Source organism: Rhodococcus sp. NPDC003382, from assembly GCF_053589135.1.
In genome coordinates this window covers 1-113,072 of sequence record NZ_JBSFRH010000005.1, presented here as the reverse complement: position 1 = coordinate 113,072, position 113,072 = coordinate 1, and the positions used below count along the sequence as shown (strand labels likewise).

115 protein-coding genes and 2 pseudogenes (1 of these 117 running past the window's edge) are annotated in these 113,072 nt (G+C 69.4%); 74 read left to right on the top strand and 43 right to left on the bottom strand.

Features of this window, described 5'->3' with window-relative positions; all coding sequences use genetic code 11:
• Positions 1–218, top strand: partial view of an SGNH/GDSL hydrolase family protein gene (locus ACWDUD_RS05800; protein ID WP_450108644.1) — the end only. It extends 490 nt beyond the left edge of the window; 218 of the gene's 708 nt are visible here — the last part of the coding sequence; its start codon lies off the left edge, out of view; it ends in the stop codon at positions 216–218.
• On the opposite strand, the gene ACWDUD_RS05795 is transcribed toward ACWDUD_RS05800, so the two are convergent.
• The 4 genes from ACWDUD_RS05795 to ACWDUD_RS05780 form a co-directional block, all read right to left on the bottom strand.
• Positions 202–867 carry a hypothetical protein gene (locus ACWDUD_RS05795; protein WP_197253822.1) on the bottom strand — a complete coding sequence of 222 codons (666 nt, stop codon included), beginning with the start codon at positions 865–867 and terminating at the stop codon, positions 202–204. The genes ACWDUD_RS05800 and ACWDUD_RS05795 overlap by 17 nt on opposite strands.
• Before the next feature lie 100 nt (positions 868–967).
• Positions 968–1,573, bottom strand: a complete 606-nt coding sequence (locus ACWDUD_RS05790) for a hypothetical protein (RefSeq protein ID WP_450108643.1) — start codon at positions 1,571–1,573, stop codon at positions 968–970.
• A gap of 44 nt (positions 1,574–1,617) precedes the next feature.
• On the bottom strand, positions 1,618–3,003 hold the full coding sequence (locus tag ACWDUD_RS05785) for an FAD-binding oxidoreductase (protein ID WP_450108642.1): 1,386 nt from the start codon (positions 3,001–3,003) through the stop codon (positions 1,618–1,620).
• The gene (locus ACWDUD_RS05780) at positions 3,000–4,544 is read right to left on the bottom strand and encodes an AMP-binding protein (protein ID WP_450108641.1); all 1,545 of its coding nucleotides are present in this window, start codon (positions 4,542–4,544) and stop codon (positions 3,000–3,002) included. The genes ACWDUD_RS05785 and ACWDUD_RS05780 overlap by 4 nt, the downstream gene beginning before the upstream one ends.
• Before the next feature lie 136 nt (positions 4,545–4,680).
• On the opposite strand from ACWDUD_RS05780, the gene ACWDUD_RS05775 reads away from it, so the two are divergent.
• From ACWDUD_RS05775 to ACWDUD_RS05735, 9 genes are all read left to right on the top strand, one after another.
• On the top strand, positions 4,681–5,619 hold the full coding sequence (locus ACWDUD_RS05775; protein ID WP_450108640.1) for a hypothetical protein: 939 nt from the start codon (positions 4,681–4,683) through the stop codon (positions 5,617–5,619).
• 20 nt (positions 5,620–5,639) lie between these two features.
• A complete protein-coding gene (locus ACWDUD_RS05770) occupies positions 5,640–6,002 on the top strand; it encodes a hypothetical protein (protein ID WP_450108639.1) in 363 nt (120 codons plus the stop codon).
• Positions 5,999–6,442, top strand: a complete 444-nt coding sequence (locus ACWDUD_RS05765) for a pyridoxamine 5'-phosphate oxidase family protein (protein WP_450108638.1) — start codon at positions 5,999–6,001, stop codon at positions 6,440–6,442. The genes ACWDUD_RS05770 and ACWDUD_RS05765 overlap by 4 nt, the downstream gene beginning before the upstream one ends.
• Positions 6,443–6,521: 79 nt before the next feature.
• On the top strand, positions 6,522–7,037 hold the full coding sequence (locus tag ACWDUD_RS05760) for a DUF1360 domain-containing protein (protein WP_450108637.1): 516 nt from the start codon (positions 6,522–6,524) through the stop codon (positions 7,035–7,037).
• Between the two features lie 7 nt (positions 7,038–7,044).
• The gene (locus ACWDUD_RS05755) at positions 7,045–7,788 is read left to right on the top strand and encodes an MBL fold metallo-hydrolase (protein ID WP_450108636.1); all 744 of its coding nucleotides are present in this window, start codon (positions 7,045–7,047) and stop codon (positions 7,786–7,788) included.
• Positions 7,789–7,845: 57 nt separating this feature from the next.
• The gene (locus ACWDUD_RS05750; RefSeq protein ID WP_450108635.1) at positions 7,846–7,995 is read left to right on the top strand and encodes a hypothetical protein; all 150 of its coding nucleotides are present in this window, start codon (positions 7,846–7,848) and stop codon (positions 7,993–7,995) included.
• A gap of 50 nt (positions 7,996–8,045) precedes the next feature.
• On the top strand, positions 8,046–9,194 hold the full coding sequence (locus tag ACWDUD_RS05745; protein ID WP_450108634.1) for a zinc-dependent alcohol dehydrogenase: 1,149 nt from the start codon (positions 8,046–8,048) through the stop codon (positions 9,192–9,194).
• A 12-nt stretch (positions 9,195–9,206) separates the two neighbouring features.
• Positions 9,207–9,815, top strand: coding sequence for a hypothetical protein (locus ACWDUD_RS05740; protein ID WP_450108633.1), 609 nt, complete (start codon positions 9,207–9,209; stop codon positions 9,813–9,815).
• Positions 9,812–10,198 (top strand): hypothetical protein, encoded by a 387-nt coding sequence (locus ACWDUD_RS05735; protein ID WP_450108632.1) that lies wholly within the window; start codon positions 9,812–9,814, stop codon positions 10,196–10,198. Before ACWDUD_RS05740 ends, ACWDUD_RS05735 begins: the two co-directional genes overlap by 4 nt.
• 3 nt (positions 10,199–10,201) lie before the next feature.
• Here ACWDUD_RS05735 and amaB read toward each other — a convergent pair whose 3' ends face one another.
• Positions 10,202–11,737 (bottom strand): L-piperidine-6-carboxylate dehydrogenase, encoded by a 1,536-nt coding sequence (amaB, locus tag ACWDUD_RS05730; RefSeq protein WP_450108631.1) that lies wholly within the window; start codon positions 11,735–11,737, stop codon positions 10,202–10,204.
• Positions 11,738–11,773: 36 nt separating this feature from the next.
• On the opposite strand from amaB, the gene ACWDUD_RS05725 reads away from it, so the two are divergent.
• Entirely contained in the window at positions 11,774–12,223 is a 450-nt protein-coding gene (locus tag ACWDUD_RS05725; RefSeq protein WP_197253800.1) for an Lrp/AsnC family transcriptional regulator, read from the top strand.
• A 69-nt stretch (positions 12,224–12,292) separates the two neighbouring features.
• A complete protein-coding gene (lat, locus tag ACWDUD_RS05720) occupies positions 12,293–13,627 on the top strand; it encodes an L-lysine 6-transaminase (protein ID WP_450108630.1) in 1,335 nt (444 codons plus the stop codon).
• A 15-nt stretch (positions 13,628–13,642) separates the two neighbouring features.
• Here lat and ACWDUD_RS05715 read toward each other — a convergent pair whose 3' ends face one another.
• Positions 13,643–15,247, bottom strand: a complete 1,605-nt coding sequence (locus tag ACWDUD_RS05715) for a protein kinase domain-containing protein (protein ID WP_450108629.1) — start codon at positions 15,245–15,247, stop codon at positions 13,643–13,645.
• A 101-nt stretch (positions 15,248–15,348) separates the two neighbouring features.
• A complete protein-coding gene (locus ACWDUD_RS05710; RefSeq protein ID WP_450108628.1) occupies positions 15,349–17,181 on the bottom strand; it encodes an ATP-binding protein in 1,833 nt (610 codons plus the stop codon).
• A 503-nt stretch (positions 17,182–17,684) separates the two neighbouring features.
• Between ACWDUD_RS05710 and ACWDUD_RS05705 the strand changes: the two genes are divergently transcribed.
• The 3 genes from ACWDUD_RS05705 to ACWDUD_RS05695 all read left to right on the top strand — a co-directional run bounded on the left by ACWDUD_RS05705 (position 17,685) and on the right by ACWDUD_RS05695 (position 19,411).
• Positions 17,685–17,996, top strand: a complete 312-nt coding sequence (locus tag ACWDUD_RS05705) for a tail fiber domain-containing protein (protein ID WP_450108627.1) — start codon at positions 17,685–17,687, stop codon at positions 17,994–17,996.
• Positions 17,997–18,135: 139 nt separating this feature from the next.
• The gene (locus ACWDUD_RS05700; protein ID WP_420750741.1) at positions 18,136–18,510 is read left to right on the top strand and encodes a pyridoxamine 5'-phosphate oxidase family protein; all 375 of its coding nucleotides are present in this window, start codon (positions 18,136–18,138) and stop codon (positions 18,508–18,510) included.
• 55 nt (positions 18,511–18,565) lie between these two features.
• The gene (locus ACWDUD_RS05695; protein ID WP_450108626.1) at positions 18,566–19,411 is read left to right on the top strand and encodes a tyrosine-protein phosphatase; all 846 of its coding nucleotides are present in this window, start codon (positions 18,566–18,568) and stop codon (positions 19,409–19,411) included.
• A gap of 50 nt (positions 19,412–19,461) precedes the next feature.
• On the opposite strand, the gene ACWDUD_RS05690 is transcribed toward ACWDUD_RS05695, so the two are convergent.
• The 8 genes from ACWDUD_RS05690 to ACWDUD_RS05655 all read right to left on the bottom strand — a co-directional run bounded on the left by ACWDUD_RS05690 (position 19,462) and on the right by ACWDUD_RS05655 (position 26,117).
• A complete protein-coding gene (locus tag ACWDUD_RS05690; RefSeq protein ID WP_450108692.1) occupies positions 19,462–19,752 on the bottom strand; it encodes a VanZ family protein in 291 nt (96 codons plus the stop codon).
• Between the two features lie 66 nt (positions 19,753–19,818).
• The gene (locus tag ACWDUD_RS05685; RefSeq protein WP_197253794.1) at positions 19,819–20,076 is read right to left on the bottom strand and encodes a hypothetical protein; all 258 of its coding nucleotides are present in this window, start codon (positions 20,074–20,076) and stop codon (positions 19,819–19,821) included.
• Positions 20,076–20,510: a DUF1707 SHOCT-like domain-containing protein gene (locus ACWDUD_RS05680; RefSeq protein ID WP_450108625.1), complete on the bottom strand. Its 435-nt coding sequence runs from the start codon at positions 20,508–20,510 to the stop codon at positions 20,076–20,078. Before ACWDUD_RS05680 ends, ACWDUD_RS05685 begins: the two co-directional genes overlap by 1 nt.
• 43 nt (positions 20,511–20,553) lie before the next feature.
• A complete protein-coding gene (locus tag ACWDUD_RS05675) occupies positions 20,554–21,186 on the bottom strand; it encodes a DUF1707 SHOCT-like domain-containing protein (RefSeq protein WP_450108624.1) in 633 nt (210 codons plus the stop codon).
• Between the two features lie 46 nt (positions 21,187–21,232).
• On the bottom strand, positions 21,233–22,723 hold the full coding sequence (locus tag ACWDUD_RS05670) for a DUF222 domain-containing protein (protein WP_450108623.1): 1,491 nt from the start codon (positions 22,721–22,723) through the stop codon (positions 21,233–21,235).
• Between the two features lie 113 nt (positions 22,724–22,836).
• The gene (locus ACWDUD_RS05665) at positions 22,837–24,627 is read right to left on the bottom strand and encodes an acetyl/propionyl/methylcrotonyl-CoA carboxylase subunit alpha (RefSeq protein ID WP_450108622.1); all 1,791 of its coding nucleotides are present in this window, start codon (positions 24,625–24,627) and stop codon (positions 22,837–22,839) included.
• Positions 24,628–24,813: 186 nt separating this feature from the next.
• Complete coding sequence (locus ACWDUD_RS05660) at positions 24,814–25,227, bottom strand: SufE family protein (protein ID WP_248673249.1); 414 nt, start codon at positions 25,225–25,227, stop codon at positions 24,814–24,816.
• Positions 25,224–26,117: a sulfurtransferase gene (locus ACWDUD_RS05655; RefSeq protein ID WP_450108621.1), complete on the bottom strand. Its 894-nt coding sequence runs from the start codon at positions 26,115–26,117 to the stop codon at positions 25,224–25,226. Before ACWDUD_RS05655 ends, ACWDUD_RS05660 begins: the two co-directional genes overlap by 4 nt.
• A gap of 63 nt (positions 26,118–26,180) precedes the next feature.
• On the opposite strand from ACWDUD_RS05655, the gene ACWDUD_RS05650 reads away from it, so the two are divergent.
• On the top strand, positions 26,181–26,585 hold the full coding sequence (locus tag ACWDUD_RS05650; RefSeq protein WP_450108620.1) for a group III truncated hemoglobin: 405 nt from the start codon (positions 26,181–26,183) through the stop codon (positions 26,583–26,585).
• Here ACWDUD_RS05650 and ACWDUD_RS05645 read toward each other — a convergent pair.
• Genes ACWDUD_RS05645 through ACWDUD_RS05635 form a run of 3 tightly spaced genes read right to left on the bottom strand, consistent with a single transcriptional unit; the run spans position 26,575 to position 29,211 of the window.
• On the bottom strand, positions 26,575–27,234 hold the full coding sequence (locus ACWDUD_RS05645; RefSeq protein ID WP_450108619.1) for a Maf family protein: 660 nt from the start codon (positions 27,232–27,234) through the stop codon (positions 26,575–26,577). The genes ACWDUD_RS05650 and ACWDUD_RS05645 overlap by 11 nt on opposite strands.
• A gap of 1 nt (position 27,235) precedes the next feature.
• Complete coding sequence (locus ACWDUD_RS05640; RefSeq protein ID WP_197253066.1) at positions 27,236–27,574, bottom strand: acyl-CoA carboxylase subunit epsilon; 339 nt, start codon at positions 27,572–27,574, stop codon at positions 27,236–27,238.
• A complete protein-coding gene (locus ACWDUD_RS05635) occupies positions 27,571–29,211 on the bottom strand; it encodes an acyl-CoA carboxylase subunit beta (RefSeq protein ID WP_197253067.1) in 1,641 nt (546 codons plus the stop codon). The genes ACWDUD_RS05640 and ACWDUD_RS05635 overlap by 4 nt, the downstream gene beginning before the upstream one ends.
• Positions 29,212–29,345: 134 nt before the next feature.
• On the opposite strand from ACWDUD_RS05635, the gene ACWDUD_RS05630 reads away from it, so the two are divergent.
• From ACWDUD_RS05630 to ACWDUD_RS05615, 4 genes are read left to right on the top strand one after another with little or no spacing between them, the layout of a single operon-like run.
• Entirely contained in the window at positions 29,346–30,212 is an 867-nt protein-coding gene (locus ACWDUD_RS05630) for a biotin--[acetyl-CoA-carboxylase] ligase (protein WP_450108618.1), read from the top strand.
• Positions 30,213–30,245: 33 nt separating this feature from the next.
• The gene (locus tag ACWDUD_RS05625) at positions 30,246–30,842 is read left to right on the top strand and encodes a PH domain-containing protein (protein ID WP_197253069.1); all 597 of its coding nucleotides are present in this window, start codon (positions 30,246–30,248) and stop codon (positions 30,840–30,842) included.
• Between the two features lie 38 nt (positions 30,843–30,880).
• Entirely contained in the window at positions 30,881–31,564 is a 684-nt protein-coding gene (locus tag ACWDUD_RS05620) for a response regulator transcription factor (RefSeq protein ID WP_197253070.1), read from the top strand.
• A 12-nt stretch (positions 31,565–31,576) separates the two neighbouring features.
• Positions 31,577–32,875, top strand: coding sequence for a sensor histidine kinase (locus ACWDUD_RS05615; protein WP_248673252.1), 1,299 nt, complete (start codon positions 31,577–31,579; stop codon positions 32,873–32,875).
• A 60-nt stretch (positions 32,876–32,935) separates the two neighbouring features.
• Here ACWDUD_RS05615 and ACWDUD_RS05610 read toward each other — a convergent pair.
• Positions 32,936–33,415: pseudogene (locus ACWDUD_RS05610) on the bottom strand (GtrA family protein); the annotation flags it as partial.
• A 176-nt stretch (positions 33,416–33,591) separates the two neighbouring features.
• Between ACWDUD_RS05610 and ACWDUD_RS05605 the strand changes: the two are divergent.
• From ACWDUD_RS05605 to ACWDUD_RS05565, 9 genes are all read left to right on the top strand, one after another.
• Positions 33,592–34,866 carry a 5-(carboxyamino)imidazole ribonucleotide synthase gene (locus tag ACWDUD_RS05605; RefSeq protein ID WP_307846320.1) on the top strand — a complete coding sequence of 425 codons (1,275 nt, stop codon included), beginning with the start codon at positions 33,592–33,594 and terminating at the stop codon, positions 34,864–34,866.
• Complete coding sequence (purE, locus tag ACWDUD_RS05600) at positions 34,859–35,371, top strand: 5-(carboxyamino)imidazole ribonucleotide mutase (RefSeq protein ID WP_197253073.1); 513 nt, start codon at positions 34,859–34,861, stop codon at positions 35,369–35,371. Before ACWDUD_RS05605 ends, purE begins: the two co-directional genes overlap by 8 nt.
• Positions 35,372–35,384: 13 nt before the next feature.
• On the top strand, positions 35,385–36,563 hold the full coding sequence (locus tag ACWDUD_RS05595) for a sensor histidine kinase (protein ID WP_197253074.1): 1,179 nt from the start codon (positions 35,385–35,387) through the stop codon (positions 36,561–36,563).
• Between the two features lie 10 nt (positions 36,564–36,573).
• Positions 36,574–37,296, top strand: coding sequence for a response regulator transcription factor (locus ACWDUD_RS05590; RefSeq protein WP_197253075.1), 723 nt, complete (start codon positions 36,574–36,576; stop codon positions 37,294–37,296).
• 114 nt (positions 37,297–37,410) lie between these two features.
• The gene (locus tag ACWDUD_RS05585; protein ID WP_248673256.1) at positions 37,411–38,211 is read left to right on the top strand and encodes an ABC transporter ATP-binding protein; all 801 of its coding nucleotides are present in this window, start codon (positions 37,411–37,413) and stop codon (positions 38,209–38,211) included.
• Complete coding sequence (locus tag ACWDUD_RS05580; protein WP_450108617.1) at positions 38,208–40,676, top strand: FtsX-like permease family protein; 2,469 nt, start codon at positions 38,208–38,210, stop codon at positions 40,674–40,676. The genes ACWDUD_RS05585 and ACWDUD_RS05580 overlap by 4 nt, the downstream gene beginning before the upstream one ends.
• Before the next feature lie 57 nt (positions 40,677–40,733).
• Positions 40,734–41,507 carry a HEAT repeat domain-containing protein gene (locus ACWDUD_RS05575; protein ID WP_450108691.1) on the top strand — a complete coding sequence of 258 codons (774 nt, stop codon included), beginning with the start codon at positions 40,734–40,736 and terminating at the stop codon, positions 41,505–41,507.
• A 31-nt stretch (positions 41,508–41,538) separates the two neighbouring features.
• Positions 41,539–42,543, top strand: a complete 1,005-nt coding sequence (locus tag ACWDUD_RS05570) for a HEAT repeat domain-containing protein (RefSeq protein WP_450108616.1) — start codon at positions 41,539–41,541, stop codon at positions 42,541–42,543.
• A gap of 35 nt (positions 42,544–42,578) precedes the next feature.
• Positions 42,579–42,932 carry a hypothetical protein gene (locus ACWDUD_RS05565; RefSeq protein WP_450108690.1) on the top strand — a complete coding sequence of 118 codons (354 nt, stop codon included), beginning with the start codon at positions 42,579–42,581 and terminating at the stop codon, positions 42,930–42,932.
• 118 nt (positions 42,933–43,050) lie between these two features.
• Here the strand turns inward: ACWDUD_RS05565 and ACWDUD_RS05560 are convergent, their stop codons facing one another.
• Both ACWDUD_RS05560 and ACWDUD_RS05555 read right to left on the bottom strand, forming a co-directional pair.
• On the bottom strand, positions 43,051–43,758 hold the full coding sequence (locus ACWDUD_RS05560; protein ID WP_450108615.1) for a TIGR03089 family protein: 708 nt from the start codon (positions 43,756–43,758) through the stop codon (positions 43,051–43,053).
• Positions 43,759–43,780: 22 nt separating this feature from the next.
• The gene (locus ACWDUD_RS05555) at positions 43,781–45,241 is read right to left on the bottom strand and encodes an LCP family protein (RefSeq protein WP_450108689.1); all 1,461 of its coding nucleotides are present in this window, start codon (positions 45,239–45,241) and stop codon (positions 43,781–43,783) included.
• A 257-nt stretch (positions 45,242–45,498) separates the two neighbouring features.
• Here ACWDUD_RS05555 and rfbD point away from each other — a divergent pair, with 257 nt between their 5' ends.
• The 5 genes from rfbD (at position 45,499) to ACWDUD_RS05530 (ending at position 50,095) form a co-directional block, all read left to right on the top strand.
• Positions 45,499–46,368, top strand: coding sequence for a dTDP-4-dehydrorhamnose reductase (gene rfbD, locus ACWDUD_RS05550; protein ID WP_450108614.1), 870 nt, complete (start codon positions 45,499–45,501; stop codon positions 46,366–46,368).
• A 107-nt stretch (positions 46,369–46,475) separates the two neighbouring features.
• On the top strand, positions 46,476–47,396 hold the full coding sequence (locus ACWDUD_RS05545; protein ID WP_450108613.1) for a glycosyltransferase family 2 protein: 921 nt from the start codon (positions 46,476–46,478) through the stop codon (positions 47,394–47,396).
• On the top strand, positions 47,393–48,478 hold the full coding sequence (locus ACWDUD_RS05540; RefSeq protein ID WP_450108612.1) for a sugar phosphate nucleotidyltransferase: 1,086 nt from the start codon (positions 47,393–47,395) through the stop codon (positions 48,476–48,478). The genes ACWDUD_RS05545 and ACWDUD_RS05540 overlap by 4 nt, the downstream gene beginning before the upstream one ends.
• Before the next feature lie 41 nt (positions 48,479–48,519).
• On the top strand, positions 48,520–49,311 hold the full coding sequence (locus ACWDUD_RS05535) for an SGNH/GDSL hydrolase family protein (protein ID WP_450108611.1): 792 nt from the start codon (positions 48,520–48,522) through the stop codon (positions 49,309–49,311).
• A gap of 13 nt (positions 49,312–49,324) precedes the next feature.
• A complete protein-coding gene (locus tag ACWDUD_RS05530; protein ID WP_450108610.1) occupies positions 49,325–50,095 on the top strand; it encodes a crotonase/enoyl-CoA hydratase family protein in 771 nt (256 codons plus the stop codon).
• Here the strand turns inward: ACWDUD_RS05530 and ACWDUD_RS05525 are convergent.
• From ACWDUD_RS05525 to cofD, 3 genes are read right to left on the bottom strand one after another with little or no spacing between them, the layout of a single operon-like run.
• Positions 50,021–50,641, bottom strand: a complete 621-nt coding sequence (locus ACWDUD_RS05525) for an NUDIX hydrolase (RefSeq protein WP_450108609.1) — start codon at positions 50,639–50,641, stop codon at positions 50,021–50,023. The two genes, ACWDUD_RS05530 and ACWDUD_RS05525, sit on opposite strands and share 75 nt — an antisense overlap.
• A 2-nt stretch (positions 50,642–50,643) precedes the next feature.
• On the bottom strand, positions 50,644–52,014 hold the full coding sequence (locus ACWDUD_RS05520; protein WP_197253095.1) for a coenzyme F420-0:L-glutamate ligase: 1,371 nt from the start codon (positions 52,012–52,014) through the stop codon (positions 50,644–50,646).
• On the bottom strand, positions 52,014–53,003 hold the full coding sequence (gene cofD, locus ACWDUD_RS05515) for a 2-phospho-L-lactate transferase (protein WP_197253087.1): 990 nt from the start codon (positions 53,001–53,003) through the stop codon (positions 52,014–52,016). The genes ACWDUD_RS05520 and cofD overlap by 1 nt, the downstream gene beginning before the upstream one ends.
• A gap of 430 nt (positions 53,004–53,433) precedes the next feature.
• Between cofD and ACWDUD_RS05510 the strand changes: the two genes are divergently transcribed.
• Entirely contained in the window at positions 53,434–53,694 is a 261-nt protein-coding gene (locus tag ACWDUD_RS05510) for a WhiB family transcriptional regulator (RefSeq protein ID WP_169917902.1), read from the top strand.
• A 156-nt stretch (positions 53,695–53,850) separates the two neighbouring features.
• Here ACWDUD_RS05510 and ACWDUD_RS05505 read toward each other — a convergent pair whose 3' ends face one another.
• The gene (locus tag ACWDUD_RS05505) at positions 53,851–54,345 is read right to left on the bottom strand and encodes a metallopeptidase family protein (protein ID WP_197253088.1); all 495 of its coding nucleotides are present in this window, start codon (positions 54,343–54,345) and stop codon (positions 53,851–53,853) included.
• A gap of 89 nt (positions 54,346–54,434) precedes the next feature.
• Between ACWDUD_RS05505 and ACWDUD_RS05500 the strand changes: the two genes are divergently transcribed.
• The 13 genes and pseudogenes from ACWDUD_RS05500 (at position 54,435) to secA (ending at position 70,446) form a co-directional block, all read left to right on the top strand.
• Complete coding sequence (locus ACWDUD_RS05500) at positions 54,435–54,830, top strand: DUF3499 domain-containing protein (protein WP_420752934.1); 396 nt, start codon at positions 54,435–54,437, stop codon at positions 54,828–54,830.
• A 94-nt stretch (positions 54,831–54,924) separates the two neighbouring features.
• Positions 54,925–56,298 carry a phosphomannomutase/phosphoglucomutase gene (locus tag ACWDUD_RS05495; RefSeq protein WP_197253090.1) on the top strand — a complete coding sequence of 458 codons (1,374 nt, stop codon included), beginning with the start codon at positions 54,925–54,927 and terminating at the stop codon, positions 56,296–56,298.
• A gap of 103 nt (positions 56,299–56,401) precedes the next feature.
• Complete coding sequence (locus tag ACWDUD_RS05490; RefSeq protein WP_450108608.1) at positions 56,402–57,487, top strand: tobH protein; 1,086 nt, start codon at positions 56,402–56,404, stop codon at positions 57,485–57,487.
• Complete coding sequence (gene manA, locus ACWDUD_RS05485; RefSeq protein WP_197252750.1) at positions 57,487–58,722, top strand: mannose-6-phosphate isomerase, class I; 1,236 nt, start codon at positions 57,487–57,489, stop codon at positions 58,720–58,722. The genes ACWDUD_RS05490 and manA overlap by 1 nt, the downstream gene beginning before the upstream one ends.
• Positions 58,723–58,815: 93 nt before the next feature.
• Positions 58,816–59,475 (top strand): TetR family transcriptional regulator, encoded by a 660-nt coding sequence (locus tag ACWDUD_RS05480; RefSeq protein WP_450108607.1) that lies wholly within the window; start codon positions 58,816–58,818, stop codon positions 59,473–59,475.
• A gap of 101 nt (positions 59,476–59,576) precedes the next feature.
• Complete coding sequence (gene ahcY, locus ACWDUD_RS05475) at positions 59,577–61,046, top strand: adenosylhomocysteinase (protein ID WP_248673264.1); 1,470 nt, start codon at positions 59,577–59,579, stop codon at positions 61,044–61,046.
• A 23-nt stretch (positions 61,047–61,069) separates the two neighbouring features.
• Positions 61,070–61,735 (top strand): dTMP kinase, encoded by a 666-nt coding sequence (locus tag ACWDUD_RS05470; protein WP_197252753.1) that lies wholly within the window; start codon positions 61,070–61,072, stop codon positions 61,733–61,735.
• Positions 61,732–62,419 (top strand): annotated as a pseudogene (gene mtrA, locus ACWDUD_RS05465) (MtrAB system response regulator MtrA). Before ACWDUD_RS05470 ends, mtrA begins: the two are co-directional and overlap by 4 nt.
• Positions 62,416–64,116, top strand: coding sequence for an MtrAB system histidine kinase MtrB (mtrB, locus tag ACWDUD_RS05460; protein WP_450108606.1), 1,701 nt, complete (start codon positions 62,416–62,418; stop codon positions 64,114–64,116). Before mtrA ends, mtrB begins: the two are co-directional and overlap by 4 nt.
• An 8-nt stretch (positions 64,117–64,124) precedes the next feature.
• Positions 64,125–65,894: an MtrAB system accessory lipoprotein LpqB gene (gene lpqB, locus ACWDUD_RS05455; protein ID WP_450108688.1), complete on the top strand. Its 1,770-nt coding sequence runs from the start codon at positions 64,125–64,127 to the stop codon at positions 65,892–65,894.
• 109 nt (positions 65,895–66,003) lie between these two features.
• Positions 66,004–66,651 carry a ComF family protein gene (locus ACWDUD_RS05450; protein ID WP_450108605.1) on the top strand — a complete coding sequence of 216 codons (648 nt, stop codon included), beginning with the start codon at positions 66,004–66,006 and terminating at the stop codon, positions 66,649–66,651.
• 187 nt (positions 66,652–66,838) lie between these two features.
• Entirely contained in the window at positions 66,839–67,504 is a 666-nt protein-coding gene (gene hpf, locus ACWDUD_RS05445) for a ribosome hibernation-promoting factor, HPF/YfiA family (protein WP_197252756.1), read from the top strand.
• A gap of 176 nt (positions 67,505–67,680) precedes the next feature.
• Complete coding sequence (gene secA / locus ACWDUD_RS05440; protein ID WP_450108687.1) at positions 67,681–70,446, top strand: preprotein translocase subunit SecA; 2,766 nt, start codon at positions 67,681–67,683, stop codon at positions 70,444–70,446.
• Positions 70,447–70,480: 34 nt separating this feature from the next.
• On the opposite strand, the gene ACWDUD_RS05435 is transcribed toward secA, so the two are convergent.
• Positions 70,481–70,984 carry an Rv3235 family protein gene (locus ACWDUD_RS05435; protein WP_450108604.1) on the bottom strand — a complete coding sequence of 168 codons (504 nt, stop codon included), beginning with the start codon at positions 70,982–70,984 and terminating at the stop codon, positions 70,481–70,483.
• A gap of 180 nt (positions 70,985–71,164) precedes the next feature.
• Between ACWDUD_RS05435 and ACWDUD_RS05430 the strand changes: the two genes are divergently transcribed.
• The 6 genes from ACWDUD_RS05430 (at position 71,165) to ACWDUD_RS05405 (ending at position 77,433) form a co-directional block, all read left to right on the top strand.
• Entirely contained in the window at positions 71,165–71,653 is a 489-nt protein-coding gene (locus ACWDUD_RS05430) for an HAD-IA family hydrolase (RefSeq protein WP_197252759.1), read from the top strand.
• Positions 71,650–73,068: a WS/DGAT/MGAT family O-acyltransferase gene (locus ACWDUD_RS05425; RefSeq protein WP_248673266.1), complete on the top strand. Its 1,419-nt coding sequence runs from the start codon at positions 71,650–71,652 to the stop codon at positions 73,066–73,068. Before ACWDUD_RS05430 ends, ACWDUD_RS05425 begins: the two co-directional genes overlap by 4 nt.
• Entirely contained in the window at positions 73,055–73,600 is a 546-nt protein-coding gene (locus ACWDUD_RS05420; RefSeq protein ID WP_450108603.1) for a DUF6912 family protein, read from the top strand. Before ACWDUD_RS05425 ends, ACWDUD_RS05420 begins: the two co-directional genes overlap by 14 nt.
• A gap of 109 nt (positions 73,601–73,709) precedes the next feature.
• Positions 73,710–74,840 (top strand): ferredoxin reductase, encoded by a 1,131-nt coding sequence (locus tag ACWDUD_RS05415; protein WP_248673267.1) that lies wholly within the window; start codon positions 73,710–73,712, stop codon positions 74,838–74,840.
• Positions 74,841–74,873: 33 nt separating this feature from the next.
• Positions 74,874–76,130: a fatty acid desaturase gene (locus tag ACWDUD_RS05410; protein WP_248673268.1), complete on the top strand. Its 1,257-nt coding sequence runs from the start codon at positions 74,874–74,876 to the stop codon at positions 76,128–76,130.
• A gap of 67 nt (positions 76,131–76,197) precedes the next feature.
• On the top strand, positions 76,198–77,433 hold the full coding sequence (locus ACWDUD_RS05405) for a fatty acid desaturase family protein (RefSeq protein ID WP_450108602.1): 1,236 nt from the start codon (positions 76,198–76,200) through the stop codon (positions 77,431–77,433).
• Between the two features lie 60 nt (positions 77,434–77,493).
• Here ACWDUD_RS05405 and rsgA read toward each other — a convergent pair whose 3' ends face one another.
• Positions 77,494–78,519, bottom strand: coding sequence for a ribosome small subunit-dependent GTPase A (rsgA, locus tag ACWDUD_RS05400; protein WP_450108601.1), 1,026 nt, complete (start codon positions 78,517–78,519; stop codon positions 77,494–77,496).
• Complete coding sequence (gene aroA / locus ACWDUD_RS05395) at positions 78,486–79,772, bottom strand: 3-phosphoshikimate 1-carboxyvinyltransferase (protein WP_450108600.1); 1,287 nt, start codon at positions 79,770–79,772, stop codon at positions 78,486–78,488. The genes rsgA and aroA overlap by 34 nt, the downstream gene beginning before the upstream one ends.
• Positions 79,773–79,847: 75 nt before the next feature.
• Between aroA and ACWDUD_RS05390 the strand changes: the two genes are divergently transcribed.
• Positions 79,848–80,624: an SOS response-associated peptidase gene (locus tag ACWDUD_RS05390; RefSeq protein ID WP_450108599.1), complete on the top strand. Its 777-nt coding sequence runs from the start codon at positions 79,848–79,850 to the stop codon at positions 80,622–80,624.
• Positions 80,625–80,627: 3 nt separating this feature from the next.
• On the opposite strand, the gene ACWDUD_RS05385 is transcribed toward ACWDUD_RS05390, so the two are convergent.
• From ACWDUD_RS05385 to ybaK, 7 genes are all read right to left on the bottom strand, one after another.
• The gene (locus ACWDUD_RS05385) at positions 80,628–81,296 is read right to left on the bottom strand and encodes a TetR/AcrR family transcriptional regulator (protein ID WP_450108598.1); all 669 of its coding nucleotides are present in this window, start codon (positions 81,294–81,296) and stop codon (positions 80,628–80,630) included.
• Positions 81,297–81,357: 61 nt separating this feature from the next.
• On the bottom strand, positions 81,358–82,110 hold the full coding sequence (locus tag ACWDUD_RS05380) for an enoyl-CoA hydratase/isomerase family protein (RefSeq protein ID WP_450108597.1): 753 nt from the start codon (positions 82,108–82,110) through the stop codon (positions 81,358–81,360).
• A 76-nt stretch (positions 82,111–82,186) separates the two neighbouring features.
• Positions 82,187–83,335, bottom strand: a complete 1,149-nt coding sequence (locus ACWDUD_RS05375; protein WP_450108596.1) for an acyl-CoA dehydrogenase family protein — start codon at positions 83,333–83,335, stop codon at positions 82,187–82,189.
• A 32-nt stretch (positions 83,336–83,367) separates the two neighbouring features.
• The gene (locus ACWDUD_RS05370) at positions 83,368–85,038 is read right to left on the bottom strand and encodes a class I adenylate-forming enzyme family protein (RefSeq protein WP_450108595.1); all 1,671 of its coding nucleotides are present in this window, start codon (positions 85,036–85,038) and stop codon (positions 83,368–83,370) included.
• A gap of 26 nt (positions 85,039–85,064) precedes the next feature.
• Complete coding sequence (locus ACWDUD_RS05365) at positions 85,065–85,796, bottom strand: SDR family NAD(P)-dependent oxidoreductase (RefSeq protein WP_197252772.1); 732 nt, start codon at positions 85,794–85,796, stop codon at positions 85,065–85,067.
• Between the two features lie 35 nt (positions 85,797–85,831).
• On the bottom strand, positions 85,832–86,626 hold the full coding sequence (locus ACWDUD_RS05360; protein WP_197252773.1) for an enoyl-CoA hydratase-related protein: 795 nt from the start codon (positions 86,624–86,626) through the stop codon (positions 85,832–85,834).
• A gap of 155 nt (positions 86,627–86,781) precedes the next feature.
• Positions 86,782–87,279 carry a Cys-tRNA(Pro) deacylase gene (ybaK, locus tag ACWDUD_RS05355; protein ID WP_197252774.1) on the bottom strand — a complete coding sequence of 166 codons (498 nt, stop codon included), beginning with the start codon at positions 87,277–87,279 and terminating at the stop codon, positions 86,782–86,784.
• Positions 87,280–87,490: 211 nt separating this feature from the next.
• On the opposite strand from ybaK, the gene ACWDUD_RS05350 reads away from it, so the two are divergent.
• Together ACWDUD_RS05350 and rsrA are read left to right on the top strand one after the other, a co-directional pair.
• A complete protein-coding gene (locus tag ACWDUD_RS05350) occupies positions 87,491–88,135 on the top strand; it encodes a sigma-70 family RNA polymerase sigma factor (RefSeq protein ID WP_450108594.1) in 645 nt (214 codons plus the stop codon).
• A complete protein-coding gene (rsrA, locus tag ACWDUD_RS05345) occupies positions 88,132–88,413 on the top strand; it encodes a mycothiol system anti-sigma-R factor (RefSeq protein WP_197252776.1) in 282 nt (93 codons plus the stop codon). The genes ACWDUD_RS05350 and rsrA overlap by 4 nt, the downstream gene beginning before the upstream one ends.
• Before the next feature lie 89 nt (positions 88,414–88,502).
• Here rsrA and ACWDUD_RS05340 read toward each other — a convergent pair whose 3' ends face one another.
• Positions 88,503–88,577 (bottom strand): 50S ribosomal protein bL37, encoded by a 75-nt coding sequence (locus tag ACWDUD_RS05340; protein WP_022597109.1) that lies wholly within the window; start codon positions 88,575–88,577, stop codon positions 88,503–88,505.
• A 95-nt stretch (positions 88,578–88,672) separates the two neighbouring features.
• Here ACWDUD_RS05340 and ACWDUD_RS05335 point away from each other — a divergent pair, with 95 nt between their 5' ends.
• Positions 88,673–88,888, top strand: coding sequence for a biotin/lipoyl-binding carrier protein (locus tag ACWDUD_RS05335; RefSeq protein ID WP_450108593.1), 216 nt, complete (start codon positions 88,673–88,675; stop codon positions 88,886–88,888).
• A gap of 14 nt (positions 88,889–88,902) precedes the next feature.
• Positions 88,903–90,381, top strand: coding sequence for a sensor histidine kinase (locus tag ACWDUD_RS05330; RefSeq protein ID WP_450108592.1), 1,479 nt, complete (start codon positions 88,903–88,905; stop codon positions 90,379–90,381).
• 141 nt (positions 90,382–90,522) lie between these two features.
• Here ACWDUD_RS05330 and ACWDUD_RS05325 read toward each other — a convergent pair whose 3' ends face one another.
• The gene (locus tag ACWDUD_RS05325; protein WP_068157905.1) at positions 90,523–90,777 is read right to left on the bottom strand and encodes a WhiB family transcriptional regulator; all 255 of its coding nucleotides are present in this window, start codon (positions 90,775–90,777) and stop codon (positions 90,523–90,525) included.
• Between the two features lie 247 nt (positions 90,778–91,024).
• Entirely contained in the window at positions 91,025–91,963 is a 939-nt protein-coding gene (locus ACWDUD_RS05320) for a diacylglycerol/lipid kinase family protein (RefSeq protein WP_450108591.1), read from the bottom strand.
• A 47-nt stretch (positions 91,964–92,010) separates the two neighbouring features.
• Here ACWDUD_RS05320 and ACWDUD_RS05315 point away from each other — a divergent pair, with 47 nt between their 5' ends.
• Complete coding sequence (locus ACWDUD_RS05315; protein ID WP_450108590.1) at positions 92,011–92,454, top strand: hypothetical protein; 444 nt, start codon at positions 92,011–92,013, stop codon at positions 92,452–92,454.
• 3 nt (positions 92,455–92,457) lie between these two features.
• On the opposite strand, the gene ACWDUD_RS05310 is transcribed toward ACWDUD_RS05315, so the two are convergent.
• A complete protein-coding gene (locus ACWDUD_RS05310; protein WP_450108589.1) occupies positions 92,458–92,940 on the bottom strand; it encodes an N-acetyltransferase family protein in 483 nt (160 codons plus the stop codon).
• A 100-nt stretch (positions 92,941–93,040) separates the two neighbouring features.
• Here ACWDUD_RS05310 and ACWDUD_RS05305 point away from each other — a divergent pair, with 100 nt between their 5' ends.
• A complete protein-coding gene (locus tag ACWDUD_RS05305; protein ID WP_450108588.1) occupies positions 93,041–93,829 on the top strand; it encodes a ParA family protein in 789 nt (262 codons plus the stop codon).
• 37 nt (positions 93,830–93,866) lie between these two features.
• Here the strand turns inward: ACWDUD_RS05305 and ACWDUD_RS05300 are convergent, their stop codons facing one another.
• A complete protein-coding gene (locus tag ACWDUD_RS05300) occupies positions 93,867–95,099 on the bottom strand; it encodes an Rv3212 family protein (protein WP_450108587.1) in 1,233 nt (410 codons plus the stop codon).
• 10 nt (positions 95,100–95,109) lie between these two features.
• On the bottom strand, positions 95,110–96,744 hold the full coding sequence (locus ACWDUD_RS05295; RefSeq protein ID WP_450108586.1) for a DEAD/DEAH box helicase: 1,635 nt from the start codon (positions 96,742–96,744) through the stop codon (positions 95,110–95,112).
• A gap of 204 nt (positions 96,745–96,948) precedes the next feature.
• On the opposite strand from ACWDUD_RS05295, the gene ACWDUD_RS05290 reads away from it, so the two are divergent.
• Both ACWDUD_RS05290 and ACWDUD_RS05285 read left to right on the top strand, forming a co-directional pair.
• Positions 96,949–97,653, top strand: a complete 705-nt coding sequence (locus ACWDUD_RS05290; RefSeq protein ID WP_450108585.1) for a ferritin-like fold-containing protein — start codon at positions 96,949–96,951, stop codon at positions 97,651–97,653.
• Positions 97,654–97,698: 45 nt separating this feature from the next.
• Positions 97,699–97,929 carry a DUF3107 domain-containing protein gene (locus ACWDUD_RS05285; RefSeq protein ID WP_197252786.1) on the top strand — a complete coding sequence of 77 codons (231 nt, stop codon included), beginning with the start codon at positions 97,699–97,701 and terminating at the stop codon, positions 97,927–97,929.
• 84 nt (positions 97,930–98,013) lie between these two features.
• Here the strand turns inward: ACWDUD_RS05285 and ACWDUD_RS05280 are convergent, their stop codons facing one another.
• Positions 98,014–98,682, bottom strand: a complete 669-nt coding sequence (locus ACWDUD_RS05280; RefSeq protein WP_197252787.1) for a TetR/AcrR family transcriptional regulator — start codon at positions 98,680–98,682, stop codon at positions 98,014–98,016.
• Between the two features lie 208 nt (positions 98,683–98,890).
• Here ACWDUD_RS05280 and ACWDUD_RS05275 point away from each other — a divergent pair, with 208 nt between their 5' ends.
• The 10 genes from ACWDUD_RS05275 to ACWDUD_RS05230 all read left to right on the top strand — a co-directional run bounded on the left by ACWDUD_RS05275 (position 98,891) and on the right by ACWDUD_RS05230 (position 110,288).
• On the top strand, positions 98,891–99,907 hold the full coding sequence (locus tag ACWDUD_RS05275) for a DUF3152 domain-containing protein (protein WP_450108584.1): 1,017 nt from the start codon (positions 98,891–98,893) through the stop codon (positions 99,905–99,907).
• Positions 99,908–99,982: 75 nt separating this feature from the next.
• Positions 99,983–101,158, top strand: coding sequence for an adenylyltransferase/sulfurtransferase MoeZ (moeZ, locus tag ACWDUD_RS05270; RefSeq protein ID WP_450108583.1), 1,176 nt, complete (start codon positions 99,983–99,985; stop codon positions 101,156–101,158).
• A gap of 111 nt (positions 101,159–101,269) precedes the next feature.
• Positions 101,270–102,124: a TIGR02569 family protein gene (locus tag ACWDUD_RS05265; RefSeq protein WP_248673274.1), complete on the top strand. Its 855-nt coding sequence runs from the start codon at positions 101,270–101,272 to the stop codon at positions 102,122–102,124.
• Between the two features lie 127 nt (positions 102,125–102,251).
• Complete coding sequence (locus ACWDUD_RS05260; protein WP_248673275.1) at positions 102,252–103,703, top strand: MFS transporter; 1,452 nt, start codon at positions 102,252–102,254, stop codon at positions 103,701–103,703.
• A 49-nt stretch (positions 103,704–103,752) separates the two neighbouring features.
• Complete coding sequence (nirB, locus tag ACWDUD_RS05255) at positions 103,753–106,266, top strand: nitrite reductase large subunit NirB (RefSeq protein WP_450108582.1); 2,514 nt, start codon at positions 103,753–103,755, stop codon at positions 106,264–106,266.
• Positions 106,267–106,322: 56 nt separating this feature from the next.
• Positions 106,323–106,748 (top strand): nitrite reductase small subunit NirD, encoded by a 426-nt coding sequence (nirD, locus tag ACWDUD_RS05250; protein WP_450108581.1) that lies wholly within the window; start codon positions 106,323–106,325, stop codon positions 106,746–106,748.
• Positions 106,745–107,881, top strand: a complete 1,137-nt coding sequence (locus ACWDUD_RS05245; RefSeq protein ID WP_197252794.1) for a uroporphyrinogen-III synthase — start codon at positions 106,745–106,747, stop codon at positions 107,879–107,881. Before nirD ends, ACWDUD_RS05245 begins: the two co-directional genes overlap by 4 nt.
• Positions 107,881–108,570 (top strand): sirohydrochlorin chelatase, encoded by a 690-nt coding sequence (locus tag ACWDUD_RS05240; protein ID WP_450108580.1) that lies wholly within the window; start codon positions 107,881–107,883, stop codon positions 108,568–108,570. Before ACWDUD_RS05245 ends, ACWDUD_RS05240 begins: the two co-directional genes overlap by 1 nt.
• Positions 108,571–108,690: 120 nt before the next feature.
• On the top strand, positions 108,691–109,845 hold the full coding sequence (locus ACWDUD_RS05235; protein ID WP_450108579.1) for a C39 family peptidase: 1,155 nt from the start codon (positions 108,691–108,693) through the stop codon (positions 109,843–109,845).
• 296 nt (positions 109,846–110,141) lie between these two features.
• A complete protein-coding gene (locus ACWDUD_RS05230) occupies positions 110,142–110,288 on the top strand; it encodes a hypothetical protein (RefSeq protein ID WP_450108578.1) in 147 nt (48 codons plus the stop codon).
• Here the strand turns inward: ACWDUD_RS05230 and ACWDUD_RS05225 are convergent, their stop codons facing one another.
• On the bottom strand, positions 110,289–112,034 hold the full coding sequence (locus ACWDUD_RS05225) for an NTP transferase domain-containing protein (RefSeq protein WP_450108577.1): 1,746 nt from the start codon (positions 112,032–112,034) through the stop codon (positions 110,289–110,291). It abuts the gene before it with no gap.
• Between the two features lie 137 nt (positions 112,035–112,171).
• Between ACWDUD_RS05225 and ACWDUD_RS05220 the strand changes: the two genes are divergently transcribed.
• A complete protein-coding gene (locus tag ACWDUD_RS05220; protein ID WP_450108576.1) occupies positions 112,172–112,966 on the top strand; it encodes a TIGR03564 family F420-dependent LLM class oxidoreductase in 795 nt (264 codons plus the stop codon).
• Positions 112,967–113,072: the final 106 nt, after the last annotated feature.

Genomic DNA, 113,072 nt, shown 5'->3' with positions numbered 1-113,072 from the left:
GCGACGGTGTCATGGCGGTGAACGACCTGGTCCGCACGCTCGCCGCCCAGTACGACGCGGTGCTGCTGGATCTGTGGCAGCACCCGCTGCGACTGCGGCCGGAACTGCTCAGCGCCGACCGGATCCACTTCACGATGACCGGGCACGCGGTGCTGGCCACCGAAATGGTCCGGGCGCTGCACGCGAGGATGTCGCGGTCCGTCAACCCGCTTCGGTAGCGGACCGATCGCGGCGGGGCAGCGAGAGCAGCGCGGAGACCAGGAAGCACAGGGCACCGACGAATGTCCCTGCGTTGGCCCAGAAGTCGCTGGCCTCGGCGCCGCTGGAGGTGATGAACGCACCGGCCGCGGAGATCCCGAATGCGATGCATCCGACCAGATTCACCCACACGGCCCATCCGTCGCGACCGCGCGGTACCCACGTCCGCGCACCTTCCTGGTACACGCGGAGCGCGAGTGCCCCGCTGATCAGGAACGCCACCGACCCCGCCGCGTCGGGCCGCCACACGAGGTGCCGCTCCTCGGTGACGTCGTAGGCCTGCAGGGCGGCAGCGGTACTGACGTTGAACAGCACCGTCCCCACGCTCTGCACGGCGGACGACAGCCATTCCGCCCGGAGCAGGGACTCCCCGCCGGTCTCCGTGGTCATGGGTCCGCTGCGCAGAAGCTGGATCAACCCCGCGGCGGTGAAGAACCACGCTCCGACGAAGAAGAACCCGTTGGCGCGCGAGGTGCCGAGGAGACCGGCGAGCACGGGCGCGGATCCGATTGCGAAACAGGCCGATCCGATGACGAAGCCCCAGCACTGCTTCCGCAGCGTCGGCCGCACGTGGATTCCGGAATGCGCAGCAGGCGGAACGTTGTCCATGGCAACCTCCGGTCGGATGGAGACGACCCATCGAGTATCGCCGGTGCGGTCGTCCCTCGGCCTCGTCTCGGCGAGACCGGTCCGGGTGCCTCCCGCCGAATCAGCTTTCCGCCGTGCGTGATTGCAGGGGATCCGCGGGAAGTCGGTCCGCCTGCGCGAACCGGGCGAGCTGCGCGCTGTGATTGGACGCTTCGAGGCACTTGCCCTGACGCATCAACTCGGTGACCAGGTGCCGGGCGGCGGGCCGCCACGGCAGAGCGTCGAACTGCTCCCTGCTGCCCCCCGTGTCCGTCCACCAGATGGTTGTCGTCGTCGGCTGCGTCCGGAACCGCAACTCGGGGTTGGCGGCTTCGAGACCACCGACATCGGTGCCGGCGTCACCTTCGAACACGGCGGTGTCGACGGTGACGAACCCACCGAGCCGGCGCTGTCCGTCGGGCATCGTCTCGACGTACAGGCACGCGGTCTCGTACGCGCCCGCGTGCACGCTGCACAGCCGTTGTGCGGTGTCCGCCTCGGAGGTGAAGGGCAGGCACACCACCGCCCAGTACTCGCGTTCACCCATCTTCGGGTTGGGCACCGACGACTGCACGTAATCGTGCAACCACTCGGTGACCGTCCCGAACTCCGGGTACGTCTCCAGTTCCCGATACCGGGTGTCGCGCAGCGGAAGGGCGGCTGCGTCGTATCGCGTCTGTCCGGTCACTCGTCGGGCTCCTCTTGCACGACGACACGGTACTCGATCACAGGTCAGAACAGAACGCCCGGATTCAGGATCGCGTTCGGGTCCAACGCTTCCTTGACCCGCCGCGTCAGATCCATGACGTCCGGGCCGACCTGGTCGGGCAGCCACGCCTTCTTCAACCGGCCGACCCCGTGTTCGCCGGTGATGGTCCCGCCGAGGCCGATCGCCAGATCCATGATCTGGCCGAACGCGGCGTGCGCCCGCGCCGTCATGTCCTCGTCGGCAGGGTCGAAGACGATGAGCGGGTGGGTGTTCCCGTCCCCGGCATGGGCGATCACCGCGACCGTCACCGCATTCCGCTCGGCGATCTCCGCGATACCCCCGACCAGCGCGGGAAGCGTCGGCAACGGAACCCCGACATCCTCGAGCAGAAGACTGCCGGTGCGCTCGACAGCGGGGATGGCCATCCGCCGCGCCGCCGCGAACGCTTCACCCTCCTCCGGATCGTCGGTGTCGAACACCTCGTCCGCGCCGGCGTCGCGGCACGCCTGCACCATCAGCGCGATCTCCTGCGCGGCAGCGGCACCCGGCGCATCGGACCGCGCGATGAGCATGGCCTCGGTCGCGCGATCGAGGCCCATGTGCAGGGCGTCCTCGACCGCATTGATGGATGCGCGGTCCATGAACTCCAGCATCGCCGGGCGCAGTTTCCCGGTGATCGCCAGCACCGCGTCCGCGGCGGCCTGTACCGACGAGAACGTCGCGACCATCGTCGACGCGGGTGGCTGCGGCGGCAGCAACCGCAAGGTCACCTCGGTGATGATCCCGAGCGTGCCCTCGCTCCCGACGAACAGTTTCGTCAGGGAAAGTCCCGCGACGTCCTTCAGGCGCGGGCCGCCGAGCCGCACGACGGTGCCGTCGGCGAGCACGACCTCGAGGCCGAGCACGTAGTCGGTGGTGACTCCGTACTTCACACAACACAATCCGCCCGCATTGGTGGCGGCGTTGCCACCGATCGTGCAGATCTCGAACGACGACGGGTCCGGTGGGTACCACAAACCGTGCTCCGCGGCGGCTCGCTTGACCTCCGCGTTGAGCAGTCCCGGCTGGACGACCGCGGTGCGGGTCACCGGGTCGACGGTGATCTCACGCATCTTCTCGGTGCTCAGCACGATCCCGGCGGCGAGGCCGCCGGCGCCGCCGGACAGGCTCGTGCCTGCCCCGCGCGGCACCACCGGAACCCGATGGGTGTTCGCCCATTTCAGGGTCGCCGACACGTCCGCGGTCGAACGCGCCCGAACCACCGCGAGCGGCACGGACGCGTCCGGATCCATCGCCCGGTCCTGCCGGTAGCCGGCGAGGATGTCGGGGTCGGTGACCACTGCGCCTTCGGGCAGCAGCCGGGCCAGCGCGTCCAGGTCGGCTGTGTGCTGGGTGCCGCCTGCGCTCATGGTGTGGCGGTCAGGTAGCGGGCCCGCAGCTTGTGCTTGACGAGTTTGCCGGTGGGGGTACGCGGCAGGTCGTCGGAGAAGTCGATGCTGCGCGGCGCCTTGAACCGGGACACCCGTTCCCGCACGTAGTCGAGCAGTTCCTGCTCGACCTCGGGGCTCGGCTCGACACCGTCGACGAGCTGGACGACCGCCTTGACCTCCTCACCCATCTCCTCGTTCGGCACACCGATCACCGCGACGTCGAACACCTTCGGATGCAGGGTGAGCACGTTCTCCGATTCCTGCGGGTAGATGTTGACGCCGCCGGAGATGATCGTGAACGCGGCACGGTCGGTCAGGTACAGGAACCGCTCCTCGTCGAGATAGCCGATGTCGCCGCTCGTCGTCCATGTCGGATGCGCGGGGTGCGTTGCCTCCTCGGTCTTCCGAGGATCGTTGTGGTACTCGAACGGGCGCTCGTCGCGCTCCCACCACACGGTGCCGATCGAGCCGGTCGGCAGTTCCTCGCCCTCGTCGTCGCAGATGTGGACGATTCCCATGACCCCGTCGCGACCCACCGAACCGGGGTGCGCGAGAGCCTGAGCGGAGTCGATGAACGTGGCGCCGGAACCCTCCGTGGACGCGTAGTACTCGTTGACGACCGGGCCCCACCACTCGATCATCGCGCGCTTGATCTCCGGCGGGCACGGGGCCGCAGCGTGGATCGCGACCTTCATGCTGGACACGTCGTACTTCGCGCGAACCTCCTCCGGGAGTTTCAGCATGCGCACGAACATGGTCGGCACCCATTGGCTCGCGGTCACCCGGTACCGGTCGATCAGGGCGAGTGCCTCCTCCGCGTCGAACCGGTCCATGAGGATGACGGTGCCGCCGACCGACTGGATGGTCCCGCAGAAACGCAGCGGCGCAGCGTGATACAGCGGCGCCGGGCACAGGTAGACCGTCTCGGCGTCGAATCCGTACATCGGCGCGAACACGGCCGTGTAGGGATCGGGGATGTCCTGCACCTGCCCGTCGGGCAGCTTCGGCTTGATGCCCTTGGGGCGGCCGGTCGTACCGGACGAGTACAGCATGTCCTGGCCGCGGGGCTGATCGGCGAGGGGAGTGGTGTCGAACCGGGCGACGGCCTGCGCGTAGTCGTCGAAACCGGGAAGGTCGCCGCCGAACACGACGCGATGGGTCACGGCCGGGTACGCGTCCGGTGCGAGGTCGACGGCCTCGACCGCGTCCGCGGACACGACGAGTACCTTCGCGCCGCAGTCGTTCACCACGTAGGCGGCTTCGGCGGCGGTCAGATGCCAGTTCACGACGGTGATGTAGAGACCGGACCGCAGGGCCGCCCAGTAGACCTCCATCACGCGCAGGTCGTTGTTCGAGATCAGCGCCATGTGGTCGCCCGGTCGGAGACCGAGGTCGCGGAGGTACTTCGCGAATCGCAGCGAATTCTCGTCGAGTTGCCGGTAGGTCAGCGACTCTCCGGTCGCGGGCCGGATGATGGCCGGCTTGTCAGGGGTGACGGACACGAAATTCCCGGGGTACATGCCCACGGTCTTACCACACCGTGTGGCGTACGCCACACAGAAGTGGGATCGCGTGGTGCGGCCCGGGAGCCCACCCGACGGGGCCGTCCGGGCGTAGGCTCGCCGACACACGGCGGGCCGGAGCGGGAGGAACGAGATGGCGCTCAGTGTCGATCAGGACAGGCTGTACTTCGAATTCCCCGAGGTCCACGCCGATGCCGAACTCTCCGTCTCCTTCCATCGCACGGTGCGTGTCCCGGACGACGGCACCACCTATCCGCTGCCGCCGAGCCTGGGCCGATTCCCGCTGCGTATCGTCGACGACGTGCTCGTGCTGCCGATGTGGCAGTCGGAGGCGTGCTGGATCAAGTTCGACGGCCGCTACCCCTTCCTCGTCAAGGTCGGCGTCGGTGATGTCGACGCGGTGACCGGTGGAAAGTGGTCCGAGGAACCGGATTTCGAGCGGGAGGACTACTTCGAGGTGCCGGAACAACCGTGGCTCGACGGCTTCCAGGTGGCCGCGGGCAAGGTCCGGCAGTTCGTGGCAGCACCGCTCGGAGCCGGATACACGGTCGAGGAACAGCTCGCCGCCGGGGTTGCGATCGGGGGAGTGCGGATCGTCGCGTACCCGATCCGAGGACCGATCTGGGAGGAGCGCAAGAAGTTCGACGCGCAGCGGCCGATGCGGGCGTTCGCGGCGCCCGAGCCGTCGTCGTCGATGGGATTCGGGGCCGGAGGGGCGATCGAGCAGGGTGTCGCGACGCCCGTCGAGGAACACGACGCGTGGGATCTCGACCACCACTCGGCGGTCCGGATCGAGCTGGTCAACAGCGACCGCTGGGAAGCGCTCACCGGCGAGCAGCCGCCGACCGAACCCGTGACCGCAGAGGAGTACACGAAGCGCGGATACCCGTGGTTCTCGCTCTACGAGGAAACCCCGGCCCGTCAGGGCTCCGAGGAGTTCGCCGGGGTCGAAACCGTGTCCGAGGTGCGCGCCCGGCGCGGCGAATCCCCGCTTCCCGGCAACGAGCACGTCGAGGCGCCCGAGCCGATCCGGATCCGGCGTGAGCGCCGAACCCGCGACCGCCGCGGATAGACCCGTTACCCTCGTACAACATGGGCGTCACCCAGAGAGTCGACCCCGAACCGCTCGTCGCGGAGTTGCTTGCCCGCGGTCGCGCGGCCGTAGCGTTCGACCACGACGAGCGCGTCGACGCGCTGCCCGCACGCGTCGTTTCCGAAGGCGAGAAGCTCCGGATCGGACTCCACCCGGAATCCCTCCCGGCGGATGCCGCGTTCGATCGGGTCACGCTGATCCTCGACGACGGATCGTTCTGGTTCGAGCTGCGCGCGGTGAACCTGCGCGGCCGGATGGTGCGGGCCACCGATGTCACGACCGACGGCCTCGCCTGGTTCGATTTCGAGCAGCGCCGCGCCACCGGATGGGACTACGCCAAGCTGCACGAGGAGCCGTCGTGACCCCGGACGATCCGATCGCCGCCACGTTCTTCGAGCATTCGCTCGTCGCGCGGGTCGCGACCCGGTCGCCGAAGGGGCGTCCGGCCATGACACCGCTGTGGTTCCTGTACGACCGAGGCCGGCTGTTCCTGGCCACCGGCCGGGACACCGTCGCGGCCCGCAACGCCACGGCGAACCCCGAGGTCGTCGTGCTGCTCGACGCGGAGGGGAAGGGCCGCTCGGACCACGTCCTCCGGGTCCGCGGACGCGCGAAGGTGCATCCCGGGGCCCCGTCACTGCGCGCGCTGGCGTTGCTCGGCCGGAAGTACTACCTCGGCGGCTGGCGTTCGGAGCTCGGGCACATCCGCCTGTGGCGGATGCGGACGCGCTACTACGGTCAGGCGGAGGGCGCGGTGATCGAGATCGAACCGCTGAGCGCGGAGTTGTTGCCCCGGCCCTGACGCGAACGCGTGGGCGCCGGATGATTGATTTCGGCGGGGGCGGGTACCTCGATGCGACCGACTTGTGAAGGAAGCATCGATGACTCTCACTACCGAACCCGAATGGAAGCTCGACAGCCGCGGCGACGAACCGGAGGATGAGCGGAATCTCGGCGGGCACCTGGTGGTCCTGGTTCTGTACGGCGTTCTCGTTGGAGGCATCGCTGCATTGTCGGTGGTGACCGGCAGGCAGCTGCCGCGGCGAATGAGCCCCCGCGATCTGCTTCTCGCCGCGGTTGCGGTCCACAAACTGTCGCGCACGATCACCAAGGACGAGGTGACCAACCCGCTTCGCGCACCGTTCACCGAGTACGACGGCGACGGCGGACCTGCGGAGGTGATGGAGTCACCGAAGTACCGGAACGGAGCCCGGCGCAGCCTGGGTGAACTGCTGACCTGCCCGTTCTGCTTCGACGTCTGGGCGGTTGCCGTTCTCACCGTGGGGCGGGTGTTCGCGCCGCGCCCGACCGCACTCTGCGTGGACGCTCTCGCGGTCCTGACAGGAGCGGACTTTCTTCATCTCGCGTACGCGAAGGCCCAGCAGGTCGCGGGGTGAAGCGGACATGATCACTCTCGGCGTCGCCGACGGCGTCCATCTGATCGGCCACGCACACGTCAACTGCTACGTCGTCGAGGACGACGACGGGGTGACCCTGCTGGACGCGGGCCTGCCGAGCATGTGGCAGATGGTGGAGGAGGTGCTCGCGCGTTGCCGGCGCGATCCCGCCGATATCCGCGCTCTGATCCTGACCCACGCCCACTTCGACCACGTCGGGTTCGCTGCCCGGGCGCGCCGGGAGTGGAATGTGCCGATCCTCGTCCATCCCGGCGACGAACGTCTGGCCGCACACCCCTACCGCTACACACCCCAACGCAACCGGTTCCTCTACGCGCTGACCCACCCCCGGTCCCTTCCGATCCTCGCTCGCATGGCGGCCGCCGGCGCGCTCACGGTGAAGGGCGTTCGGGACGTCGAAAAGCTGTCCACCGGAACCGTATTGGATGTACCGGGGCGACCGGTGGCCGCGCATACACCCGGGCACACCGACGGTCACTGCGTCCTGCACCTGGCTGATCGCGGTGTGGTGTTCAGCGGTGACGCGCTCGTCACGCTCGATCCCTACACCGGGGGTGAGGGACCCCAGATCGTCGCCTCGGCGGCCACCAAGGACACCCGCCGCGCGATCGAATCGCTGACCGCCATTGCCGCCACCGGTGCCGGCACGGTCCTGCCCGGCCATGGAGCACCGTGGACGGACGGGGCCGAGGAGGCGGTGCGTCGAGCGGTCGAACGCGGGGAACACTGACCATCCGCAGGCTGCGGGTAGGCGTTCACGACAGAGGCGAAAGGAGTTCCGGGACAGATGACTACGACCGATGTGCAAGACCTCGGCCCGGCCGAGGCGGAGGGACCGGAGCCGGTACGGCCGCGGACGACGGGAGCAGGCTTCAGCACGGCCGAGATCAAGGCCCGCATCGAAGCCATGTTCGCCGACCACCCCGAGGTTCCCTAGGAGGATTCCGGCGCAGAGCCGGGATCGAGAATCCAGAGCCGGGAGGCGAATTGAAAGCGATGGTGTACCGCGGACCGTACAAGGTCCGGGTGGAGGAAAAAGATGTTCCGCGCATCGAGCACCCGAACGACGCGATCGTGCGGGTCGTGCGCGCGGCGATCTGCGGATCGGACCTGCATCTCTATCACGGCATGATGCCCGACACCCGAGTGGGCATGACGTTCGGCCACGAATTCGTCGGTGTGGTGCACGAAGTCGGGCCATCGGTCCGCAACGTGCAACCCGGGGATCGGGTGATGGTGCCGTTCAACATCTACTGCGGCTCGTGCTATTTCTGTGCCCGCGGTCTGTATTCGAACTGTCACAACGTCAATCCCAACGCCACGGCGGTCGGGGGAATCTACGGATACTCGCATACGTGTGGCGGATACGACGGCGGCCAGGCGGAGTTCGTGCGCGTGCCGTTCGCGGACGTCGGGCCGCAGAAGATCCCGGACTGGATGGACGACGAGGACGCGCTCATGTGCACCGACGCCCTCGCGACCGGATACTTCGGGGCGCAGCTCGGTGACATCGTCGAGGGTGACACCGTGGTGGTCTTCGGCGCAGGGCCGGTGGGTCTGTACGCCGCGAAGAGTTCGTGGTTCATGGGCGCCGGACGAGTGATCGTGATCGACCACCTCGAATACCGGCTCGAGAAGGCGCGTACCTTCGCCCACGCCGAGACCTACAACTTCGCCGAGTACGACGACATCGTCGTGCAGATGAAGAAGGCCACCGATCATCTCGGGGCAGACGTGGTCATCGACGCGGTCGGCGCGGAAGCCGACGGCAATCTTCTGCAGCACGTCACCTCGACCAAGTTCAAGCTGCAGGGCGGATCCCCGATCGCACTCAACTGGGCCATCGATTCGGTCCGCAAGGGTGGAACGGTCTCGGTGATGGGTGCCTACGGGCCGATGTTCAGCGCCGTGAAGTTCGGGGATGCGATGAACAAGGGGCTGACGCTGCGGATGAACCAGTGTCCGGTCAAACGCCAGTGGCCGCGCCTGTTCGAGCACATCCGGAGCGGCGTGATCAAGCCGAACGACATTGTCACGCACCGCATCCCGCTGGAACACATCGCCGACGGCTACCACATCTTCTCCGCGAAACTCGACGACTGCATCAAGCCGGTCATCGTGCCGGACGCTGCGTGAAAGGACTGCGAGATGACGAAGCCGCCGACACCCGCCGCGTACACTGCGAGCCCGCACCCGCGTCCGGACTCGGACGCTCTGCGCGCACGCATTCCGGGATGGGGGGTCGACCTCGATCCGAAGGACCGGCCGGCGGTGCCGAAGGAGCGTTTCGAGCCGGAAGCCACGGGAGCGCAATGGGACTTCCCGGACCGGCAGGAAGAGAAGTGGCCCCGTGAACGCTCGGTCGAACATGCCCTGCTGACCCCGGTATTCGGCACCTCCTGCCCGCCGAAGGGGCTGTCGGGAATCGTCCGCAAGTACGCCTACCGCCGATTCAGCGAAGGACGCGCTGCACACTGGCTGCTGCTGCTCGGCGCTGACCGGATCGACGCCGTCGAATCCCATCTGAGGTCGTTCGCGTCCACGCGCCCGGACAACCCGTTCACCGAGACCGGAATCCGCAGCGAGTTCACGCACGGAGGGGCCCGCTCGCGCCTCGGACGGCGACGCGTCGACACGGCCCATCAGTGGATGGATCCGATTCTCGTGGGCGGGCCCTGGGTTCTCGGCATCGGCGCGGCGGCTGTCGCGGTGCGGGGTGCGCTGATGCGGACCCGCAGCGGTAGCCCGTCATCATGACCACCACCGTTGCCGAAGCCGATCGTCTCGGCGTCGGGCTCGCGCGCGTCCACGGATGGTGCAACTTTCTCGGCGGGCTGTGGCCGCTTGTGCACAGACGCAGTTTCGAAGCGATCTTCGGTCCGAAACAGGACCGGTGGCTGATGTACACGGTGGCAGGTCTGCTCGTGGGCAACGGAGCGGTGCAACTGCGATCCGAGGGCACTGTCGAGGGAACACGCGCGGCGCGGCGGGTCGGGGTGGCCACCGCCGCCACCCTGCTCACCGTCGACCTCGTCTACGTTCCCGCCGGGCGGATCCCGAAGACCTACCTTCTGGACGCGGCCATGGAAGGTGCACTGCTCGCCGCCTGGGCGTGGCATGCGCGGACGCGGGGACCGTGACCGTCAGCCGAACTCGACGCCCTGCGCGAGAGGCAGCTCGTCGGAGTAGTTGATCGTGTTGGTGGCGCGGCGCATGTACGCCTTCCACGAGTCCGATCCGGACTCGCGGCCGCCGCCGGTCTCCTTCTCGCCACCGAAAGCGCCGCCGATCTCGGCGCCCGACGTGCCGATGTTGACATTCGCGATGCCGCAATCGGATGCGGCCAGGAAGCGTTCGGCCTCACGGGAATCGGTGGTGAAGATCGACGACGCCAAGCCCTGCGGCACCGCGTTGTGCAGCGCGATCGCCTCGTCGAAATCGTCGTAGGTCAGCACGTACAGGATCGGCGCGAAGGTCTCCTCCCGAACCACTTCCGTCTGCGCGGGCATGCGGACGAGCGCGGGGGAGACGTAGAACGACTCGCCGGGACTCTCGACACGTTCGCCGCCGGTGACGCGCACGCCGCCGTCGAGCTCGGCACGTTCGAGCGCCTTGCACATCGCCTCGTACGCGCGACCGGAGATCAAGGGGCCCACCAGGACTCCGTCGTCGAACGGGTTGCCGATCCGCAGACCCGAATAGGCGGTCGCGATGCGGCGGACCAGTTCGTCGGCCACCGACCGGTGCACGATGAGCCGGCGCAGTGTGGTGCAGCGTTGCCCGGCGGTGCCGGCGGCGGCGAACACGACGGCCCGCACCGTCAGGTTCAGATCGGCCGACGGAGCGACGATCGCGCCGTTGTTCCCGCCGAGTTCGAGCAGCACCCGGCCGAAGCGCGCCGCGACCCGGGGGCCGACGATGCGGCCCATGCGCACCGACCCCGTCGCGCTGACCAGCGCGACGCGGGGGTCGTCGACGAGTGCCTCGCCGACGGTGGCGTCCCCGAGCAGCACGTGGTGCAGTGCATCCGGTGCCCCCACGTCGCTCGCGGCGCGGCGCAGGAGCGCGTCGCAGGCCAGCGCGGTCAGCGGGGTGGTCTCCGACGGCTTCCACACCACCGGATCGCCGCACACCAGGGCGATCGCGGTGTTCCAGGACCACACGGCGACCGGAAAGTTGAACGCGGAGATCACGCCGACGACACCGAGGGGATGCCAGGTCTCCATGAGCCGGTGCCCGGGGCGCTCCGACGGCATCGTGCGACCGTAGAGCTGACGCGATAGTCCGACCGCGAAGTCGCAGACGTCGATCATCTCCTGCACCTCGCCGAGTGCCTCGGAGGTGATCTTCCCGGCCTCGAGGGTGACCAGCTCGGCCAGATCGGCCTTGTGCTCGGTGAGCAGCTCCGAGAGCCGCCGCACGAGCCGCCCCCGTTGCGGCGCCGGCACCGCCCGCCAGACGGTGAAGGCTTCGGCGGCGGCGGAGATCGCGACGTCGAGGTCGGCGGCGGTGTGCGGGTGGAGGCGTGCGAGCTCGGTGCCGTCGATCGGGGTGGTCACGACGAGGGAGCCGTCGCGCGCCGGACTCGGTGCCCCGCATCGCTGCAGGGCCTGTGCGGCGCGGGTGGCGAGATCTGCGCTCGGATGCGGTGGGGCCGGATGCCCTGAGGGCGCATTCATGGGTGCGGTCCTTCCGTGCTCGGATAACCTGCGCTCGTGCCGGAATCCTCGAGAGAAAACCTGGACGAGATCGATCGGCTGTTGTTGCGTGAGCTCGTCGCCGACGGCCGGGCCACGCTGTCGGCGCTGGCGGACAAGGCCGGCCTGTCGGTGTCGGCGGTGCAGTCGCGAGTGCGAAGGCTCGAGGCGCGGGAGGTGATCCGCGGGTACACGGCGTCGGTCGATCCCGAGGCGCTCGGGCTCATGCTGTCGGCGTTCGTGGCGATCACCCCTCTCGACCCTTCGCAACCGGACGACGCGCCCGCACGGCTGCGGCACATCGACGCCATCCAATCCTGTCACTCGGTGGCCGGCGACGAGAGCTACATCCTGCTCGTGCGGGTCGGTTCTCCGCGGGAACTCGAACAGCTGCTGCAGCAGATCCGCGCGACCGCGAACGTCGCCACCCGCAGCACCGTCATACTCCAAACATTTTACGATCGTTAGCCCTTGCGCAAGGATATTCTCCGGTTGCAAGCCCGCACCGCAGTAAAGGATTTGGCGTAGCCTCGGGGCATGAGCACTGCATTCCGAAACCCGGGCGGTGCCGAAGAACTGCCGCCGAACCGGGTACACGACACACTGGGCCGCCACATCCTGGCCGACGGGTTCGATCTCGTCCTCGACCTCGACAAGTCCTCGGGGCTGCGCCTGGTCGACCAGCGCGACGGCACCACCTACCTCGACATGTTCGGATTCTTCGCGTCGTCCGCGCTCGGCATGAATCATCCCGAGCTCGTCGGCGACCCCGACTTCGTCGACGAACTGGCCGCGGTGGCAGTGAACAAGCCCAGCAACTCCGACATCTACACGGTGCCGATGGCCCGGTTCGTCGAGACCTTCGCCCGGATCCTCGGCGACCCGGCCCTGCCGCACATGTTCTTCGTCGACGGCGGTGCGGTCGCCGTCGAGAATGCGCTCAAGGCGGCGTTCGACCGGGCCAGCAGGCTCAACGAAGCCCACGGCCGCGACCCGAGCCTCGGCAGCAAGGTGCTGCACCTGACCGAGGCGTTCCACGGCCGGACCGGCTACACGATGTCGCTGACCAACACCGATCCCGTCAAGACCGACCGCTATCCCAAGTTCGACTGGCCACGCATCGACGCGCCCTATCTGCGCGACGGTCGCGACGTCGCGGAAGCCGAATCCCGGGCGCTCGAGCAGGCCCGGCGTGCCTTCGCCGAGAACCCGCACGACATCGCGTGCTTCATCGCCGAACCGATCCAGGGGGAGGGTGGCGACCACCATTTCCGCCCCGAATTCTTCCGTGCCATGGCGGATCTGTGTCACGAGAACGATGCGCTGGTGATCTTCGACGAGGTGCAGACCGGGGTCGGTATGACCGGCACCATGTGGGCCTACCAGCAGATGGGTGTCGTCCCGGACATCGTGGTGTTCGGTAAGAAGACGCAGGTGTGCGGCATCATGGCCGGTCGCCGACTCGACGACGTCGCCGACAACGTCTTCACCGTGAGTTCCCGCCTGAACTCCACGTGGGGCGGCAACCTCACCGACATGGTGCGGGCCCGTCGCGTCTTCGAAGTGATCGAACGGGACCGGCTCGTCGATCGGGCCCGGCTCACCGGCGCGCACCTGCTGTCGGCACTGCGGCAGCTCGCCGACCGGCATCCCGAGATCACCGAAGTGCGCGGACGCGGGCTGATGTGCGCCGTCGATCTGCCGTCCCCGGCCGAACGCGACGCCGTCCTGTCCCGGCTGTTCACCGACGAACACGTCCTCATGATCGGAACCGGTTCGCGCGGAATCCGTTTCCGCCCGCCGCTGGTCGTCACGACCGCCGAACTCGACGAAGCGGTCGGGGCGCTGGACCGGGTGCTCTCCCGCAGCTGACCACGCTGTCTCCCGTCACGAGGAGTTCGCCTCGAGATGTTCGAGGACCGCGAGCACCCGGCGGTGGGCCTCCGGCTCCGGATGCAGGCCGAGCTTGAGGAAGATCGACCGAATGTGCGCCTCCACGGTCCGTTCCCCGAGGAACAGCGTGGCGCCGATCGCGCGGTTCGAGCGACCCTCGGCCATGAGCGCGAGCACCTCCCGTTCGCGGGTCGACAGGTCGTCGATGGGCCGCCTGCCGGGGTGCGGGCGGGACACCATCCGGCTCACCACACTCGGGTCGATCGCCGACCCGCCGTCGGCGACCCGATGCAGGGTGTCGATGAACTCGTCGATGTCGGCGACCCGGTCCTTGAGCAGATAGCCCAGCCCACCGGCCCCGTTCGTCAACAGATCCATCACGTATTCGGATTCGACGTACTGCGACAACAACAGCACCGACGTCTCGGGGAACTCGGAGCGGATCGTCCGGGCCGCATCGATGCCCTCGACCGTGTGCGTCGGCGGCATCCGGATGTCGACGACCGCGACGTCGGGACGGGCCTGCGCGACGAGCGCGAGCAGATCGGACGCATCGCCGGCCTCACCCACCACCTCGAGGCCCTCGTCGCCGAGCAGGCTGCGGATGCCTTCCCGCAGGAGCACCGAGTCGTCGGCGAGGACCACCCGCAGCGGACACGACCGGCGTTCGCGGGGCCCGGAGCGCCGCAGCTCCGCGCGGTCGGGTTCGCGCCAGATCTGCGTTCGTGCGCCGGCGCTGCCGTCGGTCTCGATCGCCGCCCGCGCCGCGTCGGCGAACGCGCGGCACGACGGGTACCGATCCGCCCGATCCTTCGCGAGTACCCGTGCGACGACCGCGTCCAGTGCGACCGGGACATCCGGACGAGCCTCGCTCGGACGCGGGATCGGGCTCCGGGCGTGACCGTGCCACAGCTGCGGCAATGTCTCACCGGGGTACGGGGGCCGGCCGGTGAGCAGGTGGTAGAACGTGCATCCCAGCGAATACTGGTCCGCCCGATGGTCGAGGACGACCGCGGTGTCGAACTGTTCCGGCGCGGCGTTCTGCAGGCTCGCCGCGAACATTCCCGTGCGCGTCAGCCGCCCCGTCTCGTCGAGCGCCTTCGCGATACCGAAATCGGTGAGCAGCACCCGCTCCGGCTCGTCCTCGGCGATCGGGTCGGCGATGAGAATGTTCGCCGGCTTCACATCGCGATGCAGCACACCCGTCCGATGCGCGAAATCGAGAGCCTTCGCCGTTTCGGAGATGATGTGCACGGCCCGCCCCACCGGGACCGGTCCCGCCGCGATCAGGTCCGCGGCCGTGACACCGGGAACGTACTGCATCGTGATCCACAAACGCCCGTGCTCGCGCCCGCGGTCGTAGATCTGCACGATGTTGGGATGTTCGAGCCGCGTGACATGCGCTGCCTCCCGCTCGAACCGCGACGCGACGTAGTCGTCCGACGTCAGCCCCGGATGCAGCACCTTCAACGCGACCTTGCGTGGCAGATGCGGATGCACAGCGAGATATACGCGGCCCATACCGCCGATGCCGAGCAGGCGCTCGATCGTGTATCCCGCGAAGACCGTGCCCGGACCGAGTTCATCCTGTTCGTCCACTGCCCGCACTCCCTGAGGAGGACCCAGAATCCATTGAACGCCATCCGGTCCGGCAGCGGAACCGGCTGGACCGATCGCGCGTCCGTCGATCGTGCGTCCGGTCAGGTGGCCGGGACGGTGCCGAGCGGCAGGGTCACCGTGATGGTCGTGCCCCGGTCCGGTGGGCTGTCCAACACCAGATCTCCGCCGAGCGCGGCTGCACGATCGGCCAACCCGTCGAGTCCGCTGCCCGCGGTCGGTTTCGCTCCGCCGCAACCGTCGTCACGGACCGTCAGCGTCATCCGCTCGTCGTCCCGGTCCAGTTCGATGTCGACCACCGACGCACCAGAATGCTTCGCCGCATTCGTGACCGCCTCGGCGGTGATCAGATACACGGCCAACTCGATCGCGGGCGGCAGCCGTGTCCCTATCCGATCCTCCATGCGGACGGGGAGCGGCGCCCGCTCGGCCAGCGACTTCAGCGCCACCACCAGGCCACGCTCGGTCAGTACCGGCGGATACACGCCGCGGGCCAGTTCCCGCAGTTCGGCCAGGGCATTGTCGAGCTCGGCGACCCCGTCACCGAGCAACTTGCGCAGATCCATCTCGTCGTCGGCGCGCTGCGCGCGGCGCAACAGCAACGACGCCGCAACCAGGCGCTGTTGCGCGCCGTCGTGCAGGTCGCGTTCGAGACGCTTTCGTTGCATGTCGCCGGCCGCCACGATCCTCTCCCGGGACCGCCGCACCTCCTCGAGCTGTTCGCGCAACGAGTCCCGAAGACGCTCGTGATCCAACGCGACGATCGCGGCACTCCGCACGGCCGCGAGCAACTCCGGTTGCGCTTCCAACGTCGCGTCGTAGACGAGCGCACCGACAGGCCGGCCCTCACGCTCGACGATCGTCGCCGCCCGCGTCCGGGAATGGCGAGGCAGCTCCCGCGGGATTCCGTCCGCGTCGAGATAGCAGCGGTCCTCGGGTGAGTACGTCCACAGCACCAGGCTGGGGTCGCGCACCGCGCGCCGCAGCGCATCCACGAAGCCGACATCGAGTGGCACGTCGCCGATCTCGACCATCGCGTCGCTGATCGCCGCCCGTGCCAGCCGGTAGCGCACCAACCCGATCGCGACGGCCAGCGGGAACAGCGCGGCGCCGGGATAACGCAGATTCAGGATCCAGATGTAGGGGGAGCCGGGCACCCGGATCGCGGTGGACAGAATCGCCACCGTCACGAGCCCGGCGATCGCGTAGGCGATCGCGAGCGGCGCGAACCCCGCTCGATAGGCCGGTGTTCCGCGCCGCCAGCGCACCGTCACAACGGCGACGACGACGGCGACCAGCACCAGTGCACCGGCGCCGACCACCAGTTGGATGGGGTCCGCCAACCGGGGATCGTGCCGGATCAGCAGCAGATTCGTGGATGTCGACGGGACCAGCGTGACGGTCGCTCGGGGATCGACGAACATCCACTCCGTCATCACGCCGACTGTCGCGAGGAACCAGGTCGCGCCGATGAACCATTTCTCCCAGCGATGGTGCAGCCGGCCGGTAGGGAATCCGATCACCGCCTGCAGCAACAGCGGCAGATACAGGTTCGTCGCCACGACCCCGATCGTGAACAGAACCGGATTGCTGGAGCGACGCAGCCCGCCGAGCAGCCACAGCAGGCCCGCCGCCAGGATCAGCGGACCCGTCAGGTCGTGCGGACGGAACTGCCACGCGACGGCACCGGACACCACGAACGCCATGCCGGCACCCAGGAACAGGATCAGCTCGGTGGTGCCGAACACCGGCAGGAACGGGCCCTCCGCGGCAGCGAACGATTCGCGCGGTCCGAGGAGCAATGCACGCGCCGGATCGTGCCGCGCGGCGGGGGACCAGTCCACGGACGCCACCACGGCCGCGGCGAGAACGGCGGCCAGGGCGATCAGGACCGGGATTGCTCGACGACGCACCATCGCATCTCCTCACCGAACCTTCTCAGTGTCCTCCCGGCCCGATTACGGGCACCACCGTGCAGGCACGGAACCGGAATCCGTGCCGGCACTGGGTGGAAATGCCGGGTCAGCACGGATTCGCCGAGGCGCTCATCAGCGGAGAGTTCTCGTCGTAGCCGGAATCACCGGAACGACCGCGGTAGCGGAAGCGCCGCAAGAGCAAGGGAGAAAGAAATGTTGGAAGCGCTCATCGCAAATGTGATCAGCACCGTGTGGCTCATGATCTTCAGCAGCGACGCAAATATCAAGCACGATGTTCAGGCCCTCGGGCAGTAGGCAGGGAGAACCTGGTGGAACTGTCGGCTGTCAGCATGGACACCGCACGAGCCGGCAAGGCTTCGGCACAGTACGGTCGGACGGATGTCGACGGCGGGCTACCCGAGCTCCCCGGGCGGTGGATTTCCACCGCCCGGGGGCAGCGGCGAGCCCGACTGTCGGGACGCACCAGGCACCCGATCGCCTGGATGCATTCCGCCCTGACCCGCCGACGTGGGCTTCAGGCGCAGATACCGGTCGGTGCGGACGAAATTCTCGTGCGCCTCAGCGAATTGCCGCTGAGCGTGTGGACCTACGGGTTCGACCACAGCTCGGTTCGGCATCTCGGGCCGATGGCGCAGGATTTCGCGGCTGCGTTCGGGCTCGGGCACTCGAATCGGAGGATTGCACTCGTGGACGCCAACGGCGTGTGCATGGCCGCCATCCAAGCGCTCTACCGCAGGGTGGTGATCCTCGAAGAAGCACTCGACGAAGCGCGAGCGTCGGATATCGAACCGTAGCGGGGACGGTCGAGACCGGGGTTGTTTGCGACTTTCCCGCAGAATTCGCAAACAACATCGGTCTCGAGCCGCCCCCAAGCGCACCACATGGGGGCGGCTGCGCTTGACCGGATGTTCGATCCCGCGCACGCTCGGTGCCGTGAGCATCAAAGTCGATCTCGCCGCCCTCGACGCGGCACTCGCGGACTTCGGATACGCCTACCTGCTGACCACCGGCGCCGACTTCAGACCGCACGCGGTCGCGGTGACGGCGGTGTGGAACGGCACCGATCTGACCGTCGGCGAACCCGGCCGGCGCACCACCGCGAACATCGGTGTGCACCCGGTCGTGTCCCTCGTGCACCCACCCGCCGAACCGGGCGGGTACTCGCTGATCGTCGACGGTGAAGCCGTCCTCGACGGCGACGCGCTGCGGGTCCGGCCGACCTCGGCCGTGCTGCACCGGCCGGCGACGCCGGAGACCCCGCCGCAGAACCCGGGATGCACCGCCGATTGCCGTCCGCTCACCGGGTAACGGTGTCACCCGGGCTGTGCCGCAGTCCGTCGCCCGGCCGCGTAGTTTGTCGTACATGACAGAAACAGTGGGAGAAGGCGCGGGCGAGGACACGACGTTCGCGATACCGTCGCTCGCCAACCTGCGGGACATCGGCGGGTGTGCGAGCCGGTTCGGCGGCGTGGTCCGCACCGGAGTGGTGTTCCGCTCCACCGATCTGAGCCGACTCACCGACACCGACCGTGAGACGCTCGACGCCCTGCAGATCACCACTGTCTTCGACCTGCGGACCGCCGCCGAGATGGAACGGCGCCCCGACCGTCTGCCCGAGGGTGCCGTCCACGTCGGGCTCGACGTCTTCGCCGATCGCGAGGACGCCTCCATCGCCGCCGCACTGCCCGAACTCGTCGCGAACCCCGAGGTTGTCGCGAAGGAGTTGTCGGACGGTCGCGCCGAGAACTACCTGCTGGGCAGCTACCGGGACTTCGTCTCCATGCCCAGCGCTGCCGCGTCCTATCGACGTTTGGCGACCGGAATCGCGCACGGCGAGGTTCCGGCACTCGTGCACTGCAGTGCGGGGAAGGACCGGACCGGATGGGCGGCCGCGTCGCTGCTGCTGTTCGCCGGCGCCGGCGAGGACGACGTGTTCGCCGACTATCTGCGCACCAACGATCTGCTGCTCCCCACGTTCGAGCCGGTGTTCACGAAGTTCCGCGAACTCGGCGGGGATCCGAACGTGCTGCGCCCACTCCTCGGTGTGCAGCGCAACTATCTCGAGGCGTCGCTCGACGAGGTCACCAACCGCTACGGGACGATCGAGCAGTACTTCGCGGAAGGACTCGGTCTCGACGACGACACCCTCCAGGCATTGCGGACCCGGCTGGTCGACACGGAACGTACGGAGACCGTACGCGGCGAATGACGTAGGCGCAGTGTCTCGTCCGGGTGCAGGGGGTCGTCGAACCCGATCCGTCAGCGCGCGGTTCGGGTGCGACGGCGTACCGCAGTGAACACCGCGAGACCGACGAGCACACCGACCAGGTCGGCGCACCAGTCCCAGACCGACCCCGAGCGACGCACCGCAACCATTTCCTGCAGGATCTCGGTCAGCACGCCGTACGCGGCGAGCCAGCCGATCGTCCAGGCGACGGGGATCCGTGCATACAGCGAGCAGTAGGCGAGGGTCGCGAAGAAGACTGCGTGCGTGACCTTGTCGGCGTGCGGCGGGCCTTCCGGTGCGGTGCCTCCGGGGGACAGGAGCATCGCGGTAACCACGACCGTCGCCAGCACGAGAGGCAGCGTGCGCCGCCACGTGAGCGTGGGCACCGGTCAGGCGTCCCGGACGGTCAGACCGAGTGCGGCCTCGGCGAATCCGCGTACCGCGCGGCGCGCGGCGGTCAGCGCGGCGTCCTCGCCGTCGCGGGCGGTGCCGGTCAACGTCCCGTCCGGCATCAGTGTCACGTCCGCAACCGATTCCGCGGTCGTCGCCTCGCGCACCGACCAGCGGTACCGGGTGTCGGCGTTCCAGGACTCGGTGTCCTCGGCGAGCAGATACCAGTTGCCTGCGTTGATCTCGACCGGTTCCATCAGGCGTCGCCCCTGTCCTTGCGATTCTTTCTGTCGCGCTTGCGGTCACGCGAACGGTCGTTCTGATCGAGCCCCGCATACAGGACGACGCTGACGACGGGGATGAGCAGGAACCACAGCCAGCTGTGAGTAAGGAAGAACAGGACGAGCGCGACGGCAGGTGTCACGCCCGCGACCACGTCGCGCCACCGGTCCGGCAGTCCACGCTTGGCCGGGGCAGTCTCGGCTGCCGGAGCAGGGACGTTCGCCGTTTCCGTCGGCAGATCGGTGAACAGGGCGTCGAGGTCGCTGCGGGTCGTCGCTGCCGAGGCCTTGCCGCTGCGTTCTTCGAACTCGGCGAGGGTGAGTCGTCCGGCTGCGAAATGTTCACCGAGCAACTGCAGCGCACGCTCGCGTTCGGCGGTGCCGATGCGAACCTCGGGTGTATCGGACATGCCCACAGACTAGTTGCCCGAAGTTGGCGCCGCGTGGCCGGTCTCACGGGCCGAAGCCGGGTCCTCCGGTCATGATCCGATATGCCTTCACCACGACCGCGACGAGCACGACGGCGCAGATCACCATGACGAGCGGGAAGCGGATCGCCACCATCGACACCGCGGCCACCAGCCCGATCGGCAAGAGGGTGAGCACGTCGAGCACCGCGGCGCCCGAAGGGGCTGTGCGGGGACGGGTTTCGCGGTTGTAGGGGGGAGCCGGAGTGGTCTCGTCGAGAAGGCGTGCGGGCAGGAGACGCGCGGACCCGGGTGCCGGGTCTTCGGGACGGGACCGGCCGACGAACATCGCCGTCCCCGCGGCGGCAACTGCTGCGACCGCGGGCAGCCACAGACCGATGCCGAACCGGTCCGCCACGACGAACACCGCGAACAGGGCCAGCGGCAGCAGGCCGAGAACCAGTCCCCGTCCGCGCCGTTGCCGTCGTGCCGGTTCGATGAGGGGCAGATCGGAGAACGGGGCCACCAGCTCGCCGCGTGTCGTCGCCGCTTCGATGCGTCCGGACCGTTCCTCGAACTCTGTGAGGGTGAGCCGTCCGGCAGCGAAGTGTTCTCCGAGCAGACGCTGCGCCTGCTCGCGTTCGGCGGTGCCGATGCGTATCTCGTGCGGCTCGGCCATATATCCACCCTAGTCTCGAGCGTTCGCGGAAATCTGCCCCGGAACGCTACGAACTGCGCTCCGTTCGTGGGTGATGATCCTCCGCCGAGTCGGAGCCGTTCCGATCCCGGCAACGCGTCGGTGCTGCCGGGCCGCGCCTGCGACGGGGCGGGGACGCGTTCAGGATCGCGTGGGTGACGAGCTCGTGGGGGTGATGGCGATGGTTGCGCCGGGGTGTGCGGGTGGGATCGAGGAGGTGCGGTGCGGTCCACAGAGGGCGGTGGCCGTGGGGATCGGCGGTGGTGCGCCACCCGGAGTCGGTGACGCGTGCGTGGTCGGCGTCGCATACCAGCGCGAGGTTGTCGATGTCGGTGCCGCCGCCGTGTTGCCATTCGGTCAGGTGGTGAACGGCGCAGTGCGAGGCGGGAGCATCGCAACCGGGCCGGGTACAGCCGCGTTGCCATGCGGTGAGCAACAGGCGCTGGTCGGCGGTGGCGAGGCGTCTGGACCGTCCGAAATGCAGGGGAGCGCCGGCGTGGTCGAAAAGTGCAAGGACCGGATGGGCGTGCTCGGCCATGGCGAGGGCATCGGTGACGGGCACGACCCCGCCGGTGGCGGTGGTGGCGAGGCCGGTGGCCCGTTCGAGTTGGTGCAGGGTCATGGTGACGACGACGGTGACCGGCAGGCCGCGGTGTCGGCCGAGAGCGCCGGAGGCCAGTGCGTGGGTGCAGAGTGCGTCGAAGGCGTCGTGGAGGCGTTGGTCGGGAGTGCGCCGGTCGCGGCGGGCCGCCCGATCGAGAACGGCGGGGTCGAGGTCGGGCCGGTCGATGCTGCCGGCAGGTGAGTCGGGGTCGTCGGGGTTGTTCATGCCCGGTCGGGCCCAGGTGGCGAGGATGGCGTCGAGTTTGGCTCGGGTGGCCGGATGCAGGTCGCCGTGCAGGCGGGACATCAGATCGGCCGATTGCGGTGCGAGTCGCAGGGAGCGGCGAGCCTTGCGGTCGCGGTCGTCCGGTGGGTTGCCGTCGGGGTCCAGTCGGGCGAGCAGGTCGATGCCGGCGGTGGTGATGTCGTCGGGGGTCGCGGTCCGGGCGAGGGTGCCGAGGATGCGGTCGACGGTCTCGACGACGTCGTTCCCGAACCGCCCCGGAATCTTCTCGGTCACCTTGCGGATGGCATCGACGTGCGCGGCGGACGCGTCACCGTCGGCAACGGCAGCGGCCGTGACCTGCAGGATCGGGGCGAGGGCGGTGCCGCTGGGAGTCGTGCGGGGTGCGAGGAGGCGGGCGTTCTTGACGCGCCGAACCGCGTCGGCGCGGGACAGGTGCAGGAGTTCGACCAGGTATTTCTGGGGCGTGGACAGCTTCACGGCGTTCTCGAGTCCGCGCTGTTCGACCTGGGCGACCAGTCGCGCGTCGAGGCCGTCGAGTCGGCGGCGGAGGCGTTCGACGGTGCGGAGTGTCGAGGCGATGTTCTCGTCGGAGAGGCGGTCGACGTCGAGTGCGCAGAGTTCGTCCACGGTGGGGCGCTCCACCGTATGAACCTCTGCTGTCGAACTCATGTTCGAATAGTACATGTGTTCGAACGGGGGCGCAGCCGATTCGAGAGCCGAAACGGGGCGTGCCCCGGGCGGATCGTCGGATCCGCCCGGGGCACGCCCCGTTGGTCAGAACATCACTTGAGCTCGGCGAGCACCGTTCCCTGAGTGATGGCAGCACCCGGCTCGACGGCCAGGCCGGTCACGACGCCGGCCTTGTGCGCGGTGACGGGGTTCTCCATCTTCATGGCCTCGAGGACGGCGATCAGATCGCCCTCGGCGACCTCCTGGCCCTCGGTGACCGCGACCTTGACGACGGTGCCCTGCATCGGCGCGGTCACGGCGTCGCCGGACGCCTTGCCGCCGTGGGCGCCGCCACGCTTGCGGGCCTTCGGCTTCTTGCGGATGGCACCGGCCGCGCCGCCGCCACCGCCGAGCGAGAACTGGCCGGGCAGCGACACCTCGACGCGACGGCCACCGACCTCGACGACGACGTTCTGACGCGGCAGAGCCTCGTCCTCGTCGTCGACGGCACCGGCACCCGCGTAGGGCTCGATGGTGTTCTCCCACTCGGTTTCGATCCACTTGGTGTAGACGTCGAACTTCTCGCCGTCACCCACGAAGGCCGGGTTCTCGACGATGTGCCGGTGGAACGGGATGACCGTGGCGAGGCCGTCGACCTCGAACTCGGCGAGGGCGCGGCGAGCGCGCTGCAGCGCCTGCTCGCGGGTCTCGCCGGTGACGATCAGCTTGGCGAGCATCGAGTCGAACTGGCCGCCGATGACGTCACCCTGCACGACGCCGGAGTCGACGCGCACGCCCGGGCCCGAGGGCTCCTTGTAGACGGCGATCGGGCCGGGGGCGGGGAGGAAGCCGCGACCGGCGTCCTCACCGTTGATGCGGAACTCGAAGGAGTGGCCGCGCGGCGTCGGGTCTTCCTTGATCTCGAGTTCTTCGCCGTTGGCGATGCGGAACTGCTGACGCACGAGGTCGATGCCGGCGGTCTCTTCGGTGACCGGGTGCTCGACCTGCAGGCGGGTGTTGACCTCGAGGAACGACACCGTGTCGCCCTGCACCAGGTACTCGACGGTGCCGGCGCCGTAGTAACCGGCCTCGCGGCAGATGGCCTTGGCGGACTCGTGGATGCGCTTGCGCTGCTCGTCGGTCAGGAACGGCGCGGGCGCCTCCTCGACGAGCTTCTGGAAGCGGCGCTGCAGCGAGCAGTCGCGGGTGCCGGCGACGACGACGTTGCCGTGCTGGTCGGCGATGACCTGCGCCTCGACGTGGCGGGCCTTGTCCAGGTACTGCTCGACGAAGCACTCGCCGCGGCCGAAGGCGGCGATCGCCTCGCGGGTGGCCGACTCGAACAGCTCGGGGATCTCCTCGATGGTCTGCGCGACCTTCATGCCGCGACCGCCGCCACCGAAGGCCGCCTTGATCGCGACCGGCACGCCGTACTGCTTGGCGAACTCGACGACCTCGTCGGCGTTCTTGACCGGGTCCTTGGTGCCCGCGGCCATCGGCGCGTTGGCGCGCTCGGCGATGTGGCGGGCGGTGACCTTGTCGCCGAGGTCGCGGATGGACTGCGGCGAGGGGCCGATCCAGATCAGGCCGGCATCGATCACGGCCTGGGCGAAGTCGGCGTTCTCGGACAGGAAGCCGTAGCCGGGGTGGATCGCGTCGGCGCCCGACTTCTTCGCGGCGTCGAGGATCTTGTCGAAGACCAGGTAGGACTCGGCCGACGTCTGGCCGCCGAGCGCGAACGCCTCGTCGGCGAGCTTCACGAACTGCGCGTCGGCGTCGGGCTCGGCGTAGACGGCTACGCTGCCGTAACCGGCGTCCTTGGCAGCTCGGATGACCCGCACAGCGATCTCGCCGCGGTTGGCGACGAGCACTTTCGTGATGTGCGCGCTGGCATGACTGGGCACGGAGCCTCCTGTTGATCGATCGTTAGGTTATTGCCGTCACGGAGAGTGTAGGCGTCAATCCGATAGACGATGTAACCGGATAGCCCCTACACACTACGAGCAAGATCGAACCCCGCAACGTTACCGGCCGGTAGCCGAGACTGCACAGCCACCCCCGGCGAGGTCGGGACAGCGCCTCCGGCGAGGTCAGGCCCGAAGATGCCGCTTGATCCGGGCGAGCATCGCGCTCATGCCGCGCAGCCGCAGCGGACTCACCACATCGGCCAGTCCGAGCGCCGAGTAGAAGTCGTCCGGCACATCGAGGATCTCCTGTGCGCTGAGCCCGTCGAGGCCCTGATGCAGGATCGATGCGAACCCCCGCGTGGTCGGCGCCTCCGGCGGAGCACTGAAATGCAGCCGCACCCGATCACGCTCCGACGAGTCGACGGACAGGAACAACGGCGACTGGCACTCGGGCACCGGTTCCATCGCGGCTTCCTCGAGTTCGGCCGGGAGGGGCGGAAGCTCCCGGCTGAACTCGAGGAGCAGCTGCAGCTTGTCCTGACCGGTGACGGCGGCGAAGTCGTCGACGATCTCGGCGAGCGCGGAGGGCAGGCTCATCGGGCGGGCGCTTCCCCGGGCTCTTCGCCCTTGACGATCGGCACGCGCACCGCGTTGCCCCACTCCGTCCACGAACCGTCGTAGTTGCGGACGTTCTGGTAGCCGAGCAGGTGTGTGAGCACGAACCACGTGTGGCTGGACCGCTCGCCGATGCGGCAGTAGGCGATCACATCCGCGTCGCGGGGGATGTCCGCGTAGATCTCGTCGAGTTCGGCGCGGGAACGGAACCGGCCGTCCGGCGCCGCGGCCTTCGCCCACGGGATGGACACCGCGGTGGGGATGTGGCCGCCGCGCAGGGCACCTTCCTCCGGGTAGTCCGGCATGTGGGTGCGCTCGCCGGTGTACTCCTGCGGCGAGCGCACGTCCACCAGCGGAGACGTGCCGAGGGCTGCGAGCACCTCGTCCTTGAAGGCCCGGATCGGGGCGTCGTTGCGCGCAACCACCGGGTATCCGGTCGTGGTGGTGGACGGGACGTCGAAGGTTGTGTCGCGGTTCTCGGAGATCCACGCGTCGCGGCCGCCGTCGAGCAGGCGCACGTCCTCGTGGCCGAACAGCGTGAAGACCCACAGCGCGTAGGCGGCCCACCAGTTCGACTTGTCGCCGTAGATCACGACGGTGTCGGTGCGGCGAATGCCCTTGCGGTTCATCAGGTCGGCGAACGCGACACCGTCGATGTAGTCGCGGGTGACCGGATCGTTCAGGTCCAGATGCCAGTCGATCTTCACGGCGCCGGGAATGTGGCCGACGTCGTAGAGCAGCACGTCCTCGTCGGATTCGACGACCTTCACCTCGGGATGTCCGAGGTGGGCGGACAGCCATTCCGTCGACACCAGGCGAGTGGGGTCGGCGTATGCGGCGAATGAGGGATTGGCGTCGGGCTCGACGGGCACAGAGGGCTCCTGAGGCAGTGGTGGCAGGTGCGCCGTCAATACTAGGCGGTAGGTTCGGTGGATGTGATTTCCAGTGGCGCCCCGGTCTTCGACGTGTCCGATCGCGCCGACATCGACCGGCTCGTCCGCAGGTTCTACGAACGCGCCCTCACCGATCCGACGCTCGCGCCGGTGTTCGAGGTGCTCGCGATCGTCGGTCTCGACGAGCACCTGCTCGTCGTCGGTGACTTCTGGGAACAGATCCTCTTCCGCACAACGCGGTACGAGGGCAACTTCCTGCCGGTGCACCGGGCGCTGCACGCGCACCACGGTCTCACCCCGGCACGGTTCGAACGGTGGCTCGAACTGTGGGTCGGGACGGTCGACGAGCTGTTCGCAGGAGTTCACGCCGAGCGGGCCAAGAACAAGGCCGAGGGGATGGCGCGGTCGTTGGAACGCGGGGTCCGGCGGCCCTTCGCTATCGGGTGACGGTTCCCGTCGACTTCGCGGACGTGGACCAGAGGTCGGCGACGGAAACTCCGACCTCGCCGAGGAGCCGCCGAACGAGCGGCAGGCCGATGCCGATGACCGACGACGGGTCGCCTTCGAGACGCTCGATGAACCAGCCACCGAGGCTGTCGAGGGTGAAGGCACCCGCGACCTGGAGGGGTTCGCCGCTCGCGAGGTAGGCCTCGAGTTCGTCGTCGGTGGGGGTGCCGAAATAGACGGTCGTGCCGCTGTGCGCGGAGGCTTCCGCGACGATCTCACCGTCGCGGACCCGCAGCAGGCTGTGTCCGGTGAGCAGGTCGGCGCTGCGGCCGGCCATCGAGCGCCAGCGGGCCCGCGCGACCTCGGCGGTGCCGGGCTTGCCCTGCAACCGTCCGTCGATGTGCAGCATCGAATCGCACCCGACGACCACTGCGTCGTCCACGCCGTCACCGCTCAGCCGGGGCACCACGTCGGCGGCCTTGGCGCGGGCGAGTTCGGTGACCACGACCTCGGGCGCGGTGTCGGGGCCGAGCGACGCGACGATCGCGTCCTCGTCGACCCCCGACACCAGCACGAGCGGTTCCACGCCGGCGGCGCGCAGCACGGACAGCCGTGCCGGCGACGCCGACGCGAGCACCAATCGGGTCATCTCAGCCGAGGTTCGGGTACGAATACGGCGAGAACGGCGCCCACTGGCGATGCATCCGGGTCGGGTCGCCCCACGTCTCCGCGGGTCGGCCGTCGCCTTCGGATTCGGCGCCCGAGGAAGCCGCGGCGAGCACGCACACGAGCGCGGCGATGTCCTCGTCGGTCGGGTTGCCCTTCACGATGCGCAGGGCAGCCGCGGTCTCGACGACCGCCTCGGCAGTCACGGGCTCCGGTGCCGAGTTCTCACCGGCAGCTTCGACCACGACGTCCTCGAGAGGGGCGTCGGATGCTTCGGTCGAGTCGATGTCGGTGATGATCTTTTCCTCCGTCACGGCGGTCACAGCGGAATGTTCCCATGCTTCTTCGGCGGAAGCGAAACCATCTTGCGCTCGAGCAGTCGCAATGCGGACACGATCTGGCCGCGGGTGTGCGACGGCGGGATGACCGCGTCGACGTATCCGCGCTCGGCCGCGACGTACGGGTTCACCAGGGTGTCCTCGTACTCGTTCTGCAGTTCGAGGCGCAGCGCATCGACGTCCTCGCCGTTCTTGGCGGCTTCGAGAAGGCGCTTGCGGTAGACGAAGCCGACGGCGCCGGAGGCACCCATGACGGCGATCTGCGCGGTCGGCCACGCCAGGTTCACGTCGGCACCCATGTGCTTGGAACCCATGACGTCGTACGCGCCGCCGTAGGCCTTGCGGGTGATGACGGTGATCTTGCCGACGGTGGCCTCACCGTACGCGTACAGCAGCTTGGCGCCGCGGCGGATGATGCCGTTGTATTCCTGCTCGGTACCCGGCAGGAAGCCCGGGACGTCGACCAGGGTGATGATCGGCACGTTGAACGCGTCGCAGGTCCGCACGAACCGGGCCGCCTTCTCGGAGGCGTCGATGTCGAGGCAGCCGGCGAACTGGGTGGGCTGGTTCGCGACGATGCCGACGCTGCGGCCGTCGATGCGGCCGAAACCGACGATGACGTTGGCGGCGCGCTCGGCCTGCACCTCGAGGAACTCGTCGTCGTCGAGCAGCCGACGAATGATCTCGTGCATGTCGTACGGCTGGTTCGCCGAGTCCGGGATGATCGTGTCGAGCTCGAGGTCCTCGTCGGTGAGCGAGTCCTCGATGGACCCGAGGATCGGGTCGGTCGGGGCCAGGCGCGGAGCCGCGGCCTGGTTGTTCGACGGCAGGTAGGACAGCAGGTCCTTGACGTAGTCGAGGGCGTCCTGTTCGCCGTCGGCGACGTAGTGGGCGACACCCGACTTGACCATGTGGGTGTGCGCGCCACCGAGGTCCTCCATGGTGACGTCCTCGCCGGTGACGGTCTTGATGACGTCGGGACCGGTGACGAACATCTGGCTGGTCTGGTCGACCATCACCACGAAGTCGGTCAGGGCGGGGGAGTACACGTGACCACCGGCGGCGGGACCCATGATCAGCGAGATCTGCGGGATCACGCCGGAGGCCTGCACGTTGCGGTGGAAGATCTCGCCGTACAGGCCGAGCGAGACGACGCCTTCCTGGATGCGGGCGCCGGCGCCCTCGTTGATGCCGATCAGGGGACGGCCCGTGCGCAGGGCCAGGTCCATGACCTTGACGATCTTCTCGCCGTAGACCTCACCGAGGCTGCCGCCGAAGACCGTCGCGTCCTGGGAGAACACGCACACGTCGCGACCGTCGATGGTGCCGTAGCCGGTGACGACACCGTCGCCGACGGGACGGTTGTCGGCCAGGCCGAAGTTGGTGCTGCGGTGCCGTGCGAGGGCGTCGAGTTCGACGAACGAGCCCTCGTCGAGCAGAGCGTGGATACGCTCGCGGGCGGTGAGCTTGCCCTTCGCGTGGACCTTCTCGATGGCAGCCTCACCGCTCGGGGCGTGGGCCTGGGCCTGACGATTGCGCAGGTCTGCCAGCTTGCCGGCGGTGGTGTGGATATCGGGCGTACTCGCCGCCTCGGGCGCGGACGGCTCCTGGACAGTGGTCATGGCCAGTCAGCTTAGCGAGCGTCATACTAGGGCTCCGAATCGACTCCCGGTTGTGTTGAATCATTGAACTGAAGCTACCGGCCAGTACGTTTTCGCAGCACCGGCGCGGCGCCATCCGGCCCTAGGCTGTGAGCATGTCCCCGGACCCGCAATCCCCTCGTCCCGCCTCGACAGATCCGGCCGCGCTGCGCGCCCCACTCGACGTCGAGCACCTGCGCGACGCCCTGGTCACGGCCACCGGACCCGCCGCGTTCTACCGGCGGCTCGACGTCGTCGAGGAAACCGGATCGACCAACGCCGATCTGCTCGCCGTCGCAGGTGAAGGCGACGCGCCGCGCGCGCTGCTCGCCGAATTCCAGTCCGGCGGCCGCGGACGGCACTCGCGCCGGTTCGAGGGCACTCCGAACGCGCAGGTGATCGCCTCCGTACTCGTCACCCTGCCCGGGGTGGACCTCGCCGACCTCGGCTGGCTGCCGCTGCTCGCCGGAATTGCGACCGTCGACACCGTCCGTTCGGTCACCGGCGTGCCCGCCGAACTGAAATGGCCCAACGACGTGCTCGTCGACGGCCGCAAGGTCGCCGGAATCCTCGTCGAGATCGCCGCGACCGCACCCGTCCCCGCGGTCGTCGTCGGCATCGGCCTCAACGTCTCGCTGGCCGAGGAGGAACTGCCGGTGCCGACCGCGACGTCGCTGATGCTGGCGGGAGCCACCGACCTCGACCGCACCCGCCTCGCGCAGGTGCTGCTGACCAACCTGGCCGAGCGGATGCGCCGGTGGCACGACCACGACTGGGACACCGCGGCACTCGCCGACGCCTACCGCGAACGGTGCAGCACCGTCGGACAGCGGGTGCGGGCGGTCCTGCCCGGCGACACCGAACTGCACGGCGTCGCCGTCGACATCGACGAGCAGGGTCGGATCGTCGTCCGTCCCGACCGCGACGGCGACCCGGTGGCGATCGCGGCGGGCGACATCACCCATCTGCGACCCGTGGGCTGACCTCCGGTCGCACGACGTGCGATCCTCGGCGGCATGGGCTACCCCGAGGACGCACTCGCCGTCGACGAAGAGCTGCTGCTGCACCGGCATCCGCATTGGAAGATGCTCATCGTCCCCACCGCGATCTTCCTGCTGACCACCGCGGTCGCGGGCTTCCTGCTCGGTGTCGCCGGTACGCGCCTCGAAGGCGCCGCGGCCGGTGTCCTGACCGTCGCGGTCCTGGTGTTGTGGGTCGTTCTCGTCGGCTGGCGTTGTGTCGCGCCCCTCGTGCGGTGGCTCACGACGCACTTCATCGTCACCGATCGGCGGGTCCTCGTGCGGCAGGGCGTGATCACCCACACCGGCATCGACATTCCGATGGGTCGCATCAGCAACGTGCAGTTCCGGCACGGCATCGTGGACCGCATGCTGCGTACCGGCACCCTGGTGATCGTCTCCGCGGCCGACGATCCGCTCGAATTCGACGACATCCCCGACGTGCAGACCGTGCACACGCTGCTCTACCGGCAGGCGTTCGACAGCAGCGCCGACAGGGGCGGTTACGGGACCGGCGAGTACCGCGACGATCGGGGCGGTGACGACCGGGGACGTGACGACTCGGGTGGGGGCACCGGCCGCAAAGCGTGGTAATTCGGACAGCGCCCCCGGCGGATCCGTACCCTGGTTCCGTGACCGCTGTCCTGCTCGCCGAAGACGACGAAGCCATCGCCGCGCCCCTCTCGCGAGCCCTCGGTCGCGAGGGGTACGAGGTGACGATCGCCCAGGAAGGCCCCGCCGCACTGGAAGAGGCCCTGTCCGGCCGGTACGAGCTGCTGATCCTCGACCTCGGACTGCCCGGTATGGACGGTCTCGAGGTGTGCCGGCAGATCCGGACCAACCGCTCCGACCTGGCCGTACTCATGCTCACCGCTCGCACCGACGAGGTCGATTTCGTCGTCGGTCTCGACGCGGGCGCCGACGACTACGTCGGCAAACCGTTCCGCCTCGCCGAACTGATGGCGCGTGTGCGGGCGTTGCTGCGCCGCCGGGGCGGCGGTGACACCGACGACGTGGTCGAGGTCGCCGGGATCCGGCTCGAACGCGCCGCGCGGCGCGTGCTCGTCGACGGTTCCGAGGTCGTCCTCGCCAACAAGGAGTACGAGCTGCTGCGGGTGTTGCTCGAACACGCCGGGCAGGTCGTCTCGCGGGACGCGATCCTCCAGGAGGTGTGGGGAGACGTCGACCTGCGTGGTTCCAAGACTCTGGACATGCACATGTCGTGGCTGCGCCGGAAGATCGGCGACGAGGGGCCGGCCGGGGAACGCCGCATCGCGACCGTCCGCGGTGTCGGTTTCCGAGTGAACACCGACTAGCCGGGGCCGCTCGTGCGTCGTCGCATTCTCATCGCGGTTCTCGCCGTGGTGCTGCTCGTCGCGCTGTTGCTCGGCCTTCCGCTCGCCTACACCGCGTACCTGTTCGTCGAGGACACCATGCGCCGGGATCTGCAGGGACGGCTGGAGCTGATGGCCTCCGAGATCATCGCCCAGGAAGGCGCGGAGGGGGTGATCGCCGGCGGCCTCGACACGAGTTCGATGCGTCTGCTCGTGCCCGACGGCGGCCGCCTGGTGATCGTCTATCCGACCCCGGAGGACGCCGCTGCCCGTCTCGACATCGGCGCTCCGGCAGTCTCGGCGCCGATCCTGGAGTCCCTGTCGCTGGGCACATCCGGGTCGTTGCGGCTGGAGGCGCCGTCGGCGGGCGTGCGCACCGTGCAACGGCAGGTCCTGGCGGCCGTGGCCACGATCGTCTTGTTGACCGTGGTAGCCGGCGCGATCGTCGCCGTCGTCACCGCGCGGCGCCTGTCCGATCCGCTGCGCGACGTCGCCGCACGCGCGGCGCGACTGACCCAGGGCGACTTCCGGCCGGATCCGCGACGGCACCGTATCCCGGAGCTCGATCGGGTTTCCGACGTGCTCGATGCCGCCGCGGTGGAGATCGCGGGGCGCCTGCAGCGCGAGCACATGCTCGTCGGTGACGTGTCGCACCAGCTGCGTTCGCGGTTGACCGCGGTGCGGTTGCGGCTCGACGAACTGTCCACGCACTCCGATCCTGCGGTCGTGGAGGAAGCCGAGGCCGCCATGGCCCAGGTGGACCGGCTCACCGCCGCGATCGACGATCTGGTGCGACAGTCCCGCGACAGCGGCTCCGCCCTGCGCACCGAGGTGTCGGTGGTGGGGGAGATGTCGGGGGTCATCGCGGATTGGCGCGGACCGTTCCGGGAGGCCGGACGCGATCTGGTGTTGCGGGGCAACCCGGCGTTGCGCTCGACCGTGACCGGCTCGCGCCTGCGTGAGGCCGTGGCCGTGCTGGTCGACAACGCGCTGGTCCACGGCGGCGGGACCTGCACGGTCTCGGTGCGGCGGGCGGGCGACGACACGGTGTGTGTGGAAGTGACCGACGAGGGGGAGGGTGTCAGCGACGAACTCGCCCCGCACATCTTCGATCGCGGGTTCTCCGGTAGCGGATCGACGGGGGTGGGGCTGGCGCTCGCCCGCGCGCTGGTCTCCGCCGACGGCGGCCGGCTCGAACTGCAACGGCGGAGGCCGGCGCTGTTCGCGTTGTTCCTCGGCACGTCCCGGGACCGCGGGCACGGGACCTCGGATGCGAGTCGGGAGCCTCGCTGAACCGGTGTGCCGGCAGCAGCGGGTGGGTCAGCGTCCGATCTGTTCCTCGGCGAGCTCGCCGAGTTCGGCGTCGGGGCCGGTTTCCTCGGGGAAGACGAACCGCTTGAAGCAGTAGAAGCGGAACGCCATCTGCAGCAGGTTCCCGATGATGTAGGCGCTGATGAAGTCGGCGATGTTCTCGACCGTCAGGCTCACCTCGGGTACCCGCAGCCCGAACACGTAGCTCGAGATCCACAGCGGGATGAAGCTGAGTACGACACCGATGCCGCTGACGAAGAAGAACAGGAACGCCTCGTGGGCACGTTCACGGCCACCGCGGTTCTTGAACGACCATTCGCGGTTGAAGATGTAGGAGCAGATCACCGCGATGATGCCGGCGATGATCTTGGCCGTCACCGGCTTCTCCTCCAGCACTGTCAGCTTGAGGGTGTAGAAGATGCCCGAGTCGATGACGAAGGTCGTGCCGCCGACGATGGCGAACTTGACCAGCTCGCTGTGCCGCAGGAGCAGGCCTCGCAGCGGCTGGGGAACGCGGTTCATGGCGACATCGACGAAAGACACTCGGACAAGTCTACGAAACCGGATCGCAGACTTTCGCATCCGGATGAAATTTTCAGTATTAGCACAGGAATGTGTCGGGCGCCTCACACGCTGTGACAGCGTGCACGCGCACGGTGCAGCAGTGCCGGTCTTCCGATGTGACACCATGGACAGTCGTGACCGGTAGACCTGATTCGCCCCCCAGATCCGACACCCCCCGCGCGCTGACCGGCGGAATGCCCGTCGTGACGATGATCGGCGGCGGCCAGCTCGCCCGGATGACCCATCAGGCCGCGATCGCCCTCGGCCAGACCCTGCGGGTCCTGGCGGGCAGCGCGGACGAACCCGCCGCCCGCGTCAGCCCCGACGTGGTGCTCGGCAGCCACAACGATCTCGAGGCACTGCGCAGCGCCGCGATCGGCGCACACGCCCTGACCTTCGACCACGAGGGCGTTCCCACCGAGCACCTGAAGGTGCTGCAGGCCGAGGGCGTCAACGTGCTCCCGCCGCCGCAGGCCCTGATCTACGCGCAGGACAAGATCGCCATGCGTGAGCGGCTCGGTGACCTGGGCGTCCCGATGCCGAAGTTCGCGGTCATCCGGTCCGTCGCCGATGCGAAGGCCGCGCGCGAGAAGCTGGGCTGGCCCTATGTGCTCAAGGCTGCCCGCGGCGGGTACGACGGCCGTGGCGTGTGGATCCTCGACGATCAGCAGGAACTCGAGGCCGTCGTCGAGGATCGGCTCGCCGCCGGGGTGCCGTTGCTGGCCGAGGAGAAGGTGTCGTGGCGCCGCGAGCTGTCCGCGATGGTCGCCCGGTCCCCGTTCGGGCAGGGCGCGTCGTGGCCGGTCGTCGAGACGGTGCAGCGCGACGGGCAGTGCGCGGTCGTCATCGCACCCGCCCCGGACCTGCCGGAGGACGTGGAGACGGCGGCCGAGCAGCTCGCGTTGCGCATCGCCGGGGAACTCGGCGTCGTGGGCGTGATGGCCGTCGAACTGTTCGAGACGGAGGGCGGCGAACTCGTCGTCAACGAACTGGCGATGCGTCCGCACAACTCGGGCCACTGGGGTATGGACGGTGCCCGCACCGGACAGTTCGAGCAGCACCTGCGCGCGGTCCTGGACTATCCGCTCGGCGACACCACGCCGCTCGCCCCGGTCACGGTGATGGCGAACGTGCTCGGCGCGCCAGAGGCGCCGGAGATGAGCATGGACGAGCGCCTGCACCATCTGTTCGCGCGGATGCCCGACGTGCGTGTGCACCTGTACGGCAAGGGTGAACGCAAGGACCGCAAGATCGGGCACGTCAACGTGCTCGGCGACCCGTCCGGATCCATCACCGATCCGCAGTACGTGGCGGCGGTCCGCGAGCGTGCCGAACGGGCCGCGCACTGGCTCTCGCACGGCGTATGGACCGACGGTTGGAACGAACACACGGGAGAGCAGGGTGAGTGACGTGGCGCAGGGCGCACAGGTCGGCCTGATCATGGGCAGCGACTCGGATTGGCCGACGATGGAGGCCGCAGCGGAGGCGCTGGCCGAGTTCGGGATCCGATTCGAGGTCGGGGTCGTCTCGGCGCACCGCACCCCGCAGCGCATGCTCGACTACGCGAAGTCGGCGGCCGGTCGCGGCATCAAGGTGATCATCGCGGGTGCCGGTGGCGCCGCGCACCTGCCGGGCATGGTGGCCTCCGCGACGGCGCTGCCCGTGATCGGTGTCCCGGTGCCGCTCAAGTACCTCGACGGCATGGATTCGCTGCTGTCGATCGTGCAGATGCCTGCCGGTGTTCCCGTCGCGACCGTGTCGATCGGCGGAGCCCGCAACGCCGGCCTGCTCGCCGCCCGCATCCTCGGCGCCTCCGATCCGGCGCTGCGTGAGCAGATGGAACGCTTCCAGGCCGGCCTCGAGCAGATGGTGCTCGAGAAGGACGACGCGCTGCGGCAGAAGCTGCTCGGCTGAACCCGGCGGTTCCGTGCAGACGACCCCGTTGATCGAGCGATGGAGCCGGTGGAGCCGTGCCCACGTCGCGACGATCGACGGGGTCGTCGCCGTCCTGCTGGCGATGGCCGGCGTCGCCGGAGCGGTGACCGGGCACGAGGGTGCGCGCGGGGTGCTGGTGGCGCTCGCGCTGACCGGTCCGCTGGCGTGGCGGCGCACCCGACCGGTGTTGTCCGGGGGGCTGGTCGCGGCGGCGGCGTACGCGCACCTGCTGGTGCTGCCGCAGATGTCCGTGATCGTCCCGATCGCTGTGCCGGCCTCGGTGTACGCGCTCGCCGCCTACGCGCCGCGCTGGGCCGCGAACGGTGCGCTCGCCGCGGCGGCGATCGGCGGTGCGGCGGCCGGGGTGAAGTACATGGGGCAGTACGAGGGCCGCACCCTCTTCGAGACGGTCGCGGCGGCGGTGTTCGTCGCGGTGCTCCTCGCCGGCATCTGGGCGTTCGGCCGGATGCGGGGACTGCGGCTGCGCGAGATGGAGTCGCTGACCGAACGCAACCGTCTGCTCGAACTCGACCGGCTCAAGGAGGCGGAACTGGCGGCCACGCAGGAACGCACCCGCATCGCGCGGGAGATGCACGACATCGTCGCGCACTCGCTCACCGCGATGATCGCGCAGGCCGACGGCGGCCGGTACGCGGCCGCAGCCGATCCCGAGGCGGCGGCCGGTGCGCTCACCACGATCGCCGAAACCGGGCGCCGCGCCCTGTCCGACATGCGGTCGCTGCTGTCGGTGCTGCGCGAGGACACGCCCCGCGAGTTCACCGCGACCCCCGGTCTCGACGACCTCGACGCGCTCGTCGGTCAGATGCGCGGTAGCGGCCTGGACGTGACGTACACCGTCGCCGGGCAGGCCCGCGACCTTCCGGTCGGAACGCAGTTGTCGGTCTACCGGATCGTGCAGGAGTCGCTGACGAACGTGCTCAAGCATGCAGGGCCCCACGCGCACGCCGACGTCAGGCTGGACTGGCGGCCGGACGTGCTGGTCGTGGAGGTCGTCGACGACGGGCGTGGTGCCGCCGCCCTCGTGCAGTCGCCGCCCGGTGGGCAGGGTCTGACCGGGGTCGAGGAACGCGCCCGCCTACACGGTGGACGTGCCGTCGCGGGACCACGCGACGGGGGTGGCTATCGTGTGCGCGCCGAGCTCCCCGCATAGGGTGGCAGCGATGACCGAACCCGCCGCACCGACCGAACCCACCGCACCCATCCGCGTCGCACTCGTCGACGACCAGCAGCTCGTTCGCGCCGGCCTGCGCATGGTGCTCGAATCCCAGCCGGACATCGTCGTCGTCGCCGAAGCGTCCGACGGCGCGGCCGCGCTGATCGAACTCGGGCGCGTCCGCGCGGACGTCGTGCTCATGGATGTGCAGATGCCGCGGGTCGACGGGATCTCGGCGACCCGCACCCTGCTCGCCGACCCCGAGGCACCGAAGGTGGTGGTGCTCACCACCTTCGACAACGACGACTACGTCGTTCAGGCCATCGCGGCCGGTGCGAGCGGATTCCTGCTCAAGGACGCGCCGCCGGAGGATCTGCTCGACGCGGTGCGCACCGTGCATCGCGGTGACGCGGTCATGGCCCCGCGCGCGACCCGGCGTCTGCTCCGGCACGTGTCGCCCATGCTCGAACAGACCGCCGCGACGAAGGACACGTACGTGGACCTTCCGGACGATCTCACCCCGCGCGAGGTCGAGGTGCTCACCGCGATGGCCCACGGTTTGAGCAACGGCGAGATCGCGGAACGGTTCGTGTTGTCCGCGGCGACCGTCAAGACCCATGTCGGCCGGGTGCTCGCCAAGACCGGTTCGCGTGACCGGGTGCAGGCCGTGCTGTTCGCCTTCCGCGCGGGGCTGGTGCGTCCGGACGAGCTGCTGCACACCGCGCAGTAGGACCCCGGTATCGCCGGTGGCAGCGGCGCGTCATACCCCGGTATGACGCTCGGCGCCGCAGGATCGGGTGTCGCGCCGATGCGTCGGGATCGCGGTGATTCCTACTGTCGGAGCATGACTTCCATCAGAGCTTTCGCGCCCGCCTGCTCGGCGCACGACGTGGTCCGTGTCTACGGTCACGGCGACGCCGAAGTCCGTGCCCTGGACGGTGTTTCGGTCGAGTTCGAGCGCGGCCGGTTCACCGCGATCATGGGCCCGTCGGGGTCCGGCAAGTCCACGCTCATGCATGTGCTGGCAGGACTCGACGGCGTCGACGGCGGTCGGGTGGTGTTGCACGGCGGAGCCGGGAGCGGCGCGGCAGCCGAGAACAGCGCGGCGGTCGAGATCAGCACGGCATCGGACGCGGTGCTCACCGGATTGCGCCGCGACCGTATCGGTTTCGTGTTCCAGGCGTTCAACCTGCTGCCCGTGCTCACCGCCCGCGACAACATCCTGCTGCCGATGCGCCTGGCCGGAACCCGGCCCGCACCACAGTGGTTCGACGAGGTCGTCGGACGCCTCGGCCTGACGGACCGTCTCGATCACCTGCCCCACGAGATGTCCGGGGGACAGCAGCAGCGCGTCGCCGTCGCGCGAGCCCTGCTGCCGCAGCCCGACGTGATCTTCGCGGACGAACCGACCGGGAACCTGGATTCGCAGGCCGGCGCCGAGGTGCTCGCGCTGCTGCGGTCGAGCGTGCGCGAGACCGGCCAGACCGTCGTCATGGTCACCCACGATCCGGTCGCTGCGTCGTACTCGGACCGGGTGGTGCTCCTCGCCGACGGACGACTCGCCGGTGAAATAGCGGATCCCACAGCGGATTCCGTGCTCGACGCGATGCGTGGCCTCGGCGCGGTCGGTGTGGTGGCGCGATGATGCATCTCGTTCTGGCCCAGGCTCGCGCCCACCGCGGCCGCTACATCGCGTCCGCCCTCGCCGTGATCGTGTCCGTCGCGTTCGCCGTCGGCACCCTCGTGCTCGGCGACACCGTGAACACCTCGATCACGAAAGCGACTGCCGCCCAATACGAAGGGGTTGCAGCCGCAGCGGTCCTCGACCATGCGCGAGGTTCCGAGCCGGACGTCGCTCCGGAGCACACGGCGGCGGCCGCCGCCGCGGTACCCGGTGTGCGCGCGGCGGTGCTGGACGTGACGGGATACGTCCGGATCGTGGGGGCCGAGGGAATTCCCGAATCGGCCAGGGTGACCAGCCTGGCCCCGGACGATTCGTTGCGCTGGCAGCGGCTCGCCGACGGTCGCTGGCCCGGCGGTCCCGGCGAGGTGGTCGTCGGTTCGGGATCGCGATACGCGCTGGGCGAAGCGCTCACCGTCATCGCCTCCGACGCTGCCGCCTCCGACGCTGCGCCCGACCTCGTCACGGTCGTCGGCACCGTCGACCTCGACGGCACACCGCAGGCCATGGACTCCGGGCTCGTGTTCGGCGAGACCGCGCAGGTGCGCTCCTGGGCGGGCGCCGACGCGGAGGTGGAACTGCGGGTCGCCGGCGACGGGGACGGCCTCGTCGACGCGCTGGCCGCGGCCCTGCCCGGTGTGCATGTCGTCTCCGGCGCCGACCGTGCCACCGAGGTCGCCGGAGCAAACGTCGGCAACATCTCGGTGCTGCGCGACGTGCTGCTGTGTTTCGTCGCGATCGCGGTCGTCGTCGCCGGTCTCGTCATCGCCAACACCTTCGCGGTCCTGCTCGCAGCCCGCACCCGCGAACTCGCACTCATGCGATGCGTGGGAGTGTCGGCGAAACAGGTGCGGCGCAGTGTGCGCGGCGAAGCCCTCGTCGTGGGTCTCGTCTCCGCCACGTTGGGTGTGCTCGCCGGATGCGGTCTCGCGGCGCTGGTGGTCGCGCTGGCACGGGCCGCGGACGTGCCGATCCCGCTGACCTCGATCGCGATCGGCCCGATCACCGTCGTGGCCGGCATCGTGCTCGGCACCGTCGTCACGGTGGTCGCGGCGAGCGGCCCGGCCCGCCGGGCCACGCGGATCCCGGCGCTGGCCGCGTTGCACCCGATCGAGACGCAACCCGAACCCGTGGCGGACTCGCGGATGCGCCGTGTCTGCGCGGCGCTCGCCCTCGTCTCGGGTGCGGCGCTGCTCGTCGTCGGCGTCGCCGGCGCGAACGTGATGATCGCCTGTCCCGGCGGGGTGCTGGTGTTCGTCGGGGTGGTCCTCGCGTCTCGGCGACTCGTTCCTGTCGCGGTCGGCGCGGTCGGGCGGGCCACGGGCCGGTTCGGCGGTCCCGTCGCCGCCCTCGCCGCGGGCAACGCCGTCCGCAACCCGCGACGCACCGCGGCCACCGCGACCGCACTGCTCATCGGCATCACCCTGACGTCGACGATCGTGGTCGGCACCGGCACGCTCAAGGCCGGGGCACCCGGAATCGTCGACGACAACTTCCCGGTCGACGCCATCGTCGAGGCACCGTCGGACGGGGTTCCCTCCGGTGCGGCAGAGCTGTTCACCGGCGTCGAGGGGGTGCGTGCCGCCACCGAGACCGCCGCCGCGAAGATTACCGTCGCCGGAACCGAGGTTGCCGTGACGGGTGTCGACACGACCACTGCCGCAACGACGGTCCGTGCCGACGTCCGCCTGCCGGAGCCGGGCACGATCGTGCTCGAGCAGTCGCTCGCCGACAGCCTCGCTGCCGCCGACGGCAGCACCGTCACCGTCACCGGCCCGAGCGGAGCCCGCGAGTTGTCGGTCACGGCGACGTCCGCCGGCGAACCCTCCCTGATCGACCTCGCCGACCTGCGGGAGGTCGCCGGCCCGGTACCGGCCGACTCCGTGTGGCTGCGCTTCGACGACGGCATGACCGACGACGCACTCGTCGCCGTCACCGACGAGGTGACCCGCGTCGCGGCGACGGTCGTCCCCGGCGGTGAGGTCGCCGGTGTGGTGGCCATGCGCCGCATGATCGAGAAGGTGCTCGACACGATGCTGCTGATCGTCGGCGGCCTGCTGTCCGTCGCGGTGGTGATCGCGCTGATCGGGGTCGGCAACACCATGGCGCTGTCGGTGCTCGAACGCCGACGCGAAACCGCGATGCTCCGGGCGATCGGGTTGTCCCGGTCCGGGGTGCGGAGCCTGCTGATGCGCGAAGCGCTGCTCGTCGCGGCGGTCGCGTCCGCGCTCGGCGTGACGCTCGGGCTGCTTCTCGGCACGGCGGGCACGGCATCGGTCATCGGACCCGGCAAGATCGGCTTCGGCGGTGTGCCGTGGCTGCAACTCGCCGGGATCGTCGTCGCCGGTGGTCTTGCCGGGGTGATCGCGTCGCTCATTCCGGCACTGCGCGCGAGCCGCGTCCCACCGGTCGCTGCGCTCGGTGCTTGACCCTCACACCACTTGACCCTCACACGGTGTCAGGGCTTCCACTGGTCGCGGAAGGAGGTGGTTGTCGTGAACACAACCCGTTACGGCCGAACCGATTCCGCGCAGGTGGAGGCGCAGCTGGTGGAGGCACTGTCCGATGCGGCCCCGTCGACGCGGCTGAGGGCGGCGCTGCGCGCCGGGACCGATCCCGAGCCGCACCTGGTGGAGATCCTGGTGGGCCGGTGTGCCGTGGAACCGGACTTCTACGTCCGCGACATGCTCACCTGGGCACTGTGCCGGATGCCCGCCGACGTCACCGTGCCGAGGCTGCTCGACGAGGTGCGATCCGGGAATGCGCAGGCCTGCAGTCAGGCCTTGCACACGCTGTCGAAGATCGGGGACGGGCGGGCCTGGCCCGATGTGTCGGCGCGGCTGCACGACCGGGACGACGACGTCGCACGCAGCGCGTGGCGTGCGGCCCTGGCGCTCGTACCGGCCGGCGTCGAGGGCGAGCTTGCCGCCGACCTCGGGGCCGCGCTCGGGCGGGGTGACCGGGAGCTGCAGCGCAGCCTGTCCCGGGCACTGGTCGGGCTGGGCGAGCCGATGCTCCCGGTGCTGGACGCGGCGAAGGCAAGTCCGGATGCGAAGATCCGCGCGCATGCCGCCGCCACCGAAGCGCTCTATCGTGACCCCGACAGTGCATTCGCGTTGTCCGTGGAAGCCGCGAAGCGGGTGACCGTTGATCCGGAAGCCGCGAAGCGGGTGACCGTTGATCCGGAAGCCGCGAAGCGGGTGACCGTTGATCCGGAAACGGCGAAGCGGGTGGCGGTGACCGGACCGGAGGGATCCTGATGGCCGAAGTCGTGACGGGGGAGGTCGCGCAGTGCTGATCGGGGAAGTCTCACGACGCTCCGGTGTCAGCGTCCGCATGCTGCGTCACTACGACACGCTCGGGCTGGTGGTACCCACCGGTCGCACGACCGGTGGGTACCGCGAGTACTCCGCGGACGACATCCGGCGGCTGTTCCACGTCGAATGCCTGCGCACCCTCGGGTTGTCGCTCACCGACGCCAAGCGGGCACTCGACGAGCCGGGCTTCGCACCGGCCACCCTGGTCGCGGACCTCATCGGGCACACCCGCGCCCGGATCCGCGCCGAAGAGGAACTGCTCGCCCGGTTGCTGCGGGTCGACGCCTCCGCTCCCGCGGACTGGAGCGACGTGCTGCAGGTCGTGTCGTTGCTGCACGCGCTCGAATCGGACTCGGGAGGTCACCGGCAGCGAGCCGTCCTGACACAGGACGAGTCGGCACCGGTACCTGTTGCCGCGCTGGTCGAAGCCCTGCTCGCCGAGGACGATCCGAACGTCGCCGGGGCGCTGCAGTGGGCGCTCGTCCGCGCCGACGGGCACGGCCTGCCCGAACTGGAAGCCGGCCTGGATTTGCCGGACGTCGAGGTGCGACGGCGCGCGATCACGGCGATCGCCGCGGTGCCGGACGCGGACGCGGCGAGGCTGCTGCGTCGCGCACTCGACGATCCCGACACCACGATCCGCGGTCGCGCCGCCCTGGCGCTGGGGTCCCGCGGCAGCGCCGACGCGCTCCCGGGGCTCGTCGATCTCGTCGTCGAGGGCCGGCGCGACGTCGAAGCCGCCGAGACACTCGGGACACTGGCCGGCGGTCCGATCGCGGCCGAGGACGTCGTGTCCGCGCTCGAACACCGATTGGGTGACGCCGCCGACGGTGCCGCTCGGCTGCGTCTGGCGCAGGCGCTCGCCGAGATCCCCGGCCGCGCAGCCCGCGACGTTCTCGACCGGCTCGCGCGGGACGAGGACCGGACCGTCGCACTCACCGCGACCGCGATCGTCCGGGCGCGAGGTGACGGGTCCTGACCGGTTACGCTCCCGGCGTGGCAGGAACGGGCAGGATGACGCGGGCGTCGCGGGGCGTGCCGTCCGCGCGGATCGTGACGGTGCTGGCGCTGTGCTGGGCGCGGTTGTGCGGCGCGACGATCGGATTCGACGAGCGGTCCGGTCTCTACGTGTGCACAGGTCTGCGGTTCGGATTCGCCCGCGGCGGTACCACGATCGGTGGAGTCTTCCTCACGAGCCGGTGGCCGTCGGACCGGTTGCTGCGCCACGAGGCGGTCCATGCCGACCAGTGGGCACGGTTCGGGGTGGGATTCGCGGTGCGATATCTCGTCGAGGAGATGCGGAACCCGGGTCCGCGCAACCGATTCGAGGTCGAAGCCGGCCTCGCCGACGGCGGCTACCTTCCCTGAGCGCCCCGAGCGACCCTGAACGCCCTGAGCGAGCGGTACATTCACTCGATCGAAGGAGACGAGCGATACATTCGCTCGGAAACCCGGGGGAGAGGGAGCGCGCGGGTGGGGCGACCGTTCAGTCGAGCCGGACGGTGATCTTCTCCGTTGCGACCCGCCGTTCAGTGGCGTCGGCGTCGGGGTTGCTCACCTGCACCAGCGACGCGCCGGCCGCGAGGACCGCGAGCAGCCCCGAGATCAGGTCGTCGGCGGTGGACCATTCGCGACCCGACAGCACCCGGTCGCCGCTGCCGATCCCGGACGACGATGCGGATTCGCGTGCAGCGGAAAGAATTTCGGCAGACGACCGTCCGTCGAGCGCGGCCCCGGCGTCGCCGGACGACCGGAATTGATCGCCGTGCATGCGCACGTGCGTGGCGTAGTCGGTCACCCCGACCGGCAGGTTCGGCACCGGCATCCCGAACGCGTCGAGGGACAGCGCCGCGACCTCGGCGACATCGGCGACGTCGTCGAGCCGGTCCGCGGTGACCAGCGCCAGTTCGGCATCGGGATCGGCGTCCAACACGACGTCGGCGCCCGCCCACCACGCACCGAGGAGCACCGCTGCCGTCTGCCAGTGCGCGGGCAGCAGCACCACGACCCGGCCGCCGGGCAGCAGCCCGAATTCGTCGCGAATCATGTTGGCGGTCTTCGCCGCCCAGTTCGCGAGCGTGACCGCCGACAACTCGATGCGGGCGCCGGTCGCATCGTCGTACCAGGTGATGCGCGGACCTGCCGGGTCGGCGGCCAGGATCGGGTCGAGCAGGGCGTCGGTCAGGGTGGTCACGGAAATCTCTTTCGTCGGGTGGTCAGTTGACGCAGCGGGTTCCGTTGCCGGCGTCGATCGGGTCGGCGGGCGGGGCGGGTGTGGCGGTGCCGCCGGCCGGCGTCAGCTCCGACGCGGCCGTGCTGGTGGTCGACCGGGACGCACCGGAACCGGGGCCGTCGTAGCCGGCTGCCAGCACGACCGTGACCTGCCCCTTCGGCAGCGACCGGTCGGCGGCGACGTCGAGACCACCGAGCACGGCGGCCACGGCCTTCGCCTCGTCGGAATCGGGGTCGGCCGCGAACACCGTCGACGTGTCCACCGGATCGCCGCTCCCGACGACCCCGTAGTTGCCGACCTCACCCTCGGTGAAACCCTCCGCGGTCAGGGCGGCCGACACGGTGGAGGCGAGACCGGCGACGTCCCCGGCGTTCGCGACGTCGACCGTCACCGAGGAGCGGTCGATGTCGGGTGCGACCGCGGTGGTCGCGGCGACCTCGGTGGCCTCTGCGGTCTCGACACCGCTGAGGGACGCCACGAACGCCCTCACCGCGGCCGGATCGACCTGCACGACCGACTCGCCGTAGTCGGTCATGGCGTTGATGTCCTCGACGGGAATGGTGGAGAACTGCACCGCTCCGCCCGACAGGTCCTGCATCTGTGTCGCCAGATCGAGGATGTCCCAGTCGTCGTCGAGCACCACCGACCGCTGCACCGCCGCGGTGAGCTGGCTCAGCTTCGACGGATTGCTCAGCGTCTTCGCGCTGAGCACCTTCTGCACCAGCGACGCCATGAACACCTGCTGTCGCACGATGCGGTCGAGGTCGCCGCGCGGCAGATCGTGGCGTTGCCGCACGAAGCTCAGCGCGTCGGCTCCCTGCAGGGTCTGCTTGCCGGCGGCGAACCGTGCGCCCGACAGCGGCTCGTCGACCGCATTGTTGAGGCAGACGTCCACGCCGCCCACCGCGTCGGTGAGCAGCACGAATCCGAGCAGGCCGACCTCCGCGTAGTGGTCGACGGTGACGCCGGTCAGGTTCGCCACCGTGTCGATCAGGGCCTCGCGACCGGCCCGGGAGGAGTCCTTCTCCGCGGTCGCGTCCGATTCGCCGTCCTCGACGAGCCGGATGCGCTCGAGTTCCTTCGTCGCCCCGTACGCCGCGTTGATCTTCGACATGCCGATCCCCGGCACCTCGACGTACGCATCGCGGGGGATGGAGACGGCCGTCGCGGAACTGCCGTCGTTGGGCACCCGGATCAGGATGATCGTGTCGGTGTTGTTGGCGACCTCCTCGCCGGCCCGCAGCGCGTCGAGTTCGCGCTGCGACAGCGCGTTGCCGTGCGCGTCGGTGCGGCTGTCGGTGCCGACCAGCAGGATGTCGAGGGCGCCGTCCTTGCCACCGCCGAGTCCGAGACCGCCGATCGTCGCGAGCGAGGCCCGCAGGGAGTCGATGCTCCGCCATGCGAAACCGGTCACCACCAGTGTCAACGCCGCCAGCATCGCCATCGCGATGCGCAGCGGACGACCTTCGAACACCCGCGCGGCGATGCTCGGGCCACGCTGCACGGGCGCGGTCTGCTGCCTGGTCCTGCGTGGCGCCGGCCTCTCCCGATCGCTGCGGGTGGGCGGCTCTGGCGGCACGTGCAGGTCCTCCTGTCGGGTGGCTCGGATGGCGTACGCCGGGGTGGGGGCGGCGCGGAACCAAGGCTACTGCGGGCACCGGCGCATCGTCGGGAGCCTCTCCGGCGTGCCAGACTTTGGCCGTGAACACAGTTCTGATCACCGGTGCCCGCGGTCAGCTCGGCCGGCAGCTGCTCGCGCGCGGCACGGCCGCGGGTACGGCGGTCCGCGGATACGGTTCCGACGAGCTCGACATCACGGATCCGCGCAGCGTCGCCGACGCCGTCCGGCCCGGGGACGTGGTCGTCAACTGCGCCGCCTACACCGCGGTCGACGCTGCCGAGACGGACGAGGACCGGGCCGCGGCGGTGAACGGTGACGGTCCGGCGGTGCTCGCCGCCGCGTGCGCCCGTGCGGGCGCCCACCTCGTCCACGTCTCCACCGACTACGTCTTCGCGGGCGACGCAACCGAGCCGTACCGGGTGGACGCGCCGACCGGCCCCCGCACCGCGTACGGGCGGACGAAGCTCGCCGGGGAACGTGGCGTCCTCGCCGCGCTGCCGTCCGCGCACGTCGTGCGCACCGCGTGGGTGTACACCGGCGACGACGGGGACTTCGTCGCCACGATGCGACGCCTCGAACACGAACGCGACACCGTCTCGGTGGTCGACGACCAGCGCGGATCTCCGACGTTCGCCCGCGACCTCGCGGACGCGCTGCTCGAACTGGCCGCTCGCGCGGGCGGTCCGGATCCGGTGCCCGGCGGGGTGCTGCACGCCACCAACGCGGGGGAGGCGACCTGGTTCGATCTGGCCCGGGCCGTGTTCGCGGAGATCGGCGCGGACCCCGAGCGGGTGCGGCCGTGCAGCAGTGCCGAGTTCGTCCGGCCCGCCCCGCGCCCGGCGTATTCGGTGCTCGACGGCAGTGCGTGGGCCGCGGCGGGCCTGACGCCGTTGCGCCCGTGGCGCGAGGCGCTGCACGCCGCGCTGAGCACGACGGAGGTCCGTGGGTGACGCGCGAGGCCGTGGAGGCCGGGCCGGACACGCACCGGCCGGAGGCGGTGTCCGAGGACGGACTGCGTGATTCGGAGCACTCGGACGCGGCCGCTAAGGTTGCCCGCGTGAGTGCGAAGCTGGCCGTGGTGACGGTGACCTACTCGCCCGGCGAGCACCTGGAGCATTTCCTGGCGACGCTGACGGGTGCGACGGAACTGCCGACCCAGGTGATCATGGCGGACAACGGGTCCACCGACGGGGCGCCGGAGGCCGCCGAGGCCGCGCACCCGAACGTGCGGCTGCTGCACACCGGCGGGAACATCGGCTACGGCGGCGCCGTGAACCGCGCTGTCGCCGAGGTCGATCCGTCGGCCGAGTTCGTCGTCGTCGCCAATCCGGACGTGCGGTGGGGACCGGGATCGCTGGACCGTCTGCTCGAGGCCGCGCAGCGCTGGCCGCGGGCCGGTGCGCTGGGCCCGCTCATCCGCGAACCGGACGGCAGCATCTATCCGTCGGCGCGCAGCGTGCCCACCCTGGTCTCCGGCGCCGGGCACGCCCTGCTCGGCACGGTGTGGCCGTCGAACCCGTGGACCCTGCGCTACCGCCAGGACAACGAGGCGGTCGCCGAACGGGCGGTGGGCTGGTTGTCCGGATCGTGCCTGTTGCTGCGGCGCGCGGCGTTCGACGCGGTCGACGGTTTCGATTCGCGCTACTTCATGTACATGGAGGACGTCGACCTCGGAGACCGGCTCGGCCGTGCCGGCTGGCTCAACGTCTACATCCCGGACGCCGAGGTCACCCACGCCAAGGGGCACGCCGCGGGACGCCATCCCGAGCTGATGCTGCCCGCCCACCACGACAGTGCCTACCGGTTCCAGGCGGACCGGCACCCGCACCTGTGGCAGGCCCCGCTGCGATGGGCGCTGCGCGCCGGCCTCGCGGTGCGTTCCAGAGTGGCGGTCGCGGCAGCGGTCCGCGAACGCGATCGAGAGAATTCCGGCACCGTGACGGACGGCCGGCAGAGTGGATCAGGGGAGACGAGATGACGAGTGACGCCGCACCGCACACCGATGCGGTCATCCTGGTCGGCGGCCAGGGCACCCGCCTGCGGCCACTGACGCTGTCGGCGCCGAAGCCGATGCTGCCCACCGCGGGTGTGCCGTTCCTGACCCACCTGCTGGCCCGCATCCGGGAGGCCGGGATCAAGCACGTCGTGCTCGGCACCTCGTTCAAGGCGGAGGTCTTCGAGGAGCACTTCGCCGACGGCTCCGATCTCGGTCTCGAGATCGAGTACGTCACCGAGACCGAACCGCTCGGCACCGGCGGCGGTATCCGCAACGTGCTGCCCAAGCTGCGCGCCGACAACGTCATGGTGTTCAACGGTGACGTCCTCGGCGGCACCGATCTCGGGGCGATCCTCGACACGCACACCCGGACCGACGCGGACGTGACCCTGCACCTGGTGCGGGTCGGGGACCCCCGGGCGTTCGGTTGCGTGCCGACCGACGCCGACGGCCGGGTCACCGCGTTCCTCGAGAAGACGCAGGATCCGCCGACCGATCAGATCAACGCGGGCTGCTACGTGTTCAAGCGGGAGATCATCGAGTCCATCCCCGAGGGTCGTCCCGTCTCGGTGGAGCGCGAGGTGTTCCCGGCGCTGCTCACCGAGGGCAAGCGCGTGTTCGGGCACGTCGACGCCGCGTACTGGCGTGACATGGGGACCCCGGAGGACTTCGTGCGCGGATCGGCGGACCTGGTCCGCGGCATCGCGCCGTCGCCGGCCCTGCCGGGGCAGCGCGGCGAGTCGCTCGTGCACCCGGGGGCGTCGATCGCTCCCGGTGCGCTGCTGATCGGCGGAACCGTCGTCGGCCGCGGCGCCGAGATCGGCGCCGGGGCGCGACTGGACGGTGCGGTGATCTTCGACGGTGCGAAGGTCGAGGCCGGCGCGGTGATCGAGCGGTCCATCATCGGATTCGGCGTGCGGGTCGGACCGCGTGCGCTGATCCGCGACGGCGTGATCGGTGACGGCGCGGACATCGGCGCCCGCTGCGAACTGCTTCGCGGCGCGCGGGTGTGGCCGGGCGTGACCATCCCCGACGGCGGCATCCGGTTCAGTACCGACGTCTGACCGCACGAGATACCTTCGACCGACTGCGTGGGTGGTGACCTGTGAAATTCGAACGCTATGTGGCCCTGGGGGATTCGTTCACCGAAGGAGTGGGTGACCCGGACCCGTCGCGTCCCAACGGGGTACGCGGATGGGCCGATCGGGTAGCCGACGAACTTGCCTCTGCCGGAACGGATTTCGCGTACGCGAATCTCGCCGTGCGTGGCAGGCTCATGCGGCAGATCCTCGCCGAGCAGGTCGACGCGGCCGTCGCCCTGAACCCGGACCTGGTCACCATCTATGCCGGCGGCAACGATGTCATGCGGCCGAAGCTGGACCTGGACGCGATGGCCGCCGAGTACGACGACGCGATCGGCCGCCTCGCCGCGACCGGCGCGACCGTCGTGATGTGGACCGCCTACGACGTCGGATGGGCGCCGGTGTTCCGGCACCTGCGCGGCCGGATCGCGACCTACAACGAACTCGTCCGTGAGATCGCGGACCGGCGGGGTACGACGCTCGTCGACTACTGGCGTTTCGGCGAGTACCGGGACTACCGCATGTGGGATTTCGACCGCCTGCACATGTCCCCGCTCGGCCACCGCAACATGGCCGCACGGGTGCTCGACGCGCTCGGCGTCGAGCACGGCATCGAGCCGGTCGTCCTCGAACGGATCCCGGAGCCCGCGCCCGCCGACCAGCGACGCGAGGACCTGCGGTGGATGCGGGACTTCCTGGTTCCCTGGGTCGGGCGCCGCGTCCGCGGCACCTCCTCCGGTGACGGGATCACCCCCAAACGGCCGACGCTCACGCCCGTCGAGACCGCGAACCGGGGTGGCTCGCCGGTCGCGTGAGTAGGCTCCGGGGATGACTCCCGACACGGTCGTCGTCCGAAAAGTCGGCCCGGTCACCACGATCGGACTGAACCGCCCGCACGTGCGCAACGCCGTGGACAGACCCACCGCCGACGCGCTCGCCGCGGCGTTCCGGGCGTTCGACGCGGATCCCGACGCGGCGGTCGCCGTCCTCCACGGCGAGGGCGGAACATTCTGTGCCGGGGCGGATCTCAAGGCGATCAGCACGGGCGACGGCAACCGCGTCGCGCCCGACGGGGACGGACCGATGGGCGTGAGCCGGATGCGGCTGTCCAAACCGGTGATCGCGGCGATCTCCGGGCACGCCGTCGCCGGCGGCCTGGAGCTGGCGCTGTGGGCGGACCTTCGCGTCGCCGACGACGACGCGGTCCTCGGCGTGTTCTGCCGCCGATGGGGTGTGCCGCTCATCGACGGCGGCACCGTCCGGCTGCCGCGGCTGATCGGGGAGAGCCGCGCGATGGACCTCGTCCTGACCGGCCGCCCGGTCGCCGCCGACGAGGCGCTGAGCATGGGACTGGTCAACCGCACGGTTCCGGCCGGGACCGCGCTGGACGCGGCCGTCGAACTGGCCACCGAGATCGCCGGATTCCCGCAGACGTGCCTGCGGCAGGATCGGCTGTCGGTGCTCGAACAGGCGGGCCTGAGCGAGGATCAGGCGATGCTCAACGAATTCCGCCGGGGGACGACCTCACTGGCCGACGGTGCCGTGGCCGGCGCCGCCCGGTTCGCCGCCGGTTCCGGCCGGCACGGCTCGTTCGGCTGAGCGCGCCGCCGCCAGCGCGACCAGGTGCTCGATCGTGTCGCGCTCGGCGTCGTCGGGCAGCGCGTCGACGGGCCACCACCGCAGATCCGTGGATTCGGCACTGCGCGTCGGCACCGCGCCGGGCGGTGCCGTCACCAGGAACCGCAGGTCGAGATGCCGGGTGGGAATCCCGAGCGAGCACGTGATCGGGTGGGTGTGCGCCGACAGCAGGTCCGGATCGATGACGAGGCCCTCGATGCCCGATTCCTCGGTCGCCTCGCGCAGTGCCGCGTCGACGACGGTGTCGTCGGATTCCTCGCAGTGCCCGCCGAGCTGGATCCACCGGCCCACCTTCGGATGCAGGGTGAGCAGCACGTTGCGATGCTCCGCGTCGAGCACCAGCGACGACGCCGTGATGTGTCCCGGCGCGTGGGCGCGCAGGCAGCCGTCCGGCGCCGAGCCGAGGAACGCGAGCATCGTGTGCCGCAGCGATTCGGCGTCGGCGGAATCGGTGTCCCAGGCCAGGAGCCGTTCGGTGGCGGACTCGTGCAGCGAACGCGCCGACATCGCTACAGCTCCAGCAGCGCGGCGTCGGCGGATGCGGGTTCGCGCGGCTCGGGTGCGGTGAGCGGATGCCCGACGGCGATCGCGCCGAGCGGCGACCAGTCGGCGGGCAGACCCAGTTCCTCGCGCACCACGTCGGGCGCGAAGATCGTCGAGCCGATCCAGCAGCTGCCGAGCCCGCGCACGGCGAGCGCGACGAGCAGCCCCTGCACGGCGGCACCGGCCGCGACCGTGAACATGGTGGCCTCGGCCGCGGTCCGGCGCGCGTCGGGATAGGTGTGCGCGCCGTCGGGCACCCAGAACGGGACGAGCACCTCGGGGGCGTCGTAGAGAATCGCACCGCGGGCCAGCCGGCGTTCGATCGCGGCGGCGTCCAGGCCGTCCGCCGCCAGGTCGTCGGCCCAGCGGTCGCGCATCCGGTCGAGCAGCCGGCGGCGCACCTGCTCGGTGCGCACCCACACGAACCTCACGGGACGCGTGTGGTGCGGGGCGGGGGCGGTGAGCGCATCGGCGACCGCGTCGCGCAGATCCTCCGGATCGACCGGTTCGGCCGAGAAGGTCCGCACGGACCGTCGCAGCAGTAACGCCTCGCGACGGCCCTGCTCGAGGGCCTCGTCGGCACCGAGCCGGAACAGGTCCTCCTCGCCGCGGCGGATCAGGTCCTGGGCCGTGGAACCGTCGTCGACGGTGTCGAGACCGCGCACGACCGCCACCGGAACCCCACCGAGCTTGCCCTTGACGAGATCGCCGGCGGCGGCGAGTTCGTCGGCGAGGGCGACGGAGGTGACGAACAGTTCGTTGCCCTGCGAATCGTGCGAGCCGGCGTAGCCGTGCAGGACCGGCAGGCCCGCGGCGCCGATCGCGGCGTCGGTCTGGCCGACGCGCCAGGCGCGACCCATCGTGTCGGTGACGACGACGGCGACGGTCACCCCGAGCAACGAGCGCAAGCGCTCACGCAGTCCGGCGGCGCTGGCATCGGGGTCCTCGGGGAGCAGCGCGAGTTCGCCGGAGTCGACGTTGGAACCGTCGATTCCGGATGCGGCCTGGACGATGCCGAGCCGGTTCTCGGTGATGAGCGTGCGTCCCTTGCGGGCCAGCACGCGGACCGCCTCCTGGGTGACCAGCCGCCGCCGCAGCGCATCGCGCGCGTCCGGGTCGGTGGGGGACTCGACGATGCGTCCCTCGGCCTTGGAGACGATCTTGCTGGTGACGACGAGGATGTCGCCGTCGACGAGCCACGGCGCGGCGGCGGCGATCGCCTCGGCGAGATCGTCGCCGGGCCGGAACTCGGGCAGTCCGGTGACCGGGATGATCTCGATCGGCCGGCCGGGTGCGTGGTCACGCACGTCGGTGCTGGCGGTCGCGTCGGGGGACATCACAGGCTGACTCCGGCGAGTTCGAGTGCGGCGCGCGCCATCTCGGCGGTCGCTGCGGGGTCGGTCATGAGCAGGGGAACGCTGCGGACGGCGACCCCGGGAACGTCGGCGGTGTCGGTCTCGTGGACGAGCCAGCCGTCGAGGATGCCGGTGCCGCTGCGCGCTCCGTAGTGGCGGCCGACGGCTTCCGCGGTCGATTCGATGCCGATCACGTCGAGGCACGCATCGGCCATGCCGCGCAACGGCTTCCCGCCGACGACCGGGGACAGGCCGACGACCTTCGCGGAGGTGGTGCGCAGGGCGCCTCGGATGCCGGGGATGGCGAGGATCGCGCCGATGCTCACCACCGGGTTGGAGGGAGCGAGGATCACCGCGTCCGCCGATTCGATCGATTCCAGCACTCCCGGTGCAGGTTTCGCTTCGTCGGCGCCGATGTGCGCGAAGGAATGGGTCTCGACCGCCGCGCGGTGCCGCACCCACCATTCCTCGAAGTGGATCGCGCGGCGTTCGCCGTCGGCGGGGTCGGTGATCACGACGTGGGTTTCGCTGCGGTCGTCCGACACCGGGAGCAGCGTCACCCCGGGCTTCCATCGGGTGCACAGCGCTTCGGTGACCGCGGAGAGCGGATATCCGGTGCGCAGCATCTGGGTGCGGATGAGGTGGGTCGCCAGGTCCCGGTCACCAAGACCGAACCAGTCGGGATTCGCGCCGTATGCGGCGAGCTCTTCCTTGGCGTTCCACGTTTCGTCGGTGCGGCCCCAGCCCCGTTCGGGGTCGATGCCACCGCCGAGCGTGTACATGCATGTGTCGAGGTCGGGACAGATTCGCAGCCCGTGCATCCAGACGTCGTCACCGACGTTGACGACCGCGGTGATGCGGTGCGGGGCGTCCACGGCGAGGTCTCGCCCGGGTTCGATGCCGAGCAGGCGGCGCAAGCCGGTGAGGAACCGGGCCCCGCCGACGCCTCCGACCAAAACTGTCACGTTCACAGCACAAGCCTAGGGGGTCCGTTTCGTGACTGGTGAGGCACCGCCCGATGGGGTGAAATGTGAGGAATGCGACAGGGTGAATTGTGCCGGATGTCACCGGGTGAATTGCCCCGAGCGTGACGCGGCCTACTCCGAAGTGCTCGATGGTAGCGAATACGTCCGTTCGGCTTGACCGCGACACGCCCAACGTGTGTAATCACATACGTGTCATTCCGACATTTCGAAACGCGGGATCGTATGCGGAATATGCATATACGACCGGCCTTCGCGGAATGGCCCGGGGTAGATCCCCGAATGTGAAGGATGCAGCGCTGCAGGTTAGGAGGCGTGTATGGCCGACGAGCGCGAATGGTTCGAGGACACTCGGATCGAGACTGCAGTCGAGGGCATCTGTGCCGAAGGCGGGCACGACGGAGAGCCGACGTCGTCGGTGCTGAGTCTGATTGCAGGACTTTCCGATCCGTCGGACGTCGAGGAACAGTGGCAGGACCGTGCGCTGTGTGCGCAGACCGATCCGGAGGCGTTCTTCCCCGAAAAGGGTGGATCGACGAGGGAGGCCAAGCGGATCTGCATGGGGTGCGAGGTGAAGGACGAATGCCTCGAGTACGCCCTGGCCCACGATGAGCGGTTCGGCATCTGGGGTGGTCTCTCGGAGAGGGAAAGGCGGCGCCTCAAGCGGGGCATCGTCTGAGATCGGGACCGGTCCGGTACGGGGAGTTCGGACAAGGTGGAATGCCGGTCTGTTTGGGGGTGAGGGTCGGGTACTCGATGGGGGTCGAGTACCCGGCCCTCACTCTTTCCCGAAGCAGCCGCCACCGACGAGCGGTCCTCGCCGGAATCACCCGGTTCAGTCTTCGCCGAGATCCCCGAGTTCGGGATCGACGACCTCCGGTTCGACTCCCAGATACGTTGCGACCTGGTGCACGAGCACGTCGTGGACCAGATCGGTCAGGTCGTCGGGATCCTTTGCGCGCAATTCGAGGGGCCGGCGGAACAGGACGATGCGTGCCCGCGTGGCCGCGCCCCGACGATCGATGCCGGCCGGGACGAGCCGCGACAGCGGCACCGGACCGTCCGCGACGACCTCGTCCGGCCAGTTCACCGAGTCCGGATCCAGCGCACGGATCTTCGGGACCTCGTCGACCGCGATGTCGAGCTTCGTGAGGCGGTCGTGCCACTGCGCGTCGATCGGGGCGAACGCACCGAGCACGAGCAGGTCGAATTTCTCGGCCCGCGACTTCCACACCGGAAGGTCGTGGGGGAACATCGGCCCGCGGATTCCGCGTCCGCGACGCGCGACGGATCGGGACGTCACGGGACGGGGCCGGCGAACGCGAGACATGTAGGCGACACTACGACACGCGACTCGAATTGTGCCGTTCCGGTGTGTCCGGATAGTCGCGACGCGACGGGCGCGCTACGCTCCCATCCGTGAGAACACTGCGTCGATGCTGCCGGCCTGGGTGCAAGAACCCTGCTGTTGCGACGCTGACCTACGTGTACTCGGATTCCACGGCGGTCGTGGGACCGCTGGCCACGGTGGCCGAGCCGCACTCGTGGGATCTGTGCGAATCGCACGGCTCGAGGATCACCGCGCCGAAGGGCTGGGAACTGGTCCGGTACGAAGGTGCGTTCTCGTCGGGCACACCCGACGAGGACGATCTGACCGCGCTCGCCGAGGCGGTGCGGGAGGCCGGTCTGGGCGATCGCGGCCACGGTCACGGCGACTCCGACGAGTCCGACGCCGCCCCGCGGCAGGTCGCGCAGCCGACGACCCGCACCGGCCGTCGCGGACACCTGCGTGTGCTGCCGGACCCCACGTCCTGAGCGCTGGGCACGGCAGTTCCGAGTACTCCACTAGGCTGATCGCTGCCGCGCTGCGGAGGGTGGCGTGCGTGTACGACGATCAGGAGCGATAACAGTGGCGAGATCTGCCGAATCCGTGGCCGCCGTCGTCAAGGCATACGACGTGCGGGGCGTGGTGGGTGACCAGATCGACGCGGATTTCGTCCGCGAGGTCGGTGCGTCCTTCGCCCGGCTCGTGCGCGACGGCGGGAACCCGGCGACGCGGATCGTCATCGGTCACGACATGCGCGAATCCTCGCCCGAGTTGTCCCGCGCGTTCGCCGAGGGCGTCACCGCTCAAGGGCTCGACGTCGTGCACATCGGGCTCGCCTCGACCGACCAGCTGTACTTCGCCTCCGGGCTCCTCGACGCCCCCGGCGCCATGTTCACCGCCAGCCACAACCCGGCCCGCTACAACGGCATCAAGCTGTGCCGTGCCGGCGCGAAGCCCGTCGGCCAGGAAACCGGTCTCGCCACCATCACCGCCGAACTCGTTGCCGGGGTACCCGCCCACGACGGCGCGCCGGGCACGATCACGGAGCAGGACGTCCTCGACGAGTACGCCTCGTTCGTCCGCGGCCTGGTGGATCTGAGCGAGATGCGGCCCCTGAAGGTCGCCGTGGACGCCGGGAACGGCATGGGCGGGCACACGGTGCCCGCGGTGTTCGATGTGCTCCCCGTCGAACTCGTGCCGCTGTACTTCGAACTCGACGGCACCTTCCCGAACCACGAGGCGAACCCCCTCGATCCGGCGAACCTCGTCGACCTCCAGCAGCTGGTGCGCGAGTCCGGCGCGGACGTCGGTCTGGCGTTCGACGGGGACGCCGACCGCTGCTTCGTCGTCGACGAGCGTGGCGAGCCGGTCACCCCCTCCGCGGTCACCGCACTCGTCGCAGCCCGCGAGCTCGCGAAGGAACCCGGCGCGACGATCATCCACAACCTGATCACCTCGCGGGTCGTGCCCGAACTCGTCACCGAACTCGGTGGCGAGCCGGTCCGCACCCGGGTGGGTCACTCGTTCATCAAGCAGCAGATGGCCGAGACCGGTGCGGTCTTCGGCGGGGAGCATTCTGCGCACTACTACTTCCGCGATTTCTGGGGCGCCGATTCCGGGATGCTCGCGGCCCTGCACGTGCTGGCCGCGCTGGGCGGGCAGGACCTCCCGCTCTCCGAACTGATGAGCTCCTACGAGCGGTATGCCGCGTCCGGTGAGCTGAACTCGACCGTCGACGACGCCGCGGCACGGACCGAGGCGGTGCTCAGCGCGTTCGCGGACCGCGCCGAGTCGGTGGACCGGCTCGACGGGGTCACCGTGAATCTGCCCGGCAACGCATGGTTCAACCTGCGTGCCTCGAACACCGAACCGCTGCTGCGCCTCAACGTGGAGGCGCGCACGGCGGAAGAGGTCGACTCGCTGGCGACGGAAATTCTGGCCATCGTGCGTTCGTGACGGCGCGCGTTCGTGGCGGAAATGTTCGTGACGGGGATAATCGGGTGTGCCCGGGCTGCTGCGTCGGGCCGGTTCGAATCGGCTGAAGGAAGGTGGCGCAGTGATGACGGCTCCCTCGCCGCTGTTCGACTTCGATGACTCGAGCGCTCTGATCGCGGCCGACATCGACGGCATCCTGCGCATGTCGGCGCTCGGCGGCGCGCAGATCCGAGCGACGGCATCCGCGGTCGACGAACAGGCCCTGGACCGGTTGCACGACCTGCACCCGCGCAGCGTCGTCCTCGTCGGCGGGGACGCCCGCTCGGCGCGGGCCGCCGAACTGGTCGTCGCGATGCTGGCCGCGCACGCGACCGTGCCGCTGGTCGTCGCACCGACCACCCCGACCTGGGTGGGACCGCTCGATGTGGTGGTGGTCGCCGGTGACGACGCGGGCGACCCGACCCTCGTCGAATCCGTGGCCGCCGGGCTGCAGCGCCGCGCCGAAGTGGTCGTGGGCGCACCCGACGAGGGCCCGATCCGGGCCGCGGTCGCCGGGCGGGCCCTGCTGCTGCCGCCGCGCATCCACCTGCCGTCCGCCTACGCGCTGGCCCGCCACGTCGCGGTGTTCTGCGCGGTCCTGACGGCGATGGCCGCGACCAAGGTGCGCTCGCACGTGCCGGACCTCGCCGAACTCGCCGATGCGGTGGACAACGAGGCAGCCCGCAACCATCCGTCCAACGAGGTGTTCCACAATCCGGCGAAGTCGCTCGCGGTGCGCATGCAGTCGCGTCGGGTCGCGCTGGCCGGGGATTCCCCCGCGACCACCTCCCTCGCCCGCCACGGCGCGGAGATGCTGCTGCTCGGGGCCGGGATGATCGCCGCGGCCGCGTCGCTGCCGGATACGCTCGCTGCGCGGGATCGCTTGGTGGCCACGGCCACCGGGACCGGTGAACCGTACGACCCGTTCTTCCACGACGAGCAGCTCGACGGGCCGATTCCGGAGGCTCCCGTGCGGGTATTCGTGCTCAGCACGGACGACGATCGACGGGCTGCGCAGCGTCGCGCAGCTGCATTACCGGATATGGAATTGGTGTCTGTAGTGGGGGAAACGGAGTCGCGGGCAGTGCCGCCCGTGTTGGAACAGGCCTTGGTGCTCGCGGCCCGGATCGAGATGGCCGCCGCCTACCTGCGTTTGGCCGGGGGCCGGTAGTGCGGCGACTCGAAGGTGCGCTGCGTTCCTATGCCTGGGGCTCGCGCACCGCGATCGCAGAGTTGTGCGGGCGCCCGGTGCCGTCCGATCACCCGGAAGCGGAGCTGTGGCTCGGAGCCCATCCGGCAGATCCGGCCAAGGTGCTCTCGGAGGACGGGGAGGCCCCGGTGTCGCTGCTCGACGTCGTCGAGTCCGACCCGCACGGGCAGCTCGGATCCGGGACCGTCGACCGGTTCGGCGCCCGCCTGCCGTTCCTGCTCAAGCTGCTCGCGGCGGAGGAGCCGCTGTCGCTGCAGGCGCATCCGAGCGCGGAGCAGGCGGCGCAGGGCTACGCCCGCGAGCAGGAGCTGGGGGTGCCCCTCGATTCCCCGATCCGCAACTACCGGGATCCGAATCACAAACCGGAGCTCGTGGTCGCGCTCACGCGCTTCGAGGCGCTCGCCGGATTCCGGGACGCGGCACGCACCGTGGAGCTGCTCGAGGCGCTCGGTGTGCCGGAACTCGATCCGTACGTGGGTCTGCTGGCCGGTCAGCCCGACTCGGGCGGGCTGCGTGCCCTGTTCACCACGTGGATCACGTTGCCCCAGCCGGTGCTGACGTCGCTGTTGCCGCGCGTGCTCGACGGCTGCGTGACCTACCTGGCGACCAACGGGCGCCCGCGGGTGTTCGCGGAGGAGGTGCGGACGGCCCTCCAGCTGGCCGAGTTCTATCCCGGCGACGCCGGGGTGCTCGCGTCGCTGCTGCTCAACCGCATCACCCTCGAACCGGGACAGGGCCTGTACCTCGACGCCGGCAACCTGCACGCCTATCTGAGCGGCATGGGGGTCGAGATCATGGCGAACTCCGACAACGTGCTGCGCGGGGGACTGACCCCCAAGCACGTGGACGTGCCGGAGTTGCTCAGGGTTCTGGACTTCCGGTCCCCGGACGTGCCGATCCTCGAAGCCGTCCCCGTGGGTGAGGCCGAGGTCTGCTACCGCACCCCGGCGCCGGAGTTCGCGCTGTCGCGTCTGGAACCCGAGCCGCACACGAAGGTGTCGCTCGCGCCGTGCGGCCCGCAGATCCTGTTGTGCACCGCCGGCGCGGCGCACCTGGACTGCGGCGGTGCCGGCCTCGACCTGACACCCGGCCATTCGGTGTGGATCTCGGCGGCCGATCCCGAACTGACCGTCGAGGCGCTGACCGCCGGGACCCAGGTGTTCCGGGCCTGTCTCGGCGACAGATCCGCCCTGTAGCCGTCACCGCGGCGCCCGGTTGTGGTCCCTGCCACACGCTGCACGCCACCCACGGCGTTGACGCGGCGTGTCGCAGCGTGGCAACGTCGGCGCATGTCGATCGTGCACGAGCCAGCGTCCGCAGACGACTCCGATGTCGCGCCCCCTGACGGAAGGCGGCGTGTGCAGTTCCACGAGGCCAGCCGGATGCTGTTGCGCAACTCCGTGCTCGATGCGATGAGGGACCTGCTGACCGTGCGGGACTGGTCCTCGATCACGATGACCGACGTCGCGCGCCGCGCCGGGGTGAGCCGTCAGACGCTCTACAACGAGTTCGCGTCCCGTCAGGGGCTGGCCCAGGCGTACGCGCTGCGACTGGCCGATCAGTTCGTCGACGCCGTCGACGATGCGGTCTACTCGAACGTCGGCGACGCCCGGCGGGCGTTGGCGGTCGGTTTCGCCGCGTTCTTCGCGGACAGCAGTTCCGATCCGCTCGTGCAATCGCTGCTGCGCGGGGACGCCAAACCGGACCTGCTGCGACTGATCACCACCGAATCGGCACCGCTGATCGACCGGGCGTCGGGCCGCCTCGTCGAGACGTTCCGGCGCAGCTGGGTACAGGCCTCGGAGACCGACGCGACGATCCTGGCGCGGGCGATCGTGCGCATCGCCATGAGCTACATCGCGATGCCGCCGGAGTCCGACCGGGACGTCGCCGCGGACATGGCGTATCTGGTCGGTCCGTTCCTGGACCGCGTCACCGGCGGACAGTGACCGTCCCCGCACGGATACCGGCGGGTACGACAGCGGCACTCCGCGGCGTGGTTGTATAGCCTGTTCGACAAAACGACTGTCAACAGGAGAGGCGCTCACACGTGTCCGACAACAAGCTCGTGGCCGACCGGCTGAACGGCATCGACTTCAAGGTCGCCGACCTGTCCCTCGCCGAATTCGGGCGCAAGGAGATCCGGCTGGCCGAGCACGAGATGCCCGGCCTCATGGCGCTGCGCCGCGAGTACGCCGAGGTGCTGCCGCTGAAGGGCGCGCGCATTTCGGGTTCGCTGCACATGACCGTGCAGACCGCCGTGCTCATCGAGACCCTCGTCGCGCTCGGTGCCGAGGTGCGCTGGGCGTCCTGCAACATCTTCTCCACCCAGGACCACGCGGCGGCCGCGGTCGTCGTCGGCCCGCACGGCACGGTCGAGGAGCCCAAGGGCGTCTCGGTGTTCGCGTGGAAGGGTGAGACGCTCGAGGAGTACTGGTGGGCGGCCGAGCAGATGCTCACGTGGCCCGGCGAGCCCGCGAACATGATCCTCGACGACGGCGGCGACGCCACGATGCTCGTTCTCAAGGGCGCCCAGTTCGAGAAGGCCGGCGTCGTGCCGCCGACCGACGAGGAGCACGACTCCACCGAGTACCAGGTCTTCCTGCAGCTCCTGCGCGAGTCGCTGGCTGCGGATTCGAAGAAGTGGACCACGGTCGCCCAGTCGGTGCGCGGTGTCACCGAGGAGACCACCACCGGCGTGCTGCGCCTGTACCAGCTCGCCGCCGCCGGTGAGCTCGTGTTCCCGGCGATCAACGTCAACGACTCGGTCACCAAGAGCAAGTTCGACAACAAGTACGGCACCCGCCACTCCCTGCTCGACGGCATCAACCGCGGCACCGACGTCCTCATCGGCGGCAAGACCGCGCTGGTCTGCGGCTACGGTGACGTCGGCAAGGGCTGCGCGGAGGCCCTTCGCGGCCAGGGCGCGCGCGTGTCGGTCACCGAGATCGACCCGATCAACGCGCTGCAGGCGATGATGGACGGCTTCGACGTCGTCACCGTCGAGGACTTCGTCGGCAAGGCCGACATCGTGATCACCTCGACCGGCAACAAGGACATCATCACGTTCGATCACATGAAGCAGATGAAGCACCAGGCGATCCTGGGCAACATCGGTCACTTCGACAACGAGATCGACATGGCGGGCCTCGAGCGTGCCGCCGACGTCACGCGGATCAACATCAAGCCGCAGGTCGACGAATTCGTCTTCCCCGACGGCCATTCGATCATCGTGCTGTCCGAGGGTCGCCTGCTCAACCTCGGCAACGCGACCGGCCACCCGTCGTTCGTGATGAGCAACTCGTTCGCGAACCAGGTCATCGCTCAGATCGAGTTGTGGACCAAGCCGGACGAATACGACAACGAGGTGTACCGCCTGCCCAAGCACCTCGACGAGAAGGTCGCGCGGATCCACGTCGAGGCGCTCGGTGGCAAGCTCACCAAGCTGACGAAGGAGCAGGCCGAGTACATCGGTGTCGACGTCGAGGGCCCGTACAAGCCCGAGCACTACCGCTACTGATCGGGGTCGGGAACCGAAGCAGCATGGGCGTTCTCATCGTCGTCGAGGGACTCGACGGGGCCGGTAAGCGGACACTGTCCGCCGGTCTCGTCGAGTCCTGGCGGGCCGCGGGTGCCCGCGTCGCCACGCTCGCGTTTCCGCGCTACGGGCAGTCCGTGCACGCCGATCTCGGCGCCGAGGCCCTGCGGGGCCGTCACGGGGACACGGCGTCGAGCGTCGAGGCGATGGCCCTGCTGTGGGCGCTCGACCGTCGCGACGCGGCCGACGAGTTGCGGAAACTCCTGGCCGACAACGACATCGTGCTGCTGGATCGTTACGTGGCGTCGAACGTCGCGTACACCGCGGCCCGCAGGCACGAGGGAGCTTCGGGGCCGGCGGCCGAGTGGGTGCGCGAGATCGAGTTCGACCGGTTCGGATTGCCGGTGCCCGATCTGCAGTTGTTGCTGAAGGTTCCCGTCGAGCTCGCGGCACAGCGGGCGCGGGACCGCGCCACCGCCGACGCGACCCGCGACCGGGACGCGTACGAACGCGACGGGGACCTCCAGATCCGTACCGGTGAGGTGTACGACCAGTTGGTGCAACAGAACTGGATGTCGCCGTGGATGGTCGCCGGACCCGACACCGATCCGGTACAACTCGCCGCGCAGATCTCAAATCAGCTTCAGCACGGTGAAGGAGTGACACGATAGACGGTATGAAGCCGAGGATTCTCGTCGTCGACGACGACACCGCGCTGGCCGAGATGCTCACGATCGTCCTGCGGGGCGAAGGTTTCGAACCTTTTGTGGTCGGGGACGGCACACAGGCACTCGGTGCTGTGCGCGAGATCCGGCCCGACCTCGTTCTGCTCGACCTGATGCTGCCCGGCATGAACGGCATCGACGTGTGCCGCGTGCTGCGGGCCGATTCGGGTGTGCCGATCGTCATGCTCACGGCCAAGTCGGACACGGTCGATGTTGTGCTCGGGCTCGAATCGGGCGCCGACGACTACATCGTCAAGCCGTTCAAGCCGAAGGAACTCGTCGCCCGCGTGCGGGCACGGTTGCGTCGGACCGAGCAGGAACCCGCCGAAATGCTGTCGATCGGTGAGATCACCATCGACGTCCCGGCGCACAAGGTCAGCCGCGGCGAGGAACTCATCTCTCTCACCCCCCCTCGAGTTCGACCTGCTGGTGGCACTGGCCCGCAAACCGCGGCAGGTGTTCACTCGTGAGGTGCTGCTCGAACAGGTCTGGGGTTACCGCCACGCCGCGGACACGCGCCTCGTCAACGTGCACGTGCAGCGGCTGCGCGCGAAGGTCGAGAAGGATCCCGAGAATCCCGAGGTCGTGCTGACGGTGCGCGGCGTCGGCTACAAGGCCGGACCGCCGTGATCCGTGCTTACCGACTGCGGCGGCGGATCACTCGTAGGACTCTGCCGCTGCTGAGGTGGTCCCGTTCGCTGAGCAGCTGGCTCACCCACACGTGGCGCCGGTCGCTCCAGCTGCGGGTCGTGGTGTCCACCCTGACACTGTCGCTGGTCGTGATGCTGGTGCTCGGCGTGGTGCTGACCAGCCAGATCACCGATCGTCTGCTCGAAGTGAAGATCAACGCGGCCACCGAGGAGATGGAGCGCTCCCGGGCGCTCGTCGAAGGCCAGCTGGCCGGCGCCGACGACACCGGATCGCTCAGCGTCCGGCTCGACAGCGCCCGGGCCACGCTCACGAACCGTGGCAGCGACGCCGGTCAGGACACCGGTGTCGCGGGTACCTTCGATCCGGTGCTCATCGTTCCCGGCGACGGGCCGCGCGCACCGACGTCGAGCGGCCCCGCCGATCAGATCCCGCAGAACCTGCGCGCCTTCGTGCAGAACGGCCAGATCGCCTACCAGTTCGCGACCGTCGACGATCCCGACGGCTACTCCGGCCCGGCGCTGATCGTCGGCAGCCCGACGTCGTCGAACATCGGCACGCTCGAGCTGTATCTGGTGTTCCCGCTGGCAGGGGAGGAGAGCACCCTCGCGCTCGTGCGCGGCACCCTGCTCGTCGGTGCGCTGGTCCTGCTGGTGCTGCTCGCCGCCATCTCGATGATCGTCGCCCGTCAGGTGGTGCTGCCCATCCGATCCGCGTCGCGGATCGCGGTGCGCTTCGCCGACGGCCGCCTCAAGGAACGCATGCCGGTGCGCGGCGAGGACGACATGGCCCGGCTGGCGATGTCGTTCAACGAGATGGCCGAGAGCCTGTCGCGGCAGATCACCCAGCTCGAGGAGTACGGCAACCTGCAGAAGCGGTTCACCTCGGACGTCAGCCACGAACTGCGGACCCCGCTGACGACCGTGCGGATGGCGGCGGACCTGATCCACGACGGCAGCGACGAACTCGACCCGTCGCTGAAACGCGCCTCCGAACTGCTGGTCGCCGAACTCGACCGGTTCGAGAGCCTGCTCGGCGACCTGCTCGAGATCAGCCGGCACGACGCCGGTGTCGCCGAACTCGCCGCCGAGCAGCTCGATCTGCGGATGTGCGCGCGGGCAGCGGTGTCCACGGTCCGGCACCTGGCCCGCGAGACCGGAACCGAACTCATCGTGGATCTGCCGAACGAGCCGGTCATGGCAGAGGTCGATCCCCGGCGCGTCGAACGCATCCTGCGGAACCTGCTCGCCAACGCGATCGATCACGGTGAGGGCAAGCCGATCCTGCTGCGGCTGCGCGCCGACGACGCCGCGGCGGCGTTCGTCGTCCGCGACCAGGGCATCGGCCTGCGGCCGGGGGAGGAGAAACTCGTGTTCAACCGGTTCTGGCGCTCCGATCCGTCCCGGGTGCGACGGTCCGGCGGCACAGGTCTGGGACTGGCGATCAGCGTGGAGGACGCGAACCTGCACAAGGGCAAGCTCGAGGCCTGGGGCGAACCGGGCAAGGGTGCGTGCTTCCGGCTGACGCTGCCGCGCGAGCGCGGACGCAAGGTGGGACGCAGTCCACTGCCGCTCGTCCCGACGAACGCGCACGCGGTGCAGGGCAAGACGCCCCCCGCCGCCGACGCCGCAGCGCCGACGGTCGTCGAATCCGTCCCGCCCGAGGGAGCGACCCCGTGAGCGGTTCGCTGTCGCGGCGCGTCGCCGGGCCGGTTCTGCTGCTGGCGCTCCTGCTCGGGGTCTCCGGCTGTGCGAGCCTGCCGGATTCGTCGTCCCCGCAGGCGATCGGCACCATCGTCCGTCCCCCCGCGACCACGGAGGTCGCCGCGCCCGCGCCCGGCCGCGAGCCGGATCTGCTGCTGCGCGACTTCCTCCTCGCGAGCACGGACCCCACCAACAGGCACCAGGCGGCGCGCCAGTACCTCACCCCCGAGATGACGAGTCGCTGGGACGACGCGGCCAGCGCCACGATCGTCGAGAAGGTCGACGTGCTGCCGGAATCGCGCAGCGGCGACCGTGCCACCTACGTGATCCGGGCGACCCGCGTCGGTTTCCTCGAGGAGGGCGGCGTCTACCGCGCGGACCAGGGTCCCTTCGAGGAGAAGGTCACCCTCGTGCGGTCCGACGGCGAATGGCGGATCGACGATCTGCCGCCCGGCGTCGTGATGGACCGGCCGCAGTTCCTCAACACCTACCAGCGACGCTCGCTGTTCTTCGTCGACCCCTCCGGGCAGACGGTCGTGCCCGATCCCCGCTGGATCGCCGGCACCCAGGAGCAGACCGCCTCCCAGCTCATCGAGCTGCTGGTGGAGGGCCCGAAGCCGTCGCTGGAGCCGGCCGTGCGCAACCTCCTCCACGACGTCGACGTCATCGGTCCCATCACCAAGGCGGACGGCCGCACCGCGCAGGTCGGTGTCGGACTCGGCGGCATCCGGGTGGACTTCCAGGGCGCGACCGGGCTGGCCAAGCAGGACCGGGAGCTTCTCGCGGCCCAGGTGATCTGGACGCTGGCGAACGCCGAGATCTCCGGTCCGTACGTGTTGCTCGCGGACGGGCAACCGCTCGACGAACGGTTCCCGAACGGCTGGACCACCGCGGACGTGGCGTCGACGAATCCGCTCGCCACCTCGAGCGCGACCATCGGCCTGCACGCTGTGCGGGGCGGTGGGCTGGTCGCCGTGGCCGAGACGGGTGTCACACCCGTGCCCGGCTTCTTCGGGAGCACCACCGGACTGCAGTCCGTCGCGATCTCGCACGACGGACAGCTCGTGGCCGGTGTCCTCGGAACCGGACGGCCGGAGCCGGAACCCGCCGCCGAGCTGATGATCGGCGGGTACGGGGACGGGGCAGCGGTGCATGCGGCGGAAGGCAGCTCGATCAGCAGACCGTCGTGGTCGATCGACGACAACTCCGTGTGGGCGGTCGTGGGCGGCACCTCCGTCGTGCGGGCGATCCGGGAACCCGGTACCGGACGGGTGACGGTGGTTCCGGTCGAGGCGGGCGCCATCCTGGAGTTGGGCGACCGGATCACCGAGTTGCGTCTGTCGAGGGACGGTGTCCGCGCGGCGCTCATCGTCGACGGCCGGGTGTACACGGCGATCGTGGTGCAGTACCCGAACGGCGAGTTCGCGCTGACCTCTCCGCGCGAGATCGCCATCGGGCTCGGTAGTCCCGCTCTCTCCCTCGACTGGAGCACCTCGGACACGGTGGTCGTGGCACGGGCGGCGTCCGACATCCCCGTCGTCCAGGTCGCCGTGGACGGTTCCCGGATGGACGCGCTGCCCAGCCGTAATCTGACCCCGCCGGTGGGTGCCGTCGAGGCGTCGACGACCACCGAGTTCGTGGCCGATTCACGCGCGGTGTTCCAGCTCAACAACAGTGATCCCGCCGGCGACCGCTACTGGCGTGAGGTTCCGGGCCTGGCGGGACTGACCGCGATTCCGGTGCTGCCCGGCTGAGCGTCTGTCGGTGCCGTAGGGCACTGCGCCTGTCGGTGCCGTAGGGCACAGTGCCTGTCGGTGCCGTAGGGCACAGTGCCTGTCGGTGCCGTAGGGCACAGTGCGGCGCATGTTGCAGGCCCTGTTGGATCTCGTGCTGCCGGTGGAATGCGGCGGCTGCGGCCGGCCCGGCGTCCGATGGTGCCGTCACTGCGCCCGCGACCTCGCCGATGCGCCCGCGACCGTGCGGCCGCGTGTCGATCCGGGTGTTCCCGTCTGGGCGCTCGGGTCGTACCGAGGGGTCCACCGGCGCGCGGTGATCGCCGCGAAGGAGCAGGGTCGTCGCGACCTCGCGGAGCCGCTGGGGGTGGCACTGGGGACGGCGATCGTGCGGCTGCGCCGGTGGGGTGAGCTTCCGGCCGGACCGTTGGGCGTGGTGCCCGCGCCGACCCGGGCGCGGGCGGCGCGAGCCCGGGGCGGCGACCCGGTCACGCGGGCCGTGCGCGCCGCTGCGGCGCACGATCGCGCGTTGCGTGTGATGCCGATCCTCGAGACCGCTCGGGGGGTCCGGGACTCCGTGGGACTGTCCGCCGCGCAGCGGCACCGGAACCTCGCCGGGCGGGTGCGGCTGCGCCGGGGAAGCGGCGTGCCGCGGGGGTTCCCGGTGCTCGTCGTGGACGACGTGACGACCACCGGCACGACCGCGGCGGAGTCCGTGCGAGTGCTCACGGCAGCCGGCTTCTGTCCACTGGGAGTGCTTGTGATTGCTGCCGCGTAAGTGTGCGCGAGTGAAATTCAGCGGAACGGTGGCACTCGCGGAGGTTACGTACTACCGTCGCCCTCAGACCCGGAAAACACTGGTAGACGGGTGGAAACGTTCGATCCGCCGGTTCCGGGCGGAGCGCTGATGCGCTCATCGAACATGCCGGTGCGCGGGCTGCACCGGCCGTACTCGGGAGGTACGAGTGACGACCCCTTCGAAGTCCAAGGTTTCCGCTGCAGGTCTCGATGGCGAAGCCGCCGGTCCCAAGGCTGACATCGTCGTCAAGGGACGCAACGTCGAGGTTCCGGACCACTTCCGGATCTACGTGTCCGAGAAACTCGCCCGATTGGAGCGATTCGATCCGACCATTTTCCTGTTCGATGTCGAACTGCAGCACGAGCGCAACCGCCGTCAGATGAAGAGTTGTCAGCGCGTCGAGATCACCGCCCGTGGAAAGGGCCCGGTCGTCCGTGCCGAGGCGTCCGCCGACAGCTTCTACGCGGCCTTCGAGTCGGTTACCGACAAACTCGAATCCCGTCTGCGGCGTACCAAGGAGCGTCGCAAGGTCTCCTACGGTGACAAGACTCCCGTTTCCGTTGCCGCCGCCACCGCGGCGCTCGCTCAGGACGATTCGCTCGGCATCTCGCGGGATCTGGCGCAGGAATTCGAAGCGGAAGACAAGTCCGGTCCCGGCCGGATCGTCCGGACGAAGGAGCACAAGGCCGAGCCGATGACCGTCGACGACGCCCTGTACGAGATGGAACTGGTCGGCCACGACTTCTACCTGTTCCACGACAAGGAAACGGACAGGCCGTCGGTCGTCTACCGTCGGCACGCGTTCGACTACGGCCTGATCAGCCTGGTCTGAATGCCCGGTCGGAGCGGTCGCAATCGCAACCGCTCCGGCCGAACGCCTACCATGGAATCCGGCCGGGGACCGACGAGGCCCTCGGCCGGATTTTCTTGTCCGTGCACGAACCCGAGATTGAGGACGAACACCCAGTGCTGTCGCTGACGAAGCTGCTCCGGATCGGTGAAGGTCGCATGGTCAAGCGACTGAAGCACATCGCCGAGCACGTCGAATCCCTGTCGCCGGAGTTCGAGGCGCTCACCGACGCGGAACTGCGCGCCAAGACGGACGAGTTCCGCAAGCGGTACGCGGACGGGGAAACCCTCGACGACCTGCTGCCGGAGGCGTTTGCGGTGGCCCGTGAGGCCTCCTGGCGAGTTCTCGGACAGAAGCACTACACGGTGCAGATCATGGGTGGCGCGGCGCTGCACTTCGGCAACATCGCCGAGATGAAGACAGGTGAGGGCAAGACCCTCACCTGTGTGCTGCCGGCCTACCTCAACGCCCTGTCCGGCGACGGTGTGCACGTCGTGACCGTGAACGACTACCTCGCCAAGCGCGACTCCGAGTGGATGGGCCGCGTGCACCGCTCCCTCGGCCTGAGCACCGACGTGATCCTGTCGGGGCTCACCCCCGCGCAGCGCCGTGCCGCCTACGCCGCGGACATCACGTACGGCACGAACAACGAGTTCGGCTTCGACTACCTGCGCGACAACATGACGCACTCGCTCGACGACCTGGTCCAGCGCGGGCACAACTTCGCGGTCGTCGACGAGGTCGACTCCATCCTCATCGACGAGGCCCGGACGCCGCTGATCATCTCCGGCCCCGCGGACGCGTCGAGCAAGTGGTACTCCGAGTTCGCGCGGATCGCGCAGATGCTTCAACCGGAGACCCACTACGAGATCGACATCCGCAAGCGGACCGTCGGTGTTCACGAGGCGGGCGTCGAGTTCGTCGAGGACCAGCTCGGCATCGACAACCTGTACGAGGCCGCGAACTCGCCGCTGGTGAGCTACCTCAACAACGCCATCAAGGCCAAGGAGCTCTACACCAAGGACAAGGACTACATCGTCCGCGACGGCGAGGTCGTCATCGTCGACGAGTTCACCGGCCGCGTGCTGACGGGCCGCCGCTACAACGAGGGCATGCACCAGGCGATCGAGGCGAAGGAGAAGGTCGAGATCAAGGCCGAGAACCAGACCCTCGCCACGATCACGCTGCAGAACTACTTCCGTCTCTACGACAAGCTCTCGGGTATGACCGGTACCGCCGAGACCGAGGCAGCCGAGCTGCACCAGATCTACGGCCTCGGCGTCATCCCCATCCCGACGAACCGGGAGATGATCCGCGTCGACCAGGGCGACCTGATCTACAAGACGGAGGAAGCGAAGTTCGCCGCCGTCGTCGACGACGTGGTCGAGCGGCACCAGAAGGGCCAGCCGGTCCTCATCGGTACCACCAGCGTCGAGCGTTCGGAGTACCTGTCGCGGCAGCTGACCAAGCGCGGCGTCGTCCACAGCGTGCTCAACGCGAAGTTCCACGAGCAGGAAGCGCAGATCATCGCCGAGGCCGGACGCTCCGGTGCGGTGACCGTCGCGACGAACATGGCCGGTCGCGGTACCGACATCGTGCTCGGCGGCAACCCGGACATTCTCGCCGACATCGCGCTGCGTCGCGGCGGCCTGGATCCCGTGCACACGCCCGAGGAATACGAGGCCGCGTGGGACGACACCCTCGAGAAGATCAAGGCCGAGGTCAAGGCGGACGCCGAGAAGGTCAAGGCGGCAGGCGGCCTGTACGTGCTCGGCACCGAACGGCACGAGTCCCGGCGTATCGACAACCAGCTCCGCGGCCGTTCCGGACGTCAGGGCGATCCCGGCGAGTCCCGGTTCTACCTCTCGCTCGGTGACGAGCTGATGCGCCGCTTCAACGGCGCCGCGCTCGAATCGATCATGACGCGGCTCAACCTGCCCGACGACGTGCCGATCGAGGCGAAGATGGTCTCGAAGGCCATCAAGAGCGCCCAGACGCAGGTCGAGCAGCAGAACTTCGAGATCCGCAAGAACGTCCTCAAGTACGACGAGGTGATGAACCAGCAGCGCACCGTCATCTACGACGAGCGCCGCCGGATCCTGCGCGGAGAGAACCTCGAGGGTCAGATCGAGTCGATGATCCGCGACGTGGTCACCGCCTACGTCGACGGCGCCACCTCCGAGGGCTACGTCGAGGACTGGGATCTCGAGCAGTTGTGGACCGCCCTCCGGACGCTCTACCCCGTCGGGGTCGACTACAAGGAACTGGTCGCGGCGAACGAGGACCTCGGCCGTGACGAGCTGCGGGAGATCCTGCTCGAGGACGCGGAGAAGGCGTACGCGCGGCGTGAGGCCGAGATCGAGAGCATCGCGGGTGAGGGCGCGATGCGCGAACTCGAGCGTCGTGTCCTGCTGTCGGTGCTCGACCGCAAGTGGCGCGAGCACCTCTACGAGATGGACTACCTCAAGGAAGGCATCGGGCTGCGCGCGATGGCGCAGCGCGACCCGCTGGTGGAGTACCAGCGCGAGGGCTTCGACATGTTCACCGGCATGCTCGACGCGCTCAAGGAGGAGTCGGTCGGGTTCCTGTTCAACCTGCAGGTCGAAGCGGCGCAGCCGCAGGCACCGGCAGCGGGCGGGGTCAGCGTGACGGCGGCCTCCGCCGCCACGGCCGCGCAGAACGCGCCGTCGCTGACCAAGCCGACCCCGGCTCCGGCACCTGCTCCCGCCCCGGCCCCGCTGCGTGCGAAAGGCCTCGACGACGGGGGCCGGCAGCAGCGCCTGACCTACTCGGGTCCCGCCGAGGACGGCAGCGCGCAGGTCAGCCGCACCGGCGGGGCCGCCGCGGCAGCGCAGGCCGGCAGCCGCAAGGAGCGTCGCGCGGCCGCCCGCAAGGACGCCAAGGGCGGTTCCCGCCGCCGCTGAACGCCGATCGTCGGCCGTCGGTCGTCGCGCCGGATCAGCCCAGCCACAGCGAGGTGATGAGCCAGCCGTGCGGGGCCCGGCGCGATGGCGCGACCCGGCTGATGCGACCGGCCAGCGCGAGAACGCGATGGCCACGCGTGTAGGAACCGAACAGTTCCGCGGTATCGGCGTCGACGGCACGCAAGCGGGTGCGCAGCAACGTCGCACTGCCCGCACCCGGGGACGCCGACCGTGCGGGCGCCATCGCGTCGCGCAGGACGGGATCGAGCACCGTCTCCAGTTGCGTCTCCGGCCGCCGCCGGTCGAGAACTTCGAGCACCAGCCGCACCGCGCGTTCGGCGAATGCGCTCGCCGTCGGATCGATTGCCGCTGTTTGCGGAGGAGTGGCCGGCCCCGACCGGGCCGGGCGGGGTGATCTGCCGTCGTGCGTGGTGGTGCGCCGCGTCGCGTACCGGCGGGGCCGATCGCAGTTGTGCCGGGCGGGTGGCTCGTACGGAGGGATCCGCAGGACGTGGCGGATCCCGGGGTTTTCGGACATGCATCTCCCTGGTGACGTGCGTGACGGTCGCGACCCGCGACGGTGCACGGGTCGACCCCGGGAGAGGACGGAGCCGCGGTCATCGTGCCACAGCTACGGCGCGCGCGCCCGTCGAGACACTCCGTGCCCGCCGGGACGCTCCTGTCGCAGAGACCGGCGCACGAACTCTAGGGTGGATACGTGCGGGGATTGGTCTTGGATTTCGGTGGGGTGCTCGCGGGACCCGGCACGGACGGGCGTGCGCTCGCAGGCGTGGTGGCCGCGCTGCGCGGACGAGGTGTGCGGACGGCGATCCTCAGCAACGACCCGGGTGGGCCCGGAGCGGACCGGCTGCGCGAGCTCGGCGGTGGGCGCTTCGTCGACGAGGTGGTGCTCTCCGGTGACGTGGGCGTGGCCAAACCCGACCCGCGGAGTTATCTGCTCGTGGCGCAGCGACTGGGACTGGAACCGGCGCAGTGCGTCTTCGTCGACGATCTCGTCGTGAACGTGCGCGCAGCGGCCGCCACGGGGATGGTGGGAGTGCACCACGAGTGTCCGGATGCCGTTGTGGCAGAACTGACCGTACTCTTCGAGCTGAGCGCCGACGAGGCGCCCGTGACCTCGGCGCCTGAGACCTCGGCGGCAGGGGACACGGTCACGGACCGGGGTGAGGGGGACACTCGCAGATGACGACCCGCATGACCGCGCAGGACGCATCGTTCTACTTCCTGGAGACGACGAACACGCCGATGCACATCGGGTCGCTGGCGATCCTCTCCGAACCGGAGGGCGGCTTGGACTTCGAGACGCTGCTGCAGCTCGTGGAACGCCGTATCTCGGAGGTACCGCGGTATCGGCAGAAGGTGCGGGAGGTGGCGCTGGGACTGGCGCGGCCGGTGTGGGTGGACGACCGCGACTTCGACATCGCCTACCACGTGCGCCGTTCGGCGCTGCCCCGCCCCGGATCGGACGACCAGTTGCACGATCTGCTGGCCCGGCTGATATCGCGTCCGCTGGACCGGACCCGCCCGCTGTGGGAGATGTACCTCGTCGAGGGGCTCGAGGGAAACCGGTGTGCGCTGTTCACGAAGTCGCATTCGGCGCTCGTCGACGGTGAGGACGCGCTGGACATCGGGCAGGTTCTCTTCGATTCCGATGTCGAACCCCGGCAGGTGCCCGAAGAGCTGTGGATGCCGGAGCAGGAACCGTCGGACACCGCGCTCGTGGTCGGTGCGCTCGCCGACCTGGTCGCGCGACCGGGAGAGGGCATCGCGCTGCTGCGTTCGGCCGTGGGCAACCTCGCCGCCACGGCGACCGAGGCCGTCGACGTGGTCGGGCGCCTGGCGCGGACCGCCGCACAGTCGGCGCCGGAGAGCCCGCTCAACGAATCGATCTCGCGCAGCCGCCGGTTCGCGGTGGTGCGGTCCGATCTGGAGTTGTACCGCAAGATCCATTCCCGGTACGGCTGCACCATCAACGACGTCGTGCTCGCGGTGATCTCCGGGGCGTTGCGCTATTGGCTGCTCTCGCGCGGCGAACCGGTGACCGAGGCGTCGGTGGTGCGCGCGATGGTGCCGATGTCGGTGTACACGCAGGATCCGGCGGACGCCGACGACGCCGACGGTGCCGAGACGATCCAGGTGCACCCGCAGGGGGAGGTGTCGACCTTCCTCGTCGACCTGCCGGTGGGGGAGCCGAACGCGGTGGTGCGGTTGTCGCACATCGCGCACGCCGGTGAGGCCTACGCGCGGCAGCGCCGCCGCATCGCGGCGCAGGCCATGATCCGGTTGTCCGGTTTCGCACCGGCCACCATGCACGCGGTGGGGGTGCGGGTGGCCAGCGGCTTCTCGCAGCGCATGTTCAATCTGATGATCACCAACGCACCCGGCCCGCAGCACCCGCTCTACCTGGCCGGCATACCGGTCCTGGAGATGTACCCGGTGTCGCCGCTGCTGAAGAACCAGGCGTTGAGCATTGCGCTGACGTCCTACGACGGGTCCGTCTACTACGGTTTGAACGCGGACCGCGATGCGATGCCCGATGTGGGGGTCCTGACGTCGCTGCTCCAGGAAGCACTCGAGGAGTTGTTGGATGCCAGTAGGTAAGGGCAAGACGCGGGTCTACGTGCCGGCCACGATCGACATGCTGCAGCGGCTGGTGGCCGACGGCGAGGTCGAAGCGGTGAACCGCACGGCGTTCGCGGTGACGGCCGCGCTGCGCGAGGCCTACACGTCCGGGGACGACGACGAACTCGCCGAGGTCGCCATGGCGGAGGCCGCCCGGGCCTCGCTGCGGCTCCTGGCGGCACGGGTGGACGACGAATCGGCCACCGACGAGTCGGCGAAGGATCTGCCGGTGCGTCGGGTGGTGGTGGCCGCGGACGTCGAGGAGGCCACCCCGCGTCCGGATCTCGACGATGCGGTCGTCCGCCTCGCCGCGCCCGTCACGCTGAAGTCGGTGGCGTCGGTGCACGTCGACCTCGAAGGAGCCGAAGCGGACGTGGCGCGGGCCGTCGAGGTCATCGACGCCGCGGACATGGGTGACGAGGAAGCCGAGTTCGTGCTCGGCGACGCGGAGGATCACCAGCTCGCCTGGTATGCGACGCAGGAGTTGCCGTTCCTTCTGGAACTGCTCTAGTTCCGGAACCGTTCCAGCTGTTTGTCGACCACTTGTCCGTAACCTACGCCACCGTAGCTTTCTGGTAACCTACGGCACCGTAGGCATACCGGGTGAGGAGAAGTGGTCGATGGGTTTGAAGGAGTGGATCGAGCGTCCCGCGGCGCACGTCTCGGCGTCCGAGCGATCCGTGTCGAATCTCGTACGAGGCGCGGTCGCGCGATTCACGACCCCGCTGCTGCCCGACGACTATCTGCACCTGGTCAACCCGCTGTGGTCCGCACGTGAGCTGCGTGGCCGCATCGTCGAGGTGCGTCCGGAGACGACGGATTCGGCAACCCTCGTCATCAAGCCCGGCTGGGGATTCGACTTCGGCTACAACCCGGGTCAGTACATCGGCATCGGCCTGCACATCGACGGCCGGTGGCACTGGCGGTCCTACTCGCTGACGTCGTCGCCCACCTGGAACGACAAACTCATCTCGATCGCGGTCAAGGCGATGCCGGAAGGCTTCCTGTCGAGCCACCTCGTCACCGGCGTGCCCGCGGGCACGATCGTGCGGCTCGCGGCACCGAAGGGCGACTTCGTGCTGCCCGACCCGCCGCCGGAGCGGATCCTGATGCTCACCGCCGGCAGTGGGATCACCCCGATCATGTCGATGCTGCGCACGCTCGACCGTCGCGCGGTCGACCGCGCCGTCGAGCTGCCCGACGTCGTGCACGTGCACTCGGCGCCGACCGCGGACGACGTGATGTTCCGTGCCGAGCTCGAGAAGTTCGACGCCACGCACGACCGGTTCCGGTCGCACGTCCAGCTCACCCGCTCGCAGGGGAAGTTCACCCTGGACCGGCTCGACGAGGCCTGCCCCGACTGGCGTGAGCGTCAGACCTGGGCGTGCGGACCGCAGCAGATGCTCGACGACATCGAGGCATTCTGGAAGAAGGCCGGCATCGAGGATCGTCTGCACCTCGAGCGGTTCGCGGTCACCCGCGCCGACACCTCCGGTTCCGGCGGCACCGTGACCTTCGCGAAGTCGGGCAAGACCGTCACCGTCGACGGCGCGACCACATTGCTCGAGGCCGGTGAGAGCGTCGGCGCACTGATGCCGTTCGGATGCCGGATGGGGATCTGTCAGACTTGTGTGGTCCCGCTCGAGAAGGGGCACATCGTCGATCTGCGGTCCGGCCAGGAACACGCCGAGGGTGAGCGTGTCCAGACCTGCATTTCCGCGGCTGCCGGGGACTGCACTCTCGACGCCTGACGCCCACCGCCCGTTCCACAGCAAGGACCCTGAGTGGCCATCACCGACATCCGCGCGTTCGCGCACCTCAGCGATTCGGACATCGAAGCGCTGGGTCGTGAGTTCGACGCGATCCGCCGTGACGTCGAGGACTCGCGCGGGGTGCGGGACGCCCGCTACATCCGCAACACGATCCGGCTGCAGCGGGTGCTCGAGCTCGGTGGGCGGGCGGTGCTGTTCGGCTCCCGCCGACGTCCGTTGTGGGTGCTGGGTGCCGGGATGCTCTCGCTCGCGAAGATCATCGAGAACATGGAGCTCGGGCACAACGTGATGCACGGGCAGTGGGACTGGATGAACGACCCGGAGATCCACTCCACGTCGTGGGAGTGGGATCAGACGGGGCCGTCGGCGCACTGGAAGCGTGCCCACAACTACGCGCACCACACGTACACGAACATCGTCGGCATGGACGAGGACGTGGGATTCGGGATCCTGCGGATGACCCGCGACGAGGCGTGGCGGCCGCGCAACCTGCTCCAGCCGATCGCGAACGTGATCCTCGCCGCGACCTTCGAGTGGGGCATCGCCCTGCACGACCTGTCGGCGCAGAAGGAGGCCGACGGGGTTCCGCACATGCAGTGGAATTCGCAGCCCAACAAGGACTTTGCGCGCAAGGCGGCCCGTCAGGTCGTCAAGGACGTGGTGTTGTTCCCCGCGTTGACGGGCCCGGCCTGGCGCAGCACGCTGTCCGCGAATCTCACCGCGAACCTGGTCCGGAACCTGTGGGCGTACGCGGTGATCTTCTGCGGGCACTTCCCGGACGGGGCCGAGAAGTTCACCGTCGACCAGTTCGAGAACGAGACGCACGCGCAGTGGTATCTGCGGCAGCTGCTCGGCAGCGCGAACATCTCCGGCGGTCCGGTGATGGGATTCCTGACGGGGAACCTGAGCTACCAGATCGAGCACCATCTGTTCCCGGATCTGCCGAGCAATCGGTATCCGGAGATCGCGGCCCGGGTGCGCGCGCTGTGCGCGAAATACGACCTTCCGTACACGACCGGTTCGCTCGGCCGGCAGTATCTGCTCGCGTTGCGGACCATCCACAAGCTCGCGTTGCCGGACCGGTTCCTGCGCGCCACGTCGGACGACGCCCCGGAGACCTCGTCCGAGCGCAAGTTCTCGCGGGTGCAGGGCGCCTGGGCCGCAGAGCTCGCGGTGGATCCGGTGACGGGCCGGCGCCGGGGTCTGCTGACGGCGTTGCGCGCCCAGGCGGAGGCGAAACTCGCGGCTCGCCGCGCGAAACGATCTTGATTGTGATTCCCCTCACAGCGCGGATCCGGCTAACCTACGGAGCCGTAACCTACGGTAGGGTAGCCGCATGGCCATTTCGGACATCAAAGAGTATGCGCACCTGACGGAGGCCGACGTCGAGGCCATCGGCCGCGAACTCGACGCCATCCGCCGCGACATCGAGGAGGCGCGCGGCGAGCGGGACGCCCGCTACGTGCGCAACACGATCCGGCTCCAGCGTGGACTCGAAGTCGGCGGGCGCGCAGTGCTCTTCGGTTCCCGCAAGCGCTCGCTGTGGGTCCTGGGCACCGCCATGCTCTCGCTCTCGAAGATCATCGAGAACATGGAGCTCGGGCACAACGTGATGCACGGGCAGTGGGACTGGATGAACGACCCCGAGGTGCATTCGGCGAACTGGGAGTGGGACAACGTCGATCCGTCGGCGCACTGGAAGCAGACCCACAACTACCTGCACCACAAGTACACGAACATCCTCGGCATGGACGACGACGTGGGATACGGGCTGCTGCGCGTGACCCGCGACCAGCGCTGGAAGCCGTTCTACCTCGGCAACGTCGCCTACAACGCGATCCTCGCGTCGCTGTTCCAGTACGGCATCGCGATCCAGCTGCTCGAGCTCGGCAAGGTCATCCAGGGTCGCGACGACCGCGAGCGCACCAAGGAACTCGGTAGCGAGGTGCTCGTCAAGCTCGGCAAGCAGACGCTCAAGGACTACGTGGTGCACCCGGCGCTGACCGGCAAGGCCTGGAAGTCGACGCTCACCGCGAATGCGACCGCGAACTTCGTGCGCAACATCTGGACCAACGCCGTGATCTTCTGCGGGCACTTCCCGGACGGTGCCGAGAAGTTCACCAAGGCCGACGTCGAGAACGAAACGCGCGCCGAGTGGTACCTGCGGCAGATGCTCGGTTCGGCCAACATCTCCGGTGGCCGCGTCATGGACTTCATGACCGGCAACCTCAGCTACCAGATCGAGCACCACATCTTCCCGGACCTGCCGTCCAACCGATACCACGAGATCTCGCTCCGGGTGAAGGCGCTGTGCGAGAAGTACGACCTTCCGTACACCACGGGTCCGCTCGCGGTGCAGTACTGGAAGTCGTGGCGCACCATCGCGAAGCTGTCGCTGCCCGACAAGTACCTCAAGGACACCCGGGACGCCGCTCCCGAGACGGCATCGGAACGCGGTTTCGGCGGCAAGTCCGAGATCGATCCGCTCACCGGTCGCCGGGTCGGACTGGCCACCGCGATCGAGAAAACCCGCAAGCGCGGATTCGTCCGTCGCGTCCTGGGGATGCGCTGAGCGACTCTGTTGCTACAGATCGGCCCCCGGCTCCTTTTCGGAGCCGGGGGCCGATCCGCGTCACCAGGCTTCGTTCTCGGTGAGCGCCGTGAGCAGTCCCCGCACGGCCTGGGCGCGGCGCAACGACTTGCCCTCGAGGTTGTCGAGCGCGCACTCCGGGTCGGCCGGGGGGCCGAGGTGGGTGCACCCGCGCGGGCAGTCCTCCACTGCCTCGGCCAGGTCGGAGAACGCGGCGACGACATTCTCCGCGGAGATGTGCGCGAGCCCGAACGAGCGGATGCCGGGGGTGTCGACGACCCAGCCGCCGCCGGGCAACGGCAGAGCGACCGATTGGGTCGAGGTGTGCCGGCCCTTGCCGACGCCGGAGACCTCGCCGGTCGCGCGGGCCGCGTCCGGCACCAGCCGGTTGACCAGCGTCGACTTGCCCACGCCGGAGTGCCCGATCAGCGCCGTCACCGAATCGGTGATCAGCTCGGTCAGCTCGGTCAGGTCGTCGTCCTTGCCGACGAGCATCACCGGCAGGTCCAGATCGGCGAACTGGGCGGTGAACTCGGCGGGGTCGGCGAGATCGGACTTCGTCAGGCCCAGCACGGGGGTCAGTCCGCCGGCATAGGCCGCGACCAGCGCACGTTCGACCAGACCGGTCCGCGGCGGCGGATCGGCGAGCGCGACGACGATGAGCAGCCGCTGCGCGTTCGCGACGACGATCCGCTCGAACGGATCGGTGTCGTCGGCGGTGCGTCGCAGCACCGTCTCGCGGTCGTGGACCCGCACGATCCGCGCGAGCGTGTCAGGACGGCCCGACAGGTCGCCGACGACGCCGACGAGATCACCGACCACGATCGGGGTGCGGCCGAGTTCGCGGGCGCGCATCGCCACGATCGGGCGCTTCGGGTCGCCGCCGAGCACCACGCCCCAGCGACCGCGGTCGACGGAGACGACCATGCCCTCGACGGCGTCGAGGTGGGCGGGTCGATCCTTGGTGCGCGGCCGCGAGCCCTTGCCCGGGCGGACCCGGACGTCGGACTCGTCGTACTGGCGGCGCCGCCGGTTCAGGAGCGCGCTCCCGTCAACATCGCCGCCCACAGCGACTCGAATCCGGGCAGCGTCTTGGAGGTCGTGCCGATGTCGTGGACGTCGACGTCGTCGACGACGAGACCGATGATCGCCCCGGCGGTGGCCATGCGGTGATCGGCGTAGGACTGCCACTGGCCGCCGTGCAGGGTGGCCGGTTCGATACGCAGTCCGTCCTCGGTTTCGGTCGCCGATCCGCCGAGCCGGGCGATCTCGGTCACCAGCGCCGCGAGCCGGTCGGTCTCGTGGCCGCGCAGGTGCGCGATGCCGCGCAGCTGCGACGGGGTCGTCGCGAGAGCGGCGAGGGCGGCGACGGTCGGGGCGAGTTCCCCGACGTCGTGCAGGTCGATGTCGATGCCGGTGAGCCGCTCGGGGCCGCGCACCGTCAGGGTGCCGTCCGACCAGGTGACGGTCGCGCCCATCCGCTCGAGAATCTCGCGGATCGCGTCGCCGGCCTGCGTGGTCGACTTCGGCCACATCGGGACCGACACCGTGCCGCCGGTGACGGCCGCGGCGGCGAGGAAGGGCGTCGCGTTCGACAGGTCCGGTTCGACCTCGACGTCGATCGCCCGGATCGGGCCCGGCGCCACACGCCATGTGTTCGCGTCGGCGGTGTCGACGTCGACACCGGCGGCGCGCAGCATCTCGACGGTCATGTCGATGTGCGGCATCGACGGCACCGGCTCGCCGCTGTGCCGGACGGTGACGCCCTCGTCGTAGCGGGCGGCCGACAGCAGCAGGCCGCTGACGAACTGCGAGGACCCGGACGCGTCGATGGTGACGGTTCCGCCGCGCAGTGCGCCGGCGCCGTGCACGGTGAACGGCAGCCGCTCGCCGTCGATGTCGGCGCCGAGGGAACGCAGGGCGTCCAGGACGGTTCCCATCGGCCGGGTCTTGGCCTGCTCGTCGCCGTCGAAGAAGACGTCCCCGTCGGCGAGTGCCGCGAGCGGCGGCACGAACCGCATGACGGTGCCGGCGAGCCCGCAGGCGACCTCGCCGCCGTGCAGGTCGCCGGGAACGACGTCGAGGGTGGTGCCGCCGTCACGCTCGGTGATCGTCGTACCCAGTCCGCCCAGGGCAGCGATCATCAGGTCGGTGTCGCGGCTGCGCAGGGCCCCTGTGATCGTCGAGGGACCGTCGGCGAGGGCGGCGAGGATCAGCGCGCGGTTGGTGATCGACTTGGATCCGGGCAGTGTCACGATCGCGTCGACGGGGGACTCGGCTCGGGGGGCTCTCCACAGACTCACCCGACCATCTTCTCCCATCGTCGCAGCCGGGTGTGCACCCGGCGCGTCCGACGCGGGGAAGTGGTCGTCGGAGCCGGCTGTCAGACTCGCCCTATGTGCGGCAGGTATGCGACGACGGCGGACCCGGCGACCCTCGCGGCGGAACTCGACGCGATCGACGAGACGGTCGGGGGAGGAGACGGTAATAGCGACAGCACCACCGACTTCGACGCCGTCAATTTCAACGTCGCCCCGACGACCCGGGTGCTCACCGTCGTCGCCCGGCACGATCGCGAGAATCCGGACGAGCCGGTGACGCGGCGGATCCGTCGCATGCGGTGGGGTCTCGTGCCGCCGTTCGCGAAGGAGATCGGCAGAAGCGCGCCGCTGTTCAATGCCCGCTCCGAGTCGGTGGCCACGAAGCCGTCGTTCGCGCAGTCGCTGCGGTACAAGCGCTGCCTGGTGCCGATGAACGGCTGGTACGAGTGGCAGGTCGAACCGACACCGGACGGGAAGACCGCGAAGGTGCCGTACTACATGTCCCCGGAGGACGGTTCGCGGATCTGCATGGCGGGCCTGTGGGCGGTGTGGCGCGACCCGAAGGTTCCCGACGCGGCGCCGCTGGTCAGCACCACGATCCTCACCGCCGACTCGGTCGCGCAGTTGCGCAACGTCCACGAGCGGATGCCGCTGATCCTGCCGCCGGACCGGTGGGACGCCTGGCTGGATCCGGACAGCCTGGGGCATCCGGACCTGATCCGTCCGAGCCTCGAGGCGGTCTCGGCGATCACCGTCCGCCGGGTCTCCCCGAAGGTCAACAGCGTGCGCAACAACGGTCCCGAGCTGCTCGTGCCCGACGACGGGAGCGGCGAGCAGATGGCTCTCTTGTAGACGCTAGGCCAGTCGGAGCAGGTGCGGGTACCGCTCGCGACGGTCGGCGGGCACGATCGAGTTCAGCACGAACCGGATCTGGAGGGTCGTGTACTCGTCGAGTGTGTAGTGCCGGCCGAAGTGCCACTGCTTCAGCGCCCACCCGTGGGCGAGGAGCATGAAGTCGAAGACGATGAGGTCGACGTCGACCGGGCTGAACTCCCCGGACGCGATGCCGGTTTCGAGGGTGGCGCGCAGCGGTGCCGCAGTGGCGACCTCGAGTTCCTTGATACGTTCCCGGCCTGTCTTGTCGAGCGTGCGGCTCTCCCGGTAGGTCAGGACCACCGCGTCGAGGTTGGTGTCGACGACCTCGAGATAGCGCCGCATGCCCGCCGCCAACCGCTCGACCGGGTCGTCGCCGGCGGCGTCCATCGCCGGTTCCAGCTGGTCGCGGAAGGCGTCGAGGATCGAGGTGACGGTCGCGAGGAGCACGTCCTCCTTGCCGCCGAAGTACTTGTAGATCAGGCCGACGCTGACTCCCGCCTCGTCGGCGAGGGCCTGCATCGACATCTGGTGGAATCCGGTCTGTTCCATCAGGCGCACCGCGGCCTCGAGCACCTGCTTGCGACGCGAGTGGGCGCGCACGGCGCGCACGGCCTCGTCGACGTTCAGCGCGTCGTCTCGGGTGGTCATGGTGGGTGCTCCTCGTCGCCGATGGGTGGATTCACAGTACCGATCGGGCGGATGTGCCCGGTCAGCGTGCGGCGGTCACGAACCGTTCGAGCAGCCGGGCCGTCTCGTCGGTCTCGATGAGCCGCCCGATCTCGTCGATCTCGGTGGCGAAACCGTCGGTGCCGCGTGCGGCGGCGATGCAGCGCTTGGCCGCGCCGTAGGCGGCCGGAGGCAGTGCCGCGAGCCGCTGCGCGTGCCGCATCGCAGCCTCCTCGACACCGCCGTCGACAACCCAGTGCACGATCCCGAGCCGGTGCGCCTCCGCTCCGTCGACGAGTTCGGCGCCGAGGACGAGCCGGGTGGCGACGGCGGGCCCGGCGATCCGGGTCAGCCGCTGGGTTCCGCCGGCGCCGGGCAGCAGCCCGAGCCCGACCTCGGGCAGGCCGATCCGGGAGGACGTGCCGGCGATGCGGAAGTCGCAGGCCAGCGCCAGTTCGAGGCCGCCGCCGGTCGCGGCGCCGGTGATCGCCGCGATCGACGGTTTCGGCAGCTCCGCCAGCGTCTCCAGGGCGTCCTGGAGGCTCTCGGCGAAACGGGCGAGACGTTCGCGGCGATCGGGGGCGGTCCGCCAGGAGTCCATCATCGCGATGTCGGCTCCACCGCAGAAGTGCCGGCCCGCCCCGCGGATCAGCAGCGACCGCACGTGGGTGTCGGCGCCGAGTTCCGCGACCGCCGCGGCGAATCCGGCGGTCTGCTCCTCGTCGAACGCGTTCACGGCGGGACGGTCGAGGGTGATGATGCCGACGTGGCCTTCGCGTCCGACGAGGACAGTCATGGCTTCTCCGTTTCCGATGGTGGATCGTGTTGTTCCGGAACGCAATTCGGCCCGGCGTCTCGGATGACCGGTCGTCTCAGATGCCCAGGTCCTTGGCGACGATCGTCTTCATGATCTCGGTGGTGCCGCCGTAGATCGTCTGGATGCGGGCGTCGACGAACGCGCGGGACACCGCGTATTCGCGCATGTAGCCGTAGCCGCCGTGCAGTTGCAGGCAGCGGTCCGCCACGCGCACCTGCAGTTCGGTCGTCCACCACTTGAGCCGGGCCGCGCGGGCCGCGGACAGCTCACCGGCGACGTGCTCGGCGATGCAGTCGTCGAGGAAGGTGCGGGCCAGATCCAGTTCGGTGGCCAGTTCCGCGAGCACGAACCGGGTGTTCTGGAAGCCGGCCACCGGCTTGCCGAACGCCTTGCGTTCCTTGACGTACTCGACGGTCTGCGCGAACACCCCCTCCGCGGCGGCGACCGCGCCGATCGACAGCGAGAGCCGTTCCTGCGGCAGGTTGTGCACGAGCTGGTGGAAGCCCTGTCCCTCCTCGCCGAGCCGGTTCGCGACCGGCACACGCATGCCGGTGAAGGTCAGCTCGCTGGTGTCCTGGGCGTGCAGGCCGATCTTCTCGAGGTTGCGTCCGCGGGAGAACCCGGGGGTGTCGGCCTCGACGACGAGCAGCGTCAGCCCGTTGTGCGGGTCGGGGGAGGTGCGGGTCGCGACGACGAACAGGTCCCCGTTCTGTCCGTTGGAGATGAACGTCTTGGCTCCGTCGACCACGTAGTGGTCGCCGTCGCGGACGGCGGTGGTGCGGATGCCGGTCAGGTCGCTGCCGGCGCCGGGCTCGGTCATCGCGATGCCCAGCACCGTCTCGCCGGTCACGACGCCGGGCAGCCAGCGGGCCTTCTGCTCGTCGTCGGTCATGTCCGTGAGGTAGGGCAGGACCACGTCGTTCTGCAGGGAGAACGCGATGCCTGCGGCGGCGTTCCCGGCGCGGTTGACCTCGTCGATGAGGATGGCGTTGTAGCGGAAGTCGTCGACGCCGGGGCCGCCGTACTTCTCGTCGACGGGGAAACCGAGCAGCCCGAGTTTGCCGGCGTCGGTGAACAGGGACCGGTCGAGGCGCGACGCCCGTTCCCAGTCCTCGTGCACCGGCGTGATCCGGTCCCGGACGAAGTCGCGGGCGACCTCGCGGAACTGCCGGTGTTCGGAGTCGTATTCCAGTCGTGCGTTCATGGTGTCCGTCCTTGGCCCGGGTGCGGCGGTGCTCACCGGGCGATCTTCGAGGCCGTGGGGGTCGTGAACAGGCCGGCGGCGTACTCGCCGGCGGCGGTGTCGGTCGCCCGGTAGTGGAGTTTCTTGCCGGTCGCGCTGACCGGCAGCGACTCGACGAAGCGGTAGGCGCGCGGTCGTTTGAACGACGACAGCATCGGGTGGTCCCGGCAGTGGGCGTCGAGGGCATCGGCGGTCAGGGTGGGTTCCTCGGCGACGATGTAGGCCACGACGATCCGGCCCCACGTGTCGTGGGGAACGCCGACGACGAGCGAGTCCCGCACCTGGGGATGGGCGTTGAGGGCTTCTTCGACCTGCACCGGGTGGACGTTCTCCCCGCCGGAGACGAGCATGTCGTCCTTGCGGCCGACGACGGTGACGAATTCGTCGGCGTCCCACGTGCCGAGGTCGCCGATGTGCAGCCATCCGCGGTGGAACTTCGCCTTCTCCTGATCGGGGGAGTCGAAGTAGGCGTTGGCGCACTTGGGGGAGCGGACGATGATCTCACCGACGTCCTCGCCGTCCTTGGCGACCACGTCGTCCGGATCCGCGAGCCGGTCCGCGTACACGCGGACCACGCGGACGTCGTCGTCGGTGCAGGCGCGGCCCGCACTGCCGGCCCGGTCGGGCAGGTCCGCCGGCCGCAGGAAGGTGTTCCAGAACCCTTCGGTGCTGCCGTAGCCGTTGAAGATCCGGGGGTTGAGCAACTGCTGGTAGCGCAGCGCCGCTTCGCGTTCGAGCGGGGCGCCCATCGTCACGATGCCGCGCAGGCTGGACAGGTCGCGCGGGCGTGCCTCCTGGGCGGTGGCGAGCATCGCGAGGTTGGTGGGGGCGCCGATGAGGAACGTCAGTCCGCGCTCGGCGACGAGATCGAGCACCCGGTCCGCGTCGAACGTCCGCAGCGGCACCACCTCACCGCCGACGTAGAACACCGGGTTCGGGCCGCCGGAGTACAGGCCGCCGCGGTGGAACCACGGCGTCATGTTGAGCGTCCGGTCCTCGGGGGTCAGCGGGAAGTGCATGATCACGTCGTGCGCGCTGAAGACCTCGATCATGCTGTTGAGCGGCACGCCCTTCGGCATTCCGGTGGTGCCGGAGGTGTAGAGGCGGGTGGTCTCGTCCCACACCGTGCGGTGCAGCGGCGGCAGGGCCACGCGGTCGGCGGCCAGGTGACCGTAGCGGATCACGGTGGCGCCGTCCGCTTCGACGGGGTCGCCGTCGCCGACCGCTACGATCACCTTCGGGGTGTGCTGCGCGAGCCGCAACGCCTCGCGCACCGTGTCGGTGAGTTCGGTGTCGTAGACGAACACCGTCGGCGCGCTCTTGTCCAGCACGAAGGCCGTCTCCCCGGCGGCGAGGCGGTAGTTCACCGGTGACCCGACCGCGCCCACGGCCTGGGTGGCGAGATACAGCTCGGCGAATTCGACACCGTTGAACAGCTGGTAGGCGACGACGTCCCCGGCGACCACCCCTGCGTCCGCGAGACCGGTCGCGATGCGGTCCACCCGTTCACCGAGCTGGGCGTAGGTCCACTGCTGTCCGGTGTCCGGATCGCTGACGGCGATCCGGTTCCCGAACCGCCCGGTGTTGCGCCGGAAGCCGTTGAGGTACGTGAAATCGTTCTCGAAGTACTCCCGGTAGGCCCGGGCGTTGTACGACGCGGTCATGGTGTCCGTCCCTCCTGGTTGCCGGTTCAGCCGGCCATGGTGAGGCCGCCGCTGACGCTGATCACCTGGCCGGTGATGAACGACGCGGATTCCGATGCGAAGAACAGGACGGGCGCGGCGACCTCCTCGGGCCGGGCGAGCCGGCGGAACGGAATCGCTTTGATCAGTGCTGCCTTGAGCTTCTCGTCCTGCGCCTGGAACAGCGGGGTGTCGGTGGGGCCGGGGCAGACGCAGTTGACGGAGATGCCGTGGCGGGCCATCTCTCGTGCGAGCGACTTGGTGAGGGCGATGACGCCGCCTTTCGCGCCCGCGTAGATGGACTCGCCGGAGCTGCCGACGCGGCCGGCGTCGGACGCGAGGTTGATCACGCGGCCCCCGTTGCCCGCGTCGATCATGCCGGGGAGGAAAGCGCTGCAGACGTGCACCGGGCCGAGGTAGTTGATCGCTACGACCTTCTCCGCGAATTCCGGTGTCGCGTTGAGGAATTGGTCGGTCCGGTCCCAGCCGGCGGCGTTGACGACGACGTTGGGGACGCCTACCTCGGCGAAGGTCCGATCGCGCAGTTCGTCGACCTGGGCGCGGACCGAGATGTCCACCGGCAGAGCGGTGATGAGTTCGGTGTTCTCCTTGGCGGTGGCTTCGGCGGCGGCGAGATCGAGGTCGGCGGCGATCACGCGGTCGCCCTGCGCGGCGAACGCCAGCGCGATGGCCTTGCCGATACCGGAGCCGGCGCCGGTCACCAATGCGATGTTGCCCATTGCGGAATGTCCTTTCGAGGGGTGTGACCGGCGGATCAGGCGTTGACGTACTTGGCGAAGTCGGCGGGGCGCTTCTCCGCGAAGGCCTTGGCTCCCTCGAGTCCTTCGTCGGACTTGCCGAACAGGTCGAGTGCGGACATCGCGAGATTGCTCAGCCCGGCCTGGTGGTCGGTGTCGGCGTTGAACGACTGCTTGAGGAATCGGATCGCGGTGGGGCTCTTCTCGGCGATCTCGGCGACGATCGCCTTGGCCTCCTCGAGCAGTTTGTCCTGCGGGACAACCCAATTCACCAGACCCCAGCGCTCGGCGGTGGCGGCGTCGTACTGGCGGCACAGGTACCAGATCTCGCGGGCGCGCTTCTCTCCGACGACGCGGGCGAGGAAGGCGGAGCCGAAGCCGGCGTCGAACGAACCGACACGCGGGCCGGCCTGGCCGAACTTCGCGTTCTCCGAGGCGATCGTCAGGTCGCACAGGACGTGCAGGACGTGACCGCCGCCGACGGCGATGCCGTTGACCGCCGCGATGACGGGCTTGGGGACGTCGCGAATCAGCTTGTGCAGGTTGCCGATTTCGAACATGCCGGACTCGGTGGGGCCGTAGTCGCCGGTCTCGGCGCGCTGCTTGACGTCGCCTCCGGTGCAGAACGCCTTCTCGCCCGCGCCGGTGAGGATGATCGCGGCGACACGGCTGTCGGCCCAGGCGGAACGGAACGCCTTGATCAGTTCTTCGACCGTCTTGCCGCGGAAGGCGTTGTAGCGCTCCGGGCGGTTGATCGTGATGATCGCGGCGTGGTCTTCGACCTCGTAGGTGATGTCTTCGAATCCGGACATGGTGACTCCTCGTCGGCTCGGGTTCGCGGGGTGATTCGCGATGTGAATGAATGCCCCTTCATTGTGAGTGAATGTACATTCATTCCGGAAGGTGTGTCAACCATCACAGAGATCGCGACCCGTCGCGACGGGTGGAGGATCGGGCAGGGAAAGGGCTACGGACCTGCGGTGATCGGGGCCACGACCGCGCCGGTCAGCCGGATCAGATCGGCGGGCGCCAGTTCGATTTCCAGCCCGCGGCGGCCCGCGCTGCACAGCACCTGCTCCCAATTCTGCGCGGACGAATCGACGACCGTGCGCAACCGGCTGCGCTGGCCGAGCGGAGAGATCCCGCCGAGCACGTACCCGGTGGCGCGTTCGGCGTCGGCGCGTTCGGCCATCACCGCCTTACCGCCACCGAGTGCCCCGGCCGCGGCCTTGAGGGAGAGCTTGGCCGGCACCGGGATCACCGCGACCGCGAGTTTGCCGTCGGACAGCTTCACCACCAGCGTCTTGAAGATCTGCGCGGCCTCGACGCCGAGCCGCTCGCCCAGCACGTCGACGGCCTCGGTGCCGTACGACGCGGCGCGGGCGTCGTGGTCGTATTCGTGAACCCGGTGCGACACCTTCTCCCGGGTCAGCAGTTTCGTCGCGGGCGTGGAGGTCGAGGCCATGCCGGACACTCTAGGGCCGCACGTTCCAGGACAGCGCCGGCCACGGGGAACAACTCGCCCGGACGCGTTGTTGATCCGGGGTGGCCGCCCCCGGTCGGGGGACGACCGTGAACGACGAACAGTGATCGAACAGTGATCGGAGTACCGCGTGCCTGTGCTGTGCCCACCGCGGCCGGTAGCCTTCACGGATACGGCAAGTGAAGGGATCGGTGTGGTCGAAGAGTCAGGTGCGGAGCTGGCCGAACGGTTCGAGCGTGACGCGCTGCCGATGCTGGACCAGCTCTACGGCGCGGCCCTGCGGATGACCCGCAACCCGTCGGACGCGGAGGATCTGGTCCAGGAGACGTTCATCAAGGCGTTCTCGGCGTTCGCGTCGTTCAAGGAAGGCACCAACCTCAAGGCGTGGTTGTACCGGATCCTGACGAACACCTACATCAACTCGTACCGCAAGAAGCAGCGTCAACCGGCGCAGTATCCGACGGACGAGATCACCGACTGGCAGCTCGCCGCGACCGCCGAACACATGTCCACCGGTCTGCGGTCGGCCGAGGTCGAGGCCCTCGACGCGCTGCCGGACGACGCGATCAAGCAGGCGCTGCAGGAACTTCCCGAGGAGTTCCGGATGGCTGTGTACTACGCCGACGTCGAAGGATTCCCCTACAAGGAGATCGCCGAGATCATGGGCACGCCCATCGGCACGGTGATGTCGCGCCTGCATCGCGGACGCAAGCAGCTGCGCGGCCTGCTCGCCGACGTGGCGCGTGAACGGGGATTCAACCGGGACGGCGCGGTCGACGCCGCCGTCGCCGCGGCAGCAGAAACGAACACCGCGAACGAGAAGGGGGGAGCTCGGTGAGCGAGCCGACCGAATTCGAACCGATCGACTGCTCCGCGGTGATCGCGGACGTGTACCTGCTGCTCGACTCCGAGTGCGACGAGACGTCCCGCGCGCGGCTGGAGCATCACCTGCACGAGTGCGGCCCGTGCCTCGAGGCGTACGGCATCGAGGAGAAGATCAAATCGTTGCTCAGCCGCAAGTGCGGGGGCGAGCACGCTCCCGAAGGGCTGCGGGAACGCCTGATGATCGAGATCCGCCGGAACGTCGTGGTGAAGCGCACCGAGACGGAGGGCTGACGGCCGAAGGCCGATCGAACCGCCCGAGAACCATCGAAGGGGCCGGAAAGCGTGTGCTTTCCGGCCCCTTCGACGTCTGTGCCTACGCCTCAGGCGTTGGGACGCTTACCGTGGTTGGCGGCGTTACCCTTGCGGCTGCGCTTCTTGCGGCCTCGCTTACCCATGGTCGGGACTCCTTTCTCGTTCATTACAGTGTTTCACGTGTGGTTGGGTGGGCCTGTCGGCAGGTCCGCCGTCACGTCCACGGATTGGGGTTTCGATGGCTGAAGACGTACGCGCCGAGATGGTTTCCACCGTCTTCGAGGTGGTGGTGAGCAAGGGGGACGTCGTCGACGTGGGCGACACCCTCGTGATCCTCGAATCGATGAAGATGGAGATCCCGGTCATCGCCGAGACCTCCGGCACGGTCACCGCGCTCGATGTCGCCGTGGGTGATGTCATCCAGGCGGGCGATCTCATCGCAGTCATCTCCTGAACGGCGGGAAACCGGTGTCCACACTCAGTGCCCTGCTCGCCCAGCACACCGACCTGCCGGGTGCGGCGGTGGACCATCTCCAACGGGTCGTCGGGGAATGGCAGTTGCTCGCGGATCTGTCGTTCGCGGACGTGCTGCTGTGGGTCAATGCGGAACCCAGCGACATCGTGTGCGTCGCCCAGTGCCGGCCCACCACGGCCTCGACCGTGCTGCCCGAGGACTCCGTCGGGACGATCGTGTCCGAGGACGAGCACCCGTACGTCCGGAAGGCGTTCGAGAGCGGCAAGATCGTCGTCGCGGACGTCGATCCGAACGACCCGGTGCCGCTGCGCCGCCAGGCCGTGCCGGTGCGCTGGGACGGCAAGGTCATCGCGGTGCTGAGCCGCGATGCGGCGCGCGTGTCCCGTCGTTCGACGAGTGCGCTCGAGACCGCCTATCTGGAATGCGCCGACGCGCTGTACCGGATGATCTGCGAGGGCACGTTCCCGACGCCGGAGTCCCGCTCGGACACCAAGTCGAGCCCGCGCGCCGGTGACGGGTTCATCCGTCTCGACCGTGAGGGGCGCGTGGTGTACGCGAGCCCCAACGCGCTGTCCGCCTACCACCGCATGGGTCTGAACTCCGACCTGGTCGGCCAGGACCTGATCGAGACGACGAGGGCGCTGGTCACCGACCCGTTCGAGAGCGGCGACGTCGCCGACTACCTCAGCGGTGCCGTGCAGGGCCGCATCGGTCAGCGCATGGAGATCGAGGCGCGCGGTGCGACGGTGTTGTTGCGTGCGCTGGTGCTGGCACCGGGCGGCCGGCTCGAGGGGGCGGCGGTGGTGATCCGCGACGTCACCGAGGTCAAGCGTCGCGACCGCGCGTTGCTGAGCAAGGATGCGACGATCCGCGAGATCCATCACCGGGTGAAGAACAACCTGCAGACGGTCGCGGCCCTGCTGCGGCTGCAGGCGCGGCGCACCGGGAACGTCGAGGCCCAGCAGGCACTCGGGGAGGCGGTGCGGCGCGTGACGTCGATCGCGCTGGTGCACGAGGCGCTGTCGATGTCCGTCGACGAGGAAGTGGACCTGGACGATGTGGTCGACCGGTTGATCCCGATCGTCATCGACGTCGCGACGGTGGGCAATCAGATCCGGGTGCGACGCGAAGGCAGTCTCGGTGTGTTCCCGGCGGACCGGGCCACCCCACTCGTCATGGTGCTGACCGAGCTGGTGCAGAACTCCGTCGAGCACGCGTTCGAACCGGGTGCGCACGGGACCGTGACGCTGCGTGCGGACCGTTCGGCGCGGTGGCTCGACGTGGTCGTCCACGACGACGGCAAGGGCCTGCCGGAAGGTTTCGTGCTCGAGGACGCCGACCGGCTCGGGCTGCAGATCGTGCGGACGTTGGTCGCTGCGGAGCTCGGCGGGACGCTGCGGCTCGAGCGGGGGGAGTCGGGCGGCACCGACGCGCATCTGCGGTTGCCGCTGGGCCGGGTGCCGCTGAACTGACCGGGGCTGTGCAGGCCTGCCGGGCGCGCTGCCCGGTCTGCCGCGGACAGACAAAAGCCCGGCACCCGAAATGGTGCCGGGCTGTCCTCTTGCCCTGCGACGACCGCCCTGCCGTGAGGCAGGGTGGCGTCCGTGCTCTGTCTAGACGGCGGTGCGGGCGCGGGTACGGGCGTTGCGACGCTTGAGCGCGCGACGCTCGTCCTCGCTCATTCCACCCCAGACCCCGGCGTCCTGACCGGACTCGAGGGCCCAGGACAGGCAGTCCGCGACGACCGGGCAGCGGTTGCACACGAGCTTGGCATCAGCAATCTGCGCGATGGCCGGGCCGCTGTTTCCCACGGGGAAGAACAGCTCCGGATCCTCGTCGCGACAGATTGCCTTGTGGCGCCAGTCCATGCTTCTACTCTCCTTCGAAGGTGCTCCGCACCGGGGTGATTGGTTGCTGCAAGTTCGTGCGCGCGTCCGACATGTGTTTCCGCGCGGTTACTTGTGAATGCTTTCACGAACGAGCGTGAAGTCAATAGAATTCGCCCCGACCGTGGGCAAGCTCACGCCACCGGTGTTCGGGCATGTTGCCGATCTAACTTTTTACACCCTTGACAGCGGAAATGTAACCCAATTCACATAATCCCATTGTTGGAATTCATCGCGCGGGAGCCACCACATCGAGTATTGCGGGCACCGACACGAACTCGACCTCCTCGTGAAGGCCCAGGTAGTCGCCATCGACCTGCAGACCGATCGGCCGGGAGGAGACCACCCGTACCCGTTCCACGTCGTCGGCCCGCAACAGATGTTTCGAACGGGGGTCGCCGTTCCGCGCAAGGAACTGTGTGATGACGCGCAGGCTCGGCAACACGGCCATCGTGCGCATTGCGAAGACGCCCAGACCCGTGTCGAACGAGGTGCCCGGATTGGTGTGGACCGGGCGCGTGTCCAGGAACGTCCACGGGCTCGAATTCGACACGAACGCGTAATAGACCCCGGACACCGGATCGCGGTCCGGCAATTCGACCGTGAGGGCGGGCTCGGCGCGCTTGGACGCGAAGAACTGAGCGATCGCGTGCCGCACGTACCGGGCGGTCGTGACCTTCTTGCCGCCGTCCCGGCTGATGTCGATCGCCTCACAGACCTGGGCATCGAGGCCCAGTCCGGCGTTGAAGACGAACCAGCGGCCCACGCAGTGACCGAGTCCGATCCGGCGGTGCGTGCGCTCGACGAGCAGGCCGAGCAGTTGCTCGGTGGCCTCCATCGGGTCGGCGGACATTCCCAGCGACCGCGCGAACACGTTCGCGGAACCGCCCGGCACGACGGCCAGCAGCGGCAACGTCGGATCCGCAGGCTCGGACGGGGACCCAAGCAGGCCGTTGACGATCTCGTTGACGGTGCCGTCCCCGCCGTGCGCAACGATCACGTCCATGCCGTCGGCGTGGGCGGAGCGGGCCAGTTCTGCGGCGTGACCGCGATGTGTCGTGTGCGCCACGGTGAGTGCGACGGCGCCGCCGAGCGCGTGCGCGAGCCGGTCCCGGCCCGCGGGAGTGGTCGTCGTCGCATGGGGATTCACGATCAGCAGTGCGCGCACGGAGCATCAGCCTAAGTGGTCGCGATCGGGTCCACTACGCTGGCCGGGTGCCCATCGAGTCCCCCCGCAGCAGCGTTCCGTCGACCGTGCGCATCGCAGGTTCCCTCGTCGTCCTCGAGGGAATCGTCGCGATCGGGTTCGCGGTGTACTCGGTCGTGCGTGCCCTGTCCGGGACCCACGACCAGAGCGTCACCAACGGATACGGACTGGCGTTGTGGCTGGGCATCCTGTTCGGCGGTGTGCTCGCCGCCGGGATCGCGCTGCTGCGCGGCAAGCGCTGGGGCAGGGCCGTCGCGGTCGTCGCGCAGTTGCTGCTGCTGCCGGTGGCGTGGTCGTTGCTGACCGACTCGCACCAGCTGGTGCTGGGCATCGTGTTGTCGGTGATCGTCGTGCCCGCGCTGGTCCTGCTGTTCGTGCCGCAGACGACGACCTGGCTCGCGGAGGAGTACGCACCCGACGCCGAACACGGGTCGGACCCGGACGGCCGCTGACGGCTAGCTGCCGCCCTCCGTGCCGAGCGCGGTGAGAGCGTCGCCGGTCAGCCGGAAGGTGGTCCACTCGTCCTGCGGCACCGCGCCGAGCGCACGGTAGAACCCGATCGACGGGGTGTTCCAGTCCAGCACCGACCAACTGAGCCGGCTGTAGCCGTGTTCGACGCATTCGGCGGCCAGCGCAGCGAGCAGCGCGCGGCCGTATCCGTGCCCGCGGTGCTCGGGACGCACGAACAGGTCCTCGAGGTAGATCCCGTGCACGCCGTCCCAGGTGGAGAAGTTCAGGAACCACAGGGCCAGTCCGACGACCTCGCCGGTGTCGGTCTCGGCGACGTGCGCGAACGCCGCCGGGTGGGGACCGAACAGCGCGGTGTGGATCTGCTCGGGCACCACGGTGCATTCGTCGGGTGCCTTCTCGTACTCGGCGAGGCCGTGGATCAGGCCGGTGACGGCATCGACATCGTCGGGGCGGGCGCGGCGGATCACGTTCGGCTGCCGTCCTTTTCGGGAGAATCGGGGGTTCGCGGATGTGCGGGGTGTGGCCTCAATTGTCGCGTGCCGGCGCGAAGTGCGCGAGGATCGACGCGTGACAACGGTACTTGCAGTGGCAAATCAGAAGGGTGGCGTCGCGAAGACGACCACCGTCGCGTCGCTGGGGGCGGCATTGGCAGGGGCGGGACAGCGGGTACTCGTCGTCGACCTCGATCCTCAGGGATGTCTGACGTTCTCGCTCGGGCACAACCCGGACCGGCTCGAACGGTCCGTGCACGACGTGCTCGTCGGGGACGCGGAGGCGAAGGAGGTTCTGCTCGACACGGACGAAGGGGTGAGCCTGCTGCCCGCGACGATCGATCTGGCGGGCGCCGAGGCGCTGCTGCTGATGCGTCCGGGACGGGAATTCACGGTGAAGCGGGCGCTGGCGCCGCTGCTTCCGAACTTCGATGTCGTGATCATCGACTGCCCGCCGTCGCTCGGCGTGCTGACACTCAACGGTCTCACCGCCGCCGAGGCGGTGCTCGTGCCGCTGCAGTGCGAGACCCTCGCCCATCGCGGCGTCGGTCAGCTGCTGCGCACGGTCTCCGAGGTCAAGCAGGTGACCAACCCCGACCTGGAACTGCTCGGGGCGCTCCCGACGCTGTACGACGCGCGCACCACGCACAGCCGGGACGTGCTCGCCGACGTCGCGGACCGGTACGACATGCCGGTGCTGGCGCCGCCCGTTCCCCGGACCGTCCGGTTCGCGGAGGCGTCGGCGTCCGGCGCGACGGTGCTCGCCGGCCGCAAGAACAAGGGCGCGCAGGCCTATCGCGAGCTCGCCGAGAACCTGCTCGGGTACTGGGCCGGCAAGGGCCTGGTGACGTTCGAACCCCAGTAACCCGAACCCGGGTAGCACGACCTGCGGTAGCCCGGCCTCAGCGCAGCGCGACGACCTCGTCGCCGCGCTGTTCGAGGACGGTGCTGCCCGCGACCGCCACGGCCACCGGGCCGGCCTCCTCGCGGTCGACGGGGATGCGGCCCTGCACCGTGCCGGACGCCGGGTCGACGACCGCGAGGGCGTCGTCCACGGGCAGCAGCAGCGCACCGGCCATCGAGTCGCCCCAGCCGGTGGTGCCCGGCACGGTCCAGCGCGGCGCCAGATCCGTCGTTCCGAGACCGATGGTGGCCTCCCCGGTCCACCACGTGACGATTCCGTCCCGGGTCTTGGCGGGGACGGTCGCGGCATCGGTGGCCGGACGGGGGAGTGGATATTCGGCGACGGTCTGCCCGGCTTCTCCGAAGACCTCGATGCGCGGTCCGGCCCCTGCCCCGGGCGGCAGGTACAGGGCGGTGCGGTCGCCTGCGACGGCGATGACGCGTGTTCCGGGTGCGGGGGAGCCGGTCGGGTCCTGGGCCGCGTCGGCCAGCACCGACGACGCGAACTCTTCCGGTTTCTGATTGTCGTCGGGCACCGGATCGAGCAGTGTCAGCCGGTCGGTGTCCTCACCCGGGCAGTTCTCGACGACGGCGAGCCGGTTGTTGCTCGCGGCGGCGGACAGCAGCGTGCATCCGGTCCGCGGCTGCGCGTTCGGGTTGACCGGCGCGTCGACGCGTCCGTACTCGACGGTGCGGACCAGGTCCGACCGCCACATCTCGAGGCGGGTGTCGCCCGTGGAGATCAGGTGGGTGCCGGCGTCGACGAGGAAGACCGCGTCGTCGGCGTCGCTGCTCCGTTGGGCGCCCCGCGCCCCGGTGCCCGCGTTGAGCTGGGTGACCTGGCTGCATCCCCGCCGATCCCGGTAGACGGCCACGACCGTCTGCCACGCGGCGGTCGCCGCGCACAGCGGCATGTTCCGCTCGTAGATCCAGCGCTGGGCGCCGGTCTCCGGATCGCGACCGACGACGCTGCCGCCGTCGGCGGTCGCGACGGTTCCACCCACCACGAGCGGACGCGTGGTGGCGGCGCTGGCGGCGCGCCACACCTCCCCGAGGGTGGCCGGAACCGTGGTCGCGGCGGCCGGGACGGTCACCGGCCCGTCCCACGTGATCGATGTCGTGCCGCGCGCGTCGGATCGCAGCCAGACCACACTCGCCGCCACCACGACGGCGACGGCGAGTACGGCTGCGACGATCAGGTCGGTGCGCGTGCGGCGCTCGGGAGCGAGCACGTGGCCGCGGCTACTGGGCCGCCGAGGCCGAGACCGTGTCCTGCGTGGCTGCGGTGGCGTTGGAGGACGAACCGCCACGACGCCGCCGGCGACGGCGGCGGGCGGGAGCGGCGTCACCTTCCGCACCGGCTTCGCCGGCCGGTGCCGCGGCGGTGCTCGGCGCGGACGCGTCCTGAGCGGCCACATCCGGGGTGCCGGCTTCGGGCGTGACGGGCCTGCCGCCGCGGGTACGACGACGCACCCGCGTGGTGGTGCGCTTCGGGCGTTCGCGGCGCGCTTCGCCGTCCGCCGCTTCGCCGGTGGCCGCGGTGCGGGCCTTGCGGACCGTGCCGGTTGCGCCCTCGGGGATGTTCAGCTCCTCGTACAGGTGCGGCGAGCTCGAGTACGTCTCGACCGGCTCCGGCATGCCCAGGTCGAGGGCCTTGTCGATGAGTTCCCAGCGCGGCACGTCGTCCCAGTCGACGAGCGTGATCGCGGTACCCGTGCGTCCGGCGCGACCGGTGCGGCCGATGCGGTGGACGTAGGTCTTCTCGTCCTCGGGGCACTGGTAGTTGATGACGTGCGTGACGTCGTCGATGTCGATGCCGCGCGCGGCGACATCGGTGGCGACGAGCACGTCGATCTTGCCGTTGCGGAACTTGTCGAGAGCCTTCTCGCGAGCGATCTGGCCGAGGTCGCCGTGGACGGCACCGCATGCGAAGCCGCGTTCGACGAGGTCGTCGGCGACCTTCTGGGCGGTGCGCTTGGTCCGGGTGAAGATCATCGTCGCGCCGCGGCCCTCGGCCTGCAGCACACGGGCGACGAGCTCGGCCTTGTCGAGGGCGTGCGCCCGGTACACGAGCTGGTTGGTGCGCTCGTGCACCGCCGACGACTCGGGTTCCTCGGCCCGGATGTGCGTCGGCTGCGTCAGGAACGTGCGGGCGAGAGTAATGATCGGTCCCGGCATGGTGGCCGAGAACAGCATCGTCTGACGACGGTCGGGGACCATGTTCAGGATGCGTTCGATGTCGGGGAGGAAGCCGAGGTCGAGCATCTCGTCGGCCTCGTCCATGACGAGCACGCCGATCTTGCCGAGGATCAGGTGACCCTGGTTCGCGAGATCCAGCAGGCGGCCGGGGGTGCCGACGACGACGTCGACGCCCTTCTGCAGCTGCTCGATCTGCTGCTCGTACGGGCGGCCGCCGTAGATCGCGAGGACCTCGAGGCCCTTCTTGCCGCTGCCGGGCAGGTACTTCGAGGCGTTCTCCAGGTCGCCGGCGACCTGGATGCACAGCTCCCGGGTCGGGACGATCACCAGGGCGCGCGGGGTGCCGTCGAGGGCGGTGGTTCCGGAACCCTCGGTGGTGACGCGATGCAGCAGCGGAACGCCGAAGCCGAAGGTCTTGCCCATGCCGGTGCGGGCCTGGCCGATGAGGTCGTCGCCGGCGAGGGCCAGCGGGAGCGTGAGCTCCTGGATGGCGAAGGTGCGCTCGATGCCGTGCTCGGCGAGGGCGCGGACGATCTCCTCGCGCACACCCAGCTCCGCGAAGGTGGGGGCGACGTGGGTCGAATCGAGTTGTGCGGAAACGGTGGTTTCGGTGGCGTCGTCTTCGTGGTCGACAGTGATCTTGCTCAGGGGTCTGGCCTTCCTGGTCTCGGCACGCACGCACGAGGTGGAGAAGGCGACCGACTCAGCGTCTCAGCGCGAGCGTTCGGTTCGGCTCGGCGAGACGCGAGCGCGATCGGCGTCGGGTGCGCGCACATCATCGTTGAGGACTGCGGGCCGCATTGGACAGCTCGAAGCGCAGTCTTCCAGGACGATTGTACCGGTTCCGGCGAACGGTACCCGGCGGTACTACGCTTTGTCGTCATGGGAGCCGAAACGTCGCCGTCCGCAGCATCATCCGAACCGACCATCGCACAGACACCGGTTCCGGCCGATCATCCGGGTGTCGCGGACCTGTTCGCGGTCCTCGCTTACGGTGAGATCTCCGCGTTCTATCGTCTCGCCGAGGACGCGAAACTGTCCCCGACCCTGCGCGGCCGCGTCGCGCTGGCGAGCATGGCCGCCGCCGAGATGAGCCACTTCGAGACGCTGCAGGAGGCGCTCGAGGCCCGCGGCGTCGAGATCTACCCGGCGATGGAGCCGTTCCGGCGGTCCCTCGACGCGTATCACGCGTGCACCACCCCGTCGACGTGGCTCGAATCGCTGGTCAAGGCGCACGTGGGCGACGGCATCGCCGCCGACTTCTACCGCGAGATCGCCGGCACCCTCGCCCCGGAGGTCGCCTCGGTCGTCCGGGAGGTCCTCGCCGAGACCGGGCACTCGGACTTCGTGATCCACGAGGTGCGCGCCGCGGTCGAGAAGAGCAGCCTCGAGAAGGACCGGCTGATGCTGTGGGGACGCCGGCTGCTCGGTGAGGCGATCACCCAGGCCCAGTACGTGATGGCGCAGCAGGAGAATCTCGCCGAGCTGGTCATCACCGCCACCGGCGACCTGACGAACATCGCCGCGTTGTTCGACCGCATGCAGGTCGAGCACGCCAAGCGGATGGCAGTGCTCGGACTGCACTAACCTGACGGAGACAGCTGTAGAGCACTGAGATTTCGGAGGTCCACCGTGGAGGTCAAGATCGGTGTCGCGGACAGCCCGCGCGAACTCACCGTGGTCAGCGACCAGACGCCCGACGAGGTCGAGGCGCTGGTGACGACCGCCCTGGCCGGCGGTAAGGACGGGGTGCTCGCCCTCGTCGACGAGAAGGGCCGCAAGCTCCTCGTCCAGGCATCGCGCATCACGTACGTGGAGATCGGCCCCGCCGACATCCGCAAGGTAGGGTTCGCGGCCGGCTGACCGGGGCGAGACGAACGAAGGGCCGGGGCGAGACGCCCCGGCCCTTCCTCGTTTCCGGTGTCGCTGCTGTCGGTGGCCCGGCTGTCAGCGCAGCCGCAGCTCGGGCTGCAGCGGCACGTGCTTGAGACCACCCCACGCCAGGGCGACGGTGGTGTCGACCGCGTCCTCCTTCGGGATCGGCCGGGCCGCCTCGAGCCAGTAGCGCGCGGTGAACTGGCTGGTGCCCACGAGGCCGACCGCAAGGATGCGCGCACGATAGGGATCGAGACCGGAATCGTGGCTGACCAGGTCGAACACGGCATCCACGCATGCTTCGGTGGCCTGCTCGACCCGCTGCGCGACCTGCGGCTCACCCATCAGATCCGACTCGAACACGAGGCGGAAGCCCTGCGAGTCGTTGTCGACGAAGTCGAAGTACGCCTGCACCGCGGCGCGCACGCGCTGACGGTTGTCGGTCGTCGAACGCAGCGCCTGGCGGACACTGGCGATGAGAATGTCGACGTAGCTCTGCAGCACCGCGCAGTACAACTCGAGCTTGCCGGGGAAGTGCTGGTAGAGCACCGGCTTGCTGACGCCGGCGCATTCCGCGATCTCGTCCATGCCGGCCGCGTGGTAGCCACGTGTCACGAAGACCTCGCTCGCGGCGGCGAGAAGCTGGGCCCGACGTTCGTCACGAGGCATTCGTGCGCCCCGCTTGGCTCCGGTGCCTGAGGTGTTGCCCCGGCCGGAAGTGCGGTCGGCGAGTTCGGTCATGTCGCTCCCAAATCTGCACAAGTCGTCGGCAGTGACGGAGCCAAGGTGATGGGCACCACTGTCGACGTCGATCGTCCTTGCAGGTTACAGGCAGGGCACCTTGCGGGTGCGTACCGCCCTACCGACGAGTATCCCCGCGGCGGGTACTTCAAGCGGGCCGAGGAGCGACTTCACCGACGAATTTGCGCGATGTGACATTCTGGCACCCGTGACCGACCGAGGAGGATTGCGAGCGGCAGGCGCCCCACCCGACGCCCCGCAGACGCCACACCGGGCATCCGGAGCACCATCGCACCGGACGTCACATCAGCCCTTGCGCGCGCAATGGGACCCCGTCGGAGGAGCGGATCGGCCGCCCCGGCGTCCGCGTCCGGATCGCGACGTCCGCAAGCAGTCCAAGGTGGGACGCTTCGTCTCGACCTACGGGTGGCGGGCTTACGCCATCCCTGTCCTCGTCGCCGTCACCGGCTTCGTCGTGTGGGACGCCGTGCGCGCGGTACCGGCGCAATCCGACGACCCGGTCGCTGCGGACGAGGCCACCGTGGCCGAGGTGCCGCAGCCGGACGGCCTGTTCCCGGCCGGCACCGGACCCGGCGAGCTTCCCGACGGCGGGCCGTTCACCGTGACCGGCGCGGGTACCTGGCACATGGTGCCGGGCACCACCGCGCAGGTCGGCGCCGGCACGAAGAAGGTGTACACCTACACGGTCGAGGTCGAGGACGGGGTGGACGCGACCGGGTACGGCGGTGAAGCCGCGTTCGGCCGGATGGTCGACGAGACCCTCGCCAACCCGAAGAGCTGGACGAACAGCCCCGACTTCGCGTTCCGGCGGGTCGACACCGGCGACCCCGACTTCCGGGTCTCGCTCACCTCGCAGATGAGCATCCGTCAGTACTGCGGTTTCGACATCCCCCTCGAGGGATCGTGTTTCAACCCCGGCGCCGAGCGGGTGCTGCTCAACGAGGCCAGGTGGGTGCGCGGCGCGGTCGCCTTCCAGGGCGACATCGGCTCGTATCGGCAGTATCAGATCAACCACGAGATCGGGCACGCCATCGGCTTCGCCGCGCACGAGCCGTGCCGGAGCCAGGGTGGTCTCGCGCCGATCATGATGCAGCAGACGTTCGGGATCGCCAACAACGACATCGCCCGCGTGGATCCGGGGGGAGTCGTGCCCGCGGACGGGCTGATCTGCCGGTTCAATCCCTGGCCGTTCCCACGCGGGTGAACCCGGCGTCCGGCCCGTCGCGGCATCCGATGTGAGAATGGGCGTCGTACCGTCGAGCGCGCCGAGGAGCCTGTCGTGACCGCACTGCCACCGCTGGTGGAACCCGCCGCCGAGCTGACCAGGGAGGACGTGGCCCGCTACAGCCGGCACCTGATCATCCCGAATGTGGGGGTCGCCGGGCAGAAGCGGCTCCGCAACGCGAAGGTGCTGTTCATCGGCGCGGGCGGCCTCGGGTCCCCGGCGCTGCTGTATCTGGCCGCGGCCGGGGTCGGCACGATCGGCATCGTCGAGTTCGACGAGGTCGACAGCTCCAATCTGCAGCGCCAGATCATCCACGGACAGGCCGACGTCGGCCGGTCGAAGGGGGAGAGCGCCCGCGAGACCATCGCCGGCATCAACGACACCGTCGAGGTTCGTCTGCACCCGGTACGCCTCGACACCACCAACGCGGTCGAGATCTTCCGGGAGTACGACCTCATCGTCGACGGCACCGACAACTTCGCGACCCGCTATCTCGTCAACGACGCCGCGATCCTCGCCGGCAAGCCGTACGTGTGGGGATCGATCTTCCGGTTCGAAGGTCAGGTGTCGGTGTTCTGGGAGGATGCGCCGGGCGGGGTGGGCCTGAACTATCGCGACCTGTACCCGGAGGCGCCGCCGCCCGGTATGGTGCCCTCGTGCGCCGAGGGCGGGGTGCTCGGTGTGCTGCCCGGCACCGTCGGGTGCATCATGGCCACCGAGGCGATCAAGCTCATCACCGGTATCGGTGACACCCTGCTGGGCCGGCTGATGATCTACGACGCACTCTCGATGACGTTCCGGACCGTCACGTTGCGCCGGGATCCCGGCCGCGTCCCGGTCACCGAACTCGTCGACTACGACGAGTTCTGCGGGGTGGTGTCCGAGGAGGGCGTGGCCGCCGCCGCCGAATCCACCGTCACCGCAACGGAATTGCGCGACATGCTCGACTCCGGCCGTGAACTCGCGCTCATCGACGTCCGGGAACCCGTCGAATGGGACATCATGCACATCGACGGCGCCCGCCTGATTCCCAAGGACCGCATCCTGTCCGGTGAGGCACTCGCGGAACTTCCGCAGAACGTTCCGCTCGTCGCGTACTGCAAGACCGGTATCCGGTCCGCGGAGGTGCTCGCCGCACTCAAACGGGCCGGATTCGCGGACGCGACCCACCTGCAGGGCGGGGTCGTCGCGTGGGCGCAGCAGGTCGATCCCTCGCTGCCGCTGTACTGAGTACTCTCACGTTGTCCCCGGTCACAGAATTCTGTGGGCGCAGGATCCTGTGATCATCGACAACGGAGTGCCTTCCCGGATCGCGCCGTGCACGACGGTACGGTGAGCGTCGTGAGCTCACTCGAACCCCCGCAGCACGTGCGCTCCACGTTCGGCCTCCGCGACGTCGAACCGGTACCGCTCGGCTCGGACTGGGACGGCGGCTGGCGATGTGGAGACGTGGTGCTCTCTCCGGTGGCCGATCACGCCCGCGCGGCGTGGTCGGCGAAGGTCCGCGAGACACTCAGCGTCGACGGGCTGCGTCTGGCCCGCCCGGTCCGTTCCACGGACGGCCGATACGTCGTGTCCGGGTGGCGCGCCGACACCTACATCGTCGGCACCTCGGAACCGCGCCACGACGAGGTGGTGTCGCTGTCGTTGCGTCTGCACGCCGCGACCGCGCAACTCGAGCGTCCCCGGTTCCTGATGCAGCCGCCGGTCGCGCCGTGGGCCGACGTCGACGTGTTCGTCGCCGCCGACCGGGCAGCCTGGGAGACCGTGCCGATGCGTTCGGCGCGGGCGGCCGGGGCGCCGGAGACCACCACACCGGACGGACGCAAGAGCCTGGATCTCATCAATCAGCTCGCGACCTTCCGTAAACCCGTCCATCTGCCGGACCAGCTCGTGCACGGCGATCTGTTCGGGACCGTCCTGTTCGCGGGTCGGGCCGCTCCCGGGCTGACCGACATCACGCCCTACTGGCGGCCCGCGTCGTGGGCGGCGGCCGTGGCCGTCGTCGACGCCCTGTCCTGGGGTGGCGCCGACGACGCGCTGATCGCCCGCTGGGACGATCTGCCCGAATGGCCCCAGATGCTGTTGCGTGCCGTGATGTTCCGGTTGGCCGTGCACGCGCTGCATCCGCGGTCGACCGAGGAGGCGTTCCCCGGTCTCGCGCACACCTCCGATCTGGTGCGGCTGTTGCTGTAGTTCGCCCTCACAGGGTGGCCTGCGCGTGAGTGAGAAACTCTTGACGCGGAGGTCACCGCGGGCAGCACCGCGGCAACACCCACTTCCTACCTTGGGTTCATCACGAATCCGAGAGAGGTGGGGCGGGGTGGCTGCGACTATCGAAAACGAAACGCTGCGAGCGAAATTCGCGCGGAAGCACAACATCGAGCACTGGGACGCCGAAGACGTCGAGGCGTGGGAGTCCGGTAACAAGGACATCGCGAAGCGGAACCTGATCTGGTCCGTCATCGCCGAGCACGTCGGTTTCTCGGTGTGGTCCATCTGGTCGGTCATGGTCCTGTTCATGCCCACCGACGTCTACGGCATCGACGCCGCCGGCAAGTTCTTCCTGGTGGCGGTGCCGACGCTGGTCGGCTCGCTCCTGCGCATTCCCTACACCGTCGCGACGGCGCGTTTCGGTGGCCGCAACTGGACGATCTTCAGCGCGCTGGTGCTGTTCGTGCCGCTGCTGGCAACGCTCTACCTGATGCTCAACCCCGGCTACTCGTACACCACGTTCATGCTGGTCGCCGCGATCGCCGGTGTCGGCGGTGGCAACTTCGCCTCGTCGATGACCAACATCAACGCGTTCTACCCGCAGCGCCTGAAGGGCTGGGCGCTCGGACTCAACGCCGGCGGCGGCAACATCGGTGTGCCGGTCGTCCAGCTCATCGGTCTGCTCGTCATCGCCACCGTCGGCAACACCGAACCGTGGATCGTGTGCGCCGTCTACCTGGTGGCGTGCGGTGTCGCGGCGGTCGGAGCGGCGTTGTTCATGGACAACCTCGGCGGTCAGAAGGCGGACCTGCGGGCGATGGGCGAGGCCCTGAAGTTCCGCGACTCGTGGATCGTGTCCTTCCTCTACATCGGCACGTTCGGCTCGTTCATCGGCTTCAGCTTCGCGTTCGGCCAGGTCCTGCAGATCAACTTCCTCGCCGGTGGTGACACGCCCGCCCAGGCAGCACTGCACGCCGCGCAGATCGCGTTCATCGGCCCGCTGCTCGGTTCGATCTCCCGTCCCTACGGCGGCAAGCTCGCAGACCGCATCGGCGGCGGCCGCATCACGATGGTCACCTTCGCCGCGATGGCATTGGCGGCCGGTGTCCTGATCGTCGCCGGTGTCCTCGACGACGCGTCGGCGGGTGCCCCCACCGGCGGCATCATGACCGCCTACGTCCTCGGCTTCATCGCACTGTTCCTGCTGTCGGGTATCGGCAACGGCTCGGTGTACAAGATGATCCCGTCGATCTTCGAAGCCAAGGCACAGAGCCTCGACCACCTCGACCGCGCAGCCAAGGCGGTCTGGTCGCGCACCATGTCCGGCGCGCTCATCGGCTTCGCCGGCGCGATCGGCGGACTCGGCGGCGTCGGCATCAACCTGGTGCTCCGCGCCTCCTACGCCGGCGAGGCGAAGTCCGCGACGATGGCCTTCTGGGTCTTCGGGGCCTTCTACCTGGTGTGCATCGCCGTCACCTGGCTGGTCTTCCTCCGCACCCCCCGCACGGCGGCCGTCACCGAGACCGCCGAAGCGGACCGTCCGTCCGTCCCGGTCGTCTGACGCCGTACCCCGGCACTGATCCACCCTGCACGAGAGAAAGCGAAATCCCATGAGCCGCAAGAACGTTGTCGTCGTCGGACACGGAATGGTCGGACACCGCTTCGTCGAAGCGCTGCGCGCCCGCGACGAGCACGACACCTGGTCGGTGACGGTGTTGAGCGAGGAGACGCAGCCTGCCTACGACCGCGTCGGTCTGTCCTCCTACGTCGGCTCGTGGGATGCGAAGGAACTCGCGCTCGCCGGCAACACCTACGACGGTGACGACCTCGTCGACCTGAAGCTCGGCACGCGCGCCGCGGCGATCGACCGCGCCGCGCGCACCGTCACCACCGACGGCGGCGAGGTGATCGGGTACGACGCGCTGGTCATGGCCACCGGTTCGTATCCGTTCGTGCCGCCGATCCCCGGCAAGGACCTGCCCGGCACGTTCGTCTACCGCACCCTCGACGACCTCGACGGCATCCGGGCCGCGGCCGACGCCGCCGGACCCGGTGCCGTGGGTGTGGTGGTAGGCGGTGGCCTGCTCGGCCTCGAGGCCGCCAACGCCCTGAAGCTGATGGGCATGACGCCGCACGTCGTCGAGTTCGCGCCCCGGCTGATGCCGCTGCAGGTCGACGAGGGCGGCGGCAACGTGCTGGCCCGGCTCGTGACCGACCTGGGCCTGACCGTGCACACCGGGGTCGGCACCTCGGCGATCACCGAAGGTCCCGCAGGGCTGAAGGTCGAACTGTCCGACGGTTCCGTCATCGACGCTTCGGTGCTGGTGTTCTCGGCCGGTGTCCGCCCGCAGGATGCGCTCGCCCGCGACACCGGCCTCGAGGTCGGCGCACGCGGCGGCATCCTCACCGACATCGGCTGCCGCAGCGTCACCGACGAGTCGGTGTACGCGGTCGGCGAGTGCGCGGCCGTCGAAGGCACCTGCTACGGCCTCGTCGCCCCCGGCTACAGCACCGCCGAGGTCGTCGCCGACCGTCTGCTCGGCGGCGACGCCGAGTTCCCCGGCGCCGACCTGTCCACGAAGCTCAAGCTGCTCGGCGTCGATGTCGCCAGCTTCGGCGACGCCCACGCGACCACCCCGGGTGCGCTCGAGGTGGTGCTGTCCGACGCCGCGAAGGGCACCTACGCCAAGCTCGTCGTCTCGGACGACGCGAAGATCCTGCTCGGCGGCATCCTCGTCGGCGACGCCTCGGCGTACGGGTCGCTGCGGCCGCTCGTCGGGCGGGAGCTGCCCGGCGACCCCGCAGCCCTGATCTCCCCGGCCGGGGAGAAGCCCGGCGCCGGCTCGTTGCCGGACGACGCCGAGGTCTGCTCGTGCAACGGCGTCACGAAGGGCACGATCTGCGGCGCGATCTCGGAGGGGGCCTGCGACATCGCGCAGGTCAAGGCGTGCACGAACGCCGGTACCACCTGCGGTGGCTGCCTGCCGACCATCAAGCAGCTGCTCGCGTCGTCCGGGGTGGAGCTCAGCAAGGCGCTGTGCGAACACTTCGAGCAGTCCCGCGCCGAGCTGTTCGAGATCGTCCAGGCCACCGGAATCCGCACGTTCTCCGCGCTGATCGCCAGGTACGGCAAGGGCTCGGGGTGCGACATCTGCAAGCCGGTGGTCGCCTCGATCCTCGCCTCCACCGACTCGGACCACATCCTGCACCCGAAGCAGGCCGGTCTGCAGGACACCAACGACCACTTCCTCGCGAACATCCAGAAGAACGGCACCTACTCGGTGGTGCCGCGCATGCCGGGCGGCGAGTGCACCCCGGAACAGTTGATCGTGATCGGCGAGGTGGCCCGCGACTTCGGGCTCTACGTGAAGATGACCGGCGGCCAGCGGATCGACCTGTTCGGTGCGCGCGTCGAGCAGCTGCCGCTGATCTGGAAGCGGCTCGTCGACGCCGGCATGGAGTCGGGTCAGGCCTACGGCAAGTCGCTGCGGACCGTGAAGAGCTGCGTCGGTTCGACGTGGTGCCGGTACGGCGTGCAGGACTCCGTCGGGATGGCCGTCGACCTGGAGTTGCGCTACCGCGGTCTGCGTTCACCGCACAAGCTCAAGTTCGGTGTCTCCGGGTGCGCCCGCGAATGCGCGGAGGCCCGCGGCAAGGACGTCGGTGTCATCGCCACCGAGAGCGGCTGGAACCTGTACGTGTGCGGCAACGGCGGCCAGTCGCCCAAGCACGCGCAGTTGCTCGCCGGGGGTCTCGACGACGAAACCCTCGTCAAGTACATCGACCGGTTCCTGATGTTCTACATCCGCACCGCGGATCGGCTGCAGCGCACCGCGCCGTGGCTGGAGGCGATGGAGGGCGGTCTCGACCACCTCCGTGAGGTCGTGTGCGAGGACAGCCTCGGTATCGCCGCCGAACTCGAGGCCGCGATGGCCAAGCACGTCGAGGGCTACCGCGACGAGTGGGCCGGCGTGCTCGAGGACCCGGAGAAGCTCGCCCGGTTCGTCTCGTTCGTCAACGCACCCGACGAGGCCGACCCGACCGTTCAGTTCGACGAGACCGGGAAGCGGAAGGTTCCCGTCCTGGTCGGGATGCCCGCTTACCGGCCGGGAATCTCCGGGTAACTCGCCCGAAACACCGGACCCGGATGATTTCGTCAGTACTTTTCGAGGGAGGACCTATGACCGTCATCGAGATGCACGGCGCAGCGGGAACGACGCGCCAGAGCGTGTTCGACGGCCGCTTGGAATGGACGTCTGCGTGCCCGCTCAGCCGGCTGGTACCCGGCTGTGGAGTCGCGGTACTGCTGCGCGGGGGCGAGCAGGTGGCGCTGTTCCTGCTCGACGACGGCACGCTGCGTGCCGTCGGCAACATCGATCCGTACGCCCGCGCCGCGGTGATGTCGCGCGGACTCGTCGGGGACCGGGCGGGCGAGCCGACCGTGGCCTCCCCGCTGCTCAAGCAGGTGTTCTCGCTCAACGACGGTCGCTGCCTCGACGACCCCGAGGTGTCGCTGCCGGTGTACGACGTGCGTGTCTGGGCCGGCGTGGTGCAGATCCACAGCAAGCGGATGCCGGGCGCCGCCGACGCCGGCGAGCTTTCGTGAGCGACGGCACCGAGCCGTTGCGGGGATTCACAATCGGGGTGACCGCGTCGCGCCGCGCGGAGGAGTTCACGACGCTGCTCACCCGCCGGGGCGCGGAGGTCGTCCTCGCCCCGGCGATCCGCATCATCCCGCTGTCCGACGACACCGAGCTCGAACGGGTCACCCGCGACATCATCGCGAACCCGCCGGACATCACGGTCGCCACCACGGCGATCGGATTCCGGGGCTGGATCGGTGCGGCGGAGGGCTGGGGCCTGTCCGAGGATCTCACCGAGGCCCTCGGCGGCAGCCGGATCCTGGCGCGCGGCCCGAAGGTGACCGGTGCGATCCGTGCCGCCGAGCTGCGTGAAGAGTGGTCCCCGGCTTCGGAATCGTCGGCCGAGGTGCTCGCCCACCTGCTCGCCGAGGGCGTCGAGGGGCAGCGCATCGCGGTGCAGCTGCACGGCGAGCGCACCGAATGGGAACCCGGCGCCGACCTGTGCGAGGAACTGCGCGCGGCCGGTGCCGAGGTCGTCGCCGTCCCGGTCTACCGGTGGACCCCGCCGGAGGACCCGACCGCGCTGGACCGGCTCATCGAACAGATCGCCGACTACGGGCTCGACGCGGTCAGCTTCACCAGCGCACCGGCGGTGGCGTCCCTGCTGATGCGGGCCAAGCAGACCGGAATGCTCGAACTGGTGTTGCGCGCGATGCGCAGCGGCGTCACCGCGGTGTGCGTCGGCCCCGTCACGGCCGCGCCGCTCGCCGCACTCGACGTGCCGGTCACCATGCCGGCCCGGGCCCGCCTCGGTTCCCTGGCCCGGCACCTCGCCGAAGAACTGCCCCGCCGAGCTGTCCGCATCGAAGCCGGCGGGCACGTCCTGGGTATGCGCGGACGTTGCGTCATCGTCGACGAGGAGAAGCGCTGCCTCGCCCCGGCCGGAATGGCCCTGCTCCGCACGCTCGCGTCCCGTCCCGGACGGGTCGTCGCGCGCGAGGAGCTGCTCGCCGCCCTTCCCGGCGGTGGGGGAGACACCCACGCGGTCGAGACCGCCGTGGCGCGACTGCGGTCGTCGCTCGGCGCGCCTGCGATCGTGCAGACCGTCGTCAAGCGGGGTTACCGCCTCGCCGTCGACCCGGAGGATATGCGCTGATGACTCGACCCCAGTTGCTGCTCGTCGCCCACGGCACCCGCAATCCGCGCGGTGTCGACATGATCGCCTCGCTCGCCGACGCCGTCGCCGGGCGGGTCGGCCCCACCCGCGTCGCGTTCGTGGACGTGCTCGGTCCGTCGCCGGCAGAGGTCCTGCGCGACTCGTCCCGCCCCACGGTGCTGGTGCCGGCGTTCCTCGCGTCCGGCTACCACGTGCACAGCGACGTCCCGCAGGAGGTCGCGGCGAGCGGGCACACCGCGGTGTCGGTGACCCGAGCACTCGGCCCCGACCCGATCCTTGCTCAGGTGCTCGTGCAGCGGCTCGAGGCCGCCGGATGGCGACCCGGGGACGCAGTGGTCCTCGCCGCCGCCGGCTCGTCCGATCCGCGCGCGCTGCGCGACGTGCGCAGCGCCGCCCGCATGCTGTCCTCGCTGGTACGTACCACCGTGCGCATCGCATATGTCGCGACCGGCTCACCCCGGGTTCCCGAGGTCGTGGAAACTCTGCGTGCGCAGGGGGCGCGCAGGGTGTTCATCGCCTCGTACCTGCTCGCGCCCGGCCTGTTCCATGCCCGGCTCGCCGACGCGGGAGCCGACGGGGTCGCCGCGCCGCTCGGTGTCACCGACTCGATCGTCGATCTCGTCGCGCAGCGCTACCACGAGGGCGCGCGGCTCGTCGTCACCCGTTGAGGGTTGACTGCGCGCCGTATGCGGCGGATTCGAGTAGTGAGGTACTCGTGACCACGAGCTCCCCATAGCCCACTCTGTCCTCGAGACACGCGGCGACGCCGCGCTGACGAGGGAGAGGCCATGTTTCCGAACGAGTTCGACCCGAGTACATCCACCGCGCTGGCGACAGCGCACGCGAGTTTATTGTTGTCCGCCGGTGTCTTGCCGGAATCATTGGAGGGGGCCGTCGTCGAGGTCGACGGGACTCCGGTGTTCGACGTGAACGGTGAAGTGTTGTTCACGAGATCACAGACACGCAGCGAGGTCTCACGTTCGTACCTGGACATCGGTGTCCATCCGGCGATAGGTGCACTTCTTGTTGCCGTCGGGGACGGTGACTGGTCGCCGGACGAGCTCCTCAGCCGGGCTGTCACCGCATTCGAAAGGCAAGCCCCGAACCCGCGATTCGACGAAACGCGCTTCGTCGCGTACAGCTACCCGAAGATCGGTGTCCAGTTCCTCGCGGAAGGGCAGGAGGTGGGGTTGCTCGAGTTGGCTACCTGGATTCCTGTGCTCCCGGGAGAACGTGACGGTGCCGAGCCGCCCTCCAACTTCGAACGCTGGTCGTATGTCGACGAACTGCCCGACGAGGTGCGATCCGAACACGAACGAAGCTATGGAATCGCATTGCGTGATCTGGGGGAGATTCTGACCGTCCTCGGTCGGGATCCCTTTGTGATCCACCGAATCGACATCTCTCAGTTGCTCCGGGTGCACCTGACACGCGAACTGCACTTCGGGCGGGGGGATACAGGTCACCAGGTCTGCTTCGAATTGCATGGGCAGCAGACGAGTCTGTGGTGTGTGGCAGCCAGCGTTCAGATGGTGCTGGATTTCTACCGTTACGAGTATTCCCAGGAACGGCTCGCCCGGGAACTGGGCTTGGGAACCCCGACGCATCCGAGCGGTCTGCCCTACACCAACGACGGGGATGTCGTCACCGTTCTCGAGGCGATGACGGGAAATGCGTTGGACGCAACGATGTACAAGTCGAACTCGTTCGCTCGGTTCAGGTCCGAGATCAGATCTAACAGGCCACTGATCAGTTTCGTGCCGGGGCATTCTCGTGTGGTCGCAGGCTTCAGCGAAACCTGGGGGGAAGTCCTGACGGAACCGACGCAGGGACTGCTGGTGTACGACCCTTGGCCACCGGGCGCCGGAGTCGTCACGCGCTGGGAGAACTTCGCGTCACAGGTGTACCGGCGAACCTTTACTGCAAGGGTGACACTGTCCTGATGGACGAACGGTGTGTTGCCGCGATTGCGACGCGAGCCCGCGACCTTCTCTACAACTGCGGCCGGGCCGGATCTTGGGTGGCACTCCACGGAGAAATCGCGACTCCACGCCCGATAGAGGATCCCGACGGCAGCGTGCAGAGGTGGTTCGTCCCTGTGGTGGTAGGTCGACGACTTGCTGGGTTCTTCGTGCTCGGCGGCGATCTCGTGGAGCATCGTTGGTCCGGATTCCAGCAACAACCGGGTTCGGTTGGGAACTGTCCCCTCGCGACCACGTGGCTCGATGAACATACGATCGTGGAGCGGGCTCGAACGGTCGCGAGCGGGGAGCCTTCGGGTCGTGCGCGATTGACCTACGACGGGACTCCGGACCGGATCGCGTGGGCGGTGCCGTTCACGTCCGGGTGGGTGTACGTGGCCGGCACGGCGGCATGGCCCGCCTGATCACATTCGGGGCAGCGGCACGATCTCGACGAGATCGCCGTCGACCGCGCCCGGCGGAACCAGTGCGATCGCCTGCCGGTCGATCAACCCGGCGAGGTGTGCTGTCCGGATCGCATTGTCGCACAGCCATGTTCCGTCGGGAAGTCGCCGCGCGGGCAGCAGTCGGGTCACATCGCCGACCACTTCCGAGGCGTTCGCCAGCGGAGCCGTCCACGGCACGGCCGGGGTTCGGCAGGTGCGGCCGTCGATCACCGCGGGCAGCATGACCAGCAACGTTGCGATCGCCGCAACCGGGTTGCCCGGCAGGCCCAGCACCGCTCGGCCGTCCGGTAGTGCCGCGGCGACCTGGGAACCGCCCGGCTTGCACCGGACGCGTTCGACGGCGATGTGTGCCCCGGCGCGCGCCAGCGCACCGCGCAACTGATCGGCGGCACCCCCGCCGGTCGCGCCGACGACGACGATCGTGTCCACGTCCGTGGTTGCGCGCAGCAACCGGTCGAACCCGTCCTCGGTGTCGCGCAGGTGCGCCTCGCTCACTGCGTCGGCGCCGCACCACCGGACGAACTGCGCGAGAACCGGCCCGAGCGAGTCGCGGGTCTGACCCGCGCGCAGCGGACCGTCGCGCCGGATCTCGTCGCCGCTGACGACGACGTGCACCCGCACCGGCCCGCGCGCCTCGACGTCGGTGACCTCGCCGCTCAGTGCGGCGGACACGACCGCCGGATCGATCGCCGTACCCGGCTGCGCGAGAGCGAATCCGGGCTGCCAGTCCTCGCCGCGCCGGCGGGTGTCGTCGCGGACGGGGGTATCCGGGCGCCGGCGGAGTATTCCGCCTTCGCCGACGTCGACGTGTTCGTCGCGCACGACCGCGGTCGCGCCGGGCGGCAGATGCGCGCCGGTCGCGATGCGCGCGGCCTGCCCGGCGGTGAGGGTGAACCCGCTGTCGGAACCCGCGCGCCGGATCTCGCTGCGCAGGGTCCACGGTTCGTCGCCCGCGACGGCGTATCCGTCCATCGCGGACACCGCGACGGGCGGCAGCGCCTCCGCCGCGACCAGGGGCGCCGCGAGGGTCGCACCGAGTGACTCGCGTATCGGCAGTGTCCGAACGGGCAACGGCTGCATTGCTTTTCGTACGATCTCGCGTGCACGGTCCGGGTTCGCGGCGACCGCCCCGGGCTGGGCGGAGCGGGCGCGGTGCAGATCCTCGGGAGTGTCGCAGTCCGCGGTGCCGGACACGGGGACCGTCACATACCGGTCCGGCAGCAGCGCCTTCATCGGCTGGTTCGCGACCTCGCCGGCGAGGTCGTCGAGACGCGTGGCGAGCGCGGCGCCGCGCCAGGCCGCGAGCAGGAACTGGATGCGGCCGTTCGCATCGACGGCGAACGCGGCGTCCGCGTCCGGATCGGCGCTCAGCGCGTCGAGCAGGGCGATCAGCGTGTCCGCGGTGACGAACGGCAGGTCGGACGCGAGTGTCAGGACGGGCGCGTCGTGGGGGATCGGGGCGGCGGCGATCGCGGCCACCGGACCGCCGCCCGCGGGGGTCTCCTGGACCTGGCCGATCGTGGGGTCGAGGTCGTCGCGGGGCGGCCCGACCACGGTGACGCGCCGGCAGGCCGAGACCGCGGTGAGGGCGCTGTCGAGCATGCGCCGGCCGTGCACGACCAGTGCCGGTTTGTCGACGCCACCCATCCGGGTCGCTCGTCCGCCCGCGACGACGACGGCTTCGGATCCGCTCAACGTGGTCATGACGACCATGCTGCCGCACCGCGCCGCGGCCCGCGCGGTCGACCGGTGTGTCGGCGGCCACCGGCGCGCGCGGGTGGGAAACGGGTTCTGTCCGCGGAGAATTTCGTGTATTCCTCGAAGTCGGCGAAAGGATTTGCATGCGAATCGGATTGACAGGCGGCGCCGCGTCGACCGACAAGGTGGTCCGGCAGGCGCAGCAGGCGGAAGCGGACGGATTCGCGTCGCTGTGGTTCGCCAGTGGTGTGCTCGGCGATCCGTTGGCCGCGATGGCGGTCGCGGGACGGGCCACGACCTCGATCGAACTGGGTACGGCAGTGCTGCAGACCTATCCATGCCACCCGCTGCTGCAGGCCAATCGGGTGGCCGCGACCGCCGAGGCAATGGGACGGCCCGGCTTCACCCTCGGGCTCGGCCCGTCGCACGAATCCTCGGTCCGCGACGTCTACGGCCTGTCCTACGACCGGCCCGGCACGAACACCGAGGAATACGTGGGCATCGTCACGGCTCTGCTCCGCGGTGACGACGTCGACGTGCGCGGCACCGAGTGGACGACGCGCAGCGCCGGGCGCATGACGCCGGTCGCCCATCCTGTGCCCGTGCTGCTGTCGGCGATGTCGCCGCGCATGCTGCGGGTCGCGGGTAGTCACGCCGACGGCACGATCCTGTGGATGGCGTCGGCGTCGGTGATCGAGTCCCGGATCGTGCCCGCCCTGCACGCCGCGGCGCAGCAGGCGGGACGGCCTGCGCCGCGTGTCGTCGCCGGACTGCCCGTTGCGGTCCACGACGACGTGGCGCAGGCCCGGATCGCATGCGCCGGGACCGCCGGGTCGTACGCCACGGTGCCCGCCTACCGTCGCGTCCTCGAGGCCGCAGGCGCATCCCAGCGTCTACGTAAATCTGATACTTCCTGCCACTGGCGTGGCAGGCGGTGAAGATCCACGTCCCTCACGGCTACCCACCACACCATCGTGCGATGTTGCGGGCTCGACCGTGTCCCACACCGACGCTTCGGGTGCAGGACAATTCCTCGACTGTGTC

What these genes read in the sequence shown, in the direction of transcription:
- ACWDUD_RS05795 (WP_197253822.1), bottom strand. Translation starts at nt 867, where the DNA reads ATGGACAACGTTCCGCCTGCTGCGCATTCCGGAATCCACGTGCGGCCG.
- ACWDUD_RS05785 (WP_450108642.1), bottom strand. Translation starts at nt 3,003, where the DNA reads ATGAGCGCAGGCGGCACCCAGCACACAGCCGACCTGGACGCGCTGGCC.
- ACWDUD_RS05780 (WP_450108641.1), bottom strand. Translation starts at nt 4,544, where the DNA reads ATGTACCCCGGGAATTTCGTGTCCGTCACCCCTGACAAGCCGGCCATC.
- ACWDUD_RS05775 (WP_450108640.1), top strand. Translation starts at nt 4,681, where the DNA reads ATGGCGCTCAGTGTCGATCAGGACAGGCTGTACTTCGAATTCCCCGAG.
- ACWDUD_RS05770 (WP_450108639.1), top strand. Translation starts at nt 5,640, where the DNA reads ATGGGCGTCACCCAGAGAGTCGACCCCGAACCGCTCGTCGCGGAGTTG.
- ACWDUD_RS05760 (WP_450108637.1), top strand. Translation starts at nt 6,522, where the DNA reads ATGACTCTCACTACCGAACCCGAATGGAAGCTCGACAGCCGCGGCGAC.
- ACWDUD_RS05755 (WP_450108636.1), top strand. Translation starts at nt 7,045, where the DNA reads ATGATCACTCTCGGCGTCGCCGACGGCGTCCATCTGATCGGCCACGCA.
- ACWDUD_RS05750 (WP_450108635.1), top strand. Translation starts at nt 7,846, where the DNA reads ATGACTACGACCGATGTGCAAGACCTCGGCCCGGCCGAGGCGGAGGGA.
- ACWDUD_RS05740 (WP_450108633.1), top strand. Translation starts at nt 9,207, where the DNA reads ATGACGAAGCCGCCGACACCCGCCGCGTACACTGCGAGCCCGCACCCG.
- ACWDUD_RS05735 (WP_450108632.1), top strand. Translation starts at nt 9,812, where the DNA reads ATGACCACCACCGTTGCCGAAGCCGATCGTCTCGGCGTCGGGCTCGCG.
- amaB (WP_450108631.1), bottom strand. Translation starts at nt 11,737, where the DNA reads ATGAATGCGCCCTCAGGGCATCCGGCCCCACCGCATCCGAGCGCAGAT.
- lat (WP_450108630.1), top strand. Translation starts at nt 12,293, where the DNA reads ATGAGCACTGCATTCCGAAACCCGGGCGGTGCCGAAGAACTGCCGCCG.
- ACWDUD_RS05710 (WP_450108628.1), bottom strand. Translation starts at nt 17,181, where the DNA reads ATGGTGCGTCGTCGAGCAATCCCGGTCCTGATCGCCCTGGCCGCCGTT.
- ACWDUD_RS05705 (WP_450108627.1), top strand. Translation starts at nt 17,685, where the DNA reads ATGCATTCCGCCCTGACCCGCCGACGTGGGCTTCAGGCGCAGATACCG.
- ACWDUD_RS05695 (WP_450108626.1), top strand. Translation starts at nt 18,566, where the DNA reads ATGACAGAAACAGTGGGAGAAGGCGCGGGCGAGGACACGACGTTCGCG.
- ACWDUD_RS05690 (WP_450108692.1), bottom strand. Translation starts at nt 19,752, where the DNA reads ATGCTCCTGTCCCCCGGAGGCACCGCACCGGAAGGCCCGCCGCACGCC.
- ACWDUD_RS05685 (WP_197253794.1), bottom strand. Translation starts at nt 20,076, where the DNA reads ATGGAACCGGTCGAGATCAACGCAGGCAACTGGTATCTGCTCGCCGAG.
- ACWDUD_RS05680 (WP_450108625.1), bottom strand. Translation starts at nt 20,510, where the DNA reads ATGTCCGATACACCCGAGGTTCGCATCGGCACCGCCGAACGCGAGCGT.
- ACWDUD_RS05675 (WP_450108624.1), bottom strand. Translation starts at nt 21,186, where the DNA reads ATGGCCGAGCCGCACGAGATACGCATCGGCACCGCCGAACGCGAGCAG.
- ACWDUD_RS05670 (WP_450108623.1), bottom strand. Translation starts at nt 22,723, where the DNA reads ATGAGTTCGACAGCAGAGGTTCATACGGTGGAGCGCCCCACCGTGGAC.
- ACWDUD_RS05660 (WP_248673249.1), bottom strand. Translation starts at nt 25,227, where the DNA reads ATGAGCCTGCCCTCCGCGCTCGCCGAGATCGTCGACGACTTCGCCGCC.
- ACWDUD_RS05645 (WP_450108619.1), bottom strand. Translation starts at nt 27,234, where the DNA reads ATGACCCGATTGGTGCTCGCGTCGGCGTCGCCGGCACGGCTGTCCGTG.
- ACWDUD_RS05635 (WP_197253067.1), bottom strand. Translation starts at nt 29,211, where the DNA reads ATGACCACTGTCCAGGAGCCGTCCGCGCCCGAGGCGGCGAGTACGCCC.
- ACWDUD_RS05630 (WP_450108618.1), top strand. Translation starts at nt 29,346, where the DNA reads ATGTCCCCGGACCCGCAATCCCCTCGTCCCGCCTCGACAGATCCGGCC.
- ACWDUD_RS05625 (WP_197253069.1), top strand. Translation starts at nt 30,246, where the DNA reads ATGGGCTACCCCGAGGACGCACTCGCCGTCGACGAAGAGCTGCTGCTG.
- ACWDUD_RS05590 (WP_197253075.1), top strand. Translation starts at nt 36,574, where the DNA reads ATGACCGAACCCGCCGCACCGACCGAACCCACCGCACCCATCCGCGTC.
- ACWDUD_RS05585 (WP_248673256.1), top strand. Translation starts at nt 37,411, where the DNA reads ATGACTTCCATCAGAGCTTTCGCGCCCGCCTGCTCGGCGCACGACGTG.
- ACWDUD_RS05580 (WP_450108617.1), top strand. Translation starts at nt 38,208, where the DNA reads ATGATGCATCTCGTTCTGGCCCAGGCTCGCGCCCACCGCGGCCGCTAC.
- ACWDUD_RS05565 (WP_450108690.1), top strand. Translation starts at nt 42,579, where the DNA reads ATGACGCGGGCGTCGCGGGGCGTGCCGTCCGCGCGGATCGTGACGGTG.
- ACWDUD_RS05555 (WP_450108689.1), bottom strand. Translation starts at nt 45,241, where the DNA reads ATGGCGATGCTGGCGGCGTTGACACTGGTGGTGACCGGTTTCGCATGG.
- ACWDUD_RS05540 (WP_450108612.1), top strand. Translation starts at nt 47,393, where the DNA reads ATGACGAGTGACGCCGCACCGCACACCGATGCGGTCATCCTGGTCGGC.
- ACWDUD_RS05530 (WP_450108610.1), top strand. Translation starts at nt 49,325, where the DNA reads ATGACTCCCGACACGGTCGTCGTCCGAAAAGTCGGCCCGGTCACCACG.
- ACWDUD_RS05525 (WP_450108609.1), bottom strand. Translation starts at nt 50,641, where the DNA reads ATGTCGGCGCGTTCGCTGCACGAGTCCGCCACCGAACGGCTCCTGGCC.
- ACWDUD_RS05520 (WP_197253095.1), bottom strand. Translation starts at nt 52,014, where the DNA reads ATGTCCCCCGACGCGACCGCCAGCACCGACGTGCGTGACCACGCACCC.
- ACWDUD_RS05505 (WP_197253088.1), bottom strand. Translation starts at nt 54,345, where the DNA reads ATGTCTCGCGTTCGCCGGCCCCGTCCCGTGACGTCCCGATCCGTCGCG.
- ACWDUD_RS05490 (WP_450108608.1), top strand. Translation starts at nt 56,402, where the DNA reads ATGACGGCTCCCTCGCCGCTGTTCGACTTCGATGACTCGAGCGCTCTG.
- ACWDUD_RS05480 (WP_450108607.1), top strand. Translation starts at nt 58,816, where the DNA reads ATGTCGATCGTGCACGAGCCAGCGTCCGCAGACGACTCCGATGTCGCG.
- ACWDUD_RS05470 (WP_197252753.1), top strand. Translation starts at nt 61,070, where the DNA reads ATGGGCGTTCTCATCGTCGTCGAGGGACTCGACGGGGCCGGTAAGCGG.
- ACWDUD_RS05450 (WP_450108605.1), top strand. Translation starts at nt 66,004, where the DNA reads ATGTTGCAGGCCCTGTTGGATCTCGTGCTGCCGGTGGAATGCGGCGGC.
- secA (WP_450108687.1), top strand. Translation starts at nt 67,681, where the DNA reads ATGGTCAAGCGACTGAAGCACATCGCCGAGCACGTCGAATCCCTGTCG.
- ACWDUD_RS05435 (WP_450108604.1), bottom strand. Translation starts at nt 70,984, where the DNA reads ATGTCCGAAAACCCCGGGATCCGCCACGTCCTGCGGATCCCTCCGTAC.
- ACWDUD_RS05425 (WP_248673266.1), top strand. Translation starts at nt 71,650, where the DNA reads ATGACGACCCGCATGACCGCGCAGGACGCATCGTTCTACTTCCTGGAG.
- ACWDUD_RS05420 (WP_450108603.1), top strand. Translation starts at nt 73,055, where the DNA reads ATGCCAGTAGGTAAGGGCAAGACGCGGGTCTACGTGCCGGCCACGATC.
- ACWDUD_RS05415 (WP_248673267.1), top strand. Translation starts at nt 73,710, where the DNA reads ATGGGTTTGAAGGAGTGGATCGAGCGTCCCGCGGCGCACGTCTCGGCG.
- ACWDUD_RS05405 (WP_450108602.1), top strand. Translation starts at nt 76,198, where the DNA reads ATGGCCATTTCGGACATCAAAGAGTATGCGCACCTGACGGAGGCCGAC.
- aroA (WP_450108600.1), bottom strand. Translation starts at nt 79,772, where the DNA reads ATGGGAGAAGATGGTCGGGTGAGTCTGTGGAGAGCCCCCCGAGCCGAG.
- ACWDUD_RS05390 (WP_450108599.1), top strand. Translation starts at nt 79,848, where the DNA reads ATGTGCGGCAGGTATGCGACGACGGCGGACCCGGCGACCCTCGCGGCG.
- ACWDUD_RS05385 (WP_450108598.1), bottom strand. Translation starts at nt 81,296, where the DNA reads ATGACCACCCGAGACGACGCGCTGAACGTCGACGAGGCCGTGCGCGCC.
- ACWDUD_RS05380 (WP_450108597.1), bottom strand. Translation starts at nt 82,110, where the DNA reads ATGACTGTCCTCGTCGGACGCGAAGGCCACGTCGGCATCATCACCCTC.
- ACWDUD_RS05375 (WP_450108596.1), bottom strand. Translation starts at nt 83,335, where the DNA reads ATGAACGCACGACTGGAATACGACTCCGAACACCGGCAGTTCCGCGAG.
- ACWDUD_RS05370 (WP_450108595.1), bottom strand. Translation starts at nt 85,038, where the DNA reads ATGACCGCGTCGTACAACGCCCGGGCCTACCGGGAGTACTTCGAGAAC.
- ACWDUD_RS05365 (WP_197252772.1), bottom strand. Translation starts at nt 85,796, where the DNA reads ATGGGCAACATCGCATTGGTGACCGGCGCCGGCTCCGGTATCGGCAAG.
- ACWDUD_RS05360 (WP_197252773.1), bottom strand. Translation starts at nt 86,626, where the DNA reads ATGTCCGGATTCGAAGACATCACCTACGAGGTCGAAGACCACGCCGCG.
- ybaK (WP_197252774.1), bottom strand. Translation starts at nt 87,279, where the DNA reads ATGGCCTCGACCTCCACGCCCGCGACGAAACTGCTGACCCGGGAGAAG.
- ACWDUD_RS05335 (WP_450108593.1), top strand. Translation starts at nt 88,673, where the DNA reads ATGGCTGAAGACGTACGCGCCGAGATGGTTTCCACCGTCTTCGAGGTG.
- ACWDUD_RS05325 (WP_068157905.1), bottom strand. Translation starts at nt 90,777, where the DNA reads ATGGACTGGCGCCACAAGGCAATCTGTCGCGACGAGGATCCGGAGCTG.
- ACWDUD_RS05290 (WP_450108585.1), top strand. Translation starts at nt 96,949, where the DNA reads ATGGGAGCCGAAACGTCGCCGTCCGCAGCATCATCCGAACCGACCATC.
- ACWDUD_RS05280 (WP_197252787.1), bottom strand. Translation starts at nt 98,682, where the DNA reads ATGACCGAACTCGCCGACCGCACTTCCGGCCGGGGCAACACCTCAGGC.
- nirB (WP_450108582.1), top strand. Translation starts at nt 103,753, where the DNA reads ATGAGCCGCAAGAACGTTGTCGTCGTCGGACACGGAATGGTCGGACAC.
- nirD (WP_450108581.1), top strand. Translation starts at nt 106,323, where the DNA reads ATGACCGTCATCGAGATGCACGGCGCAGCGGGAACGACGCGCCAGAGC.
- ACWDUD_RS05240 (WP_450108580.1), top strand. Translation starts at nt 107,881, where the DNA reads ATGACTCGACCCCAGTTGCTGCTCGTCGCCCACGGCACCCGCAATCCG.
- ACWDUD_RS05235 (WP_450108579.1), top strand. Translation starts at nt 108,691, where the DNA reads ATGTTTCCGAACGAGTTCGACCCGAGTACATCCACCGCGCTGGCGACA.
- ACWDUD_RS05225 (WP_450108577.1), bottom strand. Translation starts at nt 112,034, where the DNA reads ATGACCACGTTGAGCGGATCCGAAGCCGTCGTCGTCGCGGGCGGACGA.
- ACWDUD_RS05220 (WP_450108576.1), top strand. Translation starts at nt 112,172, where the DNA reads ATGCGAATCGGATTGACAGGCGGCGCCGCGTCGACCGACAAGGTGGTC.